At 58.3% G+C, this 115343-nt stretch carries 112 protein-coding genes, 1 tRNA gene, 2 rRNA genes and 1 other RNA gene (1 of these 116 running past the window's edge); 36 read left to right on the top strand and 80 right to left on the bottom strand.

Annotated features, from left to right (window positions below):
• Both BMZ67_RS17830 and BMZ67_RS17825 read right to left on the bottom strand, forming a co-directional pair.
• On the bottom strand, positions 1 to 8 hold the 5' end (the start) of the coding sequence (locus BMZ67_RS17830; protein WP_092026547.1) for a hypothetical protein. 460 nt of this gene lie to the left of the window's left edge; the window shows 8 of its 468 coding nt (coding positions 1-8); its start codon is at positions 6 to 8; its stop codon lies beyond the left edge, outside the window.
• Between the two features lie 112 nt (positions 9 to 120).
• Positions 121 to 519, bottom strand: coding sequence for a hypothetical protein (locus tag BMZ67_RS17825; protein WP_139214405.1), 399 nt, complete (start codon positions 517 to 519; stop codon positions 121 to 123).
• 107 nt (positions 520 to 626) lie between these two features.
• Here BMZ67_RS17825 and BMZ67_RS17820 point away from each other — a divergent pair, with 107 nt between their 5' ends.
• The 4 genes from BMZ67_RS17820 to BMZ67_RS17805 all read left to right on the top strand — a co-directional run bounded on the left by BMZ67_RS17820 (position 627) and on the right by BMZ67_RS17805 (position 7001).
• Positions 627 to 1904 (top strand): bifunctional O-acetylhomoserine aminocarboxypropyltransferase/cysteine synthase, encoded by a 1278-nt coding sequence (locus BMZ67_RS17820; protein ID WP_092026541.1) that lies wholly within the window; start codon positions 627 to 629, stop codon positions 1902 to 1904.
• A gap of 153 nt (positions 1905 to 2057) precedes the next feature.
• Positions 2058 to 3095, top strand: a complete 1038-nt coding sequence (gene lipA, locus BMZ67_RS17815; protein ID WP_092026538.1) for a lipoyl synthase — start codon at positions 2058 to 2060, stop codon at positions 3093 to 3095.
• 149 nt (positions 3096 to 3244) lie between these two features.
• Positions 3245 to 4465 (top strand): methyl-accepting chemotaxis protein, encoded by a 1221-nt coding sequence (locus BMZ67_RS17810; RefSeq protein ID WP_092026535.1) that lies wholly within the window; start codon positions 3245 to 3247, stop codon positions 4463 to 4465.
• Between the two features lie 52 nt (positions 4466 to 4517).
• Complete coding sequence (locus BMZ67_RS17805) at positions 4518 to 7001, top strand: efflux RND transporter permease subunit (protein ID WP_092026532.1); 2484 nt, start codon at positions 4518 to 4520, stop codon at positions 6999 to 7001.
• Positions 7002 to 7026: 25 nt separating this feature from the next.
• On the opposite strand, the gene BMZ67_RS17800 is transcribed toward BMZ67_RS17805, so the two are convergent.
• Complete coding sequence (locus tag BMZ67_RS17800) at positions 7027 to 7437, bottom strand: Spy/CpxP family protein refolding chaperone (protein ID WP_092026529.1); 411 nt, start codon at positions 7435 to 7437, stop codon at positions 7027 to 7029.
• A 215-nt stretch (positions 7438 to 7652) separates the two neighbouring features.
• Here BMZ67_RS17800 and ylqF point away from each other — a divergent pair, with 215 nt between their 5' ends.
• A complete protein-coding gene (ylqF, locus tag BMZ67_RS17795) occupies positions 7653 to 8561 on the top strand; it encodes a ribosome biogenesis GTPase YlqF (protein ID WP_092026526.1) in 909 nt (302 codons plus the stop codon).
• Here ylqF and BMZ67_RS17790 read toward each other — a convergent pair.
• Complete coding sequence (locus tag BMZ67_RS17790) at positions 8540 to 9289, bottom strand: helix-turn-helix transcriptional regulator (protein ID WP_092026524.1); 750 nt, start codon at positions 9287 to 9289, stop codon at positions 8540 to 8542. The two genes, ylqF and BMZ67_RS17790, sit on opposite strands and share 22 nt — an antisense overlap.
• Positions 9290 to 9343: 54 nt before the next feature.
• Positions 9344 to 9868: an Mpo1 family 2-hydroxy fatty acid dioxygenase gene (locus tag BMZ67_RS17785; RefSeq protein ID WP_092026520.1), complete on the bottom strand. Its 525-nt coding sequence runs from the start codon at positions 9866 to 9868 to the stop codon at positions 9344 to 9346.
• A 224-nt stretch (positions 9869 to 10092) separates the two neighbouring features.
• Between BMZ67_RS17785 and fabB the strand changes: the two genes are divergently transcribed.
• Together fabB and fnr are read left to right on the top strand one after the other, a co-directional pair.
• Entirely contained in the window at positions 10093 to 11307 is a 1215-nt protein-coding gene (gene fabB / locus BMZ67_RS17780) for a beta-ketoacyl-ACP synthase I (RefSeq protein WP_092026518.1), read from the top strand.
• Positions 11308 to 11510: 203 nt separating this feature from the next.
• Complete coding sequence (fnr, locus tag BMZ67_RS17775) at positions 11511 to 12272, top strand: fumarate/nitrate reduction transcriptional regulator Fnr (RefSeq protein ID WP_092026515.1); 762 nt, start codon at positions 11511 to 11513, stop codon at positions 12270 to 12272.
• A 30-nt stretch (positions 12273 to 12302) separates the two neighbouring features.
• Here the strand turns inward: fnr and BMZ67_RS17770 are convergent, their stop codons facing one another.
• Positions 12303 to 13181 carry a sugar nucleotide-binding protein gene (locus tag BMZ67_RS17770; RefSeq protein ID WP_092026512.1) on the bottom strand — a complete coding sequence of 293 codons (879 nt, stop codon included), beginning with the start codon at positions 13179 to 13181 and terminating at the stop codon, positions 12303 to 12305.
• 174 nt (positions 13182 to 13355) lie between these two features.
• Between BMZ67_RS17770 and BMZ67_RS17765 the strand changes: the two genes are divergently transcribed.
• Positions 13356 to 13715 (top strand): hypothetical protein, encoded by a 360-nt coding sequence (locus BMZ67_RS17765; protein ID WP_092026510.1) that lies wholly within the window; start codon positions 13356 to 13358, stop codon positions 13713 to 13715.
• Between the two features lie 9 nt (positions 13716 to 13724).
• Here BMZ67_RS17765 and alr read toward each other — a convergent pair whose 3' ends face one another.
• The 9 genes from alr to rnr form a co-directional block, all read right to left on the bottom strand.
• A complete protein-coding gene (gene alr, locus BMZ67_RS17760; protein ID WP_092026507.1) occupies positions 13725 to 14798 on the bottom strand; it encodes an alanine racemase in 1074 nt (357 codons plus the stop codon).
• Positions 14798 to 16201: a replicative DNA helicase gene (gene dnaB / locus BMZ67_RS17755; protein ID WP_092026504.1), complete on the bottom strand. Its 1404-nt coding sequence runs from the start codon at positions 16199 to 16201 to the stop codon at positions 14798 to 14800. The genes alr and dnaB overlap by 1 nt, the downstream gene beginning before the upstream one ends.
• A 219-nt stretch (positions 16202 to 16420) precedes the next feature.
• Complete coding sequence (rplI, locus tag BMZ67_RS17750; RefSeq protein ID WP_092026501.1) at positions 16421 to 16867, bottom strand: 50S ribosomal protein L9; 447 nt, start codon at positions 16865 to 16867, stop codon at positions 16421 to 16423.
• Between the two features lie 20 nt (positions 16868 to 16887).
• Positions 16888 to 17754 carry a hypothetical protein gene (locus BMZ67_RS17745; protein WP_092026498.1) on the bottom strand — a complete coding sequence of 289 codons (867 nt, stop codon included), beginning with the start codon at positions 17752 to 17754 and terminating at the stop codon, positions 16888 to 16890.
• A gap of 31 nt (positions 17755 to 17785) precedes the next feature.
• On the bottom strand, positions 17786 to 18016 hold the full coding sequence (gene rpsR / locus BMZ67_RS17740; RefSeq protein WP_091816889.1) for a 30S ribosomal protein S18: 231 nt from the start codon (positions 18014 to 18016) through the stop codon (positions 17786 to 17788).
• Positions 18017 to 18042: 26 nt separating this feature from the next.
• Positions 18043 to 18459, bottom strand: a complete 417-nt coding sequence (gene rpsF / locus BMZ67_RS17735; protein WP_092026495.1) for a 30S ribosomal protein S6 — start codon at positions 18457 to 18459, stop codon at positions 18043 to 18045.
• A gap of 231 nt (positions 18460 to 18690) precedes the next feature.
• Positions 18691 to 19101 (bottom strand): DUF2628 domain-containing protein, encoded by a 411-nt coding sequence (locus BMZ67_RS17730; protein WP_092026492.1) that lies wholly within the window; start codon positions 19099 to 19101, stop codon positions 18691 to 18693.
• A gap of 128 nt (positions 19102 to 19229) precedes the next feature.
• A complete protein-coding gene (gene rlmB, locus BMZ67_RS17725; RefSeq protein WP_092026489.1) occupies positions 19230 to 19967 on the bottom strand; it encodes a 23S rRNA (guanosine(2251)-2'-O)-methyltransferase RlmB in 738 nt (245 codons plus the stop codon).
• Positions 19968 to 19970: 3 nt separating this feature from the next.
• Positions 19971 to 22490 (bottom strand): ribonuclease R, encoded by a 2520-nt coding sequence (gene rnr / locus BMZ67_RS17720; protein ID WP_092026487.1) that lies wholly within the window; start codon positions 22488 to 22490, stop codon positions 19971 to 19973.
• 303 nt (positions 22491 to 22793) lie between these two features.
• Here rnr and BMZ67_RS17715 point away from each other — a divergent pair.
• The 9 genes from BMZ67_RS17715 to BMZ67_RS17675 all read left to right on the top strand — a co-directional run bounded on the left by BMZ67_RS17715 (position 22794) and on the right by BMZ67_RS17675 (position 29274).
• A tRNA-Leu gene (locus BMZ67_RS17715) sits at positions 22794 to 22880 on the top strand.
• A gap of 264 nt (positions 22881 to 23144) precedes the next feature.
• The gene (gene atpD / locus BMZ67_RS17710) at positions 23145 to 24512 is read left to right on the top strand and encodes a F0F1 ATP synthase subunit beta (protein ID WP_425434257.1); all 1368 of its coding nucleotides are present in this window, start codon (positions 23145 to 23147) and stop codon (positions 24510 to 24512) included.
• On the top strand, positions 24509 to 24913 hold the full coding sequence (locus BMZ67_RS17705; RefSeq protein ID WP_092026482.1) for a F0F1 ATP synthase subunit delta/epsilon: 405 nt from the start codon (positions 24509 to 24511) through the stop codon (positions 24911 to 24913). Before atpD ends, BMZ67_RS17705 begins: the two co-directional genes overlap by 4 nt.
• Positions 24914 to 24927: 14 nt before the next feature.
• Positions 24928 to 25188: an AtpZ/AtpI family protein gene (locus BMZ67_RS17700; protein ID WP_092026596.1), complete on the top strand. Its 261-nt coding sequence runs from the start codon at positions 24928 to 24930 to the stop codon at positions 25186 to 25188.
• A gap of 3 nt (positions 25189 to 25191) precedes the next feature.
• Positions 25192 to 25878: a F0F1 ATP synthase subunit A gene (locus tag BMZ67_RS17695; RefSeq protein ID WP_092026478.1), complete on the top strand. Its 687-nt coding sequence runs from the start codon at positions 25192 to 25194 to the stop codon at positions 25876 to 25878.
• A 3-nt stretch (positions 25879 to 25881) separates the two neighbouring features.
• The gene (locus BMZ67_RS17690) at positions 25882 to 26148 is read left to right on the top strand and encodes an ATP synthase subunit c family protein (protein WP_092026475.1); all 267 of its coding nucleotides are present in this window, start codon (positions 25882 to 25884) and stop codon (positions 26146 to 26148) included.
• A gap of 48 nt (positions 26149 to 26196) precedes the next feature.
• Positions 26197 to 26946 (top strand): F0F1 ATP synthase subunit delta, encoded by a 750-nt coding sequence (locus BMZ67_RS17685; protein WP_092026471.1) that lies wholly within the window; start codon positions 26197 to 26199, stop codon positions 26944 to 26946.
• On the top strand, positions 26933 to 28441 hold the full coding sequence (locus tag BMZ67_RS17680) for a F0F1 ATP synthase subunit alpha (RefSeq protein WP_092026468.1): 1509 nt from the start codon (positions 26933 to 26935) through the stop codon (positions 28439 to 28441). The genes BMZ67_RS17685 and BMZ67_RS17680 overlap by 14 nt, the downstream gene beginning before the upstream one ends.
• Positions 28438 to 29274 carry a F0F1 ATP synthase subunit gamma gene (locus tag BMZ67_RS17675; RefSeq protein ID WP_092026465.1) on the top strand — a complete coding sequence of 279 codons (837 nt, stop codon included), beginning with the start codon at positions 28438 to 28440 and terminating at the stop codon, positions 29272 to 29274. Before BMZ67_RS17680 ends, BMZ67_RS17675 begins: the two co-directional genes overlap by 4 nt.
• Positions 29275 to 29293: 19 nt before the next feature.
• Here BMZ67_RS17675 and BMZ67_RS17670 read toward each other — a convergent pair whose 3' ends face one another.
• The 4 genes from BMZ67_RS17670 to mpl form a co-directional block, all read right to left on the bottom strand.
• Entirely contained in the window at positions 29294 to 31141 is a 1848-nt protein-coding gene (locus BMZ67_RS17670; protein WP_092026462.1) for a hypothetical protein, read from the bottom strand.
• A gap of 153 nt (positions 31142 to 31294) precedes the next feature.
• Positions 31295 to 32434 carry an acyl-CoA dehydrogenase family protein gene (locus BMZ67_RS17665; protein WP_092026459.1) on the bottom strand — a complete coding sequence of 380 codons (1140 nt, stop codon included), beginning with the start codon at positions 32432 to 32434 and terminating at the stop codon, positions 31295 to 31297.
• Between the two features lie 107 nt (positions 32435 to 32541).
• A complete protein-coding gene (locus BMZ67_RS17660) occupies positions 32542 to 33195 on the bottom strand; it encodes a flavin prenyltransferase UbiX (protein ID WP_092026456.1) in 654 nt (217 codons plus the stop codon).
• Positions 33196 to 33222: 27 nt separating this feature from the next.
• A complete protein-coding gene (gene mpl / locus BMZ67_RS17655) occupies positions 33223 to 34617 on the bottom strand; it encodes a UDP-N-acetylmuramate:L-alanyl-gamma-D-glutamyl-meso-diaminopimelate ligase (protein ID WP_092026454.1) in 1395 nt (464 codons plus the stop codon).
• Between the two features lie 163 nt (positions 34618 to 34780).
• Between mpl and BMZ67_RS17650 the strand changes: the two genes are divergently transcribed.
• Positions 34781 to 36043: a 6-phosphofructokinase gene (locus BMZ67_RS17650; RefSeq protein WP_092026451.1), complete on the top strand. Its 1263-nt coding sequence runs from the start codon at positions 34781 to 34783 to the stop codon at positions 36041 to 36043.
• 69 nt (positions 36044 to 36112) lie between these two features.
• Here BMZ67_RS17650 and BMZ67_RS17645 read toward each other — a convergent pair whose 3' ends face one another.
• Complete coding sequence (locus tag BMZ67_RS17645; RefSeq protein WP_092026448.1) at positions 36113 to 36370, bottom strand: GrxA family glutaredoxin; 258 nt, start codon at positions 36368 to 36370, stop codon at positions 36113 to 36115.
• Between the two features lie 141 nt (positions 36371 to 36511).
• Positions 36512 to 38641, bottom strand: a complete 2130-nt coding sequence (locus tag BMZ67_RS17640) for a methyl-accepting chemotaxis protein (protein ID WP_092026445.1) — start codon at positions 38639 to 38641, stop codon at positions 36512 to 36514.
• Positions 38642 to 38730: 89 nt separating this feature from the next.
• On the opposite strand from BMZ67_RS17640, the gene BMZ67_RS17635 reads away from it, so the two are divergent.
• Entirely contained in the window at positions 38731 to 39159 is a 429-nt protein-coding gene (locus BMZ67_RS17635) for a YqaA family protein (RefSeq protein WP_092026443.1), read from the top strand.
• Between the two features lie 20 nt (positions 39160 to 39179).
• Here the strand turns inward: BMZ67_RS17635 and BMZ67_RS17630 are convergent, their stop codons facing one another.
• The gene (locus tag BMZ67_RS17630) at positions 39180 to 40595 is read right to left on the bottom strand and encodes an AarF/UbiB family protein (protein WP_092026593.1); all 1416 of its coding nucleotides are present in this window, start codon (positions 40593 to 40595) and stop codon (positions 39180 to 39182) included.
• A gap of 307 nt (positions 40596 to 40902) precedes the next feature.
• On the opposite strand from BMZ67_RS17630, the gene BMZ67_RS17625 reads away from it, so the two are divergent.
• The gene (locus tag BMZ67_RS17625; protein WP_092026440.1) at positions 40903 to 42018 is read left to right on the top strand and encodes a GGDEF domain-containing protein; all 1116 of its coding nucleotides are present in this window, start codon (positions 40903 to 40905) and stop codon (positions 42016 to 42018) included.
• On the opposite strand, the gene lipB is transcribed toward BMZ67_RS17625, so the two are convergent.
• The 11 genes from lipB to BMZ67_RS17570 form a co-directional block, all read right to left on the bottom strand.
• Positions 41996 to 42634 (bottom strand): lipoyl(octanoyl) transferase LipB, encoded by a 639-nt coding sequence (lipB, locus tag BMZ67_RS17620; protein WP_092026437.1) that lies wholly within the window; start codon positions 42632 to 42634, stop codon positions 41996 to 41998. The two genes, BMZ67_RS17625 and lipB, sit on opposite strands and share 23 nt — an antisense overlap.
• 3 nt (positions 42635 to 42637) lie before the next feature.
• Positions 42638 to 42907, bottom strand: coding sequence for an HP0495 family protein (locus BMZ67_RS17615; protein WP_092026434.1), 270 nt, complete (start codon positions 42905 to 42907; stop codon positions 42638 to 42640).
• 31 nt (positions 42908 to 42938) lie between these two features.
• Positions 42939 to 44105 (bottom strand): D-alanyl-D-alanine carboxypeptidase family protein, encoded by a 1167-nt coding sequence (locus tag BMZ67_RS17610; protein WP_092026430.1) that lies wholly within the window; start codon positions 44103 to 44105, stop codon positions 42939 to 42941.
• Between the two features lie 75 nt (positions 44106 to 44180).
• Complete coding sequence (locus BMZ67_RS17605; RefSeq protein WP_092026427.1) at positions 44181 to 45008, bottom strand: septal ring lytic transglycosylase RlpA family protein; 828 nt, start codon at positions 45006 to 45008, stop codon at positions 44181 to 44183.
• A 29-nt stretch (positions 45009 to 45037) separates the two neighbouring features.
• On the bottom strand, positions 45038 to 46021 hold the full coding sequence (gene mltB / locus BMZ67_RS17600) for a lytic murein transglycosylase B (RefSeq protein ID WP_245750026.1): 984 nt from the start codon (positions 46019 to 46021) through the stop codon (positions 45038 to 45040).
• Positions 46022 to 46183: 162 nt separating this feature from the next.
• A complete protein-coding gene (rodA, locus tag BMZ67_RS17595; protein WP_092026590.1) occupies positions 46184 to 47326 on the bottom strand; it encodes a rod shape-determining protein RodA in 1143 nt (380 codons plus the stop codon).
• Positions 47326 to 49218, bottom strand: coding sequence for a penicillin-binding protein 2 (gene mrdA, locus BMZ67_RS17590; RefSeq protein WP_092026422.1), 1893 nt, complete (start codon positions 49216 to 49218; stop codon positions 47326 to 47328). The genes rodA and mrdA overlap by 1 nt, the downstream gene beginning before the upstream one ends.
• A gap of 8 nt (positions 49219 to 49226) precedes the next feature.
• Complete coding sequence (rlmH, locus tag BMZ67_RS17585) at positions 49227 to 49697, bottom strand: 23S rRNA (pseudouridine(1915)-N(3))-methyltransferase RlmH (protein WP_092026419.1); 471 nt, start codon at positions 49695 to 49697, stop codon at positions 49227 to 49229.
• Entirely contained in the window at positions 49698 to 50048 is a 351-nt protein-coding gene (gene rsfS / locus BMZ67_RS17580; protein ID WP_092026417.1) for a ribosome silencing factor, read from the bottom strand.
• A 70-nt stretch (positions 50049 to 50118) separates the two neighbouring features.
• Positions 50119 to 50772 carry a nicotinate-nucleotide adenylyltransferase gene (gene nadD / locus BMZ67_RS17575; protein ID WP_092026414.1) on the bottom strand — a complete coding sequence of 218 codons (654 nt, stop codon included), beginning with the start codon at positions 50770 to 50772 and terminating at the stop codon, positions 50119 to 50121.
• Between the two features lie 6 nt (positions 50773 to 50778).
• Positions 50779 to 52035, bottom strand: coding sequence for a glutamate-5-semialdehyde dehydrogenase (locus tag BMZ67_RS17570; protein ID WP_092026411.1), 1257 nt, complete (start codon positions 52033 to 52035; stop codon positions 50779 to 50781).
• A gap of 265 nt (positions 52036 to 52300) precedes the next feature.
• Between BMZ67_RS17570 and BMZ67_RS17565 the strand changes: the two genes are divergently transcribed.
• From BMZ67_RS17565 to BMZ67_RS17555, 3 genes are read left to right on the top strand one after another with little or no spacing between them, the layout of a single operon-like run.
• On the top strand, positions 52301 to 53308 hold the full coding sequence (locus tag BMZ67_RS17565; RefSeq protein ID WP_092026408.1) for a GGDEF domain-containing protein: 1008 nt from the start codon (positions 52301 to 52303) through the stop codon (positions 53306 to 53308).
• Positions 53305 to 54303: a GGDEF domain-containing protein gene (locus tag BMZ67_RS17560; protein WP_092026405.1), complete on the top strand. Its 999-nt coding sequence runs from the start codon at positions 53305 to 53307 to the stop codon at positions 54301 to 54303. The genes BMZ67_RS17565 and BMZ67_RS17560 overlap by 4 nt, the downstream gene beginning before the upstream one ends.
• On the top strand, positions 54300 to 55751 hold the full coding sequence (locus BMZ67_RS17555; RefSeq protein WP_092026402.1) for a bifunctional DedA family/phosphatase PAP2 family protein: 1452 nt from the start codon (positions 54300 to 54302) through the stop codon (positions 55749 to 55751). The genes BMZ67_RS17560 and BMZ67_RS17555 overlap by 4 nt, the downstream gene beginning before the upstream one ends.
• Positions 55752 to 55759: 8 nt before the next feature.
• Here BMZ67_RS17555 and BMZ67_RS17550 read toward each other — a convergent pair whose 3' ends face one another.
• Positions 55760 to 56347: an LON peptidase substrate-binding domain-containing protein gene (locus tag BMZ67_RS17550; RefSeq protein WP_245750025.1), complete on the bottom strand. Its 588-nt coding sequence runs from the start codon at positions 56345 to 56347 to the stop codon at positions 55760 to 55762.
• A gap of 89 nt (positions 56348 to 56436) precedes the next feature.
• Positions 56437 to 57690 (bottom strand): HDOD domain-containing protein, encoded by a 1254-nt coding sequence (locus BMZ67_RS17545; protein ID WP_092026397.1) that lies wholly within the window; start codon positions 57688 to 57690, stop codon positions 56437 to 56439.
• A 160-nt stretch (positions 57691 to 57850) separates the two neighbouring features.
• Here BMZ67_RS17545 and ilvD point away from each other — a divergent pair, with 160 nt between their 5' ends.
• Complete coding sequence (ilvD, locus tag BMZ67_RS17540) at positions 57851 to 59686, top strand: dihydroxy-acid dehydratase (protein ID WP_092026394.1); 1836 nt, start codon at positions 57851 to 57853, stop codon at positions 59684 to 59686.
• A gap of 78 nt (positions 59687 to 59764) precedes the next feature.
• On the opposite strand, the gene BMZ67_RS17535 is transcribed toward ilvD, so the two are convergent.
• Positions 59765 to 60886 (bottom strand): AI-2E family transporter, encoded by a 1122-nt coding sequence (locus BMZ67_RS17535; protein ID WP_092026392.1) that lies wholly within the window; start codon positions 60884 to 60886, stop codon positions 59765 to 59767.
• Positions 60887 to 61030: 144 nt separating this feature from the next.
• Between BMZ67_RS17535 and BMZ67_RS17530 the strand changes: the two genes are divergently transcribed.
• From BMZ67_RS17530 to BMZ67_RS17520, 3 genes are all read left to right on the top strand, one after another.
• Positions 61031 to 61375 (top strand): hypothetical protein, encoded by a 345-nt coding sequence (locus BMZ67_RS17530; RefSeq protein WP_092026389.1) that lies wholly within the window; start codon positions 61031 to 61033, stop codon positions 61373 to 61375.
• Between the two features lie 101 nt (positions 61376 to 61476).
• On the top strand, positions 61477 to 61725 hold the full coding sequence (locus BMZ67_RS17525) for a hypothetical protein (protein WP_092026387.1): 249 nt from the start codon (positions 61477 to 61479) through the stop codon (positions 61723 to 61725).
• A 126-nt stretch (positions 61726 to 61851) separates the two neighbouring features.
• Positions 61852 to 62763: a haloalkane dehalogenase gene (locus BMZ67_RS17520; RefSeq protein ID WP_092026384.1), complete on the top strand. Its 912-nt coding sequence runs from the start codon at positions 61852 to 61854 to the stop codon at positions 62761 to 62763.
• A gap of 33 nt (positions 62764 to 62796) precedes the next feature.
• Here the strand turns inward: BMZ67_RS17520 and BMZ67_RS17515 are convergent, their stop codons facing one another.
• Positions 62797 to 63582, bottom strand: coding sequence for an acyl-CoA thioesterase (locus BMZ67_RS17515; protein ID WP_092026382.1), 786 nt, complete (start codon positions 63580 to 63582; stop codon positions 62797 to 62799).
• Between the two features lie 185 nt (positions 63583 to 63767).
• On the opposite strand from BMZ67_RS17515, the gene BMZ67_RS17510 reads away from it, so the two are divergent.
• Complete coding sequence (locus BMZ67_RS17510) at positions 63768 to 65297, top strand: DEAD/DEAH box helicase (RefSeq protein WP_092026379.1); 1530 nt, start codon at positions 63768 to 63770, stop codon at positions 65295 to 65297.
• Here the strand turns inward: BMZ67_RS17510 and BMZ67_RS17505 are convergent.
• The 4 genes from BMZ67_RS17505 to BMZ67_RS17490 are packed head-to-tail and all read right to left on the bottom strand — an operon-like array spanning position 65276 to position 68240.
• Positions 65276 to 65791: a dihydrofolate reductase gene (locus BMZ67_RS17505; protein WP_092026377.1), complete on the bottom strand. Its 516-nt coding sequence runs from the start codon at positions 65789 to 65791 to the stop codon at positions 65276 to 65278. The genes BMZ67_RS17510 and BMZ67_RS17505 overlap by 22 nt on opposite strands.
• Before the next feature lie 14 nt (positions 65792 to 65805).
• Complete coding sequence (locus BMZ67_RS17500; protein WP_092026375.1) at positions 65806 to 66645, bottom strand: thymidylate synthase; 840 nt, start codon at positions 66643 to 66645, stop codon at positions 65806 to 65808.
• Positions 66642 to 67430 carry a prolipoprotein diacylglyceryl transferase gene (gene lgt / locus BMZ67_RS17495; protein WP_092026373.1) on the bottom strand — a complete coding sequence of 263 codons (789 nt, stop codon included), beginning with the start codon at positions 67428 to 67430 and terminating at the stop codon, positions 66642 to 66644. The genes BMZ67_RS17500 and lgt overlap by 4 nt, the downstream gene beginning before the upstream one ends.
• Before the next feature lie 15 nt (positions 67431 to 67445).
• Positions 67446 to 68240: a sulfite exporter TauE/SafE family protein gene (locus BMZ67_RS17490; RefSeq protein ID WP_092026370.1), complete on the bottom strand. Its 795-nt coding sequence runs from the start codon at positions 68238 to 68240 to the stop codon at positions 67446 to 67448.
• 128 nt (positions 68241 to 68368) lie between these two features.
• Here BMZ67_RS17490 and BMZ67_RS17485 point away from each other — a divergent pair, with 128 nt between their 5' ends.
• The 4 genes from BMZ67_RS17485 (at position 68369) to dxs (ending at position 72403) form a co-directional block, all read left to right on the top strand.
• Positions 68369 to 69148, top strand: coding sequence for an NRDE family protein (locus BMZ67_RS17485; RefSeq protein ID WP_092026366.1), 780 nt, complete (start codon positions 68369 to 68371; stop codon positions 69146 to 69148).
• A gap of 38 nt (positions 69149 to 69186) precedes the next feature.
• Positions 69187 to 69441: an exodeoxyribonuclease VII small subunit gene (locus tag BMZ67_RS17480; RefSeq protein WP_092026363.1), complete on the top strand. Its 255-nt coding sequence runs from the start codon at positions 69187 to 69189 to the stop codon at positions 69439 to 69441.
• A complete protein-coding gene (ispA, locus tag BMZ67_RS17475) occupies positions 69441 to 70340 on the top strand; it encodes a (2E,6E)-farnesyl diphosphate synthase (protein ID WP_092026360.1) in 900 nt (299 codons plus the stop codon). Before BMZ67_RS17480 ends, ispA begins: the two co-directional genes overlap by 1 nt.
• 119 nt (positions 70341 to 70459) lie before the next feature.
• On the top strand, positions 70460 to 72403 hold the full coding sequence (dxs, locus tag BMZ67_RS17470; RefSeq protein WP_092026357.1) for a 1-deoxy-D-xylulose-5-phosphate synthase: 1944 nt from the start codon (positions 70460 to 70462) through the stop codon (positions 72401 to 72403).
• Positions 72404 to 72452: 49 nt separating this feature from the next.
• Here the strand turns inward: dxs and ribA are convergent, their stop codons facing one another.
• From ribA to BMZ67_RS17435, 7 genes are all read right to left on the bottom strand, one after another.
• Positions 72453 to 73064, bottom strand: coding sequence for a GTP cyclohydrolase II (gene ribA, locus BMZ67_RS17465; RefSeq protein ID WP_092026354.1), 612 nt, complete (start codon positions 73062 to 73064; stop codon positions 72453 to 72455).
• Positions 73065 to 73151: 87 nt separating this feature from the next.
• Complete coding sequence (gene moaA, locus BMZ67_RS17460; RefSeq protein WP_092026351.1) at positions 73152 to 74162, bottom strand: GTP 3',8-cyclase MoaA; 1011 nt, start codon at positions 74160 to 74162, stop codon at positions 73152 to 73154.
• Between the two features lie 12 nt (positions 74163 to 74174).
• A complete protein-coding gene (moaC, locus tag BMZ67_RS17455) occupies positions 74175 to 74654 on the bottom strand; it encodes a cyclic pyranopterin monophosphate synthase MoaC (RefSeq protein WP_092026347.1) in 480 nt (159 codons plus the stop codon).
• A 57-nt stretch (positions 74655 to 74711) separates the two neighbouring features.
• Entirely contained in the window at positions 74712 to 75650 is a 939-nt protein-coding gene (locus BMZ67_RS17450; RefSeq protein WP_092026344.1) for a Nudix family hydrolase, read from the bottom strand.
• Between the two features lie 3 nt (positions 75651 to 75653).
• A complete protein-coding gene (gene argJ / locus BMZ67_RS17445) occupies positions 75654 to 76871 on the bottom strand; it encodes a bifunctional glutamate N-acetyltransferase/amino-acid acetyltransferase ArgJ (RefSeq protein WP_092026341.1) in 1218 nt (405 codons plus the stop codon).
• Between the two features lie 102 nt (positions 76872 to 76973).
• Positions 76974 to 79715 carry a preprotein translocase subunit SecA gene (gene secA, locus BMZ67_RS17440; RefSeq protein WP_092026338.1) on the bottom strand — a complete coding sequence of 914 codons (2742 nt, stop codon included), beginning with the start codon at positions 79713 to 79715 and terminating at the stop codon, positions 76974 to 76976.
• A 124-nt stretch (positions 79716 to 79839) separates the two neighbouring features.
• Positions 79840 to 80778 carry a M23 family metallopeptidase gene (locus BMZ67_RS17435; protein ID WP_245750024.1) on the bottom strand — a complete coding sequence of 313 codons (939 nt, stop codon included), beginning with the start codon at positions 80776 to 80778 and terminating at the stop codon, positions 79840 to 79842.
• 324 nt (positions 80779 to 81102) lie between these two features.
• On the opposite strand from BMZ67_RS17435, the gene BMZ67_RS17430 reads away from it, so the two are divergent.
• Positions 81103 to 81549, top strand: coding sequence for a DUF721 domain-containing protein (locus BMZ67_RS17430; RefSeq protein ID WP_092026330.1), 447 nt, complete (start codon positions 81103 to 81105; stop codon positions 81547 to 81549).
• Between the two features lie 14 nt (positions 81550 to 81563).
• Here the strand turns inward: BMZ67_RS17430 and lpxC are convergent, their stop codons facing one another.
• The 18 genes from lpxC to rsmI form a co-directional block, all read right to left on the bottom strand.
• A complete protein-coding gene (gene lpxC, locus BMZ67_RS17425) occupies positions 81564 to 82481 on the bottom strand; it encodes a UDP-3-O-acyl-N-acetylglucosamine deacetylase (RefSeq protein ID WP_092026325.1) in 918 nt (305 codons plus the stop codon).
• 204 nt (positions 82482 to 82685) lie between these two features.
• Positions 82686 to 83843: a cell division protein FtsZ gene (ftsZ, locus tag BMZ67_RS17420; RefSeq protein ID WP_092026321.1), complete on the bottom strand. Its 1158-nt coding sequence runs from the start codon at positions 83841 to 83843 to the stop codon at positions 82686 to 82688.
• 108 nt (positions 83844 to 83951) lie between these two features.
• Positions 83952 to 85163 (bottom strand): cell division protein FtsA, encoded by a 1212-nt coding sequence (gene ftsA / locus BMZ67_RS17415; RefSeq protein WP_425434256.1) that lies wholly within the window; start codon positions 85161 to 85163, stop codon positions 83952 to 83954.
• Positions 85164 to 85220: 57 nt separating this feature from the next.
• Positions 85221 to 86060 carry a cell division protein FtsQ/DivIB gene (locus BMZ67_RS17410; RefSeq protein WP_092026315.1) on the bottom strand — a complete coding sequence of 280 codons (840 nt, stop codon included), beginning with the start codon at positions 86058 to 86060 and terminating at the stop codon, positions 85221 to 85223.
• Positions 86053 to 87009 carry a D-alanine--D-alanine ligase gene (locus BMZ67_RS17405; protein ID WP_092026312.1) on the bottom strand — a complete coding sequence of 319 codons (957 nt, stop codon included), beginning with the start codon at positions 87007 to 87009 and terminating at the stop codon, positions 86053 to 86055. Before BMZ67_RS17405 ends, BMZ67_RS17410 begins: the two co-directional genes overlap by 8 nt.
• Position 87010: 1 nt before the next feature.
• On the bottom strand, positions 87011 to 88456 hold the full coding sequence (gene murC / locus BMZ67_RS17400) for a UDP-N-acetylmuramate--L-alanine ligase (RefSeq protein ID WP_092026309.1): 1446 nt from the start codon (positions 88454 to 88456) through the stop codon (positions 87011 to 87013).
• Entirely contained in the window at positions 88449 to 89531 is a 1083-nt protein-coding gene (gene murG, locus BMZ67_RS17395) for an undecaprenyldiphospho-muramoylpentapeptide beta-N-acetylglucosaminyltransferase (RefSeq protein ID WP_092026306.1), read from the bottom strand. Before murG ends, murC begins: the two co-directional genes overlap by 8 nt.
• Positions 89521 to 90723, bottom strand: a complete 1203-nt coding sequence (ftsW, locus tag BMZ67_RS17390) for a putative lipid II flippase FtsW (RefSeq protein ID WP_092026303.1) — start codon at positions 90721 to 90723, stop codon at positions 89521 to 89523. Before ftsW ends, murG begins: the two co-directional genes overlap by 11 nt.
• On the bottom strand, positions 90723 to 92063 hold the full coding sequence (murD, locus tag BMZ67_RS17385) for a UDP-N-acetylmuramoyl-L-alanine--D-glutamate ligase (protein ID WP_092026300.1): 1341 nt from the start codon (positions 92061 to 92063) through the stop codon (positions 90723 to 90725). Before murD ends, ftsW begins: the two co-directional genes overlap by 1 nt.
• A 15-nt stretch (positions 92064 to 92078) precedes the next feature.
• Positions 92079 to 93164: a phospho-N-acetylmuramoyl-pentapeptide-transferase gene (gene mraY / locus BMZ67_RS17380; RefSeq protein ID WP_092026297.1), complete on the bottom strand. Its 1086-nt coding sequence runs from the start codon at positions 93162 to 93164 to the stop codon at positions 92079 to 92081.
• Positions 93149 to 94531: a UDP-N-acetylmuramoyl-tripeptide--D-alanyl-D-alanine ligase gene (locus BMZ67_RS17375; RefSeq protein ID WP_092026293.1), complete on the bottom strand. Its 1383-nt coding sequence runs from the start codon at positions 94529 to 94531 to the stop codon at positions 93149 to 93151. The genes mraY and BMZ67_RS17375 overlap by 16 nt, the downstream gene beginning before the upstream one ends.
• Positions 94528 to 96012, bottom strand: coding sequence for a UDP-N-acetylmuramoyl-L-alanyl-D-glutamate--2,6-diaminopimelate ligase (locus BMZ67_RS17370; protein ID WP_092026290.1), 1485 nt, complete (start codon positions 96010 to 96012; stop codon positions 94528 to 94530). The genes BMZ67_RS17375 and BMZ67_RS17370 overlap by 4 nt, the downstream gene beginning before the upstream one ends.
• Before the next feature lie 4 nt (positions 96013 to 96016).
• Complete coding sequence (locus tag BMZ67_RS17365) at positions 96017 to 97750, bottom strand: peptidoglycan D,D-transpeptidase FtsI family protein (protein ID WP_092026288.1); 1734 nt, start codon at positions 97748 to 97750, stop codon at positions 96017 to 96019.
• A 23-nt stretch (positions 97751 to 97773) separates the two neighbouring features.
• Positions 97774 to 98175, bottom strand: coding sequence for a cell division protein FtsL (gene ftsL / locus BMZ67_RS17360; RefSeq protein ID WP_092026285.1), 402 nt, complete (start codon positions 98173 to 98175; stop codon positions 97774 to 97776).
• Between the two features lies 1 nt (position 98176).
• Complete coding sequence (gene rsmH / locus BMZ67_RS17355) at positions 98177 to 99154, bottom strand: 16S rRNA (cytosine(1402)-N(4))-methyltransferase RsmH (protein WP_092026282.1); 978 nt, start codon at positions 99152 to 99154, stop codon at positions 98177 to 98179.
• Entirely contained in the window at positions 99151 to 99606 is a 456-nt protein-coding gene (mraZ, locus tag BMZ67_RS17350; RefSeq protein ID WP_092026280.1) for a division/cell wall cluster transcriptional repressor MraZ, read from the bottom strand. The genes rsmH and mraZ overlap by 4 nt, the downstream gene beginning before the upstream one ends.
• Positions 99607 to 99989: 383 nt before the next feature.
• Positions 99990 to 100340: RNase P RNA component class A (gene rnpB / locus BMZ67_RS17345), an RNA gene on the bottom strand.
• Between the two features lie 92 nt (positions 100341 to 100432).
• A complete protein-coding gene (gene rsmI, locus BMZ67_RS17340) occupies positions 100433 to 101302 on the bottom strand; it encodes a 16S rRNA (cytidine(1402)-2'-O)-methyltransferase (protein ID WP_092026277.1) in 870 nt (289 codons plus the stop codon).
• Positions 101303 to 101464: 162 nt separating this feature from the next.
• Here rsmI and BMZ67_RS17335 point away from each other — a divergent pair, with 162 nt between their 5' ends.
• The 3 genes from BMZ67_RS17335 to BMZ67_RS17325 are packed head-to-tail and all read left to right on the top strand — an operon-like array spanning position 101465 to position 104318.
• A complete protein-coding gene (locus BMZ67_RS17335; protein WP_092026274.1) occupies positions 101465 to 103330 on the top strand; it encodes a penicillin-binding protein activator in 1866 nt (621 codons plus the stop codon).
• A gap of 32 nt (positions 103331 to 103362) precedes the next feature.
• Entirely contained in the window at positions 103363 to 103725 is a 363-nt protein-coding gene (locus BMZ67_RS17330; protein ID WP_092026271.1) for a YraN family protein, read from the top strand.
• A 2-nt stretch (positions 103726 to 103727) separates the two neighbouring features.
• The gene (locus BMZ67_RS17325; RefSeq protein WP_092026268.1) at positions 103728 to 104318 is read left to right on the top strand and encodes a D-sedoheptulose-7-phosphate isomerase; all 591 of its coding nucleotides are present in this window, start codon (positions 103728 to 103730) and stop codon (positions 104316 to 104318) included.
• Between the two features lie 27 nt (positions 104319 to 104345).
• On the opposite strand, the gene BMZ67_RS17320 is transcribed toward BMZ67_RS17325, so the two are convergent.
• From BMZ67_RS17320 to BMZ67_RS17255, 14 genes are all read right to left on the bottom strand, one after another.
• A complete protein-coding gene (locus tag BMZ67_RS17320; protein WP_092026265.1) occupies positions 104346 to 104750 on the bottom strand; it encodes a ClpXP protease specificity-enhancing factor in 405 nt (134 codons plus the stop codon).
• 53 nt (positions 104751 to 104803) lie between these two features.
• Positions 104804 to 105433 (bottom strand): stringent starvation protein SspA, encoded by a 630-nt coding sequence (sspA, locus tag BMZ67_RS17315; RefSeq protein ID WP_092026262.1) that lies wholly within the window; start codon positions 105431 to 105433, stop codon positions 104804 to 104806.
• A gap of 109 nt (positions 105434 to 105542) precedes the next feature.
• Positions 105543 to 106298 carry a cytochrome c1 gene (locus tag BMZ67_RS17310; protein ID WP_092026259.1) on the bottom strand — a complete coding sequence of 252 codons (756 nt, stop codon included), beginning with the start codon at positions 106296 to 106298 and terminating at the stop codon, positions 105543 to 105545.
• Positions 106298 to 107530 carry a cytochrome b gene (locus BMZ67_RS17305; RefSeq protein ID WP_092026256.1) on the bottom strand — a complete coding sequence of 411 codons (1233 nt, stop codon included), beginning with the start codon at positions 107528 to 107530 and terminating at the stop codon, positions 106298 to 106300. The genes BMZ67_RS17310 and BMZ67_RS17305 overlap by 1 nt, the downstream gene beginning before the upstream one ends.
• Complete coding sequence (gene petA / locus BMZ67_RS17300; protein ID WP_092026253.1) at positions 107530 to 108126, bottom strand: ubiquinol-cytochrome c reductase iron-sulfur subunit; 597 nt, start codon at positions 108124 to 108126, stop codon at positions 107530 to 107532. The genes BMZ67_RS17305 and petA overlap by 1 nt, the downstream gene beginning before the upstream one ends.
• Before the next feature lie 235 nt (positions 108127 to 108361).
• Positions 108362 to 108754 (bottom strand): 30S ribosomal protein S9, encoded by a 393-nt coding sequence (gene rpsI / locus BMZ67_RS17295; RefSeq protein WP_092026250.1) that lies wholly within the window; start codon positions 108752 to 108754, stop codon positions 108362 to 108364.
• 12 nt (positions 108755 to 108766) lie between these two features.
• Entirely contained in the window at positions 108767 to 109195 is a 429-nt protein-coding gene (rplM, locus tag BMZ67_RS17290; protein WP_092026247.1) for a 50S ribosomal protein L13, read from the bottom strand.
• A 192-nt stretch (positions 109196 to 109387) separates the two neighbouring features.
• A complete protein-coding gene (locus BMZ67_RS17285) occupies positions 109388 to 110170 on the bottom strand; it encodes a TatD family hydrolase (protein WP_092026245.1) in 783 nt (260 codons plus the stop codon).
• Between the two features lie 12 nt (positions 110171 to 110182).
• The gene (prfC, locus tag BMZ67_RS17280) at positions 110183 to 111763 is read right to left on the bottom strand and encodes a peptide chain release factor 3 (protein ID WP_092026242.1); all 1581 of its coding nucleotides are present in this window, start codon (positions 111761 to 111763) and stop codon (positions 110183 to 110185) included.
• An 84-nt stretch (positions 111764 to 111847) separates the two neighbouring features.
• On the bottom strand, positions 111848 to 112333 hold the full coding sequence (gene rimI, locus BMZ67_RS17275; protein ID WP_092026238.1) for a ribosomal protein S18-alanine N-acetyltransferase: 486 nt from the start codon (positions 112331 to 112333) through the stop codon (positions 111848 to 111850).
• Positions 112330 to 113151, bottom strand: a complete 822-nt coding sequence (locus tag BMZ67_RS17270) for a hypothetical protein (RefSeq protein WP_092026235.1) — start codon at positions 113149 to 113151, stop codon at positions 112330 to 112332. Before BMZ67_RS17270 ends, rimI begins: the two co-directional genes overlap by 4 nt.
• Before the next feature lie 28 nt (positions 113152 to 113179).
• Positions 113180 to 114730, bottom strand: coding sequence for a 2-isopropylmalate synthase (locus BMZ67_RS17265; protein WP_092026232.1), 1551 nt, complete (start codon positions 114728 to 114730; stop codon positions 113180 to 113182).
• 285 nt (positions 114731 to 115015) lie between these two features.
• Positions 115016 to 115130, bottom strand: a 5S ribosomal RNA gene (rrf, locus tag BMZ67_RS17260).
• Between the two features lie 77 nt (positions 115131 to 115207).
• Positions 115208 to 115343: ribosomal RNA gene (locus BMZ67_RS17255) — 23S ribosomal RNA — on the bottom strand; the annotation flags it as partial.

Here is a 115343-nt window from a genome sequence, read left to right as displayed (position 1 = left end):
TTGATCATCGGTCTTCCTCTTGATTGCTAATGACTCGAATGCCGTCAACATACACCAACCACGGTTGCAGGAGGCCCAAGGTTCCATGAATTTTCGGTAGGGTTGCCCAGTTGACACTCATTATGGCTCTGGCATCGGACGGTATTGCTCCCGCCGCCAGACCCTGCAATCCCCGGAAACCTGAGGCCGCTCCCCACTCTGGATTTCCCGTTGCTGGCGCTGGCACCGAATCGCCTGGTTCTGAGGGCTTGCGGGCAAACCGGTGCGGGGCGGTTCATTTGCCGGCGGGGCTGCCCGGGAGCGATCCAGCATTTCCTGCTGGGCCTGGCGCTGCTGACTACGCACCTGATCCTGAATCTGTTGCATCGAACTGTTGCCCGGCGCGCCCGCAGGATTGTGAACCGGGTAGCGTGGGGCCGCCTCAGCCCACTCGGCCACGGCGCTCATTGCCATGACCAAAGGGACAATCATCAGCGCTTGACCATAAGTACTGCGACCGGTTTTCGCACACCTGACCATATCTCCCTCCTCGGGTTCTGTTTTGCCCATGCCTTGCGGCCGATGCCTATGGCATACTCCTGAACGCCTACAACGTAACCGACAAATAACGAATTAAGGATAACCCCATGAGACCGGAAACCCTGGCCCTGCATGCTGGCTTCAGCAGCGACCCCACCACCAAGGCCGCGACTACCCCGATCTACCAGACCACGTCCTATACCTTCGACGACACCCAGCACGGTGCGGATCTGTTTGATCTCAAAGTTCAGGGCAACATCTATACCCGTATCATGAACCCCACCAATGCCGTTCTGGAAGAGCGCATGGCCCAGCTAGAAGGCGGCATAGGTGCTTTGGCCGTCGCGTCCGGTATGGCCGCCATCACCTATGCCCTGCAGACCATCTGCACCGTTGGCAACAACATCGTCAGCACCAGCCAGCTCTATGGCGGAACCTACAACCTGCTGGCCCATTCGCTGCCGAATCAAGGCATCACTACCCGTTTCGTGCCCCACAATGACTTCGCCGCCCTTGAGGCCGCCATCGACGACAACACCCGCGCCCTGTTCTGCGAGTCTATTGGCAACCCGGCCGGCAACGTCGTGGACATCCAGCGCTGGGCCGAGATTGCCCATCGTCATGGCATTCCCCTTATTGTGGACAACACCGTGGCCACTCCGTTCCTCTGCCGCCCGTTTGAACACGGCGCAGACATTGTGATCCACTCGCTGACCAAGTACATCGGCGGTCACGGCACCACCGTTGCCGGCATCGTGGTGGATTCCGGAAAATTCGACTGGGCTGCCCAGAAAGACAAGTTCCCCATGCTGAACCAGCCAGACCCGTCCTACCACGGTGTGGTCTATACCGAAGCCCTGGGCGCAGCCGCATTCATTGGCCGCTGCCGGGTCGTACCCCTGCGCAACACCGGCGCGGCACTCGCGCCCTTCAACGCATTCCTGATCATGCAGGGCCTTGAAACCCTGGCACTGCGGATGGAGCGTCACTGCGACAACGCCCAGAAAGTGGCGGAGTTCCTGGCCAGCCACCCCAGTGTCGAGTGGGTCAATTACGCCGGTCTGGCAGACAGCCCTTACCGGGAGACCTGTCAGAAGATCTGCGGCGGCAAAGCTTCGGGCATCCTCAGCTTCGGCATCAAAGGTGGCCGCGAGGCCGGCGCCCGTTTTATCGACGCACTGCAACTGATCTTCCGTTTGGTCAACATTGGCGACGCCAAGTCGCTGGCCTGTCACCCGGCGACGACAACCCATCGCCAGCTCAGCCCGGAGGAGCTGCGCAGCGCTGGCGTGAGCGAAGACCTGGTTCGGCTGTCCATTGGCATCGAACACGTGGATGACATCCTGGCGGACATCAACCAGGCCCTGGAGGCCGCCAACGCCTGATTCCAGTACTCCCGAAGTTCCCGCCCCCGTCCGGATGCGACCAATGTCGCACCGGTGCGGGGGCCGTGATTGTCCCTACTTTGCTTGTATCCGGGCGCCCCTCGCATTAACCTTGAAGACTCCCCTCCGTCCTGTCACAAGAGTCCGGTCTTCATGAGCGACAGCGCGAAATCCCGCGTCAGCAGTGGTAGCAAGTTCCAGAGCGACCACGGCATTTCTGCCATCAAAGATGGCATCAAGAAATCCCACCATGCCGATACCCCCGTTGGCCGCAAGCCCAAGTGGCTGAGAGCCCGGATGCCCGGTGGTGAGCGCTATGACGCCGTGCGCCGCAATGTTTCCGAACACCGCCTCAGTACCGTATGCCAGGAGTCCCACTGCCCTAACATTGGCGAGTGCTGGAACAGTGGCACGGCAACGATCATGGTGATGGGTTCTGTGTGCACCCGTGCCTGCAAGTTCTGCGCAGTGGACACCGGCAACCCCAAAGGCTGGCTTGACCCGGAAGAACCGGAAAACACCGCCAAGTCGGTGGAGCTGATGGGGCTGCGCTATATCGTTCTGACCTCGGTCGACCGGGATGACCTGGACGATGGTGGCGCTGCCCATTACGCCGCTTGCGTGTCCGCTATCAAAGCTCGCACCCCGGAAGTGGCGGTGGAAGCCCTGACCCCAGACTTTGATGCCGTCATGGCCAATGTCGAGCTGGTGGTGGATTCCGGGCTCGACGTGTTCGCCCAGAATGTGGAAACAGTGGAACGGTTGACCCATCGCGTCCGCGACCCCCGCGCCGGCTACCAGAAAACCCTGAGCGTGCTGGCCCATGCCAAAAAGCACCGCCCGGACATTCTGACCAAGACCAGTTTGATGCTGGGCCTCGGTGAGACCGACGAAGAAATCATCGCCACCATGGACGACCTGCGCGCCATCGGTGTCGACATTCTTACCCTGGGCCAGTACCTGCGCCCAACACCCAACCACCTCCCGGTGGAACGTTACGTGACGCCCGAGGAGTTCAACCGTTACCGCGAGCTGGGCTTGGAAAAAGGCTTCATGGAAGTGCCCTCTGGCCCCATGGTGCGCTCCAGCTACCGGGCCGACCGGGTGTTCGAGAAAAACAATCTGGGTCTGATTACCCCGGACGTGCCTGGCAGTAACGCCCTGCAGATTCCTGTCAAAGTCCTCGATTGAGCAATTGTCAGCGTTTGTAAAACCATAGGCTGGCCATGATCTGAAACAAGATAAATTGGCAAGTCCTTGCTATCTTTATGCTTTTGCATGCGTCACCGGCGGCTGACCCCGGGTGACCAACAGCAGATTGACCGGATAGCGAGCCCCGTATGCTGCGACTGCTCAGGAACGCACGACTCAAGTACAAATTCTGGCTACTCAACATTGTGGTACTGGCGGTGCTTTGCCTGCTGGTGCTTTATGCCATGAACCATATCGCGGCAGCCACCGGACGGCCGTTCTGGGATGTGTTCAGCGATACCGCGCTGGAGTTTGCCGTGGTTGTTGCCGTGCTGATGGGGCTTGAAATGGCGGGTTCCCAGCTGCTAATCAGTTTCATTGAACGCCATGTTCACCGGCTCAAAGGCACCATGGTTGCGGTACAGAACTCCGGCGACCTGAGCCAGCGGGCACTGGTGGATTCCCGCGATGAAATCGGCGAGATGGCTATGGCCTTCAACGCCATGCAGGATCGCACCATGGCGGTGGTACGCAGCATGAAGGAAGCCATCGACCGGCTTCACCATGAGGTGCGGGAACTGGCCACCGCCGCCGAACAACGGCGGGATGAGCTGAGCCGCCAACAGGCCGGCACCGACCGGTCTGCGGAAATGATCGAAACCATGCTGCAGAGCTTCAACGGCATTGCCGAACAGGCAGAGATCGCCAAGACCCTGTCCCATGAAGCCCGCAATGCCGCCGTGCATGGCGGTGAGCGGGTCAGTCAGAGCACCGTCTCCATCCGCGGGCTTGCCGAAGCCATCCAGCAGTCCGCCAACAGCGTCCAGTCACTGGCGGCGAACTCCCAGGAAATTAGCTCGGCGGTGGCCGAGATCAAAGGCATTGCCGAGCAGACCAACCTGCTAGCCCTCAACGCGGCCATTGAGGCAGCCCGGGCCGGCGAGCAGGGTCGCGGCTTTGCGGTGGTGGCTGATGAGGTCCGCAAACTGGCCCAGCGGGTTCAGGATTCCACGGATCAGATCCAGGGCACCATCGACCGGTTGTTGCAGGCCATGGACGCCGCCGTCAGCCAGATGACGGTCAGTTCCCTGGACGCCGGCCGTTGCGTTGATGAAGCCCAGGAAGGCCAGCAAGCGCTGGAAGCCATTAACGAAGTGGTCAGCCGGATCGACCACACCAACGAGGAGATCGCTACGGTCTCCGCCGACCAGACGGCCTCCACCGACGATGTCATTGCCAATGTCCAGAGCATTCGTGAGGCAACCCAGAACATGGTATCGCAGCTTTCAGACAGCGCTGAGATGAGTCAGCGCCTCAAGGCCCTGATTGACTCCCTCGAAGAAGCGGCGAATAAGGTCAGCGTTAACTAGCGGTTTATGGCACACTGCGCGTTCGAAAAAACCCAGTGGAATGACCTGTCCCATGAGCATGTTCGGATCCCTTTACCGGCGATTGATCCTGAATCACCCGGTAATCGCCCTGTCTGTCTTTGTCCTGCTGCTGATCATCGCCAGCCTCCGGCTTGATCATTTCCGGCTGGATGCATCCGCTGAGTCCCTGGTACTGGAAAACGACCGCTCCCTCGAACAGTACCGCACCATCAACCAGCGCTTTACCACCTCAGATGACTTCCTGATTGTTACCTACACCCCAGACCATGACCTCTTTACAGAGCAGGGACTGGCGTCGCTCCGGGCATTGCGGGACGAACTGGAGCAGGTGGACGCCGTTGGCTCCACCAACAGCATCCTTAATGTGCCGTTACTGCACAGCCCGAACCTGAGCCTGAACACGGTTGATGAAGAAATACTCACGATCGACGGCGACGGCGTCCCCCCGCTGGAAGCCCGTGAGGCGCTGCTGGACAGCCCGCTCTACCCCAACCTGTTGATCAGCAACGACAGCCGCACGACGGCCATCCAGGTCAACCTGCCCACCCCGCCAGAGTACTTTGAACGTCTTGCGGAACGACAGGCCGCCAGGGACGCCGTGACCGGCCCCCACACTACCGAAAGCGCCCGTCAAACCCTCGCCGATACGGAAGCCCGGTTCCTGGCGCTGACCGAAGCGCTGGATGCACGCCGGGACGCCACCATTGACCAGGTTCGCGCCATCATCGAGCGCCACAGCGAACACGCCAACATCCACCTGGGCGGCGTGCCGATGATCGTGGCCGACATGATCCGCTTCATCCAGAACGACATCTCCACGTTTGGCGTCGGGGTTCTGGTGTTCCTGCTGCTGACCCTGGCCATCATTTTCCGGCAATGGCGCTGGGTGGTCATTCCGATACTGTGCTGTGGCTTCACCGTGTGGCTGGTGATCGGCTACCTGGGCTGGGCGGAATGGCCGGTGACGGTTATTTCCTCCAACTTTGTATCGTTACTGCTGATCATGACCCTGTCGCTGACCATTCACCTGATCGTCCGTTACCGGGAGTTTCAGCACGATGAACCCGGCGCCGAGCCACAGCAAACGCTGGAGCGCACCATCGCCGCTATGATCAAGCCCTGTTTCTACATGGCCGTAACCACCATCGTGGCCTTTGGCTCGCTGACCTTCAGTGGCATCCGCCCGGTGATCGATTTTGGCTGGATGATGACCATCGGCCTGACCGTGGCCTTCCTGATCACCTTTCTGGTCTTCCCACTGCTGCTGCGGGTACTTCCGCCGCCCATAGACGCCCGGGTTACCTCAAACCGCCGTCCCCTGACCGACCTGTTCGCCAGCGCGACCGAACACCATGGCACGCTGGTACTGACCGTTTCACTGATACTGGCCGTGCTCTGCGCCTGGGGTGTCAGCCGGCTGACGGTAGAAAACAGCTTTATTGATTACTTCAAACCCGACACCGAAATCCATCAGGGCATGATCGTTATTGACGACCGACTGGGCGGGACCACGCCGCTGGATGTCATCATTACTGACGACCCGGCTCCGGAAACCAACGGCTTCGACGACCCGTTCGCCAGCGACTGTGACCCATTCGTTGATGACTGCGGCGATGAGGAGCACCGGGATACCTGGTACACCTACCAGAAGATGGAGCGGTTGACACAGGTCCACCAATATCTGGACAGCCTGCCGGAAACCGGAAAGGTCCTGTCCATTTCGACCACCCTGGACCTGCTCGCGCAGATCAATGAAGGCCAACCACTGGATGCGCTGCAGCTGGCCTTTGTACCTGCGGCCGTGCCGGATGACCTTACCGACACCCTGTTAACGCCCTATATTTCCGAGCACCATGACCAAGCCCGGTTCAGCATTCGCCTGCTGGAAACCTCCCCGGATCTACGGCGCCAGCAGCTGCTGGATCGCATTCAGACGCACCTGACCCAGGAAATGGGTTTCAGCGAAGACCAGGTTCTGTTTACCGGCATGACGGTTATGTACAACAACATGCTGCAGAGCCTGTTCGACTCCCAGATCAAGACCATCGGTGCCGTCTTCCTGGCCATCATGGCGATGTTCCTGCTGCTGTTCAGATCACTGAAGCTGGCGCTGATCGGGATGGCCCCCAACCTGCTGGCAGCGGGCTCCGTGCTGGGGCTGATGGGGTGGCTGGGGATTCCACTGGATATGATGACCATCACCGTGGCGGCCATCACGGTCGGTATCGCGGTGGATGACACCATTCATTACATCCACCGCTTCAAGGTCGAGTTCGCCAAAGACCGCAAGTATGTGGCGACCATGCACCGTTGCCACCGCAGCATCGGCCGAGCCATGTCTTACACCTCAATCACCATCATCGCAGGCTTCTCGATTCTGGTGCTGTCGAACTTCATCCCGACCATTTACTTCGGGCTGTTTACCGGCTTTGCCATGCTGATGGCCCTGCTGGGCGCTCTGACGCTGCTGCCGAAACTGATCCTGCTGTTCAAGCCGTTCGGCGCGGAAGCCTGAACGAACGAGGCCGGGGGCACCCCATTTACAGGGTTGGCCCCGGCTGCGCTTCACGCATCTGACGGTCCAGTTCATCCCGCTGCTCCTGGGTGAACACGCTGTCGACCCGGGCCTGCAACAGGGTGGACAGGGCGGAGATTTCGCCGGACAGGTCCCCCAGTTTCTCGGCATCGGCACGGATGGCGGCTTCGTCGTAATCCGGCTTGACGTGGTCCTGGAGTTTTTGCTGCAGCCCTTGAGCCTCGACACGGAGATCTCGAATCTGGCCTTGGAGTTCGCCCAGAATATCGCGTATGCGGGTCTGTTGATCGTCTGTCAACGCCACCAGCTGGGCCAGGCGATCGACCTGGTCAGGCTGTGACACAGGCTCGGCCAGAACGGGAAAGGATAGGCTCAGGGACACCAGGGCGGCCCCCAGCAACTGTTTCAGATTCATAGCGATCTCCGTCGTGCAGTAGGCTTGGTGATACGTCCGAAGTCGTTCACCCTAAAGCAAAGTTCAGGCTGAAAACACCCGTCCGGTTCGCGTTTTCAGCATCAAATCTGGCCAAATTGTAACCAGCCGCCACCAGACAGGAGGTGGCAGAAATGTGAAAGTTTGGTCATTCCCCGCCATAATGGCGCGATTCGAACATCACCGGAGTATCTTCCATGGCCATAAACTGGTTTCCCGGGCATATGCATAAGGCCCGCAAGGAGATCAAAAAGATCATGCCGCAGATGGACCTCATTATCGAAGTCCTCGATGCGCGCCTGCCGTTCAGCAGCGAAAACCCGCTGGTTCCGGCCTTGCGTGGTGACACGCCGGTGATCAAGATCCTCAACAAACGGGACCTGGCGGACCCGGCCATTACCGAACGCTGGCGAGCCTACCTGGAGCAGGAACGTGGTGTTCGTGCCATTACCCTGACCCATAACCAACGCCAGGAAGCCCTGGACATCCTGCGTCTGGCCGGTGAAATGACCAGCGGGCACGATCGCCAGAAAAGCGCGTTGCGGGTGATGATCCTGGGTATCCCCAATGTGGGCAAGTCCACCCTGATCAATACCCTGGCAGGCCGCCCCGTGGCCAAAACCGGCAACGAGCCCGCCGTCACCAAGGCCCAGCAGGTAATTAAGCTGCCGGACAACATCCTGCTCTATGACACTCCCGGATTCCTCTGGCCGAAACTGTCGCCGGAAGCCTGTGGCTACCGGCTGGCCGTGTCCGGCGCCATCCGCAGTGCAGTCATTGATTTTGAAGACGTCGCCCTGTTTGCAGCGGACCACCTGCTGGCGACCTACCCGGACGTTCTCATCGAGCGTTACAACCTCGACGCCCTGCCACGGGACGGTGTCGCCGTGATGGATGCCATTGCCGAACGCCGCCGCTTCTTTAGCCGCGGCGGTATTCCGGATCTGCACAAGGTGGCGGAAGTTCTGCTGAATGAATTACGCAGCGGCAAGCTCGGCCCCATCTCCCTGGAAACCCCGGAGATGGTTGAAGCAGAAACCAAGGCGTTGGCGGAGGAAGAAGCGGCCCGCGAAGCCCAAAAGGCTCAACGGCAAAAGCAGCGGTAGAGCTCCACCCCGCGCCCGGATACGTACTCCGATGGCAGGGCATCAAACATGTCGCGGGCGGTTCGCACCAAATGAGGCTGGTCATAGAAGCCCGCCTCGGCGGCCAGCTGAGACACCGACTTGCCCGGCTCCCAATGGGCCAGGGCGCGGTTGATCTTGAGGTGCAACAGGAAGCGCCGGGGCGCCACCCCCAGTTCGGCACGGAAAAGATGGGTCAATCTGGAGCTGGACAGATTGACCCGCGATGCCAGCTCGGCTAGGTCCAGCTTGTCTGGCAGCGTCTCCCTAAGGTACTGGCAACTGGTCTGGATGCGGCCGTCTGGCGCGCCGCCATCCATCGCCAGGTGGTCAACCAACTGGTCGAGCAGACCCGCCATCGTGTCGCAGCCTGGCTGCTCCCCCACCGAAACCATGGCCGATGGCAAATCCAGATCGGCCGATGCCTCCCCGTTGAGCAACGGTTTCAGCCGGGCCCAATGGTCGCTGTCCGGGTCGAGCTGGACGCACCAAAGCCGGATACCTGCGGGGTCGAGAGCCTGGGGAATATCCGGCGCGACAATCGCTGCCCGGGTAGTTCGCCATTGGCCCTGGCATTGCAGTTGAAACGCACCATCGAGCCCAATCAGCAACGACGCGCTGATGTGACGATGGGTCTTGTTGGGCAACAGGCGGCCAACCAGTTGCCAATGGTCAGGCCAAAGGTACAGTCGCCCCTGAGTCTGGGCCATAGACAGAATCCTGCGGTATGCCGGTAAACCCCCAGCATACCGCAAACATTCGTGTCAGTGGCCCCTTGCCGGGGTATGGTCGTTGCGGTTGCTCAGAGCCAGGGGGACAGGCACTCCGAGCTTGGCAACAAACTCGATGCTGACGAAGATTGGTCCAATCAGCAGAAACACCAGGTCATCCACAAAAGAGGGTTTCTTGCCTTCCACCTTGTGACCATAAACCTGCACAATCCAGGCGGCTACCCAGACCCCGAGACTGAGCCACAACAGCGACCAGCCCGCCCCAAGCACCGCCAAAATGATCCACAGCGACAGCGCAAACCAGCCTGCCATCAACAGAAACACCCACCAACCCAGGCGCAGGTAAATAAGGCCAGACAGCACCCCAAGGATCGTCGCACCATTGACCCAGAAGGCGACTGAATCTGACAGCGGCAACCAGGCCCCAACGGGAATCAGCCAGAACAGCCCCAGAGTGGAGATCAGAATCGCCGGAACACAGATAATATGAATCCACTGGTTCAACGGGTTCCGATGGCTATCACCGTAGTCGGACAGAAATTGCTGAAGTGTGCGCACCGCTTGCTCCTTGAACTGTCGTTATTCTGGTTATCGAGGTTAAAACAGCAGGTTAGCAGGGTCTGTCGGGCACGCCTTGTACGGAACGGCTATGTTACCGTACCAAGGTCACATACCGTTGCCATTGCAAACCACATAAACTGGCGGTCATACAGTACAGTCATTGCAACGGCGGCCATTACAGGGGACCTGAAAGGTCCACGAGCCCCCGAGAGGAGGAGTTTATGAGACGGGTTGTTGTTACCGGTATGGGCATTGTTTCCTGCCTGGGCAACTCAGTAGACGACGTGCTGGCCAGCCTGAAAAACGGCAAGTCCGGCATTCGCTTCAACGAGAGCTACCGGGAAAATGGCTTCCGCAGCCAGGTCTCCGGCTCCATCGACGTCGACACTGATGTCATCGACCGCAAGCTCCGCCGTTTTATGGGCCAGTCGGCCATGTATGCCTACCTGTCCATGGAGCAGGCCATCGCTTCTGCCGGTCTCACCGACGAGCTGGTATCCAGTGACCGCACAGGTCTGATCGCAGGGTCTGGCGGCGCCTCCTGCTCAACTCAGGTGGAAGCAACCGACATCATGCGGGAGAAAGGGGTCAAGCGCATCGGGCCCTACATGGTTCCGCGCATCATGACCAGCACGGTCTCCGCCTGCCTCGCCACCGCGTTCAAGATTCGCGGCATCAACTATTCCATGTCATCGGCCTGCGCCACCAGCGCTCATTGTATTGGCCACGCCATGGAGCAGATCCAGGCCGGCAAGCAGGACATTGTGTTCGCTGGCGGCGGGGAAGAAGAGCATTGGAGCCTGACCATGCTGTTCGACGCCATGGGCGCCCTGTCCACCAAGTACAACGATGCCCCGGAAACGGCCTCCCGTCCCTTCGACAGTGGTCGCGATGGCTTTGTGATCGCCGGCGGCGGCGGTATGTTGGTACTGGAAGAGCTGGAGCATGCACGTCGCCGCGGCGCCAACATCATTGCGGAACTGACCGGCTACGGTGCCACCTCCGACGGCTACGACATGGTTGCGCCGTCTGGCGAAGGCGCTGAACGCTGTATGAAGCAGGCCATGGCCACGGTATCGGCACCCATCGACTACATCAACGCCCATGGCACCAGCACTCCGGTCGGCGATGTCGCCGAAATGGGCGCCGTAGCGCGCACCTTTGGCGATAACGTACCCGCCATCTCATCAACCAAATCCCTGTCCGGGCACTCCCTGGGTGCGGCTGGTGTGCATGAGGCCATCTATTCGTTGCTGATGCTGCAACACGGCTTCATTGCTGGCACCGCCAACCTGAGCGACCGCGATGAAAAAATTGCAGACCTTCCCATCGTCGGGCCCGATGCTCGCAACGTTGAGCTCAAGACCGTCATGTCCAACAGCTTCGGCTTCGGTGGCACCAACGCCTCACTGATCTTCCAGGCCATCAACGACTAGGCCCAGCATCGACCGCGGTGCAGGAGCAAGCCAACCAAAGACCAGTAACCGCTGTTCGGGTATACTGGTCGACGTTCGGCTCCTGCACCGCCGGTTTACCTGCATGGTTCAGTAGATTCCACCATGAGCGTTGGCATTACTGGCAGATCGTATTAAGGTACGCAGGTTTGTATTTGGCTTTCATTCGGGCATGACGACAGGTTATGGCGCAAACGATTAAAACCGGTAAGAACTCCCCACTCAAGGCTTCTTGCCAGCAATGCAGCCTGAGCAACCTCTGCCTGCCACTGGCGGTCAGTGACGACGATCTCGACCGTCTGGAGGATGTGATCCAGCAGGGCCAGATCTACAGTCGTGGAGACTACGTGTTTGAGCAAAGCACGCCTTTCCGCTCCTGCTATGCGGTTCGTAGCGGCGCGGTAAAAACCTCTATCGTCACGGAAAACGGGGATGAACAGGTCACGGGCTTCTTCCTGCCTGGTGAGCTGATTGGCCTGGACAGCATGAGCAGCAGCAGCTATGCGTGCTCAGCCAAAGCCTTGGAGCGCACCAGCGTGTGCGAACTGCCGGTAGAACATCTGGACGACCTGACTCACAAGCTCCCGGGACTGCAACATCACTTTTTCCACCTGATGAGCCAGGAAATCCAGAACAGTCACCAGTTGGCACTGATGCTGAGTAAGCGTACAGCGGAAGAGCGGATCGCCAGCCTGCTGCTGTCCCTGTCGGGTCGCTTTGCCCGCCGTAAGCTGTCGCCAACCCAGTTCAACCTGCCAATGGCCCGCAACGACATCGCAAACTTCCTCGGCCTTGCGGTGGAAACTGTCAGCCGGGTGTTTACCCGCTTCCAGAACCAGGGGTTGATCCGGGCTCGGGGACGGGAAGTAGAGCTGCTGGATCTCGACGCTCTGCAGAACATCAGCCAGGAAGACGATCAACCAGCCTGCGGCCGCAAAGGCTGCTGATCAAGCGGCTGGAGTGATCTCCAGCCTTGCTCACTCCCCTTGAGCGGTTTGCTCAACCCTGCGACTGACCCGCATCAGCTCCAACTCATCTTCCATCAGCGTACGCCAGGGCAGCTGCTTGATCCCGAAGGTATTGCGGATCTTGGTGCAGCCCAGTGTGGCATTTTCAGGTTCCAGCGCGGCCCATCCAGGCGCCTCATCAAGCACCTTCACACCGTCGTCAGCACCCATCATTTCAGTCAGCGCCTGCCCCAGTTCGTACTGGGAAATCTCCTCGGCACCGGTGTATTGATAAGTCCCCCACAACTCGGCACCACAATCGAGCTGTTGCAAGACCGCGATCATCACCCTGGCCAGGTCGCGGGACGCCACCGGCTGGCCCCGGTAACGGCTGGACAGCGGGAGCACTGTGCCTCCCCTGCCCTGACAGGCCTGGATCAACTGAATATACCGCCCAAGGCTCCAGCCGGTGCGCAGGATCAGGTGGCGAGGCAAGAGCGTACGCAACGCCTGTTCGCACTCCCACTGCCAGTTGCCCAGCTGACTGAAAGGGTGGCCAGGGTTGGAGGCCAGATAAGCACTTTGCTTGCGGCCGTCAAAGACGTAACTCGACGACAGCTGCATCAACGCAATGTCATGCTCGCGGGCATGTTCAGCCAACGCCATGGGAATGGAAAACACGGTCTGTCGGGCAGCCTCTGGATTCGCCTCCGCCTTCGCCGGATCACTTAGCCACAGGGCATTGACGATCAGATCAGTTTCCTCGGGTATCCAGTCGGCCAGCGCCGTCATGTCGGCGCTGCCAGGTTCACTGATCAACAGTGGACTGATCACCAACGAGGTTTTCTTGAGTTGTTCCAACAGGACCCGACCCAGCGGGCCGTAATCATGGACGACAAGCACTTTCACAGGATTTCTCGGGCTCCAAGATTCAAACCGTTAAGGTACAGGCAATCACCTGCAAAATCACTAATCTGACAGCACGCCACCCGCGCCCAAGCCAATGCCTGGCCTCGCCCAGCCCTTAGAATACGATCAGGCCCGACTCAACCCAGATAATGAGCATAAAAAACAGGAATCAACATGCTGAAAGCGCATAGCCATATCGTCGCCCCGATTGACGACGAACTCAGGACCAAGGCCCTCTACACCGTAGGCGAGCTTCGTAGCCGCGGCAAAGCGGATAAGGACGCCGTTGAGAAGCTTTATCAGCTGATCGTGGAACTCACCGAATCAGGACTGGATTTTTTCTTCCTTGAGCCCCTGCGCCGCCTCAACGCTGGCAACATGATGATGGGCATGGCCAAGGTGGGCATCAGCAGCATGCTCAAAGGCAGCAAGATGGTGGTTCACAAGGTGCTCAAGAAGCTGGACGAACGCAGCCTGATCAGCATTCTCGACTTCATTGAAGAAATCATCCACGAACCGGAAACGCCGGCCTGATCTTCGCCATCAGTCGTGATAGCGCCGGGGAACCCGTGCGGTGACCCCGGTCAGCAGCTCATAGCCGATGGTACCGGCATGCCGGGCAACCTCATCAATGGGCACGTGACACCCCCACAGCTCCACCTTATCGCCGGCCTGCGCCGACGGCGCATCCGTCAGGTCAACGGCGAGCATATCCATGGAAACCCGACCAATCAGCCGAATACGGTTGCCATTGGTCCAGGCCGGCGTGTCGGTACCGGCATGACGGGGATACCCATCACCATAACCAATGGCCACGATACCCATCCGTACCGGCCGCTCCGCCGTCCAGGTCTGGCCGTAACCGACACTGTCCCCAGGCTGAAGGGTACGCACAGCAATCAGCTCTGACTCCAGCGTCATCACTGGCTTAAGCCCCAGTTCTGTAGCGTTGCGGTCAGCCATTGGCGATGCGCCGTAGAGCATGATTCCAGGTCGGCTCCAGTCGAACAGGGGCTGCCCGGCACGAAAGTGGGCCGCGGAATTACCCACGCTCAACAGCAGCTCCGGCCATGGTGCCACTCCCCCCCTGAAGGCCTCCGTCTGCCCCTCTGTCGCCGGACTGTCGAACTCATCCGCCGAGGCAAAATGAGTCAGGAACCCTTTGGGAACACAGCCGGCCTCCGCCAGTCGGCCCATCACCACTGGCAACTCGGAAGGACGGTAACCGAGCCGGTTCATACCACTGTTGACCTTGACCCACACCGGGACACGCTCAGTACTGTTTAACACCCAGTCGAGCTGGTAATCGCTGTGCACGACCAGCTCAAAGCCCAGGCAGGCACAGGTCACCATGTCCTGCTCACTGTGTACGCCCTGCAGCAGGACAACCGTTTGCTCCAGGCCTTCATCACGCACCGCCAGCGCCTCTTCCAGGCAAGCTACCGCGAAGCAGCGGACATCGTCCGCCAGAGCACGGGCAACCGCACGAATGCCGTGACCATAACCATCGGCCTTGATCACCGCCATGGCAGAGGCCGAACCAGCGAGCTCCTGCGCCAGGCGGTAATTGTGGCGCAGGGCCTCCAGATCAATATGTGCAACTGTGGGGCGAGGCATCAGTATTCGTCGTCGTAGTCGCCATGGCCGTGGGCCAGGTCTTCAAACTTGGTGTATTTACCGATAAAGGCCAGGCGGATCGTACCAATGGGTCCGTTACGCTGCTTACCGATAATGATTTCTGCGACGCCCTTATCCGGGGTGTCCTCGTTATAAACTTCGTCCCGGTACACGAACATGATCACGTCGGCGTCCTGCTCGATCGCACCGGATTCCCGCAAATCGGAGTTTACCGGTCGTTTGTTGGGGCGCTGCTCAAGGCTCCGGTTAAGCTGGGACAGCGCCACCACCGGACAATTGAGCTCTTTGGCGATACCTTTCAAGGATCGGGAAATTTCGGAAATCTCCGCAGTCCGGCCTTCGTTGTTTCCGGGCACCCGCATCAACTGCAGGTAATCCACCATGATCATGCCGATCTTGCCGCCATTTTCCCGGGCAACACGCCGGGCCCGGGAGCGCATTTCCGTTGGGCTCAGGCCTGCGGTATCGTCGATATAAAGGGGCTTGTCTTTTAGCAGGGACACCGCTGAGGTCAGCCTCGGCCAGTCATCCTCCTCGAGCTTTCCACTCCGGACCTTGGTCTGGTCAATACGCCCCAGCGACGACAGCATACGCATCACGATGGAATCCGAGGGCATTTCCATACTGAACACCAGGATTGGCTCGCCGGTTTTCAGCAAAGCGTTTTCCACCAGGTTCATGGCGAAGGTCGTTTTACCCATAGAAGGGCGACCGGCCACAATGATCAGGTCAGCCGGCTGCATTCCCGAGGTACGCTCATCCAGGTCACGAAAGCCACTGGTCAGGCCGGTGATGGAACCATCGGATTCGAACAATTCCTCAATCCGCCCCAGGGCCTTGGTCAGGATTGGGTTGATGCTTTCCGGCCCGGAACCTTGCTTGTTGCGGGACTCCGCGATGTTGAAGACCTGTCGCTCGGCTTCATCGAGCAACTCATCACTGGACCGCCCCTGGGGGTTAAAGGCGGAATCGACGATCCCGCCGGAGACTTCAATCAACTTCCGGAGAACCGCCCGCTCCCGCACAATTTCGGCATACGCCCGGATATTGGCGGCACCAGGGGTTTTTTCCGCCAGCTCAGCCAGGTAACTGAGGCCACCCGCATCTTCAATATCCCCTGCCCGGTCCAGGAACTCGGCCAGGGTCACCACATCCAGTGGCTCGCTTTCACTGGCCAGACGCTCTGCCGCCGCAAAAATCAGCCGGTGATCCTGGCGATAGAAATCGTCGGAGGAAATAATCTCAGACACCTCGTCGAAGCGACGGTTGTCGAGCATCAAGCCACCCAGTACCGCCTGCTCTGCTTCCAGAGAATGAGGTGGCACTTTGACACGGGAGGTTTCCAGGTCAGTGGCTGCAGCTTTCAGGTTTGGGTTGGCCATGGGAATTGATCTTCGATGATGTCTTTCAGAATCTTCAGCGGCGAGCCGGAGCCCAGGATAGGGTCCCGGTATCGCGAGCTACAAGCATACCAGAAAGCAACAAGCCCGGAATCCGCTTTCGCGGCCCGGGCCTGTTATGCGTCCGCGCTGCCAGGCAGTGCGGCGCACGGGGCTGAGTTGGGCAGAGCTGGCTACAGCACCTGCCTTACTCGGCTCCTCTTACTCGGCTACTACAGCCAGCTTCACCTCGACAGTCACGTCGCTGTGCAGCTGAAGCTCGATGTCGAATTCGCCGGTCACACGGATCGGACCTTCCGGCAAACGAACTTCGCTCTTCTCAACAGCGGTGCCGCCAGCAGTGATGGCTTCAGCGATGTCACGAACACCGATGGAACCAAACAGCTTGCCTTCGTCACCAGCCTTGGAAGTGATGGTGAAAGATGCACCTTCCAGAGCCTCGGCGCGAGACTGGGCAGTAGACAGCTTTTCAGCAGCAGCCTTTTCCAGCTCAGCGCGACGCTCTTCGAACGCCTTCACGTTTGCTTCCGTGGCAGCAACAGCCTTGCCGTAAGGAAGCAGGAAATTACGACCGTAACCGGCCTTAACAGTCACCTTGTCACCCAGAGAGCCAAGGTTTGCTACTTTCTCGAGCAGAATAACTTCCATCTCGTTAACCTCTTCGTGCTTTATTCAGCCGATCCCGAGGGTTTAATCCGCCCCCGGAAATCCAGCCAGCTATCCACAAACGCCAAAACCAGTAACAGAAACATCAAACTCGGACCCAGCAGAACCAGTGCTATGTAAAACATCACCAGCCAGTGAGAACCCATCGCCCGGGCACCGACAACGCCGTGCACCAGCGCAATACCCGCCAGGAACAGGGGTAGCCCTGCAGCCCAGGCCACCAGTACCGGATTCAGCCCCAACGAGGGTCCAACCAGCACAGCAGCAACACACCCGATAGCAACGGGGACGGACAACCGGAAGGCATGAAACTCCTTACGGAACCCTCCCGGGTTATACAACCCGGCCTGCCATGACCGCGCCAGCATCGTCATGAAGACGGCGGTGGCGAGAAACATGCCAGACATACTGCCCACCATGGTGTGCCGGATATCCAGCTCAAGCTGGCTCCCCGACTCAGGAGATACCTCAATGCCGTACTGCCGATATAACTCCATTCCCGCACTGACCAGCTGGTCAAGCAACTGCGGGTACAGAACAGGCAGCAACAACCCTATGCCTATGGTCAGAACACCGCTACTGAGCAGTGCCCGCTCCCAGGACAGGGTGGTTCGAAGTACCGATGCCATCAGCATTACTTGCAGCAATACGGCGAGCGCTGTCGGATCCTGTCCGATCCACGCCCAGCCCATTGCTGGCAGCAAGGCCCAGAGGCCAATACTCAACCCCTGACTGATGCCAAGCCTGAGAATAACCAGGCCTACAACGGCGGCTCCTGCCCAAAACAGCAAAGGCGCGGCGGTCGCTATGGCGGCTACCACACCTGCCTGCAGGGGACCTCGCATTACAAACTGTGCTAGAGCACGCATGGTCCCAAGTCCTGTCGATTATTTCTGAAACTTAGTTATCGTGGCTGTCCGAGTAAGGCAGCAGAGCCAGGTAGCGCGCGCGCTTGATAGCGGTAGCCAGCTGACGCTGATAACGTGCCTTGGTACCAGTGATACGGCTGGGCACGATCTTGCCGGTTTCAGTGATGTAACCTTTCAGGGTGTCCAGATCTTTGTAATCGATCTCTTTAACACCTTCTGCCGAGAAGCGGCAGAACTTACGACGTCTGAAAAAACGAGCCATGAATGAACTCCTCAACTTCGGTGGTTTTACTCTTCTTCGCCCTGGGCGTCTTCAGCCTGACGACGCTCGCCTTCGGCAGAACGACGGGGACGGTCTTCTCCGCCAGCACGACGGTCCTCACGGGACTCGGCCGCCTTCATCGGAGACAGGTCGGTAACAGCTTCATCGCGACGGATGATCAGGTCACGAATGATCGCGTCATTGAAGCGGAAGTTGTGAGTCAGCTCGTCCATGGCAGCTTGTGAACATTCGACGTTCATCAGCACGTAGTGAGCTTTGTGGATCTTGTTGATCGGGTAAGCCAGGTGACGACGGCCCCAATCTTCCAGGCGATGTACCTGACCGCCATCTTCAGTGATGACGCCGGTATAACGCTCGATCATCGCGGGCACCTGCTCGCTCTGATCCGGATGTACCATAAATACGATTTCGTAGTGACGCATGAGTTCTCCCTACGGTTTCAACAGCTTCCGGCAGACTCGCAGCCCGCAAGAAGCAAGGAGGCGGCAGCTTAACTGCCCGTTTCTAGTGCTTTTTTCAAAGCAACGCCGATATCGCTAAAGCAATATTCCAGACAATACGACGCCAACCCTAATAAAAGGGGTGCAGTATTCTAGGCGGGTGCAAGGATGATTGCAAGCCGTGGAATCAGGACGACCCCACGGCAGACAGAGTCAGGCGGACAGTGTTTCCCCAGCGGCTGGAGCGCCCTCCGGGGCAACGGCAGAACCTGTAGCGGCCTCTGGCGATTCAGCCCTGACGGTGGCGACCAGCTGATACCCTCTGGAGCGCAGGTTACTCTCCCGAAACTCATTCGCTTTAAACGAGAAGATCAGCCAGCCAGCCCAAAAGGCGAGATCCAGAACCAGGGTGACAATCGCACCCTCCCGGTAGGAACCGCCACTGTAGGTCACCTCTTCAATGACCATCGACAGCACAATAAGCCCGACAACAACACCAACAACACCCCACAACCGTTTTACCGCAGCCCAGATCAGACCAAACAGCAGACAGGGCCAGGAAAAACCGACTTTGACCGCCTCAACGGAGGCATTGGGGTGCCGGTACACTCTGAAGGTGCGCATAACTAGAATCCTTTCTATACCTTGAAATCACAACCGACGCAGGAGCAACCCTGCGTCACCACCACTCACCCTCAATGGCAAGCGGCAGCCATTCTACCCTAATACAAGCTAACAGCCTGTGTCGGGCGTCACCCCTGTCGCTGCCTTAAGGCCTCGTACAGACACACGCCGGTGGCCACAGACACGTTCAGGCTATCCACATGCCCCAGCATCGGAATGTTGATCAGCAGGTCGCAATGTTCCCGGGTCAGCCGCCGCATACCCTTACCTTCCGCCCCCATCACCAGCGCAACCGGGCCGCGAAAGTCTGCCTGGTACAAAGAACTATCGGCTTCGCCCGCGGTGCCGATGAGCCACACCCCTCGCTCCTGCAATTCCCGGAGGGTACGGGCCAGGTTGGTCACTCTGACCAACGGAACCGTTTCCGCAGCACCGCACGCCACCTTCCGCGCCGTCGGAGTCAGCGACGCCGACTTATCCTTCGGCACGATGACCGCCTGAACGCCCACCGCGTCCGCGGTCCGCAGACAGGCTCCCAGGTTATGCGGATCGGTCACCCCATCAAGCACCAGCAGGAACGGCGGCTTGTCTGCGCCGTCCAACAAAGCCAGCAAGTCAGCCTCACTCCACTCCTGGCTTTTACCCACCTGGGCAACCACGCCCTGATGCACCCCGGCCACCCGCTCATCCAACTCACGGCGGTGCACCAACTGCCAGGACACGCCCAGCTCGTCGAGCGCAACAGTGACGGTTTTTACCCGGCGATCCTGACGACCGGTCTGAATCCAGACCCGCTGCAAGCGCTCCGGTTCGCGTTTAAGCACAGCCTCTACGGCGTGCCAACCAAAAACAAATTCATCGGACACAGACTACTTTCCTGATTTCTTGGATTTCGAAGGCTTGCCACTGGATTTCGCCGCCGCTTCCCGAGCCGCAGCTTCCACCAGCTTCTGCTTGGCACTCTTGCCACCACCTTTTTTAGCGCCCGTCGCTTTACCAGCCTTTCCTGTCTTTTCGGACTTGGACGCCTTGCCCTTCGCAGCCGATTTACCGCGCTTGCCACCACGCTCTTTTTTGCCGCCGTCATCCCGCTTACGTTTCTGGCCCGCCCCTTCGGCCTCCAGCGCCAACAGGTCTGCCCGACGCCGACGCGGGCGACTCAGCAGCTCCAGGTCGATCTTGCGATCATCCAGATCAACACGAACCACCTGAACCCGGACAGTATCTCCCAACCGGAAGCTCACGGCGGTACGCTCACCCACCAGGCGGTGTTTGGCAGCATCATGGTGGTAGTAGTCCCCGCTCAGCGTGGAGACATGCACCAGCCCCTCTATATAGATGTCATTCAGTTCCACGAAGAAGCCAAACGGCACCACCGCCGCAATCACCCCCTCGTATTCCTCACCAACCCGATCCTTTAGGTACTCGCACTTGAGCCAGGCCATCACATCGCGGGTCGCATCATCGGCTCGCCGCTCAGTCATTGAAGTCAGCTCGCCAACCTGGGTCATCCGCTCCAGATCATAGGGATAGGCTCCCAGCTCCTGGTCCCGGACATCCGGCTGAACCACCATCTTGCGGGCGTCCGGGTTATGGATAACGGATTTGATTGCGCGGTGTACCACCAAATCCGGGTATCGCCGAATCGGTGAGGTAAAGTGCGCGTAACTGGCGAAGCCCAGGCCAAAGTGGCCATGTTCCTCAGGGCTGTAAACCGCCTGACTCAGGGACCGAAGCATGACGGTCTGAATCACCTGGGCATCCGGACGATCACCAATCTGTGCCAGCAGAGCCTGGTAATCTGCCGAAGATGGCTTTTCTCCTCCGCCCAACTGCAATCCCAGCTCACCGAGGAACAACCTCAGTCCACTCAGGCGCTCAGCCGAAGGCCCATCATGCACCCGGTACAGTGCCGGAAGCTTGTGATACTTGAGGAAACGCGCCGCAGCCACGTTCGCACACAGCATGCACTCCTCGACAATCTTGTGGGCATCGTTACGGTGAACCGGGACGATTTCCTCGATTTTGCGTGACGGATCAAAAATGATCCGGGTTTCCGTGGTCTCGAAGTCAATGGCGCCCCGCTCTGTACGCCCTTTGCGCAACACCTTGTAAAGATCATAAAGATCATGAAGGTGCGGCAGCACGTCCGCATATTGCTCACACAACCGGTATCCGGGCTCCGAATCCGGCCGTTCCAGCATGTCGCTGACCTTGGTGTAGGTCAATCGCGCATGACTATACATAACAGCCTGATAGAAGCTGTAACTGCTGATATTACCCGCAGCGCTGATGCTCATATCAGCGACCATGCACAGACGATCCACCTGGGGGTTCAGGGAACACAACCCGTTGGACAGTTTCTCCGGCAGCATTGGCACAACGTGATCCGGGAAATACACCGAGTTACCCCGGTTCAGCGCTTCCTTATCCAGCGGGCTGCCCGGACGCACATAATGGGAGACATCGGCAATCGCTACCACCAGGCGGAATCCACCCCGGGGGCGACGCTCACAATAGATCGCGTCGTCAAAATCCCGTGCATCCTCACCGTCGATCGTCACCAACGGCAAATGCCGCAGGTCAACCCGGTTCTGCTTATCGTCTTCAGTTACCTGATCGGGAATGGCCGCAGCCTGCTCTCCCGCCTCTGGCGGCCAACTATGGGGAATGTCGTAGGAGCGGATAGCAACCGCAATCTCCATACCCGGCGCCATATGATCGCCCAATACTTCGACCACCTTGCCGGTTGGTTTGGTCCGGGGAGTCGGCTGGCGAAGGATGTCCACCACCACATACTGGCCATGATAGGCCTCGGCGCAATGCTCTTCCGGAATCAGCACTTCGTGATTGATGCGCGCATTCTCCGGCACCACAAAGGACACCCCACTTTCCCGGAACAGACGACCGACGATCTGGCTGGTTCGGGTTTCAAGCACATCCACAATAATGCCTTCACGCCGACCACGGTCATCCACCCGGTCAACCCGAGCGGCAACCCGATCACCATGGAACACCTTGCGCATTTGACGCGCCGTTAGAAAGAGGTCGCTGCCACCATCGTCTGGTACGAGGAAGCCAAAACCATCCCGGTGCCCCATCACCTGACCGGTCACCAGGTCCGCTTCATCGATTGGCAGGTAGGCCCCGCGGCGGTTACAGATCAACTGGCCGTCCCGGCACATGGCGATCAGTCGCCGCCTTAAGGCTTCTATATTCTCGGGAGAGTCCAGCTTCAGCTCGTCGCACAAAGTTTCGTGAGTTGCTGGGGCGCCGCGTTGGCGCAAGTGATCGAGAATAAACTCCCGACTTTGAATTGGATTGTCGTATTTCTGCGCCTCACGTCCGGCGTGAGGGTCTTTTTCAGTTTTCTTCTTTCTGGAAACCATTCGCTCTTTTATCCTGACGCTGCCCAAATAAGGTCAATTGTGAAAAAGGGCAGCTTGAGTCTGTTAAGCCCACATTCCTTATAAAGAAGGCAAGGGCTTGTTGTGATTGGAGTATAACGCCGACAACCGACCACTGCCTCACTGGCCTGGAAATAAATTTGAAAAAAAGGTTTGACAGGCCGAAACCGAATCATTAAAGTACGCGCCATCGGTTGAGGCAACAAACCTCACCACTGGCAGAAATGCTAAGTTTTCAAAGAGCTACAAACTGCTCGGACAAAACAGCAAATCTGCAAATCACCTGCCGAGGTGGTGAAATTGGTAGACACGCTAGCTTCAGGTGCTAGTGGGGGCAACCCCGTGGAGGTTCAAGTCCTCTCCTCGGCACCACTTTCTCCCAGAAAGTGGCTCTCCAAGATTTAAATATCCCCTTTTAAAACACCGTCTTTTCGAACCAGCCCTCTGCATTTTGATGAAGCAGACCGCCGGCTATTCTGCATTCCGCCAGCGCATGTCTGTAACCTCCGCTGCATTGCCACCTCTCGCCCCGACAAAATCTCCAGCCTGAACTAACCTTGAATAAGTTCACGGTTAAACAGACGAGCGCAAGCGGATATGTCCATTCCGGCGGCTACTGAACCAACTCTCTCCCCCGTGCCCATTGGCACCCTGACCGAGATTCATGGCCCGGTAGCCATCATAAGCTGTAATCGCTTGCCACCTCTGCATCAAGCCCTCTGCGCTTACCTCGATCACGAACGCTATCTGTTCGAAGTACACCAACACCTCGATGACCACCGGATTCGGGCAATCACCTTGCACCGCAGCTCCGGCCTGTCCCGAGGTATGACCATCTACGATACAGGAACCCCCCTGCAGGTTCCGGTGGCTCCCAACTGCCTCGGCCGGCTGCTAAACATCTTCGGAGAACCCCTAGACGGTGGCGCCCCCTTACTAGCCTCAGACTTCCGTTCAGTACACAACCCGCCATTGCCCCTATCGGAAGCCGTCGGTATCGGCGATGTCATCGAAACCGGCATTAAGGTGATCGACCTTCTTTGTCCGTTCGTAAAAGGCGGGAAGACCGGTTTGTTCGGGGGGGCCGGGGTTGGCAAGACCGTACTCATCATGGAGTTTATCCACGCCCTTTCCACCCTGCACCAGGGAGTATCGGTGTTTGCCGGTGTCGGGGAGCGCATCCGCGAGGGCCATGAGCTCTGGCACGAAATGCGCCAGGCCGGTGTCCTGCCACAAACCCTGATGGTGTTTGGTCAGATGGATGAATCGCCCGGCGTTCGTTTTCGAGTCGGACTCTCTGCCTTGACCTATGCAGAATATTTACGGGACACCCTACACAAGGAAGTCCTGTTCGTTATGGACAATATCTTCCGCTTCATCCAGGCCGGCAGCGAAGTGTCCAGCCTCTTGGGAAGGATGCCGGCAACGGTGGGCTATCAGCCAACGCTGACAACCGAGGTCGCCGAAATGCAAGACCGCATTCTGTCCACCGGACACGGCGCCATCACGTCTGTGCAGGCGGTTTACGTGCCCGCGGATGACATGACCGATCCGGCCGTCAACGCCATCCTTAACCACCTGGACACCTCTGTCATTCTTTCACGCGCACAAGCGGGCAAAGGCATCTATCCGGCCGTCGACCCCCTGCAATCAAGCAGCAAACTACTGGATCGCCATACCTTGGGCGCCCGCCACTACGAGATTGCAGAAGGTGTGCGAGAACATCTGTCGCGTTATCAGGAACTGGAAGACATCATCACCATGCTTGGGATGGAGGAGTTGTCAGACGCCGACCACAACACAGTGATCAGAGCCAGGAAACTTCAGCGCTACCTTACACAGCCGTTCTGGACCACCGCCTCCCATACCGGCATTACCGGCACGTCCGTGCCCTTGGCAGATACCCTGCGGGACTGTGAGTGCTTTCTTTCAGGCAAGTACGACCACCTTTCCGAGGAAGACTGTTACATGCGGGGATCCCTCGGAGGAGACGGAGTGGCATGAATACGTTCACGCTGCACCTTCTTGATGCCACCCACTCCGAGACGGTGCCAGGCATCACTTCGTTCGTGGCCGAAGACACCACAGGCAGCTTTGGCCTGCTGCCAGGACACGCGCGATTCATGACCTGCCTGACCATGGGGCTGGCACGTTTCCGCACCGAAGATCAACTCTGGCATTACCTTGCACTTCCCGGGGCCGTACTCTATTTCAACAATAATGAGCTGGTGCTGAGTACCCGGCATTATCTGCGTGACGATGACTATACCCGGGTCAACTCGGCACTGAAGGACCAGCTCCTGGCTGAAGAAAACGCCCTGCAAGCGATGAAGGAGAGCCTGCACCGGATGGAAGAGGAAACCCTGAAGCGGCTCTGGAGTCTGCGCCGCACCGACGGGGGCTGACAGCAGTGTCTGAGATGGATGATTTACGACGCCGGGTGGCCCAGCAGGCAGAGCGCATGAAGCGGGCGGAGCGGGACCGCCCTACGCTGATTGGGCAGACCATCTATCTGGGCACTCTGGGGTTGGTGTTCGTGCTACCGGTAGTGGGAGGGGCCTACCTGGGACACTGGCTCGACACGATGGCAGATGGCTACTCAGTACGCTGGACCATTGGGCTCATCCTCTCCGGCGTGTTTCTGGGTGGCCTGAATGTGTACCTTCTGATCAAGGATTAAGCCATGGAAGATCAAGGGACAAGCATCCCCCCGGTGTTTTCACTCGGGCTGGTCGAGGTCACCAACACCGTGATTGTGACCTGGGGCATTCTTGCCCTGACCGGCGTGTTTTGCTGGCTACTGTCAACGCGGTTGCGATTGACCCCTTCACCGCTTCAGGTCGCCATCGAAGGTGTCGTTCTGGCCATCGAAGACGCGGTTTCAGCAGTCGCACCACAGCACGCAAGAGAGATCATGCCCTTTATTGGCAGTCTCTGGATCTTTCTTGTCATCGCCAATCTGTGTGGGCTGATTCCCGGGGTACACTCCCCGACCCGGGATCTGTCAGCAACAACGGCCCTGGCGCTCCTGGTATTCCTATCAACCCACTGGTTCGGCATCCGCATTCAGGGGCTCAAAACCTACCTGCAGCATTATCTGTCCCCGAGCCCCATACTGCTCCCCTTCCACCTGATCAGTGAAATCACCCGAACCATCGCACTCGCGGTTCGCCTGTTCGGCAACATGATGAGTCTGGAGATGGCGGCACTGCTCGTACTCCTGGTTGCGGGCTTTCTGGCGCCAATTCCCATCCTCATGCTGCACATCGTGGAAGCCCTCGTTCAGGCCTACATCTTCGGCATGCTTGCCTTGATCTACGTGGCCGGCAGCATTCAGTCACATCAGCTTCGTTATCCGCCCAAGGAGTAACCTATGCCTGACTTGTCCACATTTACGCTGGTCTCTACCGTTGCCGCCATCCTTGGCATCGCACTGGGCGTTATGCTACCCGCCATTGCCATGGGTTGGGCGATCAGCCGCGCCCTTGACGCCCTGTCGCGGCAACCCGAAGCCGAGCGCGCAATCATGAGAACCCTGTTCATTGGGCTGGCCATGATCGAGTCCCTAGCCATCTATGTGCTGGTGATCGTCTTGATCATTCTGTTCCGAAATCCATTACTGGCGTACCTGCTGCAATAGTCGGCACGCCAGCTTCTGTCGGGCAATCGCAATGGAAGGGCTGTCACTGTGGAATTGAACTGGTCCACGTTCCTGCTTGAAGTGCTCAACTTTGTGATCCTGATATGGATCCTCAAGCGCTTTCTCTACAAGCCTGTCCTGGCCATCATCGACCGAAGACGGGAAAACATAGAACAGCAGCTCACCGAGGCACAAAACCAGCGCCAGGAAGCAAAGTCTCTGCAGAAACGCTATGAAACTCGTCTTGAGGACTGGGAGCAACAGCGACGCGTGCTGATGTCCAGGCTAAACCAGGATCTTGACGCAGAAAAAGCAAGGCAGCGGGAGCTGCTGGCTAACGAACTCCAGCAAGAGCGCCAGAAAGCTCAGCACACCATCGAGCAGCAACAATCCGAAGCAACCCGCGCGACCGAAATGCGGGCACTGCAACTCGGTGCCAGGTTCGCCACTCACCTGCTGGAAGCCGCGTCCGGCCCGGATCTCGAAACGCGGCTGTTGAAGCTCACCATCGAGTCACTTTCAAACCTCTCAGACCAGACCCGCCAACACATGACCAGCAGCTGGCACAGGTCGACGCCAGCGGCTGCGATTACCAGCGCCTACCCCATCGCCGATGACCTTCGACGAGAGTTGGAGCGGACCCTGCTTGATACTCTGCAGGTATCGGCGACCGTGAGCTATGACCTGGCCCCCGAACTGATCGCTGGTGTCAGGATCAGTATTGGCGCCTGGCAACTGAACGCCAATGTCCGCGACGAGCTGAGCGGATTTGCGGAGCTTTCCTATGGCGCAGAATAACAACACTGACCCGAATCGCCTTAACCAGCTGGCTCATTGGCTGGACAACTATCACCCGGCCCTGCGCATTTCCGAGCAGGGCCGGGTGTTGTCCGTCGGGGACGGAATTGCCTGGGTATCAGGGCTGCCGTCGGCAGCCATGGAGGACCTGATTGAGTTTGGTGATGGCAGCCAGGGGATGGTATTCGACCTCACCACCAATCGCATTGGCGCCGTGCTACTCAGGGAAACCAGTACTTTGACTGCGGGAACCCGCGCCCGCCTGAACGGCCGCCCACTTGGCATTCCCGTAGGCAACGGCCTCCTCGGTCGCATTATCGATCCCCTTGGCCGCCCCCTGGATGGCCAGCCAGCCCCCGCTCACTCCAGCTGGCAACGCCTCGAAACCGGGTCACCGCCCATCATCGCCAGGGACTTCATCAACAAGCCAATGTACACCGGGATCAAGATCATCGACACCTTGGTGCCCATAGGGCGAGGGCAACGCCAGCTGATCGTCGGGGACAACGGCCTTGGCCGCAGCGCCCTGGCACTGGACACGATCATCAACCAGCGAGAATCCGGGGTACATTGCGTTTATGTCCTAATCGGGCAAAAGCGATCCACCACGGTCGATACGATTGAGACACTTAAAGACTATGGCGCTCTTGAGCACACTACCGTTGTGGTTGCTGAGGCCAGCAACTTACCGGGGTTGCAGCACCTGGCCCCCTTTGCCGGATGTGCTGTGGCGGAGTACTGGATGCAGCGTGGTATCGACACTCTCGTTGTTTATGATGACCTGGCCACCCACGCGCAGACCTATCGGGAGCTGTCCCTGTTACTCCGCCGCCCACCGGGTCGCGAAGCCTATCCCGGCGATATTTTTTCGGTGCATGCCCGCCTGCTCGAGCGGGCAACCTGCCTTAACGCTGACCATGGCGGCGGCAGCATGACCGCACTACCCATTGTCGAAACCAAGCAGGGGGAAATAGCCGCCTTCATACCAACCAACCTGATTTCCATCACCGATGGTCAGATTTACCTCGACAGGAAGCTGTTTACTGGCGGGTTCCGCCCGGCCATCGACATCGCCCGTTCGGTTTCCCGGATTGGCGGCCATGCACAACACCCGCACATCAAGGACGAAGCTGGCCGAATGAAACTGGACTTTCTTCAGTTCCTGGAGCTGGAGGTCTTCACCCGGTTTGGCGCCCGCCTGGAGAGCAGGATGGAATCCGCCATTGCTCGTGGGCGGGTTCTGCGGGAGTTGTTAAAACAGGATCGGCTGTCCCCCCTACCCGCGACGTTCCACATGGCCTGGCTGGTTGCTTTCAACGATGGGCTTTTTGATAACGTCCCCGTCGAGCAGGTCCCGACCTTGATGACGCAGTTGTCAGGCCACGTCAGAGACACCGACCTGTCCCTCGACAGCCCACGGGCAGACTGGAGTCGCGCCACCATGCGCTGGCTCGCTCACGGGCACAGGGAGAACCTGGAGGGGGAACGGCAATGAGCCGTCGTAACGAGCTCGAACGGCACCGTCAAAATATGGGCGAAATCAGGAATATCATGAACTCCATGAAAACTCTCGCCTATATGGAAACCCGTAAACTAGCGAGGTTCCAGGAAAGCCAGCTGGCCGTCGTTAACAGCATAGAAGCAGTTGCAGCTGACTTTCTCAGCGCTTACCGCCACCCAATACCGGAGACAGGCAAACCGGCACCGGTTTATTTACTGATTGGCAGTGAACGGGGATTTTGTGGTGACTTCAATCAGTCGATCGCCAATCACTTGGCGTCCACGAACAGGGCGGACGCTGATCACCCGCCGGAGCTGCTGGTTGTTGGGCGAAAGCTCCATAGCCTGTATCAACACGCCCCCCAGAACCCCGGCTTTGTCGTCGGTGCCAGCGTGGCCGAAGAAATCCCCAGAGTCCTGGCTGCAATTACACAGTGGCTGGCAGCGCGCCAGCATGGCACCGGCCTGTCTCTTCACGGCATTTACCACAGCGCCGACGGCGTCACCGAGCGGCGTCTGCTGCCGGCCTTCAGCCAGCAACGGGAAGACCTGCCAGCCCCCCGACACCCACCAATACTGAACCTGCCCCCTCTCCTGTTCTTCGGCAAGCTGGTCGAGCATTACCTCTTCGCGCTGCTCCACGCCATGCTGTATTCCTCGCTACTGGCAGAAAACCACCGCCGCGCCAGCCATCTCGAACGTGCAGTAAAGCATCTCGACTCCGAAACCGAACGCCTACGGCAAACCTGCAGCTCGTTGCGCCAGGAAGAAATTATCGAAGAAATCGAAGTCATTATGCTCAGTGCCAGCAGTCTGGATCACACCTGACGATATCAGCCTGCCAGAGTTACTCCACCAGGCTTCCCGCCAGCACCGCCGATAGCCGTTCATAACGGGAACTGGCCCAGGCAAGCAGCCCCTGGCTCGGCTTGGTCGCATCCTTGGAGCCACAGACATTCAGGTTGCCCAACCCTGACAGGTAGGCCTCGGTTACCAGGTTAGGCTGCTCCGCCACCAGAATCTGGGGCTCGGTCTGGTAGAAATAACGCCACTCAAACCCCTGGTAGGAGCCAAACGACAGAGATGCTTCCAGTTCCGGGCTCAGGAACGCGTACCTCAACAGCCGATCCCATCCATTGCGTCGGTCAAAGTCGAGCTTGGTATTGGGTCCGAAATAGGTGGGCTGAGGGTCATACCCCGCAAACGTCATATCCACCCGATGAGAAATAACCCGGGTACTGGTCAAGTCTTCAGGGGCAATTGCTGCCGTACAGTCCTCGACCGTTCCGCCCAGCGACACCACTTCCAGATCACCCCCGGCATCGGCCAGCCGATAGCCAGTGTAAGCGTTGGTTTCATTGGCGTAATCCGGCGTCAGGGTCAGGGTTCCATCGGTAATGCTGGTCACCCGCCCTCCACTCATCGTCCAGTGATAGGTTACGGAAGGCTCCCCTCCCAATGCGGGAGACGGCACAACCCCCTCATGGCATGTAGTCGTGGTTTCAAACGTTGCCCGCTGATTGGCCCAGTCGAACACTACCCGCTCATCAAACCCCTCCTGCTCCCAGTAACCACGACCGGACTGAGACAGGGAAACGGACGGCAACCACTGCGCGCCAGTCTCAGCAATGTAGCCGTCCGCATTGGCCAGGCGCGCAATTTCCTGCAGTGACGGCGCCATGCAACCATCCACGTCCAGCGCCCTCAACTGACCATCGGCCGCGTAACGGAAATGGACCGTGGCCGATTCCTGTAAATCGGAGGAACGCGCCGGCAGATTACCATTTCGGCTGTGGCTGCGAAGAACCTGCTCTTCAAGAACCACCGGATTGGTCAGGTCCAGCACTTCGATGACCAGTGCCAGATCGTCAATATCAACGTTTTCATAGCGCCCGAAAGGGGCCGCTTCGTCCACCAGTGCCACAATATCGGCGGCATTACGGGCCAGCGAAACCGCCAGCAGTTCATAGCCCTCCGGCGTCAGCACCCGTTCGGTGCCATCGCCATTGCGCAGCACCTCGCTAGCGTCTGCCGGGAACTGGGCCGCCATGTAACGGACAAATGCCCGGGCGTAGGCATGCAAACGGTTATCCCCGGACGCCAGATAGTCCCGCAACAGGTTCACGTCACGAAAAGCGGTCTCTAGCACTTCTGATTCGCCAAACTGCACCGTCAGCCCGGCGATGATTCGGGCTCGCAACAGTGTCGTCAGCGGGGTCACAGTGCGAACACCCGCCGGAGCGGTCAGCGTGTACGCCTGCTCGACAATAACCTCACCCATTGGAGTTTCATCCACCGTCTGCCCGGGCAAGGTCATCACCATCAGAGAATAGTCCCGCGGGTCCAGATCCGCGGACACCAGTGGACTCTGGTCCAGCTCCTCAATATTCAGTGTGAACTGGCCATTGGCTCCCGTCAGCGCGGTTGGCTCACCATTTTCCAGCGTCACGGGCTCCCCGTCAGGTCCGGTGACCGTCATCGGGCCGGGGGTATACTGGTAATCGCCATCAATATCGAGCCACACCCGGGCATTGCGCAGGTAGTCGTCGATCACCACGCCGCTGTAGGTACCCGGCTGGCCATAGGCCACACCATCAAGGTCCCGACCGTCTTCGGGCAGTTGGTCAGATTCCTGACCACACCCGGCCAGGGCGAGAGTCGCAAGCGTCAGGGAAAGAGGGAGCAGACGTGTCATCACGGCAACCGTTATCCTTATTAGTGGTTGTCTCGACACTCTATTGGAACTTGCCGGCAGGAACCTTGATAGGCTTGGCAAATTGTAAAGATGAGTAACCGGGCGCCCGCTGCTGGGCGCTCCGGCTTGTCAGTTCAGGCCGTTCGGGCCATATCAGAAAGAACGGGCGACAATTTCCTTCATGATCTCATTGGTGCCCGCGTAGATCCGCTGAACCCGAGAGTCGGCCCACGCTCTGGCGATGGGGTATTCCCACATATAGCCGTAGCCGCCATGCAACTGGACACATTCGTCCATCACCTTGCACTGCAGATCGGTGGTCCATTGTTTCAGCATGGCCGCGGTGGGAATATCCAGCTTCTTATCCAGGTGCAGCTCCAGACAGCGATCGACAAACACCCGTGCGGCGGTAATCTCAGCCTTCATTTCCGCCATTTTGAAGCGGGTATTCTGGAAAGCGATGACCGGCTTACCAAACGCCTTACGTTCCTTAACGTAGTCCAGAGTCCACTGCCAGGCGGCCTCGGCAGCCGCTACCGCAGTGATACCGACTTGCAAACGCTCTGCCGGCAGCTCTTGCATCAACTGGAAGAACCCCTGACCTTCACGCCCACCCAGCAAGTGGGTTTCCGGGATTTTCACGTCCTGGAAGAACAGTTCTGAGGTGTCCTGTGCCTTCATCCCGACTTTATTGAGGTTTTGGCCCTTTTCGAACCCTTCCCACGCGGCTTCAACCAGGAACAGGCTCGTCCCTTTCGCCCCCTCTTTCGGGTCGGTCTTCGCAACCACAACCACCAGATCAGCCAGCTGACCATTGGTGATAAAGGTTTTGGACCCATTCAGGACATAATGGTCACCCTTTTTGATGGCGTTGGATTTAACACCCTGCAGGTCCGACCCGGCACCCGGCTCAGTCATGGCGATGGCACTTACCATCTCACCACTGGCCAGCTTGGGCAGGTAGTACTGCTTTTGCTCTTCCGAGCCATAGTGGAGGATATAGGGAGCCACAATATCTGAGTGGAGGCCCCAGCCAATACCGGAAAGACCCGCCCTGGCCAGCTCCTCCATGATCACCGCGCTGTAACGGAAATCGGCGCCAACTCCACCATATTCCTCAGGCATGGTCGGACACAGGAAGCCCAACTCTCCGGCCTTGGTCCAAAGCTCGCGACTGACCTGCCCATCCTTTTCCCACTGCTCGTGGTAGGGCGCAGCTTCCTGCTCAAGAAACTTGCGAACGGAATCCCGGAAACCGTCCAGGTCTGCATCGAAGAGAGTACGTGGAATCATGTTGAACCCCTGTGAATGGTTGTCTTTATGGTTATTCACAGAGTCTGGTGTCGGATGGGTGTTTGCTCAATGGTGAAAACCATCAATCCGGGTGACCAAAACCGCCGTCAGTTAGCTGGCTTCTGTTTCTGGAGAACGCGAGCCTCGCCCCAACGGGGCATGAGTTCCTGCCCGACACCCAGATGGTCCAGCAGACGGGCAACAATGAAGTCGATGAGATCTTCTACCGACTGGGGTTGGTGGTAGAAACCAGGACTGGCGGGAATGATCGTGGCCCCCATACGGGTAAGCCGAAGCATGTTTTCAAGGTGGATTTCCGAGTACGGCGCTTCCCGGGGCACCAGAATCAGAGGGCGACGCTCCTTGAGAGCAACGTCCCCGGCCCGCTCGATGAGGTTGTTACTCGCACCGGTCGCCAGCGCCGACAGAGTTCCGGTGCTACAGGGGCAAACCACCAGGGGGGCCGCCTCACCTGACCCCGATGCCGGTGGCGCAAACCAGTCCTCACGACCAAATACCAGTAACTGGCCGGCCTCGGCCTGGTATCGTTCCGTCAGATAGGCTTGCATAGCCTGGGGGCTGCCAGGCAGCTTCAGCTCGGTTTCTGTGGCGATCACAACCTGGGCGGCCCGGCTCACCATCAGGTGAACCTGGCACCCCGCGGCCAGCAGGCACTGCAACAAGCGCAGTCCATACTGGGCGCCGGAGGCGCCGGTAAACGCCAGGTTGATAGTCTTGCGCGGTGCCGGATCAGCAGCCATGGGTCAAATCCTTGCGTTGCGTACCGGTCAGTGGGCAAGCCGATGCTGGAGCGCCGCCACCAGTTTCGGGTGAATACCGCCAAAACCGCCGTTACTCATGATCACAATATGGCAAGGCTGGGTAAGCTCTTCCAGCGTGCGGGCGATCAGGTCGTCCACAGAATTCTCCACGCTATGAGTCTCATTGTCGCCGCTGTCCGCGCGGTGCTTGCTCACCAGGGTCTCGAGCCAGTCCAATCGATTAAGGTTAGCCCACAATACCCGGTCTGCGGCCCCGGCACTGGGCAACAGGGCCTGCTGGTGGACCCCTTGCTGCATGGTATTGGAGCGAGGCTCGATCAGCGCCAGAATCGGCTCATCGCCAACCTGGTGACGCAGCCCTTCAAGGGTGGTCGCAATCGCTGTCGGGTGATGGGCGAAGTCGTCATAGACCCGCACACCGTCAATGTCCGCCAACAACTCCATCCGTCGTTTGACGCCGGAGAACCGGTTGAGCGCAGCGATGGCGTGGTCTGGCGTTACTCCCACGTGGCGGGCAGCTGCTATGGCGGCAAGGGCGTTACGCACATTGTGCAGGCCGGTCTGGCTCCACTTGACGGTCGCCACCGGCTGCTCATGGTGAACCACCACAAATTGGCTGCCATCATCAGAAAGCAGCTCAGCACGCCAGTCAGCCGTGTCGCTTTCGCTACCCACGGCGGTTGTCTGAACACCGCTCCAGCACCCCATCGCCAGCGCCTTGTCGAGGTGCTCATCCAGCGTAGGTCGTACCAACAAGCCCTGGGAGGGAACCGTCCGCACCAGATGATGGAACTGCCGCTCGATGGCTTCGACGTTGTCGAAGATGTCCGCGTGGTCAAACTCAAGGTTGTTCAGGATGAGGGTTCGGGGGCGGTAATGGACAAACTTGGAGCGCTTATCAAAGAAGGCGCTGTCGTACTCGTCGGCCTCGATAACAAAGAAGTCACTGCTGCCAAGGCGCGCAGAAACCGGAAAATCTTTGGGCACACCGCCAACCAGGTAACCGGGGTCAAATCCGGCCTGCTCCAGAATCCACAGTAACATGGAGGTGGTGGTGGTCTTGCCATGGGTGCCGGCCACCGCCAGTACCCAACGTTTGCTCAGCACTTCCCGGGCCAGCCACTCCGGGCCAGACATGTAATCGATGTTGCGGTTCAGCACCGCTTCCACTTCCGGGTTGCCACGGGACATGGCGTTGCCGATCAGCACCAGATCCGGCGCCGGCTCCAGATGGGCTGGGTCATACCCTTCCATCAGGCTGATCCCCTGAGCTTCCAGCTGGGTACTCATGGGCGGGTACACCCCCTGGTCAGAACCGGTGACGGTGTGCCCCAGCTCTCTGGCCAATACTGCCAGGCTCCCCATGAATGTGCCGCAGATACCCAAAATGTGAATATGCATGTCAAATCAGCCCTGATGTATAAACCGTGCCAAGCCTCCCGTATACGCCCGCAACCGTCAAGGGCAAATTGACCCCGTTATAAGGGGTCTCCGTCATGAAAATTGGCAATAATTGACGTATCATTCGCGGCAACCGATTAACCAGCAGGAGGCGCCAGCCAACATGGCCATCAAGAACGCGTTTTACGCCCAGTCCGGTGGGGTCACCGCCGTCATCAACGCCAGCGCTTGCGGGGTCATCCAGACCGCACGCAAGAACCCGGATAAAATCGGCAAAGTTTACGCCGGTCGCAACGGAATCATCGGCGCCCTGCGGGAAGAACTGATCGATACCAGCCTGGAGACCGATGACGCGATCCAGGCCCTGCTGCACACTCCGGGCGGCGCATTCGGCTCCTGCCGTTACAAGCTCAAGAACCTGACAGAGAACCGCCGCGAGTACGAGCGTCTGATCGAGGTTTTCCGGGCCCACGACATCGGCTATTTCTTCTATAACGGCGGTGGTGACTCTCAGGATACGGCTTACAAGGTCTCCCAGCTGGCAGAGAAAATGGGTTACCCGATCACCTGTATCGGCGTCCCCAAAACCGTCGATAACGACCTGCCGTTCACCGACTGCTGTCCGGGCTTCGGTTCCGTCGCCAAATACATTGCCACCTCCACTCTGGAAGCCAGTCTGGATATCCGCTCCATGAGCGAATCATCCACCAAGGTGTTTATCCTTGAGGTGATGGGGCGCCACGCGGGCTGGATTGCAGCCTCCGGCGGTCTGGCCGGTAACGGCGAGGGCGAGCCACCTCACATCATCCTGTTCCCGGAAGTGCCCTTCGACCGTGAAGCCTTCCTGAAGCGCGTTGACTATTGCGTGGAAAACTACGGTTACTGTGTTGTGGTAGCCTCTGAAGGCGCCCAATACGAAGACGGCCGTTTCGTTGCCGACGCTGGTGCCAAGGATGCCTTTGGTCACACCCAGCTCGGCGGTGTTGCACCGGCCCTGGCCAACATGGTTCGCCAGGCCCTTGGCCACAAGTACCACTGGGCAGTCGCCGACTACCTGCAGCGTTCCGCTCGCCACATTGCTTCCGCCACCGATGTTGAGCAAGCCTACACCGTGGGCAAGGCAGCCGTGGAAATGGCTCTGGCTGGCAAACAGGCGCTGATGCCAACGATTGTCCGCGAGCAGGCGTCCCCGTACCGCTGGCACATTGGCGAAGCGCCCCTGAGCGAAGTGGCCAACCAGGAAAAGAAAATGCCAATCCACTACATCACCGATGATGGCTTCGGCATCACACAGGACTGCCGGGAATACCTGCAGCCGCTGATCGAAGGTGAAGCCTTCCCGCCGTTCGAGAATGGCCTGCCCAAAGTGGCCAAGCTGAAAAACCAGCTGGTTGAGAAGAAGCTGAAGGCCTCCTTCGAGGTCTGATGCACCGGCCATAAAAAAGGCGCCTTTCAAGGCGCCTTTTTTGTCTCTGGCCAACACATTCGAACATGCTTAGCCGGCTGTGGCGGCGGCCTCTGCCTGACGCACATACTGGAAGAAGTCATCACACCCGCCAATGTGCTGCTCCCCGACAAAAATCTGCGGCACGGTCTGCACAGGCTTGCCCACGGTTTTTTCCAGGTCTGCCTTGCTGATCCCTTCGGCAATCATATCGACAAACCGGTATGGGAAGTTTTTGACTTCACAGAGCTGTTTGGCCCGAACACAAAAACCACAGGACATACGACCAAAAATTGTAACCTGCTCCATAAACGCCCCTCATACTTAATCAACGATTGGCCAGGCAGTGCCAGCACCAGAATCACGAGGGACATCATGCCAGCAGCGCCAGGAAAACAAAACTTGATCGTACAAATATCCTCGATAGCCAGATCCAATGACCGGACTGGTTCAGGTCTTCAAGCGGCCCAGTTCCTGCTGCAGGGTATCAACCTGACGATCCAGTTCCTGGCCACTGTGCCGGACCCGCTGCGCCAAAGCCCGCAGGTCATTGGCTGCATCACCAATGGCTGTCAGGTTCTGGTTAATCTCCTCACTGACTGAACTTTGCTCCTCTGCGGCCGTCGCAACTTGGGTCACGTGTTCTACGATCACGCCAATGCGCTCAACCACCGTTGCCAGGGAGTGATCCGCTTCACGAGTGCCGTCAACGGCCATGGTTGCCCGGTCAACACCCGCACGGATCACCGACACGGTCTGCCCCACTTCCTGTTGCAGCCCTTCGATCATCTGGCTGATTTCATCCGTTGATTCTCGGGTTCGCGACGCCAGGGTCCGCACTTCGTCAGCCACCACCGCAAACCCCCGACCCTGCTCGCCAGCTCGCGCAGCCTCAATCGCCGCGTTCAGGGCCAGCAGGTTGGTCTGCTCGGCGATGCCTCGAATCACATCCAGGATTCGGTTGATGTCGTCGCTGCGACTCGCTACATGGCTGATCGCCTGACTCGCCTCGTCCATGTCACCGGCGAGGGCGCTGACGCCTGTCACCGCCGTCCCCAGGGTCGCCTGGGTAAAGGTGATACCATCACGCGCCTGACGGGCATTCTCTGCAGCTTCACCGGCGAAGCGGGCGACCTCATTGGCGGTTGCCGACATCTCGGTCATCGCGGTGACCACACTGGAGATTTCCTGGCTCTGCCGCTCAGTATTTTCGTCCGTTTCAACGGCAATGGCACGAACATCACTCGCCTGAGCCTGCACCTGGACATCAACGGCCTTCAGATCATTGATCATGGTTCGCAGGCGCCCAAGGAAGCGATTGAACCCACCGGCAAGGGCAATCAACTCGGCATGAGTATCAATCTTTAATTCCCGGGTCAGGTCGCCTTCCGCGCCCGCCAGGTTCTGCATGCGGGCGCTGATTTCATCCAGTGGCCGGGTGACCGAGCGCACCAGCAGGATCAACACCGCGATCGCCAGCAGCGAGACAACCACGCCGACCAACAGCTGTCGCTGCGCCGTTGTCGCTACCTGTTCCGATAGCAGTGAACGAATAGCATCCAGCTCCGCCAGCGCCGCTTGTCGTGGTAACTGAATCACCAGCGACCAGACCGCATCGGTATCGTCAAATTCAATGGGAAAGGCAACCGCGAGCACCTCTCCGTCGTCGAAGGAGCGTTCACCACGATGCAGGTTGACCAGGGCGTCAGCCAGCTCCGGGACAGCTTCGTTCAGTGGCCGGCCCAGAAAGTCCCCGTAATGGCTTGCCGCCGCAACCAGTCCCTTTTCGCTGAGCAGAGTAACCCGTGATTGACCATCGTACAGTTCCTTGCTCACCCCGATGATGGCCTGCTGCAGGGTGGTCAAGTTGATATCCACCCCGGTAACCCCGACAAAGCTCCCCTCGCCATTGAGTATCGGCGCCACCAGGCTGGTCATCAGTTCGCTGTAACCCTCTGAAATCTCATACTCGTAGGGTTCCATGATGCACGGTGCCAACGAGTCCATAGAACAGAGATACCATTCGGCTTCCCGTATTCCGAACTCGTTACGCTCGTCCACATATTTTTCGCTGGGATCCTCGGTACGACTGAACTGCACCTGGCCATCCTGGTCACGGTAAAAATAGATTTCAAGGGTGCCCGCATCACTGCTGTACTCTTCCACCCCTTCGGTAAAATAGCGATCCTCACCATCGTAGCCATCCGGCTCGAACTGGGCATAGATGGAACTCATGCCGGGCTCCGACTCCAGCACCCCGCCGATAATGGCCATCAGGGCCGGGCGGCTGATGCGGTTGTAGCGGTCAGCCTTCACGTTCTCTTCGATCACGTACCTCAACACGCCCGGTGTCCTGAAGGCACTGTTGAACATCCCGCTGACTTCTTCGCCATAGCGGGCGGCAGTGGCAGACAACCGTTTCATCACGATATCCTGCACCATGGTCGATGTGGCCTGAGTCAGCTCTGCCTCCATATTCCCAAGCGAGCGCTGAGCCGTGATCATCATGCTCCCCCCCATCACCAGCAGCAGGGCAATCACCAGCGTGTACAGCTTCAGTTTGAGGGATTGTTTTTTCATGAATCGGAAAACCTTTGTAGAATCGCTTGTCACTCATTAGGTTAGCGGCGTACAGCCAACTTCGCCATAACTGTCGAAAAGAGGCCAATTTGGTATACCTGAGTCTGTTTGTCACCGCTTTTTTAGCAGCGACTTTGTTACCTGCCTATTCCGAGGTGCTATTTGGTGGTCTGGTCACCCAGGGCTACTCCGTCTGGTGGCTGTGGTTCTGGGCCACCCTGGGCAACACTCTGGGGTCGGTGGTGAATGGCATTCTGGGACGACAGGTAGAGCGGTTCCAGAATCGGCGCTGGTTTCCGTTCTCCCCGGAGCAGATGGAAAAGGCCCGAACACGCTACCTGCGCTATGGCGAGTGGTCCTTGCTATTGGGATGGTTGCCCGTGGGCGGGGATGTCTTGACGCTGGTGGGAGGGATAATGCGGGTACCCTGGCCGACCTTCATTACCTTGGTCGCCATTGGCAAGGGGGCCCGCTATGCCGTCGTGCTTTGGATTGTCCTTGAGTCATTCGGGAACTGATGCCCGGTTGAGCGCAAAGGTCAGGAGGGTGAGGTTTCCGACTCCTGGTAAAGGTAGGAACGAAGCAGTTCCTCACCGTTGAACTCCGAACACAGCACCGAAATGAACGTGTAGACACCAATCAGCTTGCGGTTCAGGAACACAAATTCCTTGGGTGGTATTCGGAAATAACGGCTGATGGCCGACCGGGCTGCCTGACGGGCGACCCTTGACGGCAGGTCGCTCTGTTTCCAGCGATACTGCCCCTCACTGTTCACCGCGTGCTCGGGCCATTGCCCCTGGTCTGGCAGCAAGGGTTCCAACACCGACATACAGACCTCGGCAAACGTGTCGAGCACGTCCTGGGGCCAGTCCCGGCTCATGAATCCGAGGTTAACCGCGCCCTCTATCATGGCTTCCCGATTGCCTTCATAGGACGCCTGGATCATCCGTTTCACCGGTGTCAGGAAACTTTCCGGATAGCTCTGGACCGCGCCGAAATCCAACAGCACAATCTGATCCCGCTGGGGATCGCAGCCCGGCTCCCCGGCAATCCGGATGCGGTAATTACCAAAATTGGGGTCGGTCTGGATCTCGCCCCAGACAAACAGCTCCTCCAGGAACAACTCCAACGCCGCCTTGCCCAATTCACTCCGCCGTTCCAGCGGCAGTTCACGGACTGCCACAGAACTCACCGAATGGCCGGGTTCATAGGTGGATGCCATCAGGTGGGAGGTTGAATATTCCTGCAACACACGAGGCACCACAAACCGCGCATCGTTTGCCAGCATCTGGCGAAAACGCTCCGTGGTTTCGGCCTCGAGACGGTAGTCCACTTCCCGATGCATCATCACCCGGACTTCTTCCAGCCAGTCTTCAAATTCGGGGCCAATGGAGACCAGACGAGCAACCCGCAACAACTGGGCAACGGCATTCAAGTCGCTGTCGATGGCATCGGCCACCCCGGGGTACTGCACCTTAAGCACCAGCTCCAGACCGTCACTACGACGCCGTGCCCGGTGTACCTGGCCGAGGGAGGCAGCGCCAATGGGTTCCGGGTCCACATCGAGCTCTGCCAGTCGCGCCGCACCCAATTCCCGTTCCAACACCTGTTGGATCGCCTTCCATTCGAGGGACGTGGTCTGATCTTCCAGGGTGTGGAGGGCCTCGGTGACTTCTTCTGGCAAAAAATGCTCGCCGTAGAGCGCCATGACCTGCCCGATCTTGACCACACTGCCTTTGAGCTTGCCCAACTCATCCACCAGAAACTCAGCCTGGCGGGACAACATCTCCCGGTGGCGCCGCTCACGGTTTTCCTTGCTGCTCAACCAGTTCGTGGCCATGTGCGAAGCCATGCGGGTACCTGCGAACAGGCCAGCACGGGTCAGCGAAAGCCGACGTTCGAAACTGCCGGTTTTGATGCGGGATACGGTGTTGCCACTTTTCTTGGACGCCATGAAATCCTTTCCGAAGCCGTTACCCCAGGCTGGAGGGGATATGCGAATGTAGGAAGCCTGTTGCCGCTGGTCATTATACTGATAAAGCGAGAGCCGCCGGTTACTGCTTAGCCAGCGCCCACGCGACACTTCGGCCATTGAACAAACTCTCTCCGGGCTCGGATTAACAGAGCCTCAAAGCAAGTAAACACCAACTTCCATGAATATTTACGATTTTCTACATTCAAGGTGCTTGATAAACGTTAAGCTAGAAACTCAATAAAATAATAAAACAGCTTTCTGTCACGGCGACTACTAAAAAAGCAATATGGCCCTGATACAACACTCTGACACCCCACACGATAGCCAGGCCGACGCCCATATCGAAGGTGAAATCCCGGTACCGACGCTAATTACCTGGCTCACCCTATCCGCGGTCTGCGCCCTCGGCTTCTTCGGCTTCCGCGGTTATATGCAGGGAAACCTGCTCACCCTCTACGTCCTGGCCACGTTCGCCACCCTGCTGACCGCAAACGCCCTGGCCTATGCCATCACGGCCAACGAAGCCTGGCTGCGCAACGGGTTTATAGCCCTGATCACCCTGCTGTTTTCGTTCCTTGCCGTATTTGCGGTGGAAGACGGTGCCGGAGTGCTGTGGCTGTTCGCCTACCCCCCGGTCGTCTTCTACATAGGCAACCAGCGGGTTGGCCTGTACAGCTGTGTCGGGGGCTGGGTGGCGCTGGCGCTGCTGTTCAGCCCACTGGGCGAACTGGTTGCGCAGACTCCCTACACGGCAACATTTCGCCTGCTGATGCTGTCCGCGCTGGGTTTTGAAATGGTGTCCTGTTACGCCCTCGACCAAAGCCGGCGTCGCAGCAAGCAACGGTTACTCCAGCTTGCCTCAGAGTTCGAATTCGCCGCCAAACATGATGCCCTCACCGGGCTGTTCAACCGGCGGGAGGGCCACTCCCGTATCGAGGACGAGTACGAACGGTACCTGCGTAACAACCGGGTATTTTCGGTCCTGTTGATGGACATTGATTTGTTCAAGAAAGTGAACGACAACTTTGGGCATCAGGCTGGAGACCTGATGATCAAACTGGTCGCCAGAACCCTGGTTAACGAGTGCCGGAAGGTCGATATCGTCGCGCGCTGGGGAGGGGAAGAATTTCTGGTGGTGTTGCCGGAGACCGATACCCGGGAGGCTTTCCAGATTGCCGAGCGAATCCGCCAGTCCGTAGCGTCTCAGGATATCGAGTATGGTAACCAAAGCATCCGCTCCACCATCAGCATTGGTGTTGCGTCGATTGAGGGTTCAGAGTCCATTGAACGCGTTTTACAGCGAGCCGACGAAGCGCTCTATCGCGCCAAGAACCTGGGACGCGACAAGGTCTGTGAGCACGGGGACAGCAAACCCGTCCTTACCAGCCGTCAACGCGGCTGACCTGCCCCGCTTCCAGCCGTTTCGCCAAATGCCCGGATAACGACCGGGAAATTGCATCCACGCTGGCTTGCGGAGCGAAATCAGACACCTGGCACATGGCCATCCCTGAATAGCCGCAAGGGTTTATCCGGGTAAAGGGTGACATATCCATGTCGATGTTCAATGCCAACCCGTGAAACGAACAACCACGACGAACCCGAAGTCCCAGTGATGCGATCTTGGCACCCCCGACATAGACCCCAGGCGCGTCAGCACGTGGCGCGGCTTCAATACCCAGTTCCGCAAGGGTATCCACAATCGCCTGCTCGATATGGTCCACCAGCACACGCACACCCAGCCCGGCGCGGCTGAGATCAATCAACAGGTAAATCACCAATTGGCCGGGACCGTGGTACGTCACCTGCCCTCCACGGTCAACCTGAACTACAGGTATGTCGCCGGGGTTCAGAATATGCTCAGCTTTGCCCGCCTGCCCCTGCGTAAACACCTGTGGATGCTCCAGGCACCAGAGCTCGTCCACCGTGCCCTTGTCACGGTCAGCGGTGAACGTTTTCATGGCCTCCCAAACCGCCTCGTAAGGCTGCAGGCCCAAGGAGCGAATAACCAGCTCAGTCACCAGTCACAGCACCATGTGAACACGGCCACTGGCCTTTAGTTCTTCGAACAGGGCCTTAAGCTGGGGTTCGCCAGTTGCAACAATCTGCAGCCGGACCGAGCAGAACCGGGCATTGCGGCTATCGACCACAGTCACGTGCTCATCTTTGATCCCCGGCGCATGGTTCTCCACCACCGCGCGCACAAATTCCTCAAAGTCCGGCGCAGCGGTTCCAATCACCTTGATGACGTAGTCACAGGGAAACTCAATCTTGGGCGCTTTGGGTTCAGTCATGATTCAGGCTTCTCTCAGCTTGGGCAACGGATCAAGAGAACAGCTGCACAAAGAACAGTTTGATGGCATCCCACAGACGCTTGAACAAACCGCCTTCCGGAATGTCCTGCAAGGCCAGCACCGGCTCGTCCAGCAACACTTCACCATTCAGGGATACCCGAATCCGGCCCAGCTCATCGCCAATGGACACCGGCGCCTTGATGACCGTGTCAATGTCCACCACAGACTCCAGGGCATCCTTTGAACCACGGGGAATGGTGACGAAAACTTCGTCCTTCACACCAAGGGCCAATTCATTCTGCTGCCCGCCCCAAACCGGGCTGTCCAGCAGCTGCTGGCCGGCACTGAACAGCTTGGCTGACTCGTAGTAACGGAAGCCATAGTTCAGCATCTTCTGTACTTCCTGGGCTCGCGCTTCATTGCTCGGCGTCCCCATCACAACACCAATCAGGCGGGTGTCATTGCGAACTGCAGACGCCACCAGGCAAAACCCGGCTTCGTCGGTATGGCCCGTTTTCAGGCCATCGACACTGGGATCACGCCACAACAGTGCATTTCGGTTAGGCTGACGAATGTTGTTATAGGTGAAGTGCTTCTCAGCGTAAATTCCGTAATTTTCCGGATAGTCGTTGATAATGGCCTTGGCCAGGAGCGCCAGGTCAAACGCCGTTGAAAAATGGTCTGACTCCGGCAAGCCGGTCGCATTGGCAAAATGGGAGTCCTTCATACCCAGAAGTTGAGCCTGCTGGTTCATGATGTCCGTAAACGCCGCCTCACTACCGGCCACAAACTCTGCCAGGGCGACAGAGGCATCATTGCCAGACTGGATCACCACTCCTTTCAACAAGTCCTCAACCCGGACCTGGGTACCTTCCCGGACGAAGGTTCGGGAGCCTTCAGTGCGCCAGGCGTTGACGCTGATGGGCACCATGTCGTCCATGGAAATGCGGCCTTCGGCCAGTTCCCGCTCAACAATGTAGGCCGTCATCATCTTGGTCAGACTGGCTGGCGGCAGGCGCTCATGGCTGTTGTGTTCCATAATGACGTCGCCACTGCGCGGATCCATCAGCACGTAGGAGCTGGCGCCGATTTGCGGGGGCGAAGGAATTAACAGCGGCTGCTGCGCTGATGCCACGGCAGGCACCAGTACAACAAGCAGGAAGACGATCAGTGAGCGAAAAGCAGTTGTGTGTGACATGGGTCCATTCATAGTTGAGGTTTACTGTTTTATTTAGGCGCCAGCCTTTCAGTGCATCAGCTGGCCATTCGTCATTTAACGGTTGTCGGTCAGCAAGATCGACTCCCTAAAGCCGTTATCCGCCAGTTGCTGCAAGGTTCTCTGGGCCTCGCTGGAATCCTGGAACGGCCCCACCTGGACTCGGTGGAAACGACCTGATGCGGTCTCCACTTCCCGCACCCGAACCGCAGATGACACCAAGGCTTCAGCCTGCTCGGCCATCAGTCGGGCCGGTGCCGCATGGGAAAACGAACCCAGCTGGACAAACAGCCCTGGCGCCCCTGTAGCAGCACCGTCGGTGCTCAGCGGAGCCGACTCACCCGCCACCCGGGCAACACCGTCAGGGGTCACGGTAATGGCCGCCACCTCCACCCGGGCAGTTCCCTGGGCCTGGTAACCCAGCTTGATCGCTGCGGCGTAGGACAGATCAATCAAGCGGTCGCCGTGGAACGGCCCCCGGTCGTTGACCCGGACAATGACGCTGCGTCCGTTATCAAGGTTCGTCACCCTGGCATAGCAGGGAATGGGCAAACTCTTGTGCGCCGCCGACATGCTGTACATGTCGAAGATTTCGCCATTGGAGGTCTGGTGGCCATGGAATTTTTCGCCATACCAGCTGGCAGTACCCTGCTCCACATAGCCGCGGGCATCGCTCATTACCGTGTACTGCTTGCCCCAAACCGTGTAGGGCGAGCGGTTACCGGCCGTCCTCGCCGGTTCATACCGGGGCACCGCATCCTGCAGCCCGGTGGCATCAAAACCACCCTCCGGCGCCCTGTCCTGGGTTATCGAGTAGCGCGACGGCGGGGGCGAAGAGGCACAGCCAGTCAGCATAGCGGCCAACACAGCCAAAACCACCAGCATTCGTTGTCTATAGGGCAAGGGGGTTACCTTCACGATGAACCGGCTTCCTGTTCCATACCCTGCGTTGCCAGCGCGTCGGACAACTCCTTCACCGCCATGGCATACAGGTGACTATGATTATATCGGGTTATGACATAGAAATTATGGTAGGTCATCCAGAGTTCTGCGCCATTGTCCCCATTTAACCGGATTGCACGGGCAGGCGCATCGGTCGGCAAACCCGCACCAAGCCGCAACCCCGCGTCCAGATAATCCGTGATTGCCAATCGGGGCTTAAGTTCCCTGGTGAGCAGTGGAGAATCCTCTGGCAGGTCCTGCTGCACACGCTCGGCAACCGGTTGCCCCGGTAGCCAGCGATGGGCGTGAAAGTAATTTGCCACACTGCCGATGGCATCCACCGGGTTATTGAGGATATCGGCTACGCCGTCTCCATCAAAGTCAATAGCGTAGTGACGGTAGCTGCTGGCAATGAACTGACCGTACCCCATCGCCCCGGCGTAAGAACCCTGCAGCTCCAGCGGGTCGAAGCCCTGCTCCCGGGCCATCAGGAAAAACTGGGCAAGTTCACTTCGGAAAAAGCGGCTGCGGGGTGGGTAGTCAAACGCCAGGGTGCTCAGCGCATCAATCACGCGATAGTTGCCGCGGTACCGCCCATACCAGGTTTCAACGCCGATAATGGCCGCAATGACCTCTGCGGGCACGCCAAACTCAACCTCGGCACGCGCGAAGGCGTCCCGGTGTTCAGCAAGAAACTCGTGCCCCTGGCTGATACGCTCACTGCGCATGAATATCCCACGATACTCATGCCATTCGAGGGACTTTTCGGCGGGACGGGCGATCGATTCCAGAATCCGCTCATTACGCTCAGCCTGGTCCAGCCAACCCTGGATCCGCTCAGGCTCAAAACCGTACTGTCCGGCCATTTCCGCAATGAAACGCTGCCCATCGGGTTGCTGGCCATAACCCGCAACTCCGTCCAGCGCCACACCCCAGAGCAAGGCCAGCAACACCACCCTGGTGATTCCGCTTCTTTTTAAAACCGGTCTGTCCAACTCTGTCCGTCCTTCTCAGTCACTCCCGCTCAAGGCTGGGTACCTTAACATGGCGGCAACATGGCCAACCATTACCCTGCGTCCACCTGCTCCCTGGAAACAACCCTATAGCGATGGCTCCGGCTAGGCGCCAATCATCCGGCGGTGGGTCTGGATCGACATCAACACCCCAAACGCCGCCAGCAAGGTCACACTGGACGTTCCTCCATAGCTGATCAGCGGCAGCGGCACACCAACCACCGGCAGCAAGCCACTGACCATACCGATGTTGACGAAAATGTAGATAAAAAACGTCATCGTCAACGCGCCAGCCACCAGACGCCCGAACGAATCCTGAGCATTGACGGCAATGTACATGCAACGGAACAGAATCAGCAGGTATAGCCCAAGCAGTGCGAGCATACCGACAAAGCCGAACTCCTCGGCAAGCACTGCCACGATGAAGTCGGTGTGGCTTTCCGGCAGGAATTCGAGGTGCGACTGGGTTCCCTGCAACCAACCTTTGCCACTCCAGCCCCCGGATCCGATGGCCGTCTTGGACTGGATGATGTTCCAGCCGGCGCCCAACGGATCGCTTTGTGGGTCCAGCAGCGTCAGCACTCGCTGCTTCTGGTAATCGCGCATGACGAAGAACCACATCATTGGCGCCGCCACCGAGACCATCCCCACAAAGGCCGCGATCAGCTTCCAGCTGATGCCTGCAAAAAACACCACAAACAAGCCTGCCGTTCCAACCAGCAAGGCGGTTCCCAGGTCAGGCTGTTTGATAATCAGCGCCATTGGCACCAGCACGATCGCCAGTGCCACTGCCACATGGGTCAGCCGTGGGGGAATGTAATGTCGGGACAGGAACCAGGCCGCCATAATCGGCACCACCAGCTTCATCAACTCTGAGGGCTGAAAGCGTGGCAGCCCCGGCAACGCCAGCCAACGCTGAGCCCCCTTGGCGCCAACCCCCACCAGCAGCACTGCGATCAGAGCGCCAAGCCCAATGAGATACAACCACGGCGCCCACCGCCGGTACACCGAGGGGTCCAGCTGGGCAAACACCAGCATCACCGCAAACGCCACGGCCATACGGATACCCTGGGCCTTTAGCATCTCCAGGTTCCGGTCCGCTCCGCTGTACAGTACAAACATCCCCCCGCCAACCAGCAGGAACAAGAGCAGGAGCAATATGGGGTCGAGGTGTAACACCGACCAAATGCTTTTCTGCCGGGTAAACCCACGGTCAGGTGTCGGGGACAAGAAACCGCTGGCCCGCATCATTCGCCCTCCACCCTTACCGGCTCTACTTCAACGTTATCAATGTCTTCAGGAAAGCCCAGTAACCACGCATCGAACATCGCCCGGGCCACCGGTGCAGCGGTACTGCTTCCGCCGCCGCCGTTTTCAACAATCACCGCCACAGCGATCTTGGGATCATCCAGGGGGGCGAAGCCGACAAACAAGGCGTGGTCCCGCAGCCGCTCACGAACTTCCTCGGCGTCATACTCCTCGTCCTGAGCCAGACTGAACACCTGCGCAGTGCCGGTCTTTCCGGCCATACGATAAGGGGCACCCTCGGCTGCGCGGCGGGCGGTACCGCGGCGCCCATGCATGACCTCCGCCATGGAGTCGATCACGAATTCCCAGTCGTCCTGATTCTTCAGCACAATATCTGTTCGGGTTTCCGGCGGCAGGACTTCCTCGAGCGAGAGGTCTCCATCAACCCCCATCAACAGGCGAGGCTGAGCCCAGTGCCCGCGATTGGCAATGACCGCCGTTGCGGCCGCCAGCTGCAATGGGGTCGACAGCATGAAGCCCTGGCCGATGCCCATGTTTACCGAGTCTCCGGGATACCAGGGCTCGTTGCGCACCGCCTGTTTCCAGTCCCGGGAGGGCAGCAGTCCCGACAAAGCTCCGCTGACATCCAGCGAGGTGTCGTCTCCAAAGCCGAACTCATGCAGGTACTGATACATGGTATCCACACCCATCCGTACCGCGGCATCGTAGTAATAGATGTCGCAGGACTGAGCCATGGAGAGGGTCAAATCCACCCAACCATGGCCGCCCCGCTTCCAGTCCCGGTAACGTCGGCCACCGGCTTGCAGCTGAAAGTAACCAGGATCCCAGACCTGGCGTTCGCGGGTGGTCACACCACTGTCCAGTGCGGCCACCGCCATCATCGGTTTGATGGTTGAGCCCGGCGGGTATTGCCCCCGCAATGCACGGTTGAACAGCGGCTTATCGTGGGAGGTACTCAGTTCCCGGTAGGCGGCCACACTGATGCCGGTTACGAACAGGTTGGCATCGAACCCGGGCACACTGGCCAGGGCCAGCAAGCCTCCAGTTTCTGGCTCCATGGCAACAATGGCGCCCCGCCGGCCATCAAGAAGGCTGTAGGCAAGCCGCTGCATCCGCAGATCAAGATGAAGACGCAAGTCCTCCCCGGGTACCGGATTTTCACGAGCGAGTACTCTCAGGGTGCGCCCCCGAGCATTGGTCTCCACGTGCTGGTAGCCCACCTGACCATGGAGCTGGGCCTCATAGAAACGCTCTATTCCGGACTTGCCAATGTAGTTGGTGCCGGCATAGTTCACCGAATCAATGGTCTGGAGTTCCTCTCGGTTAATCCTGCCCACGTAGCCCAAGGCGTGGGAAGTGATTTCACCATAGGGGTAATAGCGTACCAGTTCCGCCGATACTTCCACGCCAGGCAGTTCATGGCGATGCACCGCCAGGGCAGCGATGTCCTCTTCCGTCAGGTCATACCGCAACGGCAATTCCTGGTAGGGCCTGCGCGGCTCCCGTAACCGCCGCTCAAAGCGCTCCAGCTCTTCCTCGGAAACATCAATCAGGCGAGCCAGTGAGGCCAGGGTGTCATCAATCGCAGGTACGCGCTCTGGAACGATGGTAACGCTGAAGACGGGGCGGTTTTCCGCCAGCAATTCGCCATTGCGGTCGTAGATCAACCCACGAGTAGGCGGCACCGACTGGACCTGAACCCGGTTCTTGTCCGATAAGGTGATGTAGGTCTGGTGCTCGACAATCTGCAACTGGTACATGCGGGCCAGTAGCCCGCCTAGCATGAGCAGAACGAACGCCAGGGCCACCAAGGTTCGGCGCTGAAACAGGCGCCGTTCAGCGGCGGTATCTTTGAACTCACCCCAGGGCATGACGTTACCTAGGCTCGGTGATATGGGTGATTGCGGGTAATGCTCCAGGCGCGATACAACTGCTCAGCGAGCAGAATACGCACCAAAGGGTGAGGCAACGTCAGGGGAGACAGTGACCAGAGTTGATCGGCACGATCGCGGCAAGCCGCAGGAAGGCCGTCGGGGCCGCCCACCATGAAGCAGACGTCCCGACCATCCTGCTGCCATTTCTCGAGCTGGCTGGCCAACTGCTCAGTCGACCAGGCACGCCCTCCCACTTCCATGGCAACTACGCGGTCCCGAGGGCCGGCGGCCGTCAGCAGTGCTTCCCCTTCCTTTTGCATCAGACGGGGAATGTCCGGGTTCTTGCCCCGGTGAGCCATGGGAATCTCAGTGAGGTCTAGGGAAAGCTCCGCCGGCATGCGGCGGGCATAATCGGAATAGCCCTGATTCACCCAGTCGGGCATCTTCTGGCCGACGCAGAGCATGCGTAGCCGCATTTATTCGCTGCCTGCTGCGCCCAGATCCGGAGAGTCTCGCCAAAAACGCTCCAGATCGTAGAACTCCCGGGTCGCCGGCATCATCACATGAACCACCACGTCACCCAGATCCACCAGAATCCAGTCGCTGGCATTGGCCCCTTCGACATTGGCGGCACGGACGCCCTGTTCCTTGGCTTCTCCGATGACGGAGTCCGCCAGCGATTTCACGTGCCGGTTTGAGGTACCGGACGCCAATACCATATAGTCGGTCACACTGGTTCGGTCTTTGACATCAATGACGCTGATGTCCTTTGCCTTCACGTCTTCCAGTGCATTTACCACCAGATCTTTAAGCTGCTCTGCCTGCATAATCACCCTGTTGAGCGGCCGGGGATGGGTCCTCCGGCGCTGAATTTCTACACAAGCCCGGATTGTAGCACTAAAGATTGCCCTGCGGCAGACGGAATCCATACAGCTCCCGCCGCTGAATTTCCTGCCAGACCACATCCGGCAAAAGGTAGCGGGGAGAAAGGCCCTTACAAATTTTTTCGCGGACCGCCGTTGCCGAAATATCCAGCAATGGCAACGCCTGATACAGAAACAGCCCACAAGGTGCCGACGCCAGCTCCTTAGCTGAGCCGCACCCTCGGGTTCTGAGCAGGCCAGCAGGAACGCTGTCAGGGTCAAAAGCATACCCCGGCCTTGCAACCACCAGGACATGGGCCAGCTCGGGTATGGCCTGCCAATCGCGCCAGCGATCAAAGCCAGCGAACGCATCGGCCCCCATCACCAGAACCACTGGCTCGTCGGCCCCAACCTCTGAGCGTACCTGGCGCAGCGTATCGGCGGTATAGGATGCACCGCCTCGTGCGAGCTCCCGGTCATCGACTACCAAGCCAGGCTCACCCGCGACGGCCAGCTGCAGAAGCTCCAGCCGCTCCTGACTGCCCGCCCCTGGATGGGCACGGTGCGGTGGGATGTGACAGGGCACCAGCGCCAGCTCCGGCACCGCCAGCATCTCCCGGAGTTCTACCGCAAGACGCAGGTGGCCGTTGTGAACCGGATCGAAGGTGCCCCCGTAGATTACCCGCATACGTGATCAGGTCCGGACGTGGCCGTCTCCGAACACCACATACTTCTGGGATGTGAGCCCTTCGAGCCCAACCGGCCCACGCGCATGGATCTTGTCGGTGGAAATGCCAATTTCCGCACCCAGCCCATACTCAAATCCATCGGCAAAGCGTGTGGAAGCGTTGACCATGACCGAGCTGGAATCGACCTCGGTGATGAAGCGCCGCGCACGGGTATAGTTTTCAGTCACAATACTGTCGGTATGCTGCGAGCTGTAACGATTGATATGGGCAATCGCGCCGTCCAGACCATCGACCACTTTCACCGCCAGGATCGGCGCCAGGTACTCCTCGCCCCAATCCGCTTCGGTGGCGGCAACCACATCCGGGAGGATTGAACGGGTCAGTTCACAACCACGCAGCTCCACCCCTTTGGCAACAAAAGCCTCGGCCAGCAACGGCAGGATATCCTCGGCAATTTCCTGATCCACCAGCAGGGTTTCCATGGTGTTGCAGGTGCCGTATCGGTGAGTCTTGGCGTTCACAGCAATCGCCAACGCCTTCTCGGGATCAGCATGACTGTCGATGTATACGTGGCAGATGCCATCAAGGTGCTTGATCACAGGCACCCGCGCATCCCGGCTGATTCGCTCAATCAAGCCCTTTCCACCCCGAGGCACAATGACGTCCACATAACGGGGCATGGTAATCAGCTCGCCAACAGCTGCCCGGTCAGTGGTCTTGACCACCTGCACCGCCGCTTCCGGCAAACCCGCAGCGGCCAACCCTTTAGCAATACAGGCCGCAACCGCCTGGTTTGAATGAATGGCCTCGGAGCCGCCCCGCAAAATGGTGGCGTTTCCGGACTTCAGGCACAGGCTCGCCGCTTCGACTGTCACATTGGGGCGAGATTCGTAAATAATGCCAATGACGCCCAGGGGCACCCGCATCTTGCCAACCTGAATGCCGGATGGGCGATAGGTCATGTCGGTAATTTCGCCGATGGGATCCGGCAAGGCAGCCACCTGACGCAGCCCCTCAATCATGGTGTCGATGCGCTCTGGCGTCAGCTCCAGACGGTCCAGCATCGCTGGTTCCAACCCGTTTTCCCGACCCTTGTCGAGATCCTTGGCGTTGGCAATGGTCAGTTCACTCCGAGCCGCATCAATGGCTTCCGCCGTTGCCAGCAGCGCCTGATTGCGCATGGCGGTCGTTGACCGGGCTACGATAGAGGCCGCTGCCCGTGCCTGTTCGCCCAGTTCCACCATGTATCCAGCAATATCCATCATTACACCCTTAACTGAGAGCCTGTTGCTTGAAAACACCCCTAACGGGCGTAATCCACCACTTTAACCTGTCCACACCCGGCACGCATCTGCTTTCAGGGCCCAGACGAAATTCGCCCCACCCCAAACTGCGGTTAGACTTATGCCATGGTTGCTTTATTATACCGCTGCAAATAAACACTTCGAGTGTGCACCAGTCATACGCAAGGCCGCAGGTACTGACGTATGCTGGAGTATTATGGATGGCTAGGAAAGGACGGAGACCATGGGCCAGATGGCCGAAATATTCCTGCTGAGCCGATTTGCACGGATCAGCTGCACAGCCCTGGTGGCGCTAGCCTTATTCACCGCCTATCAAGGGGCGGGCCTAGCCGCAGCCATTTCACTGACCGCTGCCGCCCTGGTCTGGACTTCATCTCCCTTCCACCCCGGGCGCGCCCGCCAGCCCTGGCTGACCATCAATCGAACCCTGCTGGTTCTGCTCGCGGCCCTGCTGCTGGCCAGCCTGTGGAGCCCCCCTTGGACTATCGGGCACTGGCTGTACGCCATGCCGCTCATCGCCTTCGGTCTGCTACCTGTGGGCTGGGGAGCCTTGTTGACGCTGTTCTGCGTGGTTGCCATCGTGGTTGCCAACCAGGCCGCCGTTGGCGACCCGGGGCGTCACCAGTTCATCAGCTCCATGCTGCTAACCCTGGCACTGTCGGGCATTTTGGTCTACCTGCGCGAGTACAAGAGCCGCCAGCTGGCCCCATTGCGTCGTACCGATGAGCTGACCCAGGCCGCCAGCAGAGAGTACCTGTCCGCTGATCTGCACAAGGAAATCCAGCGTAGCGAACGGGAGGGCACGGACATGGCCGTCATTCTGGTCGGTCTCGACTCACACCTTAGCGACAAGGATCCGGACGAGGATATCCGCGCCATCCTCCCCCGCATCGGCCGCTTCCTACACTCCCAACTGCGGGACTTCGACTCCTACTACCGCGTCGCGGATCTGCAATTCCTGGTGATTTTGCCCAATGTGGCCACCGCTGAAGCAGCCCAGACTGCCGAGACCGTCCGCAAGGGCCTGGGCAGCCTGCTGGAATCCCATGGCCTCAACCTGACCGTGAGCGCAGGCATTGCCGGACTCAACATCGGCGATGACTCCGACAGCCTTCAGCAGTCAGCAGCCAATGCCCTGAGGCGGGCACAGCAGCAAGGAGGCAATCGCGTGCAATCGTACAGCACCTGGTCGGAAGCTCAGGTCACCCAGGCCAGAGGGCCAGTTCAATGACGGAAACCCGCCTGCGCACCTACACTCACCTGACCGGCTATGGTCTGGCGACGCTGTTCATCATGATTCTGGCGACCCAGAACTTCCGCTATGGGTTCTACGACCTGTTCTACCTGGCCTGCACCCTTGCGGCACTGACGATCGCCGGTATGGGGTACACCACCCTGGCCCGGCGGCAACAGCTCCGCGCACCCGGCCACCTGTTCATCATGGCCGCCCTGAACGGGCTGATCCTGGTCGCGCTGTTCTGGCTGCAGGAAGCTGACATCAGTTACTGGTGCCTTCCGGTCATCCTGCTTAACCTGCTGATCCTGCCGTTACGACAGGGGCTCGCCCTGTCTCTTCTGGTTACCGTCGTCCTCACAGCCTTCCTGCTTGCACGGGAACCTCTCACTGACACCCTGCTGATTGCCTTTGCAGCCGTCATTCTGGCAAGCACTGGCGCGCTGTATATCTGGCACTACGACCACATGGCCCAGTCGGCGGAAGACCTGGCGATCACCGACCCAGTCACCGGCGCCCACAATGCCCGCTTTCTGGATGAAACCCTGCAGAAGGAAATCAGCCGGTGTGGCGTAACTGGCCACCCGCTATCGGTCATTACCCTGGCGATGGATTATCTGGAGGAAACGAAAGACCTCCATGGCCAGAATGGCCTGACCACGTTCTACCGCGCAGCCACCCAACACCTTTTTGGCGTCATTCGTGCCGGCGATTCCCTCTACACTCTGAGTGACGGCAAATTCTTCCTGATTCTGCCATTCACCCCCGAAGAAGGGGTCCGGGTTATTGCCGAGCGCATCCGCCGCTCTATTGCCGAGCGGGACTGGCCAGTGGTGGGCCGGGTAACCATCAGCCTGGGTTGCACTACCCGGACCGTGAACGACACCTTGGCCGACTCACTGCGCAAGCGAACTGACGAAGCCCTTAAGGAAGCCCAGAAGCGCTCGCAAGACTCAATCTGGTTTGCCGAGGGAGACCTGAACGGAGCATGAGCACAGCCTGGCTGAGTGCCTTCACGGACTGGCTTTCGGTCAATCCCGGGTGGCTGGCAGCCACCCTATTTCTGGTCGCCTTCCTCGAATCGCTTGCCGTTGCCGGCATTGTGGTGCCGGGCGTTGCAATACTGTTCGCGGTCTCGGTTCTGGCGGGAAAAGTGGGCGTTCCCCTTGCTGATGCCTTGCTGTGGGCCGGACTGGGAGCCATAGCCGGAGATGGCCTGAGCTTTTGGCTTGGCCGCTGCTTTCAGGGCCGGCTGGATCGCATATGGCCTTTCAGTCGTTACCCGTCCCTGCTGAATAAAGGCGAACGGTTTTTCCTCCAGCACGGTGGCAAAAGCGTCGTCATTGGGCGCTTCGTCGGCCCCATCCGCCCCATCATTCCCCTGGTTGCCGGCGCGCTGCTGATGCCCTGGCAGCGTTTCCTCACCTTTAACGTACTGTCAGCGGTCGGCTGGGCCGTTGCCTATATCGCCCCCGGCTACCTGATTGGCAGTACGCTTGAACAGTCGCTGGAACTGCCCCGGCATTTTTACCCCATCCTCGCTGCCGCCATGGCAACATTGGCGCTGGTCTATCTGCTTCTGTTCCGGGTTCAGATCGGCCTCAGCAGCAACAGCGAGGCTTACAGCCGCCTGGCCAGCTGGATGGGCAAGTACAACAGCACCCATCGCTTCTGGCGAGAAATGAGCAGTCACCGCCCCGCAACTGGCGGAGAGTTCCCCCTGCCCTCTCTGATCCTCGCCGTTGGTGCCTTTGCCCTGTTTGCATTGCTCTCGCTGCTGGTCGCTCATACCCCGCTGTTCCACGAAGCCAACCAGTCGACGGCGCAATTCTTCAGCAATCTGCGAAATCCACTGCTGGATCCTGCCTTCGTATTGATCAGCGGCCTCGGTGATACCGTGATGCTGATGAGTGCGGGCGTGCTTGGGCTACTGGCATTCGGCTTTCGTGGCTATTACGCCGCCGCTCTGCATATATTGGGCGCCATGGTGCTGGGGGCTGGACTGATACTGGCGTTTAAGGCGGGGCTGAACCTCCCGAGACCGGAACTGGCAGCCCAGCCTCCGGCGTCGGCCGCCTTTCCAAGCGGCCATACCGCAGGCGTCACCATTGCCTTGGGCCTGTTGGCAAGTTTTATCGCGAGGGAGCAGGTCAGTAACCGGCGCTGGCGCATCTACCTGATCTCCAGCCTACCTATGGTTCTGGTCGGGATAAGCCGCCTGTATCTGGGGGTTCATTGGCTTACAGACGTCATGGGCGGGGTATTGCTGGGGCTGGCGATCTGCGGTGTCATTCGGGCAAGCTTCAGTCGCTATGACCAGACGCCGCTGTGGTTTGACAGCACCTTTGCCGGCGCTCTCGTGGTCTGGCTGACGTTGGCTGCCGCCCATCTGAGCCTGACCTGGAGTTCGGCCATGAGTGCCTATCAGGCACTGCCCTGAGTGCCTGGCTACTCCATGCTATCGAGCAGGTCCTGAAGGCGCCGCAAACGCTCCAGGGGGTCCTGGAGTTCAGCCAGGCGCTGCTTGTCCTTCTTGCCGATAGGTAGCAGTTCGGTCAACCGCCAACCCACATCGCGGGCATCGTCATAATCCACTTCCATGTTGAGGTCATTGATCACTGGGTGGCGAAAAAGTGCCCGTAGAACCTCGGGTAGCTCGGCGTATTCATCCGGCATATCGACGGGCTGCTCATCCAGAAGATACTCCACATCGCCGATATTGAGGCCATCATCGGCCTGCCAGCTACTGACAACGGCGACTTTGGCTTCACCTTCCACGGTAATCCCAAGCAGCCCGTTGTCCAGTTGCTGAAAGTCGATGATGCGCACGTAGGTGCCGATATCGTAAAAGGCCACCTCGGTGCTGGTTTCCTGCCCCTCCCGCAACAGCACGACCACAAAGCCGCGATCTTCCTTCAGGCAGCGTGTCAACATGTCGATATAGCGGGGCTCGAACAGCTGCAGCGGTATCCGGCCACCGGGCAGCACGAGCGAATTCAACGGGAACAGCGGTACATGCATAGTGTGTCTGATCACTTGTCGCGTTACTCCACAGTCCTGGCAAGCACCTGCACACGGCGCTCTCAGTGAAGCTTATAAATTTATGGAACCCAGCCAGGTGCCGGTCAGTGAATCGACAGCAGCTGCTGGACCTCCTCCACCCGTGCCCGGGCTTCCGTCAGGATTTTCAGGCTACTTGAAACATTAAGCTCCAGCTCTCCCAGTCTCCGGTAGGCCGGCACTTGGTCAAAAGGCGGCAGTCCGGCACTGTCACCAGACCCGATCATCGCGTGCAGTTGGGCGACAATCACCAGGTCAGCAAGCTGGGGCGTCGACTCTGGGCTTTCATAGCTCCAGTTCTCGGCATTCCGTGCGGCCTCCACAAAGGGGCCAGGAAAGCCCCAGTTTTCCAGCACCTCAGCCCCGACATCGGCCCGCAGTTCTTCAAGAGCGCGACCCAGATTCACTTCGTCAGCAAACAGATTGACATGGTGTTCGGCATGAACCAACACCGGCACCACACCGATATCGTGGAGCAAGCCCGCCAGCAGCGCCTCCTCGGGATTGATTCGGGTAGCGCTGTCTGCCAGCACCCAACATAGAGCCGCCACTTCCCGGGAATGCCGCCACAGCTTTTCCATCTCTTTCTGAAGTATAGGCTGGCGTGTCTGAAATACCTCCCGCAGGGCAAACACCGACACCAGCTGGCGCGTCGTGTTGATGCCCAGGCGCACCACGGCTTCCCGGACATTGCGGACGTCACTGAAGCCACGATACAGCGGGCTGTTACAGGCCCGCACCAGTTTGGCGGCCATGGCCGGGTCAGCGGTAATGGCACTGGCGATCTGACCGGCCGTCGAATCTTCACTGTCAGCCATGCGACGAACCTTCCAGGCCACATCAGGAACACTGGGCAGGTAGATCTGATTGGAGCGGAGCTCCGCATAGAACTCCATCAACAATTGATGGTTGTCGTCGCCTTCGCTGTCCTCAGCTTCCGTCGGCATATCCAGCTGATCCATTGGCGCCGCCCGCAAGAGCTGGTTGAGGACGTCCTGCTCCACCACCATGAATTCGCAGCGTTCCACGGCAACCACGTCGTACATGCGCGGCTGCAGACGAGCAATGGCATTCGCCGCAGTTTCCGTCTCTGCCACCACCGTTGACTTGCGGCCATCGATGGATTCCAGCTCCACCACCCCAGAGAGCAGGTAGAGGTCCAGACCATCCCTAACCCCCCGTTCGGCAACCCGCTGGCCAGGAGCGTAAGACTTACACTCGACGCGGCTGGCCAGCAATACCAGCTGGTCATCGCTGAGCCGGCCAAGAGGGTTGAACTGTTTGAGGCGACGAACAGGCAGGCTTTCCTGGCCAGCCATAGGCGAACTCCTTATAAGGCGTGACATTTTCACTGCCGCTATTGTAGCCGTGCTCCTGCACTTCCACCATCGGCTTTGGTCGCAGCCACGGTGCTGCAGCGCTCGCTGAATCTGGTATGCTTTGCTTTTCGAATGAACGATGACAAGAGATCACACCCCAATGCCACAGTATCGCTCCAAGACCTCCACCGCCGGCCGTAACATGGCAGGCGCCCGCGCACTCTGGCGCGCAACCGGCATGAAGAACGAAGACTTCGGCAAGCCAATTATTGCGGTTGCCAACTCGTTTACCCAGTTTGTGCCCGGGCACGTCCACCTCAAGGACCTTGGCCAACTGGTCTGCCGCGAGATTGAAGCGGCCGGAGGCGTGGCCAAAGAATTCAATACCATTGCAGTGGACGACGGCATCGCCATGGGACATGACGGCATGCTTTACTCCCTGCCGTCCCGGGAAATCATCGCCGACTCCGTCGAGTACATGGTAAACGCCCACTGTGCGGACGCCCTGGTGTGCATCTCCAACTGCGACAAGATCACTCCGGGCATGCTGATGGCGGCCCTTCGCCTGAACATCCCCACCATTTTTGTATCTGGCGGCCCGATGGAGGCCGGCAAAACCAAGCTGTCGGAACACAAACTCGACCTGGTTGATGCGATGGTGATTGCCGCCGACAGCAGCGCCAGCGACGAGGAAGTCGAAGAGTACGAGCGCAGCGCCTGTCCGACCTGTGGCTCCTGCTCCGGCATGTTCACCGCCAACTCCATGAACTGTCTGACCGAGGCCATCGGCCTGTCACTGCCCGGCAACGGCTCCTTGCTGGCGACCCACGCCGACCGTGAACAACTGTTCCTGGAAGCTGGCCGCCGCATTGTCGAGAACACCCGCCGCTACTATGAACAGGACGACGCCAGTGTTCTACCCCTGAGCATTGCTTCCATGACCGCGTTCGAAAACGCCATGGTGCTGGACATCGCCATGGGCGGTTCCACCAATACCATCCTGCACCTTCTGGCGGCCGCTCAGGAAGCGGGAGTTCCGTTTACCCTGAACGAAATCGACCAGCTTTCCCGCAAGGTACCGCAGCTCAGCAAAGTGGCGCCGAACTCCCCCAAATACCACATGGAAGACGTCCACCGGGCCGGTGGCATCATGGGCATCCTGGGCGAACTGGAGCGTGGCGGACTGATCAATACCGACGTTCCCACCGTGCATAGCCGTACCCTGGCAGAAGCCCTGGACAAGTGGGACATCATGCGCCAGCCCTCCCCCGAGGTTCTGGAAATGTATAAGGCGGGCCCGGCGGGCATTCCGACCCAGACCGCCTTCAGTCAAAGCACCCGCTGGCCCTCACTGGACGGCGACCGCGAAAACGGCTGCATTCGCTCCGTTGAACACGCCTACTCCTCTGAGGGCGGGCTGGCGGTTCTGTACGGCAACATTGCCCAGGACGGCTGCGTGGTGAAAACGGCGGGCGTAGACGAGAGTATCTTTGTGTTCGAAGGGAAAGCCCGGGTGTTTGAGAGCCAGGACGCCGCGGTTCAAGGCATCCTGGACGACGAAGTGCATGCAGGCGAAGTAGTAATTATCCGCTACGAAGGCCCGAAAGGTGGCCCTGGTATGCAGGAAATGCTGTACCCGACGAGCTACCTGAAGTCCAAGGGGCTGGGCAAGTCCTGCGCCCTGCTGACGGACGGACGTTTCTCCGGTGGCACGTCCGGCCTTTCGATCGGCCATGCCTCTCCGGAAGCGGCGGCCGGCGGCGCCATTGGGCTGATCGAGAACGGCGACACCATCGTGATCGACATCCCCAACCGCTCGATCAACGTCGAGCTGGATCACCGGGAGCTTGAACGTCGTCGCGAAGCCCGTGACGCCAAAGGCTGGAAGCCCGAACAGCCCCGTCCACGGAAAGTGTCTGCGGCACTCAAAGCCTACGCCCTGCTGGCCACCAGTGCCGACAAAGGTGCCGTACGGGATCTGAGCAAGCTCGACTGACACCGGACCAGGCGCCACCCCGGCGCCTGCCCCTTCGACGGCAGGTCACAACACATTGAGTGACCTGCCGTTGTTCTATTAGCTCGCCGCGGGCTGATCGTCGCCCGGCGCCTGCTCACTGCGGGGTTCATCCGGAGCCACACCCACCAGGGCGACGTCGTACTCGCCAAACTCACGAATGAAGATACCCCAGAAGGCCATGAACAGTGCCGCCACCAGCGGTCCCATCACAAAGCCATTAATACCGAACATGACAATGCCACCCAGGGTGGACAACAACACCATGTAATCCGGCAGCTTGGTATCCCGCCCCACGAAAATAGGCCGCAAGAGGTTATCCGCCAGGCCAATCACAATGACGCCAAACGCCGTCAGCACCGCCGCCGAAACAATCTCGCCAATCGCCGCCAGATAAATGGCCACCGGTACCCAGACAATCGCAGCACCCACCGCGGGTAACAACGAAACCACCGCCATCACCACGCCCCACAGCAGTGCTCCATTGATACCGAGAATCCAGAAAATCAGGCCTCCCAGGGCACCCTGGATGATGGCAATCAACAAGTTGCCTTTCACGGTTGCGCGAGTCACCTCGGCAAACTTGGCAAACAGCAGGCGCTCCCGTTCATCGCCAAGGGGCAGGGCCTTGATCAGCAGTTCGACCAGACGAGTGCCATCACGAAGTAGGAAAAAGGCGAGATAAACCATCAACGCCAGGCTCAGGAAGAACTGGAAAGTGTTCTGACCAACCCCCAGTGCCTGCTTGGCCAGGAACTGACTGCCGCCAACAACCGCATTGACCGCCCGCTCCCTCAACCCGGAAAAATCAATATCGAACTGCGACAACAGCGACTGAATTGCGGGAAACGACTGGTTAATCCGGTCCAGATATTCACCAGGGCGAAGCTCGCCACTCTGGATCTGCTGATAAAGCGACACCCCTTCTGCCACCAGGGACGACACCAGCACCATAACCGGGATCACCACAATCACCATGCACAGGATTAACGTCAGAAAGGCCACCGTGTTTGGCCGGTCACCCAGCTTTCCGAGCAGCCACTGTTGCACCGGATGGAAGATCAGGGCTATCGCTACCGCCCAGAAAATGGGTCCGGTAAACGGTTTCATCAAAAACACAAACGCCAGGGACACCAGCACCAGCATGGCAAGGAAAGTTCGCCGCTCCAGCTTTTCGTACATTCCGTACAGTTCCTTCTCGTTCTACGGGAAATGGAGACTGGCCAAGGCCAGAGTGCCCTAGCCTACCACGGCCCCGTGGCAACGGAAGCGCTATTGGGAGTATAGTGGTGGGTTAATGAGTCTCCACCAGAACAGGTCAGGGGTTTGGACACCACAGACTTTACCATTGACACCGCTCTCGAAGCGGCTCTTTCGCTATCGCAAGTTCTGGCGGCACGACGACACCGGCGGAAAGTGATGGGCCATGAAGTGCTGGTCCCGGGTCAGCTCGGCGAAGCCCTGCACCTGCCCCGAATCATCCAGCGCCTGCAAAGCAAACAACTGCGTCAGCGCGAACAGGGACTGGACGACTTTCAAAGCCTGTGGCCCACCCTGTCCGACAACACCCGCTTCAAGGTCCTGGACAATCTGGGCTGGTACGACCCTAGTGACCTCGACTGGGATGACAAACGCTCCAACCGCCGGCCACAGCCAGGGTTTGACGACTGACCAGGCAACCACAATCACGCCATCGGCTGACCTGCGTGTAATACTGACTACGAACTGTCACATTCCTCCTTTACATTGATACATTACGAGGAGGATAACCTATGAAAAAGCACCAACACTTCGAAGCAACACTGGCGCCTGCCAGCGCTGTGCCGACACTGCTCTGCGGCCATTGTCAGTCAACCCTGTCCAGGGCGCGGATGTTTACCAACGAAGGCGAGAATCGCTACGACATTCCCTGCCAGATTATTGCCCTGTGCCCAGCCGATGACTGTGGGGCGCTGAACAGCTGTGATGCAGCCATGGCTCAGCTGGAGAATCCCGAAATTGCGATGCAAATCGCGTCCTGAAGCAAACACCCTACGCACTGTTACGCAAACCAAACACTACTCAAATCCATCTGATCTATCCTGTCCACTACACGATCGATCCCTTCTTTACGATCGCGCACCCAATCAGTCAGGACAGTCGATGGCATGCGTATACTGAGAACGGAAGAGGCCCGCTTTACCGGCCTCCCGGACTACCCTTTCACCCCCAATTACCTGGAAGTCGAACCGGGCCTGCGCATGCATTATGCCGAGCAGGGCCCCCGAAACGCGGCTCCGGTGATCATGCTGCACGGCGAACCGTCCTGGTCTTACCTGTATAGGCACATGATTCCCAAAGTCGCTGCAGCGGGTCATCGGGTTCTTGCTCCGGACTTGGTAGGTTTTGGCAAATCAGACAAGCCAGCCGAAATCTCGGACTACAGCTATGACAGCCATATGCGCTGGCTGAGCACCTGGCTGGAAGCTCTTGAACTCACCAATATCACGCTGGTCTGCCAAAACTGGGGCTCCCTCCTGGGCCTGCGTCTGGTGGCGGAACACCCGGAAAAATTTGAGCGGATTATTGTCGGCAACGGCACCCTGCCGACTGGCGATACCCGGGCGCCTGCTGCGTTCACCCTATGGAAAACCTTCGCCAGCTACAGCCCCTGGTTCCCCATCAGTCGAATTGTGCAACTGGGGACCGGACGAACCCTCAGCGCCCGCGAACTCGCTGCGTATGAAGCCCCCTTTCCGTCCAGCGAATACAAAGCCGGCGCCAGGGCGTTCCCGAGGCTGGTCCCCATCTCCCCCAACGATCCGGTCAGTGAAGCCAATCGGATTGCCTGGAAAGTTCTGGAAAAATGGCGCAAGCCGTTTATCACCTGCTTCAGCAGCGGCGACCCCATTACCCGGGGTGGCGACCGCCACATGCAGCGACGCATTCCCGGCGCCCATGGCCAGCCGCACATCACCCTACGTGGTGGCCACTTCCTTCAGGAAGACTCCCCGGACGCGTTTGCCCGCATCATTATTGACGCCTGCAAGCCAGAGCTAAACTCGGTGTCGGCAGCTTAAGCTGCCTGACAACGGTCCGGGTGCAGCACTGGACTACCCGAATACCGTAACCGTTTGACGGCTAATCGCCAGCAGTTCACCGTTCTGGCTCCAGATATTGGCGTGAGTATGGCCATAGCCGGCACCAGCCTGGTCAATGCTTGCCCGGTAGAGCAGCCAATCGCCCGATTCGAGCTGCGGACGGGGGTAGAGGAACTCCAGAGACCAACTAAGTGAACTCGCTGGCGCTGGCTGGCTGAGGTGCGGAAGAACGGCCGGGGGCCAGGCATCCACAAGGGCGACAAGGGTGGCATCGTCTAGCTCTCGCGGGGGCTCGTTGAAGCGCATCCAGCCGCCCATCTCCCGCGACTGGTTGCCGGTAAACGGAAAGCCTCCGAACGCCCACCGCATATCCACGTGCTGGAAAAATTCCGGCGTCATGCCTTTGATGTACGGCAGGGCCTTGAGCGTCTCCGGCGCACTCGGCAACACCTCAGGCTCCGCGGCCACCTGAACCCGTGATTCGCGGGAACCGCCAAAGCTGCCCAGAACAACCAGGCACACCTGCCCTTCCTGAGTCATCTTCCCCTGCACCTGGCTCACGGCTTTGCCTTCCCTCAGCATCTCCACCTCAATGCCAACGGGAACACCGGGGGCCACTGGGCCGACAAAGGAAACCTGTAGGGAACGAAGCGAGCGCCCCGCGGCGACCACCCTCTGCATTTGGGAAACCACCGCTGCTGCCACAAGACCACCGTAGGTCGCACGCCCCTGCCCCCAGCTGCCCGGAAACACCAGCTCGCCATTGGTCGCGGCCGCCATCAGCTCGTCAAAATTCATCGCCTACACCTTCAAAGAAAAGAGCAAGCCTGCCGCAAACGAACCACCACAACAAGCCCGGGCCGGCATCTACCTATGCCCCCAGCGCCGTTTTACGTATAAAAGCGACGGTAAAGGGTCTATAATGCGTGCAGCTTGCATCAACAGTTGATGCCTTACCTACCTTCCGAATCCCGAGTATTTCGATGTCTACACAATCTTTTGCCGAGCTCGGCCTTGATGCGTCCGTGTTGGAAGCCATCTCCGCCATTGGCTACGAAACCCCTTCTCCAATCCAGGCCCAGGCTATCCCTATCCTGCTGAAAGGCGATAACCTGCTGGGGATTGCTCAAACCGGCACCGGCAAAACCGCCGCGTTTGCACTGCCGCTGTTGAGCCGCATCGACGCCACCTCGAACGCGCCGCAAATCCTTGTGCTGACACCGACCCGGGAACTGGCCATCCAGGTGGCCGAGGCGTTCAACAGCTACGCCAGCCATTTCCGCAACTTCCACGTACTGCCCATCTACGGTGGCCAAGACTTCTACCCGCAGCTCAAAGCCCTCAAGCGTGGCGCTCAGGTAATCGTCGGCACACCCGGTCGTACTCTGGACCATTTGCGTCGCGGCACCCTGAAACTGGACGCGCTGTCTGCGCTGGTTCTGGACGAAGCGGATGAGATGCTGCGCATGGGCTTCATCGACGACGTCGAAGCCATTCTCGCGGCCACACCGGACGACTGCCAGCGCGCCCTGTTCTCGGCCACCATGCCGGGACAGATCCGCAAAGTGGCCCAGACCTACCTGAGCAATGCCCAGGAGGTGAAGATTGAAAGCCAGACCCGTACCGTAGACCGTATCTCCCAGTTCATGCTGCCGGTGTACGCCGAACGCAAACTGGACGCATTGACCCGAATTCTTGAGGTGGAGCCGTTCGACGCTTCCATCATCTTTGTCCGCACCAAGGCAGAAACCACACTGCTGGCCGACAAGCTGTCTGCCCGCGGTCACGCCGTTGCCCCGCTGAATGGTGACCTCAACCAGCGTCAGCGTGAGCAGACTGTCGAGGATCTCAAGAGCGGCAAAAAAGACATCGTGATTGCCACGGACGTTGCCGCCCGGGGCCTTGACGTACCGCGGATTACCCACGTTATTAACTATGACGTGCCGTACGACAGCGAAGCCTATATCCACCGTGTCGGTCGTACCGGCCGTGCTGGCCGTACCGGCAAAGCCATCCTGCTGGTCACCCCTCGTGAGCGCAGCTGGCTGCGGACTCTGGAGCGTGCTACCAACTCTCCGATGGAAGCCTATGAGCTGCCGTCCCCGGCGGATCTGCAGAAATTGCGGGAGCAACAGTTCGAGAGCCAGCTGCTGGCGTTTGTGGATGATCCGAAACTGGCCAAAGCCATGGCCCTGCTGGACGACATCGCAGAACGCAATGACATGGACATCGCCATGATTGCCGGCGCGCTGGCCTGTGGCATGGAAGCGGCTCAGCCGGGCGCGCTGCCACTGGAGCAGCCTTCAGCTCTGCCCACGCCAAGTGCCTCACCGAAGCAGCGGGACCCCCGTCGTAGCGGTGGTGGTCGCCCAGGCGAAAAACGTCGCGGCCACAAGCCGGGCTTCAAGGGTAAATCCGGGTATCGCAAGGAAGGCGGAAGCCGTCCGCCACGCACGGGTGGCGGCGGTGGGAAGGGAAAACCGACTGCGCGTCAGACTGACCGCAGGCGCTGATAGACCACGAAGCTGTAATCGTAGGGATTGTTATCGGACGCGGAGAAATCCTCCCGTCCGATTTCTTCCCACTCATCCCAGTTTAGTTCCGGGAAATAGGCATCTCCCTCCACTTCCGCATGCACTTGGGTGATGTACATGCGATCTACCAGCGGCAAGGCTTCCCCATAGATCTGGCTGCCACCGATCACCATCACTTCGTCACACCCGTCCAGTTCTGCCTGGGCTTCAGCCTGGACCAACGCGGCATCCAGAGAACATGCACCACGGGTACCTTCGGGCGCCTGCCACGCCTCGTTGCGGGAAATCACCACATTGAGACGTCCCGGCAACGCTCGGCCAATGGAGTCCCAGGTCTTGCGCCCCATGATGATGGGTTTACCCATGGTTGCCTGCTTGAAGTAACGCAGATCCTCGGGCAGGTACCACGGCAGGGCGTTGTTGCGGCCAATGACCCGGTTCCTGGCCATAGCGACGATCAGGGCTTTTCTCATAACGCTCTCCGGTTTCAGATGGCTATCGGCGCGCGGATCAGCGGCCAGGGCTCATAGCCCTCGAACTCGAAGTCATCCAGTTCGTAGTCAAAAATGCTGTCGGGCCGGCGACGGATGACCAGCTTGGGCAAGGGGCGCGGCTCACGCTTAAGCTGCTCGAACACAATCTCATCGGTCAGGTGATTCTGATACAGATGACAGTCACCGAAGGTGTGTACGAACTCACCCACCTCCAGGTCGCATTGCTGGGCAATCATATGGGTCAGCAATGCGTAGGAGGCAATGTTGAACGGAACACCCAGGAACAGGTCGGCACTGCGCTGGTAAAGCTGGCAAGACAACCGCCCGTCGGCCACATAGAACTGGAACAGGCAGTGACAGGGCGCCAGCGCCATTCGGCCCTGCTCGACATTAGCCTGGGGACCAATGGACTCGTCCGGCAACTCTGCCGGATTCCATGCAGACACAATCAAACGACGGGAGTTGGGCTTGCTGCGAATCTGCTCGATCAACTCGCTGATCTGGTCGACCACCTCACCATTCGGGCATTGCCAACTGCGCCACTGCTTACCGTAAATCGGCCCAAGATCACCGTTTTCCAACGCCCACTCGTCCCAGATCGAGACCTTGCGTTCTTTCAGCCAGTTATTGTCTGTAGAGCCTTTCAGGAACCACAACAGTTCATAGATGATGCTACGCAGGTGAACCTTCTTGGTGGTAACCAGCGGGAACCCGTCCGCCAGGTCAAACCGAATCTGCCGCCCAAACACTGAGCGCGTCCCCACCCCGGTGCGATCGCCACGATCGGACCCGTTATCGACTACGTCCTGCATCAGGTCGAGATAGGCTTTCATTCAGTACGTCTCCGGTAAGCGAATACCACCAGCGCGAGGCCAGCCAGAATCATTGGCAGGGACAGCAGCTGCCCCATGGTCACCCAGTCGAAGGCGAGGTAACCCAACTGCGGGTCCGGCTGTCGGACGAACTCCACAATAAAACGGAAGCTTCCGTACAGCGCCAGGAAGAGCCCGGACACCGCCATCCGCGGCCGGGGTTTGGCCGAAAACCACCACAGCACGGCGAACAGCACCACACCTTCCAGTGCAAACTGGTATAGCTGGGAAGGATGACGAGCGAGGTCGTCCGGGGCCTGGGGAAACACCATCCCCCAAGGCACATCCGTGGCCCGCCCCCACAGCTCGCCATTGATAAAGTTACCGATTCGGCCCGCGCCCAATCCAACAGGTACCAACGGCGCGATAAAGTCCGCCAGCTGGAAGAAGCTCCGGTCGATCTTGCGACCGTACCACCACATCGCGAACATAACCCCCAGCAGGCCGCCATGGAACGACATGCCGCCTTCCCAGATCCGGATCAGCCAAAGCGGGTCTTGCAGGAACTGGTCGAAGTTGTAGAACAGAACGTAACCAAACCGGCCGCCGAGAATAACCCCAAGGGCAATGTAAAACAGCAGGTCCCCCATCTGGACCTCGGTGATTGGCGACCAGGGCTTGCGCGAACGAATCCGGCCAAGCCACCAGCCAGCGATAAAGCCGACCAGGTAAGTCAGGCCATACCAGTGAATCTTGAGTGGGCCCAAATGAATGGCAACCGGGTCGAACTGAGGATGCTCGAGCATCGAAAACCTCTTGATTCAGAAAAGGAAGCGGGTACCGACGATAAGCAGCATCACCGCGAATATACGCTTCAATAGGTTTGCATCCAGGCGATGAGCCAGATTGGCGCCAAAGCGGGCAAACAGGACACTGGTCAGAACAATGCCCAGCAAGGCCGGCAGATAGATGTAGCCAACGCTCATCTCCGGGAGCTGGGCATTTCCCCAACCGGTCGCTATGTTGGTCGCCGCCCCGGCAACCGCAATCGGTAAGCCACAGGCGGCAGACGTTCCCACCGCTTGCTGCATACGTACGTTGCACCAGCTCAGGAAGGGCACCGTCAGGGTACCGCCACCGATACCAAAGATGGCCGACGCCCAGCCAATGCCTGCGCCCGCACCGCCCAACCCGACATTTCCAGGCACATCGCGACCAGGCTTGGGGTTAACACCCAGAAGCATCTTCAGCGCCACCAGGATGACAAACACACCAATAATAAGTTCCAGGGCCCGGCCACTGAGCATGGACGCCGTCCAGGCGCCAATCATTGCCCCCACCACGATGCCAGCGGTCATCGGCCGGAACACGTCCCAACGCACGCCACCACGGGCATGGTGGGAGCGGACTGAGCTGATCGATGTGAACACGATGGTCGCCAGGGACGTTCCTACCGCCAGGTGAACCGCCACGCCCGGATCAACGCCCTGTAAACCGAAGCTGAAAATCAGCACGGGCACGATCACCAGGCCACCACCGATGCCGAACAACCCAGCCAGGGTACCCGCCAGCGCACCCAGCGCGAGGTATATTGCGAATAGCGTTACCAGTGTCATTCCAGCCCTCATCCTGCCAACATCGGGAAGGCTGGTATGATACACAAGCAGGGCGATGATTAGCACTCCACCGTCTGGCCGTTTCCGATCTTTCCTGATCAAACCTTCTGACCAAGGACCTTCCATCCATGTGCCTGATCGTATTTGCGCTTGGCCAACACCCGGACTACCCAATGGTCGTGGCCGCCAATCGTGACGAATTCCACCAGCGGCCCACCGCTGCCATGCACTGGTGGCCCGATCGCCCGATTCTTGCCGGCCAGGACCTGCAATCCCAAGGCACCTGGCTGGCAGTAACCCGGCACGGCGCCGTAGCGGCCGTCACCAACGTCCGCGAGGGCACTCCCGAAGCCGGGCGACGCTCGCGGGGGGAGCTGCCCTTGCTAGCCCTGACTGCCGACCATGAAGAAGTTAAACATACACTGGCCAACCAACCCGGCGCGTTCTCTGGCTTCAACCTGATCCACCTCACGCCAACGTCCGGGTGGTACTACAGCAACCGCGACGCCCACCCCGGGCGACACATCCACCGGGGTATCTATGGCCTCAGCAACCATCTGCTACAAAGCCCTTGGCCAAAACTCCTGCGATTACGAAATGCCGTTGCGACCAGACTGTCCCAAGCCGGAGCCGATCATACCGAGACCCTGCACCAGAACCTGATCACCCTGCTGCGGGATACCACCCCGGCACCGGATCATGTCCTGCCGGATACCGGCGTCGGTCTGGCAACAGAGCGCTTTCTTTCACCGCCATTCATCTGCGCCCCACATTACGGCACACGAGCCAGTACCATTGTCACGCTGCGTCGTGACGGCGAGGTGATGGTGACCGAGCAGTCATGGTCTCCTGACGGTCACAGTGATGGGCAACGAGTGTTCTGCTGGCAACGGGAACCTCTGGTATAATCGCCGCAATTCCGCTGACCAACCGGAGAACCGGCATTATGGCTGACCAGCCAAGTACAACCTCTATCGCCGATTTTGAAAAATCACTCAACGAGCTGGAACAACTGGTACGGGACCTGGAACAGGGCGAACTTTCCCTGGAGCAGTCCCTGAGCGCGTTCGAGCGCGGCGTCAAGCTGACCCGCACCTGCCAGCAGGCACTCAAATCCGCCGAGCAGCGCATTGAACAGCTGGTGCAACTGGAAGACGGCACCCTGGCCACCAAACCTTTTACTCCGGACGATACGCTCTGATGCAGGAAACACCTTCTCTCGCCCTGACCTTCCTGGAACGCAGCCAGGCCTTGGTGGATGACGAACTGAAACGCCTGCTGTCAGCCTCGCCGGCACCGTCTGTCCGCCTTAGCGAAGCGATGGCCTACAGTGTTCTTGGTGGCGGAAAGCGCATTCGCCCGGCCCTTTGCCTGGCCGCTGCCCAGGCCATGGGCCAGGACATCACCAAGGCGTTGGTGCCAGCCTGCGCGGTGGAAGCGATTCACGCCTATTCTCTGGTCCACGATGACTTGCCAGCGATGGATGACGACAACCTGCGGCGGGGCCGCCCAACGGTTCATATTGCCTTTGACGAAGCAACAGCCATTCTCGCCGGCGATGCCCTGCAGGCCTGTGCGTTCAACTGGCTCGCCCAGACTCCCTCTATCAGCGACCGGGCTCGGCTGAGCATGGTGGCCGAATTGGCTGTGGCCAGTGGTCAGGCGGGGATGGTCGGCGGCCAGGCCATCGACCTTGAGTCCGTCGGCAAGACGTTGACCATCGAGTCCCTGGAAACCATGCATCGCCATAAAACCGGTGCGTTGATTGAAGCCAGCGTACGTCTTGGCGCCATGACTGCAGACCCGGCACCCGGCGATCAGCTGGACCGGCTGACTGACTACGCCAGCGCTCTGGGTCTGGCCTTCCAGGTACAGGATGACCTGCTCGACATCGAAGGGGACACGAACGTGATCGGAAAGCCTCAGGGCTCCGACCTGGCCCGGGACAAACCCACCTATCCGTCCCTGCTGGGGATTGATGGCGCCAAGGCCCACCTTCAAACCCTGCTAGACCGAGCCCTGGCGCAACTGGACTCCTTTGGAGACAACGCCGAGCCTCTGCGCGCCATCGCCAACTACATCGTCGTACGCTCTCATTGAGCAAGCGCCATCCGGGAACGTCGAACGAACGACATTCAGTATGAAAGTCCCTCCGTTCATCCCGTATAATACGACCTTGGCAATGTGCAACAGCTGAACCACCGGAAAAGACCAAGCGAATGCAGGACATTTACACCTTTAAGGAAATCCCGCCCCAGCGACCCAATACACCGCTGCTGGACCGGATTGACACGCCCGACCAGCTTCGCCTGCTGCCCAGTGACCAGCTGCCGCAACTGGCGAGGGAGCTTCGCTCGTTCATGCTATGGTCAGTAGGCCAGACCGGAGGCCATTTTGGAGCAGGTCTGGGCGTGCTGGAACTGACGATCGCCCTGCATTTTGTCTTCAATACGCCGGATGACCGGCTGATCTGGGATGTCGGCCACCAGGCCTATCCCCACAAAATCCTTACCGGGCGCCGTGAGCGCATGGGCTCCATTCGCCAGAAGGCGGGCCTCGCTGGCTTCCCGAAGCGAGGGGAAAGCGAGTACGACACCTTTGGCGTCGGCCACTCCAGCACCTCCATCAGCGCCGCCCTCGGCATGGCCATTGCGGCCCGTATGCAACAGAGCGCACGCAAGAGCATCGCAGTAATCGGCGACGGTGCCATGACCGCCGGCATGGCCTTTGAAGCCTTGAACCACGCAGGCCATCTGCGCGCCAACATGTTGGTCATCCTGAACGACAACGACATGTCGATTTCCCATAACGTGGGCGGGCTGTCGAACTACTTTGCCAAGTTGCTGGCAAGCCGTACTTACAATCAGGTGCGCGATGGCGGCAAACGGGTCTTGCAGGGCGCCCCCCATCTGATGGCGCTCGCCCGTAAGACCGAAGAGCACGTCAAAGGCATGATTTCCCCCGGCACCCTGTTCGAGGAGCTGGGCTTTAACTACATCGGCCCCATCGACGGTCACGACCTCCCGCTGCTGGTGGAAACCCTGGAAAACATCCGTGAGCTCGATGGCCCTCAGTTCCTCCATGTGGTGACCAAAAAGGGCAAGGGCTTTGCGCCTGCCGAGGCCGACCCGATTGGCTACCACTCCATTAACAAAATTGACCCGGCACCGGAAAAGAAACCAACACCAGTGCCCGAAAAGGCCCCCCCTCGGCCCAAATACGCCAACATCTTCGGCCAGTGGCTGTGCGATGCTGCAGAGCTGGATTCACGCGTGGTCGGCATCACCCCCGCCATGTGTGAGGGGTCCGACCTGCTGGCGTTCTCCCGGCGTTTTCCTGATCGCTACTACGACGTAGCGATCGCCGAGCAACATGCGGTCACCCTGGCTGCAGGCCTGGCCTGTGATGGCGCCAAACCGGTTGTCGCGATCTACTCCACGTTCCTGCAACGGGGTTACGACCAGCTGGTTCACGACGTTGCCATTCAGGATCTCGACGTGCTGTTTGCCATCGACCGTGCCGGACTGGTCGGTGAAGACGGCCCGACCCACGCGGGCGCCTTTGATATCAGCTACCTGCGCTGCATTCCAAAGATGGTGATCATGACGCCATCGGACGAGAACGAGACCCGCCAGCTGCTGCAAACCGGCCTCCTCCATCAAGGGCCGGCAGCTGTTCGCTATCCACGGGGAACGGGCCCAGGCGTAGAGATCCAGGCCAAACTTGAGGCATTGCCACTGGGCAAGGGGCGCACGGTACGCGAGAGCAAAGCCAAACGCGTCGCTATTCTCAACTTCGGCACCCTGCTCCCCGCAGCGATGGCAGCGGCAGAAGCGCTGGACGCAACCGTGGCCGACATGCGCTTTGTCAAACCTCTGGACGAGGCACTCATTCGGGAATTGGCGGGCGAGCACGACCTGCTCGTAACCCTGGAAGAAAACACCATCGCTGGTGGCGCCGGTAGCGCTGTGACCGAGCTCCTGAATCAACAGGGCATTACCCGGCCGACCCTGCAACTGGGCCTACCTGACCGGTTTGTCGATCATGGAAAGCATGGTGAATTGCTGGCGGAATGCGGACTGGACGCTGACGGTGTCTTGTCGGCAATCAAACAGCGACTGGAACTGATGTCATCCACCCAATCCCTGAAGGCCGTGCCCTAAGAACAGCACCAGGGAGTCAGCCCCACTCCTGGAGCGGGGCTCGGGCCAATTAAACCGGGTCGTCGTCCTGGTGGGTCTCCAGCCAGTGACCCAGCTTGCTCTGCTTGGTGTTGAGGTAACCTTCGTTATGGGGGTTGCGCCCAACGTGCAGCGGTACCCGCTCGACAATATCGATGCCGTAGGATTTCAACGCCGCGACCTTACGAGGGTTGTTGGTCATCAGCTTCAGGCTGGAAATACCCAGGTGTTCCAGCATATCCCGGCACATGCTGTAGTCCCGTAAATCCGCGGCAAACCCCAGCTGCTCGTTTGCCTCCACGGTGTCGGCCCCCTGATCCTGCAAATGATAGGCCCGGATCTTGTTCAGCAGACCAATGCCCCGACCTTCCTGACGCAGATACAGCAAGATGCCACGTCCTTCCCGGGCAATACTGCGCAACGCCTCTTCAAGCTGGTATCCGCAGTCACAACGCATGCTGTACAACGCGTCACCGGTCAGACACTCAGAGTGGGTTCGGGCGAGCATGGGCTCATCACTGTCCAGTTCTCCCAAGGTCAGGGCGACATGCTCCTTCCCGGTATCGGGTTCCTCGAAACCGTGCATATCGAAAACACCAAACGGCGTCGGCAACCGGCAGGTCTGAACATAACGAACAGCCACAGCGAATCCTCGTGGTCAATTTCAGTAGGTCGCGCATTTTAGCAGAAGGCCGGGGGTTGGCGTAGTAGTACTGTCCCTGCCCCGCTGTTACCCACCCGTTGCGTTCATGAAGCGAAGGATCTGGGGCTCATCATGTAAATTGAAATGGTGGCGCTCTGGCTTGATCGCCATGGCTTCATAGAGCCGCTGGCGGACGCGGGCATCCACATCACTCTGTGATTGCCCGCCCTCGCGAAGGGCTGCACGCAAGTCCACCGCATGCTCGTTACCCAGGCATAACAGGAGCCGCCCTTCGGTAGTCACCCGAACACGGTTACAGTCGCCACAGAAGTTGTGGCTGTGCGGGGAAATAAATCCGATACGAATGGATTCACCAGGAATACGAAAATAGCGCGAGGGCCCACCGGTCTCGTCTGACACGCCCTCCAATGAATAGACCTCGCCGATCCGCTCCCGCACCTCGTCACTCGACATATAGGCCTCCCCCCGGTCGTGCTCTGAGATCTGGCCAAGGGGCATTTCCTCAATGAACGTGAGGTCAAGACCGTGCTTCAGGGCAAAGCGCACCAGCGGCAGGATCTCATCGTCATTCCGCCCCTTGAGAATCACCGCGTTCAGTTTGGTACGCTCGAATCCTGCATCCTGAGCGGCCTGGATGCCGGCAAGGACTCGCCCAAGTCGGCCAGTACGGGTCAGGGCCTGGAAACGGTCGGCATCGAGGCTGTCGAGGCTGATATTGAGGCGATCAACGCCCGCGTCCCGGAGCGGTTTGGCAAGATCCTGCAGGCGGCCACCGTTGGTGGTCATGCACAACTCCTTTAAGCCCGGCAGCGCCCTGATCTGACGCGCCAGCTCCACCACACCGGGTCGCACCAGTGGCTCGCCGCCGGTCAAGCGAATCTTGCTGACACCACAGGCCACCAGGTTCCGCGCCACCGCCAGCATTTCTTCAAGGGACAGGACCTGGGGTTTCGGCAGAAAAGTCATCTCTTCCGCCATGCAGTAAACACAGCGAAAGTCGCAGCGGTCCGTTACCGACAGCCGGACATAGCTGATTTGCCGTCCGAAGTTATCAATAAGTGGCGCTGCAGGTTCCATGGCCTCTCCCCGTCAGCTGTCGGTCTGCCAGTGGCCACTGCGGCCACCTTTCTTTTCAAGCAACCGAACCTGCTCAACAACCATGCCCCGGTCGACGGCCTTGCACATATCATAGAGCGTCAGGGCGGCGACGCTGGCAGCGGTCAGGGCTTCCATTTCCACCCCGGTGGTGGCGGCCAGTTTGCACGTCGCCTCAACTCTGATCGATGCCGGGTCCGACTGTGGGGTTAGCGCCACCTTAACCGACGTCAGGTTGAGGGCATGACATAACGGGATCAACTCATGGGTTTTCTTGGCCGCCATGATTCCGGCAATTCGCGCCACCGCCAAGACATCACCCTTGGGGTGCTCACCATCAATGATCATGGCCAGGGTTTCCGGCGCCATGCGGATAACCGCTTCCGCCGTGGCCTCCCGTTCGGTAACCGCCTTCTGGGTGACGTCGACCATTCTGGCCGCGCCTTTGTCATCAAGATGGGTCAGTTTGCTCACACTCGCTCCCACAATAATCTGTCGCCTGTCATCAGTTCAGCATACCAGATGCAGCCTTCACCACCAGCTACCAATCCCGGCGACACCTTGTCCACCAAGCTGTCTTGCCAGGCCGGCATCCTCTCGCGCCAGTCCACCAAGACCAAAAACCGGTACCGGAGTCTGTGCGACCAGCGCCTGAAACCGGGACCAGTCCATGGGGGAGGCATCAGGGTGAGACAGGGTTGCCTTTACTGGCCCCAAGGTCACGTAATCGGCACCAATGGTGACCGCATGAGCCAACTCGTCCTCGTTATGGCAGGAGACCCCCAACCAGACACCGTCAGGGACCGGTCGAGCCGTCAGCGGCTGTGCTTCCGACCAGGGCAGATGGATGCCGTCGGCGGCCACCTGCTCCAGGCGCTGAGGTGCTCCATGAAGGATCAGGCTCGTACCCATCTCTTGGCAAAATCCCCGAACTCCGAGGGCGAGCTCCCGATAATCGGAGTCCCCCAACCAGGGTGCACGCAACATCACGACCTCAGGTCGGTGCATGTCCAGCTGACGTTCGAAACGGTGCAAACCGTCGATCAGATCCGTGAACACACCGGAGATCGCCAAATAATCGGACAACCTCAAGGCCCGGATGATCGGCCGGTTGGCCATCGGAAATTCATCGTCCCGCAAGGCTTCCAGCGGCAGCCAATCAATGGGCTGGCCTTCTCGACCAACGGGATCGCCTTCCGCCTCAAGGGTACGCCAGACATCCAACAGCACCCGCTTGTCACCATAATCATGACGTATCGCAATCACCGGCTGTAACGAATGCTCTGGAATTCGCAGCCCGGTCTCTTCGTCAATTTCCCGCAGCAACGCCTGCTGGACGGTTTCACCGGGCTCGACCTTACCGCCGGGGAATTCCAGCAAACCGCCCTGATGGACATGGTCCGGACGACGGGCAATCAGTACCCGTCCTCCCCGTTGGATAGCCGCAACCGCGACATGCACTTCCTTCATCGCTCAGGTCCGGTATTCCGCATTGATCGTTACGTAATCGTGGGAAAAATCGCAGGTCCACACCTGTTCACGGACCTCGCCCCGCTTCAGGTTGATGCGAATGGTGATCTCCTCTTTATCCATCACGGCTTGACCACGCTCTTCGCTGTAGTCACTTGCGCGCCCGCCGTTGCGAACCAGGCAAACGTCTCCCAACCAGATTTCAATCGCATCAAGATCCATGCCCTCAACCCCCGCTCGACCGACAGCCGCAAGGATTCGTCCCCAGTTGGGGTCTGATGCAAAAAGGGCGGTCTTGACCAGTGGCGAGTGAGCAACGGTGTAGGCCACCGCCAGCGCTTCTTCCTGAGTGGCCGCCTCGCTGACATCGAGGGTGACGAACTTGGTGGCACCCTCGCCATCACGCACGATGGCGTGAGCGAGTTCCATGAAGACCTCTTCAAGCGCAGTTTTTAACGCCGGCAGGCCGGCGCTGTCGCGAGTAATCTGCTCGCCACCGTTCTGGCCGGTCGCCACCAAGATGCAGGCGTCGTTGGTGGAGGTATCGCTGTCAATGGTAATACGGTTAAACGAGCGGTCACCCAGTTCGCTGACCAGCGTCTGCAGAAGCTCGGGGGCAATGTCAGCATCGGTCGCTACAAAGCCGAGCATGGTCGCCATATTCGGGCGAATCATCCCCGCACCTTTGCTGATGCCGGAAATGCAGACCACCTGGTCGCCAACCTGCACCTGCCGGGTAGCCCCCTTCGGGCGGGTGTCAGTTGTCATAATACCTTCAGCGGCCTGAGACCAATTTGATGGCGACAGGTCGGCCAGCGCCGACGGCATGGCAGCGACCAGCTTATCCACGGGCAAACTTTCACCAATCACCCCGGTGGAGAACGGCAGAACGGCCTCGGGGACGACACCGGCCTCCCCCGCCAGGGCAGAACAACACGCCAAGGCATCTTGCAGTCCCTGCTGACCCGTACCGGCATTGGCATTACCTGTGTTCACTAACAGGTAACGGGGAGCGGTCTGCGCCAGATGTTGGCGAGCAACGGTGACTGGCGCCGCACAGAACTGGTTAGTGGTGAAGATACCCGCAACGCGGCTGCCTTCCGCCAGCTCAAACACCACCAGATCTTTTCGCCCAGGCTTTTTGATTCCCGCACTCGCGATTCCTAGACGAACCCCCGCCACAGGGAAAAACTCCGGTAACGTTCCTGGCCCTACCGCCATCTTTGTACTCCTATTCTTCTTTCCGGCCGGTACCCCGGCCATAAACGAAAAACCCGCAACCTGAGGGAACTCAGGATGCGGGCCACGATTCTCACGGGGGCGTCAGCTGACTTTTCCGTGACATTGCTTGAACTTCTTGCCAGACCCGCAGGGACAAGGTTCATTTCGTCCCACTTTTCGCTCCTGGCGGACAAAAGTCTCTGGTGTGGCCGGTGCGGCACCGGACTCCCCACCCTGCTCACCAGCACTCTGGGCGGCGGCACTGCTCTCGTCATGCCGCATCCGGGCAGAAGCCAGCTCGCGCTCCAACGCCTCTTTGCGGCGACGCTCCACCTCTTCCATCTCTTCCTGACTCTGAACCTTAACGTGACACAGAACCCGGGTAACGTCCCGTTTCATGGTCTCCAGCATGGACTCAAACAGGTTAAAGGCTTCACGCTTGTATTCCTGCTTGGGGTTCTTCTGGGCATAACCCCGTAGGTGAATGCCACGACGCAGGTGATCCATGTTGGACAGGTGCTCTTTCCAGAGGGTATCCAGCACCTGCAGGAACACCTGCTTTTCAAACCGACGCATGGACTCGGCACCCACCACCGACTCCTTGCCGGCGTAGACCGTGACCACTTCGTCCAGGATCTTCTGGCGCAGGCTCTCTTCATAGAGCTTACTGTCGTCATCCAGCCATTTCTGGATCGGCAGATCAACAGCCATCTCGGATTGCAGCTGCGCTTCCAGGCCCGCGACATCCCACTGTTCCGGCATGCTCTGAGGCGGAATAAACTCGCTGACCAGGGACTCCACAACGTCCTCACGAATGGTGTTGACCATCTCGGACACATCGTCCGATGCCATCACCTCGTTACGCTGCTCATAAATAACCGTACGCTGGTCGTTAGCGACATCATCGTACTCAAGCAACGTCTTCCGCATATCGAAGTTGCGGCCTTCAACCTTACGCTGGGACTTTTCAATGGCATTGGTCACCATACGGTGCTCAATAGCCTCACCCTTCTTCATGCCCATCGCCTGCATCAGGCTCTTAACCCGGTCGGGCGCGAAGATCCGCATCAGGTTGTCTTCCAGTGACAGGAAGAACCTTGAGGAACCAGGGTCGCCCTGACGACCGGCCCGGCCCCGCAGCTGATTATCAATACGCCGGGATTCGTGGCGCTCAGTACCAATGATATGCAGCCCGCCGGACTCCAGTACCTGCTGATGGCGCTCGGTCCAGGCCGCCTTGATCTTGGCAACGTCTTCTTCAGAGGGGCTGTCCATTTCAGCCACTTCGAATTCCCAGTTACCCCCTAGCACAATGTCGGTACCGCGGCCCGCCATGTTCGTCGCGATGGTCACCGCGCCTGGACGGCCCGCCTGGGCAACGATGTGAGCTTCACTCTCATGCTGCTTGGCGTTGAGGATCTTATGGTCGATCTTCGCCTTCTTGAGCAGCATGGACAGCAATTCAGACGCTTCAATCGAGGCGGTACCAACAAGGATCGGACGCCCTTCAGCGGTCACATCCTTGATCTCGTCAATGATGGCGTGGAACTTCTCTTCCTGCGTCAGGTAAACCAGGTCGTTGTAGTCAATCCGCTGAACCGGGGTGTTGGGCGGGATAACCACCACATCCAGGCCGTAAATCTGGCGGAATTCAAACGCTTCCGTATCGGCCGTACCGGTCATACCGGCCAGCTTTTCGTACAGACGGAAGTAGTTCTGGAATGTCGTAGAAGCCAGCGTCTGGCTTTCGGCCTGAATCTTGACGCCTTCCTTCGCTTCGATGGCCTGGTGCAGACCCTCGCTCCAGCGGCGGCCAGGCATGGTACGGCCGGTATGCTCGTCAACAATGACCACCTGCCCGCCCTGAACGATGTAGTCGACATCCTTCTGGAACAAGTGGTGCGCCCGCAGGGCAGAATGAACATGGTGCAGGAGGCTCAGGTTGGCAGCGGAATACAGGCTCTCGCCTTCCTGCAGCAAGCCAGCCTCGAGCAGCAATTCTTCAACTTTTTCGTGCCCGGCTTCGGTGAGTTCGACTTGACGGGACTTTTCATCAATCGCGAAGTCGCCATCCGGCTCACCATCTTCCTTCAGTTCACCACGGGTCAGACTAGGCACCATGGCATTGACGGCCTGGTAGAGCTTTGAGCTGTCTTCCGCCGCTCCGGAAATGATCAGTGGTGTCCGCGCCTCATCGATCAGAATGGAGTCCACTTCATCGACAATGGCAAAGTTCAACCCACGCTGCATTTTGTCTGCGGCACTGAACGCCATGTTGTCGCGGAGATAGTCAAAACCGAATTCGTTGTTGGTACCGTAGGTGATGTCGGCCTGATACGCGGCACGCTTTTCCTCCGGTGACTGGCCAGCCACAATCACGCCAACCTGCATACCGAGGAAGTTGTAGAGTTTGCCCATCCACTCGGCATCCCGGCGCGCCAAGTAGTCGTTCACAGTAATAACGTGAACGCCCTTGCCACTGAGCGCGTTGAGATAGACCGCCGTAGTAGCCACCAGGGTTTTACCTTCCCCGGTTTTCATTTCGGCAATCCGCCCTTCGTGCAGGGTGATCCCACCGATCAGCTGGACGTCGTAATGACGCATCCCCATGCACCGGCGGCTCGCTTCGCGAACGGTCGAGAAGGCTTCTGGAAGCAGGGCGTCGAGGGACTCGCCCTCTTCAAGGCGACGGCGGAACTCCACCGTCTTGCCTTGCAACTCGGTATCAGACAGTCCACCCAGGGCCTCTTCAAGCTCATTAATGCGCGCGACAACCTTGCGCATTCTCTTGATCTCTCTGGCGTTTTTACTGCCGAACATCTTCGTTGCAAGTTTTCTAAACATAAAACACTGCTTCTTTGATTAAACGGAGGAAGCGGGCATTCTAACCTTATTTTGTGAAAGGAAAAAAGGCAGCCAGCACAGAACGGTTCAGGACCGTAAAAGGAAGGGGAAAACGAGCCAACCGTTAACGGCTGGCTCGCTGGATGTAATGCTCTGGATTCTCAGACTTGCCGTTGCGCAAGACTTCAAAGTGAACGTGTGGACCGGTTGAACGGCCAGTGCTCCCCATCAGGGCCACAACCTGCCCTTTCTGGACCACATCGCCAACCTGGACGCTGATGGTTTTACAGTGGGCGTAGCGGGTAACCAAGCCATCGCCATGGTCCACCTCCACCAGATTCCCGTAGCCATTACGCTCTCCGGCGTGGGTCACTACGCCGGCGGCAACGGCAATGATGTCGCTACCTTCCTTACCAGCAAGATCAACCCCGGCATGCCAAGCCCGGCGACCGGTGAAGGGGTCTGAGCGGTAACCGTAACGAGAAGACAACCACCCCCAGGTAATCGGACGACCTGCCACGAAACGCTCATCTTCGATGCGCTTATGAGAAATCAGCGTATCGAGGAGGTGCAACTGCTGCGCCCTGTCTTCAATACGTGTTTCCAGCTGACTGATCATCTGCTCAAGCTCAGGTGCCCGGAACGACTCACCGACAAGCCCATCTTCTGGACCACCAACCGCCGCTGGCTGATCAAAGTCGAACTCCTCACTCGCGACAAGCCCGGACTCAACCAGGCGCTGCCCCATAGCATCCAGCCTTAACAGGCGCCCTTGCATCTCGCCCAACCGAAGCGTCAAGGCATCGGCCTGCTGACCGGACAGCGTTCGCAACGCCTCCAGCTCATCTTGCTGAGCTTTAAGCCGGGCTTGCCATTCCTCAACCACCGGGCCAGAAACACCGACGGTGGAAACCTCCTGCTGACTGGTCGCAACCCGATACCCAAGCCAGGCAGCACTGCCCATAACGGCAAGGATCATCGCCAGCACGAACAAGGCGACCGGCAGACGGACCGACAACACACGGGATTTCCCGTGTCGCTTTCCTACAAAGATAATATTCATATCATTTTCTGGGTTCATCCAGGAGCCACCTTCATCATCCTTGGTGTAAGCGTCCTGTTTTCTTGCCGTAACTGCCGGGCTTCCAATCCCTGATTACGGGGCGTCCGACCCCGACTACTCAATCTTAAGCAGCAATTTATCCCATCATCTCTTGCTGAGAGGCTCCGGGATTCCAAAAGTCTGCGCTTGGGAAATATTAAGAACCAGCAGCGCGTAGACACCCCTCAACATTCAATGTAAAAGGAGTGTAATACAGGACCCGCTGAAGAAACGTACCGAAGTGTAACCTATCGTAACTGTCGCCGTAGAGTATACAACGATTCCATGAAGAAAAAAGCCAGCCTTGGACTCACCCCGGACAGCAGTGGTCGATCCCCCACACTCAACGAACTGTTGCGCAAAGCCGAGCTACACCGCCAGGCCGAAAGCCAGGTAATGTCTGCCCTGCCACCACAGCTTCAGCCGGGAACCCGCTTCGTCAGCTGCCACGAGGGCGAGCTTACCCTCAGCACCGAAACCGCCACCGCCGCCACCCAGCTTCGCTATCGGCAACATGAAATCATGGCTGCCTTACGTGAAAACGACCTGTTTCGTTTCGTCTGGAAGCTCACGGTCAAGGTTAAGCCAGCTCGTTTTTCCAGCCAATCCTCGCGGACCATGTCCCCTCTCAGTAACGAAAATGCCCGGCTCCTCAAAGAGGAAGCCGGGCACACGAAGGATAAAAAACTACGCGAAGTTCTCGAAAAACTTGCAAGCCACACTAAAGGCTAGGTCTATCCTGACCGTTACCCTTGTGCCGCCAATACAGGCTTGAGGTATGAAATCGGTGCGGTGGTTTCGTCTTCGAACGTGACCACTTCCCAAGCATCCTCTTCCGCCCGCAGCTTACGGAGCAGCTTATTGTTCAGGTCATGACCTGACTTGATACCCTGGAACTCGCCAATAAGGCTGTTACCCAGCAGGTACAGGTCACCGATGGCATCAAGCACCTTATGCTTCACGAATTCATCGTCATAGCGCAGACCGTCTTCGTTAAGGATTTTGTAATCATCCACAACAATCGCGTTGTCCACACTGCCACCCAGCGCCAGGTTCATCGCGCGCAACTTTTCAATGTCGCGCATGAACCCGAAGGTTCTCGCACGGCTGACTTCCTTCACAAAGGAAGTGCTGGAAAAGTCGACAGACGCGGTCTGGGCACGCCCTTTAAAGACCGGGTGGTCAAAATCAATACCGAAACTCACCTTGAAACCGTCGAACGGCAGGAAGGTCGCCTTCTTGTCGCCTTCTTCCACGGTGACTTCCCGCTTGATACGAATGAACCGCTTGGCCGAGTCCTGCTCCGCAATACCCGCCGACTGAAGCAGGAAGACAAATGGACCAGCACTGCCGTCCATAATCGGCACTTCCGCCGCACTCAGCTCCACGAAACAGTTGTCGATGCCCAGACCCGCCATGGCGGAGAGCAGGTGCTCAACTGTCGCCACGCGAACACCGTCTTTTACCAGCGTCGTCGACAGCATGGTTTCACCGACATTTTCAGCGCAAGCCTTGATCTCAACGACGGGATCAAGATCCGTACGCCGAAATACAATGCCAGAGTCCACAGGTGCTGGCTTCAGGGTGAGATAAACCTTCTCACCCGAGTGCAGGCCAACGCCGGTAGCACGAATGGTGTTTTTAAGGGTCCGTTGTTTGATCATCGGTACATATACCCGTAACAAAAAGTCGATATCTTCGGGACAAAAACTCGCCAAAGAATACCAAAGAACGTAACTGAATACCATTTAACCAACCCGGTGTTACCGGATGGTCATATTGGTTGCCTATACTACCTTAGCAACACAGTAAAAGTGTTGGCCCTCGTGCCTCCACCAGGCAGACAGCAACGCATGTTCGCCAGACTATCAGTCAGCCTGGCGACGGAGGAATGCGGGAATATCGAGATAGTCCACGCCCTGCTCCTCACTTTCCTTGCTCTGGTCGATGGCCACGTTGCCATTGGATACCGCTCGGCGACGCAGAACGGCCGGACGATCCAACTGGTTGTAATCGGTGGTGCCATCCAACATGCGAGAATTGTCTACCACCTTGGTCGGCTTGTCGCGTTCCCCACCGAGGCCAGTCGCAACAACCGTTACTTTCAGCTCATCGGTCATTTCAGGGTCGATCACAGTACCAACCACGACAGTTGCAGTATCAGACGCGAATTCACGAACGATATCGCCAACCTCGGAGAACTCACCCAGGTTGAGGTCCATACCCGCAGTAATGTTGACCAGAATACCTTTGGCGCCCTGCAGGTTGATATCTTCCAGCAGCGGGCTGCGGACGGCTGCTTCGGCCGCTTCCTGAGCACGGTTTTCACCGGAGGCACGGGCTGTGCCCATCATCGCCATACCCATTTCAGACATGACCGTCTTAACGTCGGCAAAGTCGACGTTGATCATACCGTTGCGGGTAATGAGATCTGCGATTCCCTGAACGGCGCCCAGCAGGACATCGTTCGCAGCGGCAAAAGCGTCGAGTAGGCTAGTCTTTTTGCCCAAAACCGCCAGCAGTTTTTCGTTCGGAATTGTAATCAGCGAATCAACGCTCTCTTCCAGGTCCTTGAGACCGGACTCAGCCACGCTCATACGCTTGCCGCCTTCAAATACAAACGGCTTGGTGACCACCGCCACGGTCAGCACACCCATTTCCCGTGCCACTTCCGCCACGATCGGGGCTGCACCCGTTCCCGTTCCACCACCCATGCCAGCGGTAATGAAGACCATATCCGCACCCTTGATCACTTCCGCGATCCGGTCCCGATCTTCCAGGGCTGACTGACGACCCACTTCCGGATTCGCGCCCGCACCCAGGCCTTTGGTGATGTTGCCACCGAGCTGGATGATTTGACGGGATTCCAGGTCTGTCAGGGCCTGGGCATCGGTGTTGGCACAGATAAATTCAACACCTTCAATATCGCTGTTCAGCATGTGACGAACTGCGTTGCCGCCGCCACCACCAACACCGATAACCTTGATCACAGCGCTTTGCTGGACATTATCAACTAGTTCAAACATTCCCTTACTCCTTCGTGCAGAATTCAGCCTGTTACCGGCTGTTTTTTACGTGTCGTTTTCGAGATCGCTTCGCAATACGGCCATAAGGCCGGAAATACCGCCGGCTACCTAGAAGTTCCCGGTAAACCAGCTTTTCATACGCTCAACCAACGAAGATTGCTCCTCGCTCTTGACCGTCGGCTCCCCTCCCAGATCCATCTGGCGGAAGCCATAGATCAACAGTCCCACGCCGGTGGCGTAAATCGGGTTGTTGACCACCTCCGTCATACCCGCCACGGCCTGCGGACAAGCCAGGCGTACGGGCATGTGGAAGATTTCTTCAGCCAGTTCCACCACCCCTTCCATGGTGGAGGAACCGCCGGTGATCACGATGCCTGCCGGAATCAGATCCTCAAACCCGGATCTGCGCAGCTCCGACTGAACCAGCGTGAACAGTTCTTCGTATCGCGGCTCTACCACTTCGGCAAGTGCCTGGCGGGACAGGTCTCGTGGAGCCCGGTCGCCAACACTTGGTACCTTGATGGTTTCATCCGCACCTGCCAGCTGAGTCAGCGCACAGGCATACTTGATCTTGATTTCTTCAGCGTTCTGGGTCGGTGTTCGCAGCGCCATCGCTATGTCATTGGTTACCTGGTCCCCGGCAATGGGAATCACCGAGGTATGGCGGATTGCGCCACCGGTAAACACCGCGATATCGGTGGTACCACCCCCCACATCGACTACGCACACACCGAGCTCTTTCTCATCATCGGTCAACACCGAATAGCTGGACGCCAGTTGCTCCAGGATGATGTCGTCCACATCGAGCCCGCAGCGGCGAACACACTTTTCGATGTTTTGCGCGGCATTGACCGCACACGTGACAAGGTGCACCTTCGCCTCCAGGCGCACACCGGACATCCCCATCGGCTCCTTGATCCCCTCCTGGTTATCAATCACGAACTCCTGGGGCAGGATGTGCAGGACCTTCTGGTCCGCTGGAATAGCAACGGCCTGAGCAGCATCAATCACCCGATCAATGTCCGCCTGCGTTACTTCCCGGTCCCGGATTGCAACAATTCCATGGGAATTCAGGCTCTTGATATGGCTACCGGCAATACCCGCATAGACGGAGTGAATCCGGCACCCAGCCATCAGCTCAGCCTCTTCCACAGCACGCTGGATAGCCTGCACGGTGGTTTCGATGTTAACCACCACACCACGCTTGAGCCCCCGGGACGGATGTGAGCCAATCCCGACCACTTCAATCGTTCCATCCAGTTTGCGCTTACCGACAATCGCAACCACCTTGGAGGTTCCGATATCGAGGCCAACAATCATGTTTTCCGTATCAACCGATGACATGTAATTCACCAAATCGTGATTCTGATAAATGCTCTATGATTTACTGCCCGATGACTCATCCAGTGGCTTCCACTGAACCGCCACACCGTTGGTGTAACGCGCATCAATCCTTTCCACTTCGTCTGCCCTGGGAGCCAACTGGCCCTGGTATACAGCCATGAAGCGCTCAAACCGTTGGTTCACCTGATCCCGCCCAAGCGAAACCTCAATTCCATTGTTCAGCAGCAGGGTCCAGGCCCCCCGGGGCTCCAGCGTCAGCCCAGCAAACCCGACACCTTTTTCCGCCAGCGCTTCCGCCATCGTTCTGGCCATGGCAATGACGTCCTCAACCCGTTCGTCGGGCCCCGCCAACTGCGGCAGGCGCCCTGCCACTTCCCGATTACCCGGCCGGAACAACTGGCCTGTACGACTCACCAGCTGATCCTGGTTCCAGTAGGCCAGCGGTTTCTTTTCCCGGATATCCACCACCAGCCGGTCTGGCCATACCCGTCTTACGGCCGCACTCTGAACCCAGGGACGCTGTTCCAACGCATCCTTTATTTCAGCCAGGTCGGTGGCAAAGAAGCTGCGCCCAACCCACTTACCTACCTGGCGTTCAAGGGCTACCTGGCTTTCCCCCACCAGCTCACCATGAACGTCAATCGCCATGATCTGGCGATCCAGGGTCGTCAACACCTGGCTGGCGCCCCAAGGCACCATTCCAGCCAGCACGACCACGAGGACCCCAAGGCAGACCTGTCCCCAAGGAACCGCTGCCAGCATTCCCCAGAACGGGTTGAATCCATCGCCTTCCGGCTCCAGCGAGGTTGCCCCCCGCCGCTTTGGTGGCTCGGGGGGAACGGCGCGACTCCGCACCAGGACCCATTCAAGCACGCGCTTCTCCCAACGTATCTTTCAGTATCCGAACCACCAGTTCTTCAAAACTGATACCAGCGGCCCGGGCCGCCATCGGCACCAGACTGTGATCGGTCATTCCGGGTGAGGTGTTGACCTCCAGCAGCCAAAATTGACCATCACGGTCCTGCATCACGTCCACTCGCCCCCAGGTGCGACAACCGATCACCTGAAACGCTTCGACCGCCAGCCGCTGCAGTTCCACTTCCTGCTCAGGCGCCAGACCACAGGGGATGCGATACTGGGTGTCGTTGGCCAGGTATTTGGCGTCGTAGTCGTAGAATTCGTGGTCGGTACTCAGACCTATCGCCGGAAGCGCCCGTCCCTGAAGCACGCTTACCGTAAACTCAGGGCCTTCAATCCACTCCTCCACCAACACCAGAGAGTCGTGCTGGCTGGCTTCTTCATAAGCTGCAACCAGCTCTTCCCGGGTGCTAACCTTGCGGATTCCGATACTGGAGCCTTCCCGCGAAGGCTTCACGCTAAGCGGCGCCCTGAGAGCAGCCAGCACATCATCCGCTTCCTCAACCGCCCCCATTGCCCGGAACCGGGGCGTCGGCAGGTTACAACCCTCAAATACGTATTTGCTGCGCAGCTTATCCATCGCCAGGGCTGACGCAAGCACTTCACTCCCCGTGTACGGGAGACCAGCCTGAGCCAGGATGGCCTGCAGGGTTCCGTCTTCGCCACCACGGCCGTGCAGGGCAATAAAGACCCGGTCAAACTGGGGGTTCTCCACCGCTTTGAGCAGGCAGCCGCGGACATCAACCCCGAAGGCATCCACACCCGCGGATTGCAGAGCACTGACCACCGCTGCGCCGCTGTTCAGGGAAACCTCACGTTCTGCGGAGTCCCCGCCCATAAAGACAGCAACACGCCCCAGTGCATCACGGGTGGCGGCATCAACTCGGTATACCTGTTCGCTCATATCACTCACTTGCAATTACCCCTGCCGCGGCCAGGCGTGTCGCCACGCCACCAATGTCTCCAGCACCCTGGGTGATCAGCAGGTCACCGTCCTGTAGGGTACTCGCCAGCAGATGTTCAATTTCTTCATTACGCTCAACAAACAACGGTTCAACCTTGCCTCGCTGCCGAATGCTGCGACAAAGCGCCCGGCCATCCGCTCCCGGAATCGGAGCCTCACCGGCGGAATAGACGTCCATCAGCAGTAGACCGTCCACTTCCGAAAGTACACGGACAAAATCCTCATACAGATCCCGGGTACGGGTATAGCGGTGGGGCTGATACAGCATGACCAACCGGCGCCCCGGGTAGGCCTGTCTGGCGGCCTTGATAACCGCATCCACCTCGGTTGGGTGGTGACCGTAGTCATCAACCAGCGTCACCGTTCCCACCGGTGTTTTGAAATCACCATAAACCTGGAACCGGCGACCAACCCCCGCGAACCCGGCCAGCCCCGCACAAATGGCGGCATCATCCACGCCTTCATCGGTTGCAACTGCAATGGCGGCCAGCGCATTGAGGACGTTATGGCGCCCCGGCATCCGCAGCTCTACCTGCAAGTCCGGGCGTCCACCAGGGCGCTTGGCGACAAAGCGCGTGACCAGGCCAGCCGTTACGATCTGCTCCGCACGATAGTCTGCCTCACTGTTATCAATGCCATAGGTGATGATTGCCCGCGAAATCCGGGGAATAACCTCCCGAACGTACTCATCGTCAATACACATCACGGCAATGCCGTAGAACGGCAGGTTATGGAGAAAATCCACAAAGGTCTGCTTGAGTTTGCCGACATCGCCGCCGTAGGTGTCCATGTGGTCAGCTTCAATGTTGGTCACCACGGAGATAACCGGAGTCAGATGCAAAAATGACGCATCGCTCTCATCGGCCTCAGCCACCAGGTAACGAGAGCCACCCAGCTGAGCGTTGGTCCCGGCGCTGTTAAGCTTGCCGCCGATCACGAAGGTTGGATCGAGCTTGGCCTCACCAAGAATCGATGCAATCAGACTGGTGGTCGTGGTCTTGCCGTGGGTACCTGCAACGGCAATACCGTGGCGATAGCGCATGATCTCCGCCAACATTTCTGCGCGGGGAACGATGGGAACACGGCGGGCACGAGCGCCAGCCACCTCAGGGTTATCGCTGGCAACTGCGGTCGAAACCACCACCACATCGGCATCGGCACTGTTGGCTTCACTATGGCCAATGAACACCTTCACACCCAGGGACTCCAAACGGTCAGTCACCGCGCCTCGGCGGATATCCGATCCGGAAACGTCGTAGCCCTGGTTTTTCAGTACTTCGGCAATGCCACACATGCCAGCGCCACCGATGCCGACAAAATGAATTCGGCGAATCCGGCGCATCTCAGGCACCTGGTATACCAAAGGGGGCTGGGTCAGTTCAGGCATCAGTTGCCTCCAGGCAATAGTTCACAACTCTCTCCGTCGCGTCGGGGCGGGCCAAGGCCCTCGCCTCAACCGCCATATTTTTCACCCGTTCCCGGTCAGCAAACAGATCCGTTAGCGTTGATGCCAACGACTCGGCGCCGAGCCGCTGCTGGGGGATCAAAATGCCAGCCTTGGCCTTAACCATCTGCTGGGCATTTCGGGTTTGATGATCATCCACCGCATGGGGATACGGCACCAATATGGCGCCCACCCCTGCGACACACAGTTCAGAAATGGTCAGCGCACCAGCCCGACAGAGCACCAGATCCGCCCATTCGTAGGCGGCGGCCATATCCTTGATGAAAGGCTCAATGCTGGCCTCAACACCGGCGTCACGATACGCCTGCTGAGCCATCTCCAGGTTCTTTTCTCCGCTCTGGTGGCGAACAACCGGGCGTAACGCCTCAGGCACCAGCGCCAATGCTTCCGGCAAGCATTGATTGATTGCCTGGGCCCCAAGACTGCCACCAACCACCAGCAGGTTCATTGGCCCTTGACGGTCGGCCAGCCGGGCTTCAGGTTCAACGATGCTGGCCAGGTCCTCACGCACTGGGTTACCGGTGCAACGAGTCACCACACCAGGACCAAAACTGCCGGGGAATGCCTCCAGAACGGTTTTGGCTAACCGGGCAAGCAAACGGTTGGTCAATCCCGCCACCGCGTTCTGCTCGTGAATGACCAACGGCGTTCTGGTGAGCCAGGCCGCGAGACCTCCAGGCCCTGTGACAAATCCGCCCATACCAATCACACAGTCCGGCTTTTGCCGCCGAACCACAGCAAGCGCCTCAGCAAGCCCCCGCAGCAAGCGGAATGGCGCGGCCAATAAAGCCAGTTTGCCTTTACCCCGCAGTCCTTTAATCGCGATGAGGGACATGTCGATACCGGTGTCACCGATCAAACGCTCTTCCATGCCGCCTTTTGAGCCAAGCCAGTGGACTTCATGACCTTTGGCCTGCAGCGCCCTCGCGGTAGCCAGCGCCGGAAACACATGGCCACCGGTACCGCCGGCCATAACCAGGAAGCGTTTAGTCGTCATAGGACGCCCCTCCGGCCAGTGCGGGTTTGACATCGCTTTCGCCATTCTCCTGAAGATCAAGCCGTTCCATTTCCACCCGTATCAGGACCCCGATACATATACACATCACCAGCAGGCTAGAACCGCCATAGCTCATCAAAGGCAATGTAAGTCCCTTGGTCGGAAGCAGGCCGGTGTTCACACCAATATTGATGGTTGCCTGCAAGCCGATGATTAACGTAAGGCCATAGGCGAAACAGCCAGCAAAGGTCATCCCAGCCTTTTCCGCTCGACGGGCAATCATCATTCCTGATACCACCAAGGTCACAAACAGCCCCAGCACCAACAACGACCCCAGGAGACCAAATTCTTCCGCGACGATGGCGAAAATAAAGTCGGTGTGGGCCTCCGGCAGATAAAACAGTTTCTGTACTGAGTTCCCCAGCCCAACACCCGCCCACTCGCCCCGACCAAAGGCAATCAGCGACTGGGTAAGCTGGTACCCGGTATCAAACTGATCCTTCCAGGGATCCAGATAGCTGATCACACGTTTAAGGCGGTAGGGCTGCGTCACAATCAGCGCCACCCCCATAACCACACAGAACGCAATGAGCGGGAGAAACAGCCTTAGCCGGACCCCACTCAGAAAAATCATGCCCAATGCCGCTGTCATCAGGACCACCGTCGCTCCAAAGTCCGGCTCAATGACCAACAGAATGGAGGCCAGCGTCAGCACGGCCATCGGCCGGATAAACCCAGACCAAGTATTCACCAGCTCGTCACGACGCCGGACAATGTAGCCTGCCAGGTACGCAATAAGGCACAGCTTGGCGATTTCCGATACCTGAATATTAAACAGCCCGAATGGAATCCAACGGGTTGAGCCATTAACCGTTCGTCCAATCGGTGTCAGCACCAGAACCAGCACTAACAGACCAATGCCCAGAAGTAGCCAACCGCTGCGCTCCCACCAGGCCAGCGGAACATTGACCGCCCCCAATGCAAGGGCACAACCCATAGCGGCAAACACCAGTTGGCGGGCAATATAGTGATAGCTGTTGCCGAGCGTCTCAGCCGCCATATCCATGGACGCCGACGAAATCATGATCACACCCAGCACCAGCAGTGCCGAAGCGCTGATGATCAGGCAGTGCAACGGCTGAATGCTGTTCAGCATTCCCTGCCTCCTGATCCCCGGCATTGTCATTTCCATCACAATGCCTCCACCAGGTGGCGGAACTGATCGCCCCGATCAAGATAATCCCGAAACATGTCAAAGCTGGCACAGGCCGGAGACAGCAGAACGCGATCTCCTGGCTGAGCCTTGGCTTTCGCATCCAAAACCGCATCCGCCAATGTCGAAGCCCTGGACACAAATACGTCATCGCCCAGTGATTGGGCAATTTTTCCAGCATCCGTCCCTATCAGCACCACGGCTCGGCAATGGGCAGACACCGGAGCCGCCAGCAGGTCAAAATCGGCCCCTTTTCCATCACCACCGGCAATCAGCACGACTTTCCCGGATACCGGCGCCAGGCTTTCAATGGCTGCCACGGTTGCACCCACGTTAGTGCCTTTGGAGTCGTTGACGTAGTCAACGCCGTCCAGCTCTCGAACAAACTCGCAGCGATGCGGAAGACCGTGGAACCGTTGGGCAACGCTCAACATCACATCCATCGGCAACCCTGCCGCATGACCCAGCGCCAGCGCCGCCATCACGTTGCTGACATTGTGACGGCCAAGCAGCTTTAGCTCATCCGCCAGCAGGAGGTTGTCAAAACCAAAAGTGATCCAGGTGCCATCCTGGTCGTCACGGGTGCTGAAGGTGTCCGGGTTAACCCGATGAAAGCCGAAGCACAGGAAACGCATCGAGTCACGCGCCATCGGTGTGCTCAAGGCATCGTCCAGGTTAACGACCGCAGTATTACAGCCCCGGTAAATACGCTGCTTGGCCTGGAAGTAGTCCATTCGCGAAGCGTAACGATCCATGTGATCGTCGCTTACATTCAACACGGTGGCCGCCAGCGCCCCAAGTTGATCGGTTGTTTCCAGCTGGAAGCTGGAAAGTTCAAGCACATAAAGCTCAACGTCAGGGCTGAGCAACTCCAGTGCCGGTGTACCAATGTTGCCACCAACCGCAACGCTGACACCGGCCGCTTTAGCCATCTCCCCCACCAAGGTGGTCACGGTGGTTTTGCCATTGGAGCCGGTAATCGCAACGATCGGCGCTTCCGCGGCCTCGGCGAACAGGTCTATATCCCCACGGATACGGGCCCCTTGATTGGCGGCAGCCTGAATGGCGGGTTCCGCGATGGCAATACCCGGGCTTACAACCAGTTCGTTGTAACGGCTGAACAGGGCCGCGTCGAACGGACCCAGGAACACGGCAACATCGGGAAACTCGGCCCGGAGCTCATCCAGTCCGGGTGGAGCCATGCGGCTGTCAGCCACGGCCAGCTCACGACCTTGCGCACACAGATAGCGCACGCAGGAGAGCCCGGTTTTACCGAGCCCTACGACCAGTGTGCGACGATCCGATACGATAACAGTCATGACTACCCGCTGTTGTTAACGAATTTTCAGGGTGGCCAGTCCGATCAGGACCAGCACCACGGTAATGACCCAGAACCGCACAATTACCCGGGGTTCAGGCCAGCCTTTCAATTCAAAATGGTGATGGAGTGGTGCCATACGGAAGATCCGGCGCCCCGTCAGGCGGAACGATCCAACCTGCAGAATCACCGAAATAGTCTCCATCACAAACACACCGCCCATAATGAACAACACAATTTCCTGCCGAACGATGACCGCCACGACTCCCAGCGCTGCGCCCAGCGCCAGCGCTCCTACGTCGCCCATAAAAACCTGGGCCGGGTAGGTGTTGAACCACAAGAAGCCTAGCCCCGCACCAACAATGGCCCCGCAGAAAACAATCAGTTCGCCGGTGCCTGGTAAATGGGGGATCAACAGGTAGTTGGCAAACTGTACGTGCCCGGACAGGTACGCAAAGATCGCCAGCGCCCCGGCCACCATCACCGTCGGCATAATGGCCAAACCATCAAGCCCATCGGTCAGGTTTACCGCATTACTGCTGCCGACAATGACGAAGTAGGTCAGCAACACAAACAGCACCGGCCCCATCGTCAGAGTTACGTCTTTAAAGAAAGGTACGTACAGCGATGTTTCCTGAGGCAGGCTCGCGCTGTAATAAAGGGCAATAGCCGCACCTGCGCCAACCACTGACTGCCAGAAGTACTTCCAACGAGCTGGCAGACCTCTCGGGTTGCGCTCAACCACTTTGCGATAGTCATCCACCCAGCCAATGGCGCCAAACAGCAGCGTCACCATGAGCGTAATCCACACATAGCGACTGCTGAGGTCAGCCCACAACAAGGTACTGATCGCAATGGCGACCAGAATGAGGGCGCCCCCCATAGTCGGCGTGCCCGCTTTGCTCAAATGAGTCTGAGGCCCATCATCACGCACCGCCTGCCCGATCTGATATTGGCTCAGCTTCCGGATCATCAGTGGACCAATCATCAGGGAGATCACCAGCGCCGTCAGAACGCCGAAAATCCCCCGTAAGGTCAGGTACTGAAAGACCGTCAGCGAGGAAAAGTACTGTGAGAGAATCTCTGTCAGCCAGAGCAGCATGAATTAGTCACCTTTTCTTTTAGTCCCTCCGCCACACGCTCCATGGCGGAACTACGAGACCCCTTGACCAGTACCGTCATCGGGCCATTGTGTTGTTGCATCAGGTACGTCACCGCAGTGTCGTGGTCGGCACAGGCCACCGCTGAGGTCCCGAAGCCTGTCCGGTAGCCCTCACAGCCTCCGCCGACAACCACCAATTGCTCGATCCCCAGTTTGGCCGCCGCTTCACCCACCTCCTGGTGCAAGCGGTCGGAATCACTCCCCAGCTCGGCCATGGCTCCCAGCACTGCAATCCGCTTGCCGGACCTGCCAGCCAGAACCTTCAATGCCGCCTTCATTGAAGACGGGTTGGCGTTATAGCTGTCATCAATCAGCGTCAGCCCGGTCGCAATTTCTGCCTGGCTTAACCGCCCCTTAACCGGCTTCATTCCCTCAAGACCACGGGTAATAGCATTGTCAGCCAGCCTTAATGCACGAACGGCTGCAATCGCCAGCATGGCATTCAAAGCGTTATGCTCACCTGGCAGCGGGAGGACCAGCTCACAACGCCAGCCTTCGGGCCCTATTACCGTTAACCGCTGACCGGAGGGCAACAACTCCAGCGATGCCAGTTCATAGGTTGCCCCGCTACCCGGGCGCGCACTGACCGATACCACCCGGCGATCTCCTGCTCGCTTACGCCAAGCAGGGAATGCCGGGTCATCCTGGTTGAGCACCACCACGCCCTGGCTGTTCACTCCATCAATGATTTCACCTTTGGCAATGACAATATTGTCGTAGCTGCCAAACCCCTCGAGGTGTGCCTCTGCCGCGTTAGTGATGATGGCAACATCCGGCCTCGTCAGTGCAATCGTTTGGGCAATTTCACCAACGCCGCTGGCGCCATGCTCCACCACGGCATAACGATGTTCTTGAGCAATCCTCAAAAGGGTCAGGGGCACCCCGATGTGGTTGTTCAAATTACCCTGGGTCGCCAGGGTAGGCGCCTCTTCCCCCAGGATCGCAGCCAACATTTCTTTCACGGTGGTCTTGCCACTGCTGCCGGTAACGGCCACAAACTCGGCACGACTACGATCCCGGTTGGCCGCGGCGAACGCCGACAACCCCGCCAACGTGTCCTTAACCTTCAGCTGGGGCAGGCCAACGCGGCTATCCACGGTATCAACCACCGCAGCTACGGCGCCTGCATCACTGGCCTGGCCAATAAAGTTATGGCCATCAAAGTGCTCGCCCCTAAGCGCCACGAACAGGTCACCGTCACCCAAATTTCGGGTATCGGTCGACACACCAGCGATCACCCCTGATTCGCTGATCGTATCTGCGCCTATGACCTGCGCCACTTCAGCTAAAGACCACGAACCGATCACGCCACCCCTCCATTCAGATCAAGCGCATGACGGACTTGCTCCACATCGCTGAAAGGCAAGCGCTGACCGGCCATTTCCTGCCAGCTCTCATGACCTTTCCCGGCGATCAGAACCACATCACCGGCTTCCGCCATGGAGACCGCTGCCCGGATAGCTTCGGCGCGGTCATGAATAACCGTTACCCGCGCAGGCTCGATAAAACCCGCGACAATGTCATCTGCAATGGCCTGGGGTGATTCACTCCGCGGGTTATCATCCGTCACAATGACCAGGTCTGCTCCGGACTCGGCCTCTTTGGCCATCTCTGGTCGCTTGCCGGAGTCCCGGTCACCACCGCACCCAAACACACAAATCAAACGTCCCCTGACGTGCGCTCTTAATGCCGCCAGCGCATTGGCAAGGGCATCCGGTGTGTGGGCATAATCGACCACAACCTGAACCCCGGTTGCGCCGGTGAATGATTCCAGTCGCCCAGGCGGCGGTGTCAGTCGTGCTGCCGCACTCACTACCCGTGCGACGGGCACGCCCAGACTCAACACAGCCCCCATCGCCGCCAGCAGGTTACTCGCATTAAAGCTACCCATCAGCGGTGCAGACACATCAAACGCCCCCCACAGACCATCTACGGAGATATCCATTCCGCCAGCAGTCGGCTCGAACCGCGTCAGCCAGAGCTCTGTCTGGGACTCATGTAAGCTGTAACGCACCCGGTCACAGACACCATCCAGCTGCTTATAAAGCTGACGACCGAACGGGTCATCGAAATTAATCACCGCAAAATGGAGTTCATCCCGGTTAAACAGTCGAGCCTTGGCACTGCCGTAGGCCTCCATGGTGCCGTGGTAGTCCAGGTGGTCACGTGTCAGGTTGGTAAAAACCGCGCCGGTCATGGTCAGGTTGTCCGTGCGCCCCTGATCCAGAGCGTGGGAGGAAACCTCCATTGCGGCTGCACGCCCTTGCTGGGCCAGAACCTGAGCCAACGTCTGATTCACCTTGACCACGTCAGGGGTGGTATGAGTGGCAGTCTGCAGGCGTCCCGGCATGCCATACCCCAAGGTGCCAATAATGCCGCAAGGGGTACCGGTCTCATTAAGCAACTGGGCAATGTACTGGCTGACAGAGGTCTTGCCGTTGGTTCCCGTGACACCGATCAAGCGAAGGCGTTGCGACGGACGTTCATAGAAGCGATCCGCGATCAGCCCCAGCTGCGCCCGCAATGAAGGTACCGGAACCAGCAACGCGCCCCGATGCTCGCGACAACTTGCCGGCTCAGACACATCCAGCAGCACCACGGTAGCCCCTGCCTCTATCGCCTGGTCAACGTAGTGATCCGCACTCGTTCGCTCACCAGCAAGCGCCACAAACGCGTCCCCCTTGTTCACTGCACGGCTGTCTGTTGCCAGGCCGTGAATGGTGACATCGAATACCGACGGTACGTCTACGATTCCATGTAACAAAGAACTCAGGGATGTGATGCACATAGGATTAGCCCCGCTCTCCGGATAGGGTGAGTTCAGCTGTTGTCTCACTCAGCTCCAGTTCCGGCCGTACATTCAGCAGCCGTAACGCATCGCTCATCACTCGGCCAAAAACCGGTGCTGCCACTTCACCACCGTAATACTCGCCTGCCTGCGGCGCGTCCACAGCCACTACAGTTACAATTCTTGGGTTATCAATCGGCGCCATGCCTGCAAAGATCGCCTTGTACTCACTGTCCTCATAGCCACCTTGGCCGACCAAATGCACGGTCCCGGTCTTACCACCGGCCGAATAGAGTACCGGCTGGGCACGTCGGCCTGTGCCATTTTCAACGACCGTTCTAAGCATGCCGCGAATCTGCGCAGTCACATGCTCTGACAACACCCGTTCACCTTCTGGTGCCTGATCAAGCTTCAACAAGCTCAGCGGATAACGGATGCCACCATTGGCCAGGACCATATAGGCCTGGGCTAGCTGCAGGGCATTGACACTCAGCCCATAGCCGTACGACAACGTCGCTTCTTCGACTGGCCGCCAGCGGGGCGGAGATGGCAGGACACCAACCGCCTCACCAGGGAAACCGATGCCAGAGGCCTGCCCCAGCCCCATGCGGAAATACAGATCCCGAATCACATCACCGCCGAGATCATTGGCAATACGACTGATACCCACGTTGCTGGACTTGGCAATTACCGTCGTCATGTCAATCACGCCATAATTCCGCGCATCCCGGATCGTAAAACGACCAAATCGCCGATAACCCGGCGATGTATCAATGGTGCTGGACAGGCTGTATCTCCCCGATTCCAGGGCCGCGGCCATGGCAATCGGCTTCATCGGCGACCCCGGCTCGAAGAGGTCAGTGATCGCCTTGTTTCTCAGCCGTTCCGGACTGAGCTGACTGCGATCATTCGGGTTATACGATTGCTGGTTCACCATGGCCAGTACCTCGCCGGTACTCACATCGAGCATAACCAGGGTGCCGCCTTTGGCTTCGTGGGCGGTGACTACGGCTTTCAGCTCCCGATAGGCCAGGTACTGCAGGCGCAGATCGATACTCAGCGACAGATCGCCGCCGGGGCTGGCGTCGCTAATCAGCGACAGGTCGCTGACAGTCCGCCCCCGGTTGTCCCGCAACACCCTCTTGGCCCCCGGAATGCCGTCCAGCCAATTGTCGTAGGACAGCTCCATACCTTCCTGACCGTGCTCGTCGATGTTGGTAAAGCCAACAACGTGCGCGGTGACTTCACCCGCCGGGTAGAAGCGCTGGTATTCCCGCCGGCTGTACAAGCCCGGTATACGCAGATCCATCACCTGCTGGGCAAGACTCGGCTGCATTTTCCGCTGAATGTAGATAAAGCGGCGGGTCGCGTAATCACGGATGCGCTGACGCAGCTCAGCTTCCGTCAGTTCCAGCAAACGGGCAGCATTGGCCAACCGAGGGTCGTCCGGATCCATTTCCGTTGGGTTTGCCCAGAGGGTTTGTACCGGTGTGCTAACCGCCAGTGGCTCGCCATAGCGGTCGGTGATCATCCCCCGGTGAGCGTCGATGGTTTCGGCCCGGATGGTACGCACATCCCCCTGGTGGCGAAGAAACTCCTGATCCACCACGTGCAACCCGACGAGGCGCCAGGCAAGAACCATAGCCACAGCAAGAAACACAGACAGCACAAAGCCGAACCGCCAGGCTTCTAGCCCGGCAGCCAGCTTGTGCCGCCATGTTTGCTGCTGTTCAGACACCGCTTATTCCTTTGCGTCGCTGTCTATTGACTCACTTGCGCCGGCAACTGGACCAGCACAATATCCTGTTTTCCGGGGACCACCAGATTCAGCTGTTCCGCCGCCAGATGTTCAATTCGCCCATGGGCACTTAGCGCACTCTGCTCCAGCAGAAGCTGACTCCACTCCCGCTGATAGCCGTCCCGCTCACCCTGCAACTGGGACAGTTCGTTGAACAGCCCCCGGTTGGTATGCACACTCGAAACCACGCCGATCGCTGACGCAATCAGGATGCCCACCAGCACAACCGTAATCAGGACGTCCCGCTGCCCCAGTGCCGCAAACACTCTCCGGGACAAGCGATACGCAGTACCAAGCCCGGCCCGCACCGACTGTTTAGTCAGTTTTGTCGTCCGGGTGGGACGTTCGATGGTTACAGCTCCCATTTTACGCTCCTTCCCCTTGGTGTTGAGCCCTGCGTTCCAAAACTCTCATGACCGCGCTGCGGGCCCGAACGTTGTCACTGACCTCCGCAACATCCGCCTTGATCGCCTTACCCACAAGGCGAAACTGAGACTCAGCCTCGCTGGCGGTAACAGGCAGGCCTCTTGGCAGTTGCGGTCCTCGGGCCAGGTCCCTCATAAAACGCTTAACGATCCGGTCTTCCAGGGAGTGAAAACTGATCACCACCAGCCGGCCGCCCGCAGCCAAACGTTCAACAGCCGCTTCCAGACCCGCCTCCAGGTCTTCCAGCTCCCGATTGATGTAGATGCGGATCGCCTGGAAAGTCCGGGTGGCAGGATGCTTGTGCTTTTCTTTCTTGGGAACTGCAGAGCTGACCAGCTCAGCGAGGTCACGGGTGGTGACCAGAGGCTCCTCCTCTCGGCGACCGATAATCGCCCTGGCAATCCGGCGAGAAAAACGCTCCTCGCCGTAGCGCCAGATGACGTCTGCTATATCCTTTTCATCCGCTGATGCCAGCCACTCCGCTGCACTCATGCCCTGCTGCGGATTCATCCGCATATCCAGCGGACCCTGACGCATGAAACTGAAGCCTCGCGTCGCATCATCAAGCTGAGGCGAAGAAACCCCCAAGTCCATCAGCACACCATCAACCGCAGGCCAGCCTTGCTCATCCGCCGCTTGCGCCAATTCGGCAAACGATCCATGAAACACGGAAAAACGTGCGTCTTCAGCCGCCAGCTCACTGGCAAAGCCGATCGCTTCCGGGTCCTTATCGATGCCCAGCAGGTGCCCGTTCTCACCCAGGCGCCCCAGAATCAGCCGGCTATGGCCTCCACGCCCAAAGGTGCAATCGATGTAATTTCCATTGGAATCACTGACCAGAAAATCCACCGCGGCATCAAGGAGCACGGACTGGTGAAGTTTCTGGCCATCCGACTCCTTATCGCGCCGGGGGGTCATAGTGACAACGCCTCCATCTCAGGTGGCATATCATCGTCATCATCAAAATCATCAACCAATTCGAGCCACCGAGTTTCATCCCACAGTTCAAACTTTTTACCCTGACCAACCAGCATCAACCGCTTCTCCAGGCCAGCAAAACTTCGCAGCGTTGGCGGCACCAACACGCGACCCGCACCGTCCAGTTCCAGAGGCGTGGCATAACCAAGCATGATGCGCTGCAATCGGCGAACCGACTTTTTCATCGTCGGCAACCTATTGATCTGGGCTTCGATCGCCTCCCATTGGGGCTCCGGGTAGATCAGCAAGCAACGCTCATCTCTGTTCGCGCTGGCCGTCAACACAATGCGGCCGCCACACAGGTCCGCGAGATCCTCGCGCACCTTGGCAGGGATCGCCAGGCGACCCTTCGCATCCATGTTGATGGCGTTATTGCCACGAAAGTTGCTCATCTATCCCGCTCTGCGGCTGATTTCGTCGAATTGCCCGCGTTGTTGCGTTTTTTTTGGAAAAAAAAGGACTTCCCCCCTTTTCCCCACCGCGGCACAACCAAGCACCACAAAAAACCACAACAACCCACTTTTACCCACTTTCGCACACTATAGAAACACACCAAACACAATGCAAGCGCCGCCAGGGACTACGCACCTACAAAAGTTTCTTTAATGACAGTGAGTTACGGAGATTCCGAGAGAAGAGAGCGCAGATACAGAGGAAGAAAAATAGCCAAATCAATCACCTGCACCCAAAAGTAAAGATGAAAACTGAGGTTTAAGAATATTTGGCTATATCAGGAAAGGAACCTGTAGCGAACAGATTCACATCAAGAGGGAAATAAGTGAGCTCGCCGGTAAGCCGGGTTCTGTCGTGGACAGTCATTCATCTAGGGCCTGCGTCACCACAGGCCTCAAGCAACCTACCCGAGTCCAGCGCGGGCCACGCCATTGGACTCCTATTTGGTCTTGCTCCAGGTGGGGTTTACCATCGCCGTGAACTGTTGCCAGTCACGCGGTGCGCTCTTACCGCACCATTTCAACCTTACCGGCGCCCGGAGGCACTTAGGCGGTATACTTTCTGTTGCACTTTCCGTCGACTCGCGCCGCCCAGGCGTTACCTGGCACCTTGCCCTATGGAGCCCGGACTTTCCTCCCCCAGCATGACTGGCGGCGACTGTCTGGCGAGCTCAGGGCGAGACGATACGCCCCTGCTCGAATCGGCGCAAGCACAAATCACCTCGCACGCCGCGGGAAACCGCTGCACCTGGCCTTTCAGCCAAGCTCATTCGTCCTTCAACGCCAACGCGCGCTGGTAGAGGTCGTTCCGGGATACGCCGGTCAACTCAGCGCCTATCCGGGCCGCCTTCTTCACCGGCAGCTCCTGACAGAGCAAGCGAAGCATTTTGTCCACATCCACGCCGGGCTGCTCCTCAGACCGGGGCTGCGCACCCTGAACCATCACCACGAACTCTCCCTTGGTCGCATTGGGGTCTGCCTGCAACTGATCCAAAACGCCAGCTGCCGCGCCGCCATAGAAGGATTCAAAGGTTTTGGTCAACTCCCGGGTAATTGCCACCTCGCGATGCTCACCAAAAACAGCAACAACATCTTCGATCATATCGACAATCCGATGGGGCGACTCATAGAACACCAGTGTCGCCACGTCATGCTTCAGACTGTCCAGCGCCGCCTGGCGACCACTCCGCTTTGCCGGGAGGAACCCGATAAAGGTAAACCGGTCCGTCGGCAGCCCCGCCACACTCAAGGCCGAAGTCAACGCGCTGACACCAGGAACCGGCACCACTCGAACCCCCCGCTCCCGGGCCTGACGCACCAGGATGTAGCCGGGGTCGGAAATCAGGGGCGTACCTGCATCGGAGATCAGGGCCGCACTTTCACCCGCCACGATACGGTCGAGTACAGACGCCGCTCTTTCCCGCTCATTATGATCATGCAGGGCCACAAGCGGCCGGCGTATGGCCAATGCCTGCAAAAGCCTACCACTGTGGCGGGTATCCTCTGCGGCGATGAAATCGACACTCGCCAGTACTCGCTCAGCCCGGGCGGTTATGTCCTCCAGGTTACCGATAGGTGTCGCAACGATATACAACACACCACCGCCAACATCAGACCTGGCTATTTCAGAATTCACAGCTTACCCCTCAAGAATTGAAGTGAATGACGGCAACGTCATGTGAAATGCCCCGGGAGCTGGTAAACTTGCGGGCCAGAACTGCTTACCGTACCACCCAAGCATGATGCCGCCGATTATACGGCGCCACAAGCCCAACGCCCGGAGCTGTACGAGCGAGACATGACTAAAAAACTGCAGAATTCGCCGCTGGTTGCCGCCTTGCTGGCCGCGTCAGTGCTAGGGGGATGCACCTCCATCAACCTGGAAACCCACACGCCGCTTTCTGCATCGGAAGCCGTGTCGTTGGCCGCAGACGAAAACGACCCGATGGTGGCGCAAAGCTACCTGCTGCGAAGTGCCAGCAACTTTCAAGAGGCAGGCAACCACTCGGCAGCTCGCCAGATCCTGAAAAGCCCCTCGCTCTCGTCCCCGAACCCACAGTTGCTCGACCAGTACCTGTTGCTAGCCATGGCCAGCGCCGTTGAACTCAAGGACAGCCCGTGGGCAGAGCAACTCGCTGACAGGCTCGCCCCCAGCCAGTTTCAGAATTACCAGGGTGAGCTGGTAAGCCGGGCCGGAGACTTGCAAGCATCCACCTACCTGCTGGCCCAACGCCCACTGGATGCCGCACTAACACTGATGGCGATGGTCGATGCAGGCATCACCACGGACGTGCAGGCGACTCAGGACCAAATCTGGCAGGCGCTCAAACAAACGTCGGACACAACACTCTCGGGCGAAGCCCAGCGGCTGGTCGGCTACACCCCTCAGGGCTGGGTCGAACTGGCGGCCATCATGCGGGAGCCTGGCGCAACCCTCGACAGCCAAGGCCGGAAAATTAGAGACTGGCAGTATAACTGGACCAGCCACCCAGCCGCTTCCACACTGCCGAGCGAGCTCCTGCTGATCACTACTCTGGCGCGACAGCGCCCGGAGTCCATCGCCCTCGCCCTCCCGCTGAGCGGGCCATTAGCAAAGGCAGGCGAAGCCATTCGGGACGGATTCCTATCCGCCTTCTATCAAGATGAAAGCACGGCAGAACTCGACATCAACATCACGATGTTCGATACCAACGACACCGCGTTTGAAGAGCTTTACCAGAAAATCCTTGCAACAGAACCTGACCTGATTGTCGGACCGCTTCGAAAAGAGTCCCTGGCTGAACTCACGCAGCACGCACCGCTCCCAGTACCGGTTCTGGCACTGAACTATCTACCGGAGAACAGTTCTGTCCCGGCTCAATTCTATCAATTCGGCCTCGCCGCCGAGGATGAGGCCCGCCAGATCGCCGAACGACTGCATTCCGAAAACCGGGACCAGGTTCTGGCCCTGTTCCCGGATGGAGACTGGGGCAGCCGCTTCGAACAAGCTCTGGACAATGCGTTGGCCGAGAACAACGGAAAGGTCCTCGACAGCGTTCGATTCCTGAACGCCGAAAACCTGCGCACCGTCAGCGCCGGCTTACTGGGAATTGAGGCGTCAAGACAACGAGCCATTGATGTCGAGCGCACTATTGGTCTGAACGTCGAGTTCGAACCGCGACGACGCCAGGATGCCGACGCCATCGTCATGGTCGCACCGCCAACCATTGCCCGCCAATTCAAGCCGATGTTCGCGTTTTACTTCGGCGGCGACCTGCCGGTGTACTCCCCTTCTCTGGTCTATGAAGGCGACCCAGCCCCGAACCGGGATCGAGACCTGAACGGCGTTCGCTTCACGGATATCCCCTGGATTCTTGGCGAAGAAAACGAATTCAGGGACGACGCGCTGGCAGCCTTCGGCGCCATCGGCGGCCAACTGGGGCGACTGTTCGCCATGGGCGCTGACGCCTACCAAATCGGCAACCGCCTGACGCTCCTTCAGCAAGTGGATGATGCCGCGCTGGACGGACAAACAGGACGCCTGACCATGACGCCCGACGGAAAAGTCCAGCGCCAGCAGCAATGGGCATTATTCCAGAACGGCACACCGACACATTTAGCAGACGTGCCTGAGCCAACGAATGGGAACGGCAGCGCCGGGGAAGTCTCGCCACCAACCCCATAACCGACAACCCAACCCTGCAGGCCAAGGACGGCATGAATAGTAAAAAATTGGTCGGCGACCAGGCCGAACTGGTTGCCGCCAGGTACCTCGCCCGCCGCGGCGTCAAGATTCTGGAACGCAACGTCTACAGCCGTGGCGGCGAGATAGATTTGATTGGCCAGGACGGCCCCACCCTAGTGTTCTTCGAAGTGCGCTTTCGAGGCAACGGGGCACTTACCGGACCCGCAGAATCCATTGGCTACCAAAAGCAGCGACGACTGCTACGGGCTGTAGAGTATTACCTCCACCGCCATGGGAAGTGGGACTGCGAAGCCCGGATTGACGTCATTGCCATGTCTCCAGGGCGGTGGGCGAGATACGACATTCAGTGGATTAAGAACGCAATTCAAGGCTAAACATGAACGATGCTTACAGCTTGATCAACGGCTGGTTTGCCAGCCATATGGAACAAACTGCCCAGGCTGCCAGCGATACCGGCGAAGCCATTATCCACTCCGCTGATGCCGTAGTGGAGACCCTACTGGCAGACGGGAAAATCATTACCTGCGCCAATGGCAGCGCCAACATCCTGGCCCAGTACTTCTGCACCGCTCTGCTGAATCGCTTTGATCAGGACCGCCCCGCATTGCCCGCCATAAATCTCGGCGCTGATGCCACCACCTACTCCGCCATCTGTCGCGACAACCGCTTCAACGACACCTTTTCCAGACAAGTACGGGCGGTCGGCAAACCCCATGACCTGCTGATGGTCTTCGTGGACGACGGCCACAAGGCCAATTTGATCCAGGCGATCCAGGCAGCCCATGACCGGGAAATGCGCATCGTTGTACTTAGCGCCAAGGAGAAGACGGACATCACCTCACTACTCCATCCGGAAGATCATGAGATCACGCTTCATAACCTCGCCTCAAACGAAGCCAGCCCACTGATGCTGGTTATCCTCAACGCACTTTGCGCATTAATCGACAACAAACTGTTTGGCGCATAAAAAAAGCCAGCTTACGCTGGCTTTACACTACTTCACAACCTTGAGGGTCGGCCGGCCACTGGGGCGCTCCACGCCTCCTTTTCCGGAAGGCTCGTCCCCCGAGCCATCCGGGTCTGGAGCCCCAGGCTCACTGCCAAACGCCATCCCTTCGCCATTCTCCTTGGCATATATCGCAGTTACCGCCTGCAACGGGATAAACACCTGCATAGGGACGCCACCAAAGCGTGCGCTGAACTCAAGCGCAGAGTTACCAACAACCAGCCCCTTTACCGCCGAAGGACTGATATTCAGAACAATCTGCCCATTGGCAACGTGCTCTGTTGGAACCTGAACGCCCTGAACGCCCGCATCAACAACAATATATGGCGTGCAATCGTTATCCAGAATCCACTCGTTAAAAGCCCTTACCAAGTAAGGACGACTGGACATCATTCTGACGTTATTCTCAGCCACGCATTCCCCCGGCACCCGGCCTTAACCGGAAATCAGTTGCGAATATCTTCTTCCAGATCAGACAGGCTGGCCTTGAAGCTATCACGGGCAAAAATCCGATCCATGTACTTCAGCACAGGCTTGGCCTGCTTATCGGACAGCTCAATTCCCAGTGCCGGCAAACGCCAAAGGATCGGCGCAATACAGCAATCCACAATGGTGAATTCTTCAGACAGGAAATACGGCATTTCGCCGAACAGCGGCGCGGTAGCCAACAGACTTTCACGCAACTCCTTCCGGGCCGCATCCGCAGCCTTACCTGTCGGCTGCTCCAAGATTTGATCAACCAGCGCACACCAGTCCTTCTGGATGCGGTGGATCATCAACCGGCTGTTGGCCCGAGCTACAGGATATACCGGCAACAGAGGTGGATGCGGGAAGCGCTCGTCCAGGTACTCCATCATGATATTCGGCTCGTACAGAACCAGATCACGATCGACAAGCGTTGGGAGCGCGTTGTACGGATTCAGGTCAGCCAGCTCCTCGGGGGGATTTTCTGGATCGACATCAACGATATCCACTGTAACGCCTTTCTCTGCCAGAACAATCCGCACCCTGTGGCTGTAGTGGCTAGCTGGGTCAGAGAAAAATGTCATTGATGACCGCTTGGTCACAACGCCCATAGAGTTACCTCACGTTTAAACAAACCGAATGGATCCTGAAACGCAAAAATCCAGCGGATCACAAAACGTGACCCGCTGGAGTTAAAGCGCTCGGATTATACCCGAATTCTTAGTGTACGTCTTTCCAGTACTCACGATTGAGCAGGTAAGCGAACACGAAGAAGATAGCGATAAAGATGAGTACATAGATACCCAGGCGCTCACGCTCGACCTTGACCGGATCTCCCATGTACGACAGGAAGTTGGTCAGATCGTAGGCAAGACGATCATACTCAGCAGAACTCAACTCGCCTTCCAGAGCCCACTCAGTACAAACATCGCCGTCCCGCAGGGTACCACTCAGCGGGTCGATGTTCGGCGCATGCCCAATGGCAGGCGGAACCGCACACAGACCTTGCTGCTGAACGAACACATGCGGCATACCAACATTAGGGAATACCACGTTGTTTACGCCCAGGGGACGAGCCTCGTCTTTGTAGAACCCGCGGAGGTAGGAGTAGATCCAGCTTTCCCCGCGCAGACGCGACTCAAGAGTGAGGTCAGGAGGTGTATTACCAAACCAGGTAGCCGCCTGAGCCTTGTCCATAGAGATATGCATCAACTCACCGATCTTGGCACCGGTGAAAATCAGGTTCTCTTCATAAAGAGGCGCTGGCACGCCGATGTCATCCGCTACACGCTTATAACGGGCATACTCTGCGGAGTGACAGCCCATGCAGTAGTTGGTGAACAGGGCCGCACCGCGCTGGAGGGACTCCTTATTGGTGTGATCCGGCTCCATATGGTCCAGAGGCACGGCGCCACCGGCAGCCAGCCCAAGGGCTGGCAGGAGTGTCAAGAAAAGACCAACAATCAGCTTTCTCATTATCCTGAAACCCTCTCTGGTACTGGCTTGGTTTTTTCAATGCGGGTATAGAACGGCATCAAAATGAAGTACAGGAAGTACAGAGTCGTCAGGATCTGGGCGACAGTGGTACGACCTTCAGTTGCCGGAACGATGCCCAGGTAACCCAGAATGACGAAGCTGACCACAAAGATCGCAAGGGCAATCTTGCTCATCCATCCCTTGTAACGGATAGATTTAACCGGGCTACGATCCAACCATGGCAGGACGAACAGGATCGCAATAGCACCACCCATGACAACCACACCCCAGAACTTTGCAGGCAGACCAAACAGGTCAACGGTTACTGCACGGAGCATTGCGTAAAACGGCGTGAAGTACCAGACCGGCGCAATGTGCGCGGGGGTTTTCAGGCTGTTCGCCGGCTCGAAGTTAGGCTTCTCAAGGAACAGGCCACCCATTTCCGGGAAGTAGAACACTACGATACAGAACACGAACAGGAAGACACCAACACCCAGCAAGTCGTGAACGGTATAGTACGGGTGGAACGGGATCCCATCTTTCGGAATGCCGTTTTCGTCTTTGACCTTTTTGATGTCGACACCTTGCGGGTTGTTGGAACCCACTTCGTGCAGCGCCAGCAGGTGAAGTACCACCAGCCCCAGCAGAACAATTGGCAGTGCGATAACGTGCAGGGCGAAGAAACGGTTCAGGGTAATACCTGAAATCAGGTAATCACCACGAATCCACAGAGACAGGTCTTCACCAATAACCGGGATAGCCCCGAACAGGTTAACAATAACCTGGGCGCCCCAGTATGACATCTGACCCCAAGGCAGCAGGTAGCCCATGAACGCTTCAGCCATCAGCGCCAGGTAAATCAGCATACCGAAGATCCAGATCAGCTCCCGCGGTTTCTGGTAGGAACCGTACATGATGCCACGGAACATGTGGAGGTAGACCACAACGAAGAACGCAGACGCACCGGTGGAGTGCAGGTAACGCAACAACCAGCCCCACTGGACATCACGCATGATGTATTCAACAGAGGCAAACGCACCCTCGGCAGAAGGATTGTAGCTCATGGTCAGCCAGATACCGGTCACCAACTGGTTAACCAGAACGAGCATGGCCAGAGAACCAAAGAAATACCACATATTGAAGTTCTTTGGCGCGTAGTACTTGCTCATGTGCTTTTCGTAGGCTTCTACGATGGGCAGACGAGCATCAATCCACTGAATCAGCTTTTGCATTACGCGGCCTCCGGATCGAGCCCAACGGTAATCGTTGAGTCGTTATCGTAACGATAGGGGGGAACTTCCAGGTTCAGCGGAGCCGGCTGACTCTTGTAGACCCGTCCGGACAGGTCGTACTTGGAACCGTGGCAAGGACAGAACATGCCACCCAGCCAATCTGCACCCAGATCTTCCGGCGCCACATCCGGGCGATAGCTCGGCACACAGCCCAGGTGCGTACAGATACCCACAAGGACAACCAGCTCCGGCTTAATGGAGCGAGTATCACCTGTGATGTACGCAGGTTGCTGCGATGCTTCTTCTGAGTTGGGGTCTTTCACCCGCTCATTCATCTCAGCCAGGCCCGCGACCATTTCATCGGTGCGACGAATCAGCCATACAGGCTTGCCTCGCCACTCCACGGTGATCTGCTGACCGGGTTCCAATTTGCTGACATTGACGGTGACCGGAGCACCTGCCGCTTCCGCTTTAGCACTGGGATTCCAGGATGCCACGAAAGGAACAGCCGCACCGACGGCGCCGACACCACCCACCACCGACGTTGCACCGATCAGAAACCGGCGCCGGCCTTGGCTTACGTCGCCATTACTCATTATGGTTTTCTCCCATCAGGCGAGGCGCAGCCCGTCAAGCCGACAGTTGCGCTTCGAAAAGGACTTCACGACCCAAAATTATAAGCGCACAAATGGTAATGAAATTGCCTCATCCTTACAAGTCGCAAAGGCTTCGGCCGCAAGGCCTTAGAGGGCAACTTCATGACCTGAAGCAAATGTACAAACAAAAAACCCGGCATAAAGCCGGGTTTTTTGGGGTCCACGTCCAGCGTGATTAACGCTTGGAGTATTGCGGACGCTTACGCGCCTTACGCAGACCAACTTTCTTACGCTCAACCTTACGAGCATCACGGGTAACATAACCCGCCTGACGCAGAGCCGGACGCAGAGTTTCGTCATATTCCATCAGAGCACGAGTCAGACCGTGGCGAATCGCGCCAGCCTGACCACTGATGCCACCACCCTTAACAGTGATGGTGATGTCAAAACGATCGGTGGACTCAGCGACAACCAGCGGCTGACGCACGATCATCCGCAGAGTCTCGCGACCAAAGAATTCTTCAATGGAGCGACCATTGATAGAGATGTTACCGCTTCCCGGCTTGATAAAAACCCGAGCCGTGGATGTCTTGCGGCGACCAGTACCGTAATTTTGTGCTACAGACATATCCGCCTTCCGTTAAATGTCGAGTTCTTTGGGCTGCTGGGCTGCGTGAGGATGCTCAGCGCCGGCATAGACTTTCAGCTTTTGGAACATGGCACGACCCAGTGGTCCTTTCGGCAGCATGCCTTTAACGGACTTCTGGATAATTTGCTCAGGCGCCTTGTCAACCAGCTTCTCGAAGCTGATGGACTTGATTCCACCCGGAAAGCCGGTATGGCTGTAGTACATCTTGTCAGATGGCTTACGACCTGTTACCCGCACCTGACTGGCGTTGATAACAACGATGTAATCGCCAGTGTCCACGTGAGGGGTATACTCAGCCTTATGCTTGCCCCGCAGACGACGGGCGATCTCGGTTGACAGACGACCCAGCGTCTTGCCGGCTGCGTCTACAACGTACCAGTCACGCTTTACTGTTTCTGGTTTCGCACTCAGAGTCTTCATTGATTCCGCCTTGAACGCTATAAAGTAACGTTGAAAACCGCCCAGTAACCTTGGGAAGAGGTCGCCAGACAGCTTTTTACCTAAAATTTAGTAGGCAGAGACATCATTCGGGGCTGAGATAATGTCATCGCCTTGAAAAGCCAGGGCGCGAAGTATATCTGAACTACCTTTCAATGCCAACCCTGAGGCCGGCTATTTCGAGCATCCCTTATCCCAGCGAAACAGTGTTCGGGCATTTGCTGTCAATGCTTGCGCCAGCTCCGGCACCGACTCTGTCCGCAGTGACGCCAGGCACTCAAGAATTCTGGGCAGGTACACCGGCGAGTTCATTCCCTTCTCGACACCTTGCGGGGACATGTCGGGCGCGTCGGTTTCCAGCACCAGAAGGCCCAGTGGCAATTCCGCTACGGCCTGCCGGGTCTTTCGCGCCCGCTCATGGGTAATCACTCCTCCAACCCCAATTGAGCAACCCAAAGACGCAAACATCTTCGCCTGTTCAACACTCCCCGAAAAGCCATGAATCAACATGGGGACCCCCGGCTTCAATCGACGAATAACCGCAGCAACCTGATCGTGCGCCCGAACCGAGTGAACGACCAACGGCATTCCCAGCTCGCTTGCAATAGCAACCTGACGCTCAAACCAGGGAAGCTGCTCCTGCAGGCTTCCCCGCAACCGGTCCAGCCCACACTCTCCCAGCGCCACACAGCGCCCCTGCCCCTCAGCCAACATGCTGCGCAGTGCTTCGAGGTCGCGTTCATCATGCTCGCCAACAAACCACGGATGAATCCCGAGACAATAGTATAGATCCCGGGATAGCGCCGCGGTCTCAGTTACCCGCGACCAATCCGCACGCCGAACGCCGGGAATAACCACTCGGCCGACCCCAAGTCTTCCCAATTCATCCAGTATGGCCTGGCGCCGCCCATCAAACTGGGGGAAGTCGAAATGGCAATGGGCATCCACCAGCTCCATGGGCTACCCCCATCAATGTTCCCGGGTCTTATGGAACTTGACGTCTGGGTAGCGCTCTTCCGCCAACTGAAGGTTAACCATTGTTGGCGCAATGTAGGTCAACTGATCAGCGCCATCGAGAGCCACAAAATCATTCGCTTTGCGCTTGAACTCATCCAGCGCCTTGGCATCGTCAGACGTCACCCAGCGGGCCGTTGCCACGTTGATCGGCTCATAGACCGCCTCAACTTTATATTCACTCTTAAGGCGAGCCACGACCACATCAAACTGCAGCACCCCGACCGCGCCAACGATCAGATCGTTGTTCTTCATTGGCCGGAACACCTGAACCGCCCCTTCTTCAGACAGCTGGACCAACCCCTTCTGCAACTGCTTTGCCTTCAACGGGTCTTTCAGACGAATGCGCCGGAACAGCTCTGGAGCAAAGTTAGGAATGCCGGTGAACTTCATATCTTCACCCGCGGTAAAGGTATCCCCCAACTGGATCGTGCCGTGGTTATGAAGACCAATGATATCGCCAGCGTAGGCTTCATCGGCATGGGAGCGGTCACCAGCCATAAACGTCAGCGCATCGGCGAACCGCACGTCTTTGCCAATCCGGACATGGCGCGCCTTCATTCCCTGACTGTATTTGCCAGAGACGATACGAAGGAAGGCAATTCGATCACGATGCTGTGGATCCATATTGGCCTGGATCTTGAACACAAACCCCGAAAAGCCATCTTCAGTGGGATTCACGCTGCGGGTATCGGTGTCGCGAGCCTGTGGCGTCGGCGCCCACTCAACCAGGCCATCCAGCATATGGTCCACCCCGAAGTTCCCCAGGGCAGTACCGAAAAAGACCGGCGTGAGTTCGCCAGCCAGGAACGCCTCCAAATCGAATTCATGGGACGCCCCCTTAACCAATTCGATCTCATCACGGAGGTCGCCGGCCATACTCCCCAGACACTCATCCAGCTCGGGATTATCAAGACCGCTGACAACACGCTTCTCCTGAATGGTATGCCCCTGACCACTCTGATAGAGAATGACCTCATCCCTCAACAGGTGATAAACGCCCTTGAAGCCCTTCCCCATACCGATCGGCCAGGTGATCGGGGCACAAGCGATATTGAGCACCTCTTCAACCTCATCCATCAATTCGATGGGATCGCGGGTGTCACGATCGAGCTTGTTCATGAAGGTCAGAATCGGGGTATCCCGGAGCCGGGTCACCTCCATCAGTTTGATCGTCCTTTCCTCTACACCCTTGGCGCTGTCAATCACCATCAGGCAGGAGTCTACCGCTGTCAGCGTTCGGTAAGTGTCCTCTGAAAAGTCTTCGTGACCCGGTGTATCAAGCAGGTTTACCAAACGGTCTGCGTAAGGGAACTGCATAACTGACGTGGTGACGGAGATCCCCCGCTCCTTCTCCATTTCCATCCAGTCTGACTTGGCGTGCTGACCGGATTTCTTGCCTTTGACGGTACCCGCTTTCTGCAGCGCCTGACCAAACAGCAGAACCTTTTCGGTGATCGTGGTCTTACCAGCATCCGGGTGAGAGATGATGGCAAAGGTGCGGCGGTTGGCAACTTCCTGGGCAAGTGTAGACATAGAGCTAAACGACCTGATTCGGTATCGGATAAGTGGAGCGCTAGAAGCGCGGTATTATAGAGTGGCCGCGGGCCTGACGCTAACTCAGGATTGCGTCAGTGACAGGGACATAACCCGGGCGTCCTCACGACCGGCGGCGGACGGGTAATAGCCAGGACGCCGCCCGATTTCCCGAAAGCCTTCACCCAGGTAGAGCGCCGCTGCCGGCTGGTTGCTTTCGCGAACCTCCAATATGACCGCCACCATGCCGTCACCAGCCGACGTCGCCAAAACATGCCTCAGCAGCCGACGCCCCAGGCCGCGCCCCGTATTCACTGGCGACACACAGAGATTCAATAAGTGCGCCTCATCAAACTGGTAGGAAACTATGGCATAGCCATTAAGCTCTCCCCCTTCTTCCAACGCCCACAGGCGATAGTTGGAGTGAAAGCAGTCTTGGAAGACACCCTCATTCCAAGGGTGCGAATAGCTGAGGCACTCGATCTCAATAACCGCATCAAGATCACGCTCGGTAAGCGGGCGTATAATAAGGCCCGCCTCAAGTGTGCGCCGATAGGCTCTGGCGCTCACCGAACCCGCCCCCGAAAGTCTCGGAGTTGGGCCCACAGCTCCCGTTTACCGGCAGGATCGGTCGACAACGCAGCCAAGGACGAACCGAAGTCGACAAACGGTTTACCCGGTATGACTTTCAGCAAGCTATCTCGATCATCGCCTGACAGCTCAGGAGCAAGGCCCAACAACACTGTTTCGCGACCAGCGTAGCCGCGGCACTCATCTGCCACAACACGACAGAAACCGGAACGGTCATTTCCCGGCACCAAGGTATTGTTGAACACCGGCCACTGAATGCGGAACCCTTTCACATCCGGCTGATTAAGCGCCCTCAGGATATTTTTGGCGAGTGATTCCTGCAATTGGAAGCTGGCTTCATCATTAAGGGCGCTGACCAACATAACGCGATCACCGATCCAAAACCCCCAATGGGCGTGCAGTACCTGACGGGCATCTGCCACCTCAGACTCGACGGCCAGGGCCACCGCCTCATTAGTAATCTCATCAGGCAGCTCTGCCTTCGACGACGGCACCTTTTGAATGGGGCCCGGTTTCGCCTCGGGCTCCGCTGCCACCCCCTGCCCGGAAGAGGGCTGGGGCTCACCTGACATCAGCCCCTGAATCCTCGCAAGACGGTTGGCTCGATCCACATTCCCACTACGCAACGACGCAGCAGGTTCCACCGAAGCTTGTGGACTAACGGCTTCGGGCTCGGGTTCGGAAAAATCAAAGTCCGGGCTCGGGGCGGCACCAGGCAAAGGCGCACGGGCATACCACAGCCGGATGCCCGCCTGCGCAAGATAGAATTGCCTGCCTGCTTCGTTAAGCATCGCCATCAACGATCTAACCGCGCGCCTTTCTCATTCAGACATCGGCTCCCTGAGGATGCTGACGAGTCCCACCACGGCTGATCAGGTTTAAAGCCTCAATATAGGCCTTGGCAGAGGCGATAATGATGTCGGTGTCTGCTCCCACGCCATTGACGATACGACCGCCGCGCTCCAGCCGGACAGTCACTTCGCCCTGCGCATCCGTTCCACTGGTGATGTTGTTCACCGAATACAGCTGCAAGTTACAACCGGAATCAACCAACGACTCAATCGCCTTGAACGTTGCATCAACCGGGCCGCTGCCCTCGGCTTCAACCTTGTGCTCCCGCCCTTCCACCTTCAGCGTCAGACTAGCCTTGGGAACGACACCGGTTTCCGAACATACCTGCATGCAAACCAGCTCATAGAATCCTTCTTCATCGCTTTGATGGGTATCGCTCGCGATCGCCTGAAGGTCTTCGTCAAAGATTTCGTGCTTAAGGTCAGCCAGCGCCTTAAAGCGGGTAAAGGCTTCGTTCAGTTCAGACTCAGTCTCGAACTGAATACCCAGTTCCTGCAAACGGGTACGGAAGGCGTTCCGACCAGAATGTTTCCCCAATACCAGGCTGTTGGTATGCCAGCCAACATCCTGAGCGCACATAATTTCATAGGTTTCCCGGTGCTTGAGAACACCGTCCTGGTGGATTCCAGACTCGTGTGCGAAGGCGTTTGCACCGACGATCGCTTTGTTAGGCTGAACAGGGAAACCGGTAATGGTAGAGACCAGACGTGACGCAGGCACAATATGCTGGGTATCGATACGAGTATCGACGTTGAAGAGATCCTGGCGGGTACGAACCGCCATGACGATTTCTTCAAGAGAGGCATTACCGGCACGCTCACCCAGCCCGTTGATTGTGCATTCGACCTGCCGTGCACCGGCGGTCACGGCTGCCAGAGAGTTTGCAACAGCCAACCCAAGGTCGTTATGGCAATGGACTGAGAACACCGCCTTGTCAGCATTTGGGATTCTATTGAGGAGCTGATGAATGGTTTCACCAAACTGCTCTGGAATGGCGTAGCCCACTGTGTCTGGAATATTGATTGTACGAGCGCCCGCATCAATGGCCGCTTCAATGATACGACACAGGAAATCGAGTTCGGAACGCCCTGCATCTTCACAGGAAAACTCGACGTCATCAACGTGGCCTCGAGCCCTGGTGACCGCCCTCACAGCCTGCGCAATCACTTCATCCGGCTCCATCTGAAGCTTATGTTTCATATGGATCGGTGAGGTCGCGATAAAGGTATGAATCCTGCCTTTTGCTGCAGGCCGAATCGCCTCTGCCGCCCGGTCAATATCGTTGTCCAGCGCCCGAGCGAGACTGCAAACCGTTGATTCCTTGATTGTTTCCGCAATGCTCTTCACGGCTTCAAAGTCGCCCTGACTGGCAATGGCAAAGCCCGCCTCAATCACATCGACACGAAGCTTTTCGAGGGCCTTGGCAATACGCAGCTTTTCCGCCTTGGTCATGGTCGCACCGGGGCTCTGCTCCCCATCCCTGAGCGTGGTGTCAAAAATGACCAATTGATCTTTTGCGGACATGGCGTACTCCATCAGAAATTATTGGGCTGGTTTTCCCCGTGGAGTATATCACTGATTGGGGAATAGCGATTGTATTGGGGCAGGAGGAGAGGCATACAGCCAGTGCTGCGCACTGGAGACGATTCCCGGCCCGGGGCGAGACGCCCCGGTCGTTCGTTCCCTGGCAAAGCTCTGCTTTGCCTGTCCTGCGGGCATCGAGACTCACACTCCGTAGTGTCGCTCACATTTTCCGACCATAAATAAAAAACCCCAGTACATTGCTGTACTGGGGTTTCGGTATTAAGAGCCTGACGATGACCTACTCTCACATGGGCAACGCCACACTACCATCGGCGCAGGACTGTTTCACTTCTGAGTTCGGGATGGGATCAGGTGGTTCCAGACCGCTATGGTCGTCAGGCAAAACTGATGATCACTGGGTAAGGATGAGAAAGAGTTTAGCGATTTCGCGTTATCCGCAATTGTCTTGGGTGTTATATAGTCAAGCCGCACGAGCAATTAGTACTGGTTAGCTCAACGCCTCACAGCGCTTACACACCCAGCCTATCAACGTCCTGGTCTTGAACGGCTCTTAAGAAGGCTCGAGGCCTTAGGGAGATCTCATCTTGGAAGG

Source organism: Marinobacter zhejiangensis, assembly GCF_900114775.1.
Lineage (GTDB): Bacteria > Pseudomonadota > Gammaproteobacteria > Pseudomonadales > Oleiphilaceae > Marinobacter > Marinobacter zhejiangensis.
Note: the sequence above shows the minus strand (reverse complement) of the source record. Positions and strands in the feature narration are given on the sequence as shown.

Bases quoted from the DNA above. Each gene is read 5' to 3' on its own strand.
- BMZ67_RS17615 (WP_092026434.1), bottom strand. From the start codon at position 42,907: ATGACTGAACCCAAAGCGCCCAAGATTGAGTTTCCCTGTGACTACGTC.
- BMZ67_RS17765 (WP_092026510.1), top strand. From the start codon at position 13,356: ATGCTGAAAGCGCATAGCCATATCGTCGCCCCGATTGACGACGAACTC.
- rodA (WP_092026590.1), bottom strand. From the start codon at position 47,326: ATGCGGGCCAGCGGTTTCTTGTCCCCGACACCTGACCGTGGGTTTACC.
- BMZ67_RS17335 (WP_092026274.1), top strand. From the start codon at position 101,465: ATGACTAAAAAACTGCAGAATTCGCCGCTGGTTGCCGCCTTGCTGGCC.
- fabB (WP_092026518.1), top strand. From the start codon at position 10,093: ATGAGACGGGTTGTTGTTACCGGTATGGGCATTGTTTCCTGCCTGGGC.
- BMZ67_RS17485 (WP_092026366.1), top strand. From the start codon at position 68,369: ATGTGCCTGATCGTATTTGCGCTTGGCCAACACCCGGACTACCCAATG.
- BMZ67_RS17790 (WP_092026524.1), bottom strand. From the start codon at position 9,289: ATGGCCCAGACTCAGGGGCGACTGTACCTTTGGCCTGACCATTGGCAA.
- BMZ67_RS17370 (WP_092026290.1), bottom strand. From the start codon at position 96,012: ATGTGCATCACATCCCTGAGTTCTTTGTTACATGGAATCGTAGACGTA.
- BMZ67_RS17330 (WP_092026271.1), top strand. From the start codon at position 103,363: ATGAATAGTAAAAAATTGGTCGGCGACCAGGCCGAACTGGTTGCCGCC.
- BMZ67_RS17435 (WP_245750024.1), bottom strand. From the start codon at position 80,778: ATGAATATTATCTTTGTAGGAAAGCGACACGGGAAATCCCGTGTGTTG.
- ftsA (WP_425434256.1), bottom strand. From the start codon at position 85,163: ATGATTGTTGGCCTCGATATCGGAACCTCCAAGGTGGTTGCGATTGTC.
- BMZ67_RS17545 (WP_092026397.1), bottom strand. From the start codon at position 57,690: ATGGCTGGCCAGGAAAGCCTGCCTGTTCGTCGCCTCAAACAGTTCAAC.
- BMZ67_RS17800 (WP_092026529.1), bottom strand. From the start codon at position 7,437: ATGAATCTGAAACAGTTGCTGGGGGCCGCCCTGGTGTCCCTGAGCCTA.
- BMZ67_RS17745 (WP_092026498.1), bottom strand. From the start codon at position 17,754: ATGCGTGCTCTAGCACAGTTTGTAATGCGAGGTCCCCTGCAGGCAGGT.
- BMZ67_RS17535 (WP_092026392.1), bottom strand. From the start codon at position 60,886: ATGTACGAAAAGCTGGAGCGGCGAACTTTCCTTGCCATGCTGGTGCTG.
- BMZ67_RS17805 (WP_092026532.1), top strand. From the start codon at position 4,518: ATGAGCATGTTCGGATCCCTTTACCGGCGATTGATCCTGAATCACCCG.
- prfC (WP_092026242.1), bottom strand. From the start codon at position 111,763: ATGTCTACACTTGCCCAGGAAGTTGCCAACCGCCGCACCTTTGCCATC.
- BMZ67_RS17825 (WP_139214405.1), bottom strand. From the start codon at position 519: ATGGTCAGGTGTGCGAAAACCGGTCGCAGTACTTATGGTCAAGCGCTG.
- lipA (WP_092026538.1), top strand. From the start codon at position 2,058: ATGAGCGACAGCGCGAAATCCCGCGTCAGCAGTGGTAGCAAGTTCCAG.
- BMZ67_RS17680 (WP_092026468.1), top strand. From the start codon at position 26,933: ATGGCGCAGAATAACAACACTGACCCGAATCGCCTTAACCAGCTGGCT.
- BMZ67_RS17565 (WP_092026408.1), top strand. From the start codon at position 52,301: ATGGGCCAGATGGCCGAAATATTCCTGCTGAGCCGATTTGCACGGATC.
- dxs (WP_092026357.1), top strand. From the start codon at position 70,460: ATGCAGGACATTTACACCTTTAAGGAAATCCCGCCCCAGCGACCCAAT.
- BMZ67_RS17490 (WP_092026370.1), bottom strand. From the start codon at position 68,240: ATGACACTGGTAACGCTATTCGCAATATACCTCGCGCTGGGTGCGCTG.
- petA (WP_092026253.1), bottom strand. From the start codon at position 108,126: ATGAGTAATGGCGACGTAAGCCAAGGCCGGCGCCGGTTTCTGATCGGT.
- BMZ67_RS17405 (WP_092026312.1), bottom strand. From the start codon at position 87,009: ATGAGCGAACAGGTATACCGAGTTGATGCCGCCACCCGTGATGCACTG.
- murC (WP_092026309.1), bottom strand. From the start codon at position 88,456: ATGCCTGAACTGACCCAGCCCCCTTTGGTATACCAGGTGCCTGAGATG.
- BMZ67_RS17265 (WP_092026232.1), bottom strand. From the start codon at position 114,730: ATGTCCGCAAAAGATCAATTGGTCATTTTTGACACCACGCTCAGGGAT.
- BMZ67_RS17665 (WP_092026459.1), bottom strand. From the start codon at position 32,434: ATGATTCCACGTACTCTCTTCGATGCAGACCTGGACGGTTTCCGGGAT.
- BMZ67_RS17695 (WP_092026478.1), top strand. From the start codon at position 25,192: ATGGAAGATCAAGGGACAAGCATCCCCCCGGTGTTTTCACTCGGGCTG.
- murD (WP_092026300.1), bottom strand. From the start codon at position 92,063: ATGACTGTTATCGTATCGGATCGTCGCACACTGGTCGTAGGGCTCGGT.
- rpsR (WP_091816889.1), bottom strand. From the start codon at position 18,016: ATGGCTCGTTTTTTCAGACGTCGTAAGTTCTGCCGCTTCTCGGCAGAA.
- BMZ67_RS17670 (WP_092026462.1), bottom strand. From the start codon at position 31,141: ATGACACGTCTGCTCCCTCTTTCCCTGACGCTTGCGACTCTCGCCCTG.
- BMZ67_RS17810 (WP_092026535.1), top strand. From the start codon at position 3,245: ATGCTGCGACTGCTCAGGAACGCACGACTCAAGTACAAATTCTGGCTA.
- BMZ67_RS17270 (WP_092026235.1), bottom strand. From the start codon at position 113,151: ATGGCGATGCTTAACGAAGCAGGCAGGCAATTCTATCTTGCGCAGGCG.
- BMZ67_RS17510 (WP_092026379.1), top strand. From the start codon at position 63,768: ATGTCTACACAATCTTTTGCCGAGCTCGGCCTTGATGCGTCCGTGTTG.
- lgt (WP_092026373.1), bottom strand. From the start codon at position 67,430: ATGCTCGAGCATCCTCAGTTCGACCCGGTTGCCATTCATTTGGGCCCA.
- mraZ (WP_092026280.1), bottom strand. From the start codon at position 99,606: ATGAGCAACTTTCGTGGCAATAACGCCATCAACATGGATGCGAAGGGT.
- BMZ67_RS17480 (WP_092026363.1), top strand. From the start codon at position 69,187: ATGGCTGACCAGCCAAGTACAACCTCTATCGCCGATTTTGAAAAATCA.
- BMZ67_RS17320 (WP_092026265.1), bottom strand. From the start codon at position 104,750: ATGATGTCCAGTCGTCCTTACTTGGTAAGGGCTTTTAACGAGTGGATT.
- BMZ67_RS17560 (WP_092026405.1), top strand. From the start codon at position 53,305: ATGACGGAAACCCGCCTGCGCACCTACACTCACCTGACCGGCTATGGT.
- rplI (WP_092026501.1), bottom strand. From the start codon at position 16,867: ATGGAAGTTATTCTGCTCGAGAAAGTAGCAAACCTTGGCTCTCTGGGT.
- ispA (WP_092026360.1), top strand. From the start codon at position 69,441: ATGCAGGAAACACCTTCTCTCGCCCTGACCTTCCTGGAACGCAGCCAG.
- rnr (WP_092026487.1), bottom strand. From the start codon at position 22,490: ATGGTTTCCAGAAAGAAGAAAACTGAAAAAGACCCTCACGCCGGACGT.
- rsfS (WP_092026417.1), bottom strand. From the start codon at position 50,048: ATGCAGGCAGAGCAGCTTAAAGATCTGGTGGTAAATGCACTGGAAGAC.
- rlmH (WP_092026419.1), bottom strand. From the start codon at position 49,697: ATGCGGCTACGCATGCTCTGCGTCGGCCAGAAGATGCCCGACTGGGTG.
- lpxC (WP_092026325.1), bottom strand. From the start codon at position 82,481: ATGATCAAACAACGGACCCTTAAAAACACCATTCGTGCTACCGGCGTT.
- BMZ67_RS17630 (WP_092026593.1), bottom strand. From the start codon at position 40,595: ATGGCGTCCAAGAAAAGTGGCAACACCGTATCCCGCATCAAAACCGGC.
- BMZ67_RS17705 (WP_092026482.1), top strand. From the start codon at position 24,509: ATGAATACGTTCACGCTGCACCTTCTTGATGCCACCCACTCCGAGACG.
- BMZ67_RS17675 (WP_092026465.1), top strand. From the start codon at position 28,438: ATGAGCCGTCGTAACGAGCTCGAACGGCACCGTCAAAATATGGGCGAA.
- ylqF (WP_092026526.1), top strand. From the start codon at position 7,653: ATGGCCATAAACTGGTTTCCCGGGCATATGCATAAGGCCCGCAAGGAG.
- BMZ67_RS17610 (WP_092026430.1), bottom strand. From the start codon at position 44,105: ATGTCACACACAACTGCTTTTCGCTCACTGATCGTCTTCCTGCTTGTT.
- BMZ67_RS17500 (WP_092026375.1), bottom strand. From the start codon at position 66,645: ATGAAAGCCTATCTCGACCTGATGCAGGACGTAGTCGATAACGGGTCC.
- BMZ67_RS17650 (WP_092026451.1), top strand. From the start codon at position 34,781: ATGGCCATCAAGAACGCGTTTTACGCCCAGTCCGGTGGGGTCACCGCC.
- BMZ67_RS17730 (WP_092026492.1), bottom strand. From the start codon at position 19,101: ATGCGCACCTTCAGAGTGTACCGGCACCCCAATGCCTCCGTTGAGGCG.
- argJ (WP_092026341.1), bottom strand. From the start codon at position 76,871: ATGGCGGTAGGGCCAGGAACGTTACCGGAGTTTTTCCCTGTGGCGGGG.
- BMZ67_RS17605 (WP_092026427.1), bottom strand. From the start codon at position 45,008: ATGCTGGTGGTTTTGGCTGTGTTGGCCGCTATGCTGACTGGCTGTGCC.
- BMZ67_RS17450 (WP_092026344.1), bottom strand. From the start codon at position 75,650: ATGAAGGAAGTGCATGTCGCGGTTGCGGCTATCCAACGGGGAGGACGG.
- BMZ67_RS17570 (WP_092026411.1), bottom strand. From the start codon at position 52,035: ATGGATATTGCTGGATACATGGTGGAACTGGGCGAACAGGCACGGGCA.
- dnaB (WP_092026504.1), bottom strand. From the start codon at position 16,201: ATGGCCAACCCAAACCTGAAAGCTGCAGCCACTGACCTGGAAACCTCC.
- BMZ67_RS17820 (WP_092026541.1), top strand. From the start codon at position 627: ATGAGACCGGAAACCCTGGCCCTGCATGCTGGCTTCAGCAGCGACCCC.
- mraY (WP_092026297.1), bottom strand. From the start codon at position 93,164: ATGCTGCTCTGGCTGACAGAGATTCTCTCACAGTACTTTTCCTCGCTG.
- BMZ67_RS17555 (WP_092026402.1), top strand. From the start codon at position 54,300: ATGAGCACAGCCTGGCTGAGTGCCTTCACGGACTGGCTTTCGGTCAAT.
- BMZ67_RS17430 (WP_092026330.1), top strand. From the start codon at position 81,103: ATGAAGAAAAAAGCCAGCCTTGGACTCACCCCGGACAGCAGTGGTCGA.
- BMZ67_RS17505 (WP_092026377.1), bottom strand. From the start codon at position 65,791: ATGAGAAAAGCCCTGATCGTCGCTATGGCCAGGAACCGGGTCATTGGC.
- secA (WP_092026338.1), bottom strand. From the start codon at position 79,715: ATGTTTAGAAAACTTGCAACGAAGATGTTCGGCAGTAAAAACGCCAGA.
- BMZ67_RS17515 (WP_092026382.1), bottom strand. From the start codon at position 63,582: ATGAATTTTGACGAGCTGATGGCGGCCGCGACCAATGGCGAGCTGGTG.
- BMZ67_RS17525 (WP_092026387.1), top strand. From the start codon at position 61,477: ATGAAAAAGCACCAACACTTCGAAGCAACACTGGCGCCTGCCAGCGCT.
- BMZ67_RS17645 (WP_092026448.1), bottom strand. From the start codon at position 36,370: ATGGAGCAGGTTACAATTTTTGGTCGTATGTCCTGTGGTTTTTGTGTT.
- ftsL (WP_092026285.1), bottom strand. From the start codon at position 98,175: ATGGGAGCTGTAACCATCGAACGTCCCACCCGGACGACAAAACTGACT.
- sspA (WP_092026262.1), bottom strand. From the start codon at position 105,433: ATGGGCGTTGTGACCAAGCGGTCATCAATGACATTTTTCTCTGACCCA.
- alr (WP_092026507.1), bottom strand. From the start codon at position 14,798: ATGCCTCGCCCCACAGTTGCACATATTGATCTGGAGGCCCTGCGCCAC.
- ftsZ (WP_092026321.1), bottom strand. From the start codon at position 83,843: ATGTTTGAACTAGTTGATAATGTCCAGCAAAGCGCTGTGATCAAGGTT.
- rpsF (WP_092026495.1), bottom strand. From the start codon at position 18,459: ATGCGTCACTACGAAATCGTATTTATGGTACATCCGGATCAGAGCGAG.
- murG (WP_092026306.1), bottom strand. From the start codon at position 89,531: ATGACGACTAAACGCTTCCTGGTTATGGCCGGCGGTACCGGTGGCCAT.
- fnr (WP_092026515.1), top strand. From the start codon at position 11,511: ATGGCGCAAACGATTAAAACCGGTAAGAACTCCCCACTCAAGGCTTCT.
- ftsW (WP_092026303.1), bottom strand. From the start codon at position 90,723: ATGGAAATGACAATGCCGGGGATCAGGAGGCAGGGAATGCTGAACAGC.
- ilvD (WP_092026394.1), top strand. From the start codon at position 57,851: ATGCCACAGTATCGCTCCAAGACCTCCACCGCCGGCCGTAACATGGCA.
- BMZ67_RS17625 (WP_092026440.1), top strand. From the start codon at position 40,903: ATGGCCCTGATACAACACTCTGACACCCCACACGATAGCCAGGCCGAC.
- nadD (WP_092026414.1), bottom strand. From the start codon at position 50,772: ATGCGGGTAATCTACGGGGGCACCTTCGATCCGGTTCACAACGGCCAC.
- rpsI (WP_092026250.1), bottom strand. From the start codon at position 108,754: ATGTCTGTAGCACAAAATTACGGTACTGGTCGCCGCAAGACATCCACG.
- rplM (WP_092026247.1), bottom strand. From the start codon at position 109,195: ATGAAGACTCTGAGTGCGAAACCAGAAACAGTAAAGCGTGACTGGTAC.
- BMZ67_RS17325 (WP_092026268.1), top strand. From the start codon at position 103,728: ATGAACGATGCTTACAGCTTGATCAACGGCTGGTTTGCCAGCCATATG.
- BMZ67_RS17305 (WP_092026256.1), bottom strand. From the start codon at position 107,530: ATGCAAAAGCTGATTCAGTGGATTGATGCTCGTCTGCCCATCGTAGAA.
- mrdA (WP_092026422.1), bottom strand. From the start codon at position 49,218: ATGCCCTGGGGTGAGTTCAAAGATACCGCCGCTGAACGGCGCCTGTTT.
- rsmH (WP_092026282.1), bottom strand. From the start codon at position 99,154: ATGACCCCCCGGCGCGATAAGGAGTCGGATGGCCAGAAACTTCACCAG.
- BMZ67_RS17520 (WP_092026384.1), top strand. From the start codon at position 61,852: ATGCGTATACTGAGAACGGAAGAGGCCCGCTTTACCGGCCTCCCGGAC.
- BMZ67_RS17690 (WP_092026475.1), top strand. From the start codon at position 25,882: ATGCCTGACTTGTCCACATTTACGCTGGTCTCTACCGTTGCCGCCATC.
- moaA (WP_092026351.1), bottom strand. From the start codon at position 74,162: ATGGAACCTGCAGCGCCACTTATTGATAACTTCGGACGGCAAATCAGC.
- BMZ67_RS17640 (WP_092026445.1), bottom strand. From the start codon at position 38,641: ATGAAAAAACAATCCCTCAAACTGAAGCTGTACACGCTGGTGATTGCC.
- BMZ67_RS17285 (WP_092026245.1), bottom strand. From the start codon at position 110,170: ATGGAGCTGGTGGATGCCCATTGCCATTTCGACTTCCCCCAGTTTGAT.
- BMZ67_RS17660 (WP_092026456.1), bottom strand. From the start codon at position 33,195: ATGGCTGCTGATCCGGCACCGCGCAAGACTATCAACCTGGCGTTTACC.
- mpl (WP_092026454.1), bottom strand. From the start codon at position 34,617: ATGCATATTCACATTTTGGGTATCTGCGGCACATTCATGGGGAGCCTG.
- BMZ67_RS17700 (WP_092026596.1), top strand. From the start codon at position 24,928: ATGGATGATTTACGACGCCGGGTGGCCCAGCAGGCAGAGCGCATGAAG.
- BMZ67_RS17310 (WP_092026259.1), bottom strand. From the start codon at position 106,298: ATGAGAAAGCTGATTGTTGGTCTTTTCTTGACACTCCTGCCAGCCCTT.